The 114,359-nt window shown below is 64.4% G+C and carries 107 protein-coding genes, 2 tRNA genes and 1 pseudogene (2 of these 110 running past the window's edge); 67 read left to right on the forward strand and 43 right to left on the reverse strand.

Going from position 1 to position 114,359, the window contains the following annotated elements; genetic code table 11:
- Positions 1-967, reverse strand: the 5' portion of a protein-coding gene (locus tag IVB19_RS36245; RefSeq protein ID WP_018455817.1) for an adenosine kinase. It extends 35 nt beyond the left edge of the window; 967 of the gene's 1,002 nt are visible here — the first part of the coding sequence; the start codon lies at positions 965-967; its stop codon lies off the left edge, out of view.
- Positions 968-1,092: 125 nt separating this feature from the next.
- On the opposite strand from IVB19_RS36245, the gene murJ reads away from it, so the two are divergent.
- The 16 genes from murJ (at position 1,093) to trmB (ending at position 16,073) form a co-directional block, all read left to right on the forward strand.
- Positions 1,093-2,643, forward strand: coding sequence for a murein biosynthesis integral membrane protein MurJ (gene murJ / locus IVB19_RS36250; protein ID WP_247820836.1), 1,551 nt, complete (start codon positions 1,093-1,095; stop codon positions 2,641-2,643).
- Positions 2,644-2,716: 73 nt separating this feature from the next.
- Positions 2,717-3,769 (forward strand): tryptophan--tRNA ligase, encoded by a 1,053-nt coding sequence (trpS, locus tag IVB19_RS36255; protein WP_018455815.1) that lies wholly within the window; start codon positions 2,717-2,719, stop codon positions 3,767-3,769.
- 108 nt (positions 3,770-3,877) lie between these two features.
- Positions 3,878-4,372, forward strand: a complete 495-nt coding sequence (locus IVB19_RS36260; protein ID WP_018455814.1) for a universal stress protein — start codon at positions 3,878-3,880, stop codon at positions 4,370-4,372.
- Between the two features lie 174 nt (positions 4,373-4,546).
- The gene (locus IVB19_RS36265; RefSeq protein ID WP_026233032.1) at positions 4,547-5,116 is read left to right on the forward strand and encodes a NifU family protein; all 570 of its coding nucleotides are present in this window, start codon (positions 4,547-4,549) and stop codon (positions 5,114-5,116) included.
- Between the two features lie 85 nt (positions 5,117-5,201).
- Entirely contained in the window at positions 5,202-5,900 is a 699-nt protein-coding gene (gene tsaB / locus IVB19_RS36270) for a tRNA (adenosine(37)-N6)-threonylcarbamoyltransferase complex dimerization subunit type 1 TsaB (RefSeq protein WP_018455812.1), read from the forward strand.
- Positions 5,897-6,379: a ribosomal protein S18-alanine N-acetyltransferase gene (gene rimI, locus IVB19_RS36275; protein ID WP_018455811.1), complete on the forward strand. Its 483-nt coding sequence runs from the start codon at positions 5,897-5,899 to the stop codon at positions 6,377-6,379. Before tsaB ends, rimI begins: the two co-directional genes overlap by 4 nt.
- A gap of 38 nt (positions 6,380-6,417) precedes the next feature.
- Entirely contained in the window at positions 6,418-6,873 is a 456-nt protein-coding gene (locus tag IVB19_RS36280) for a Fur family transcriptional regulator (protein WP_007598312.1), read from the forward strand.
- Positions 6,874-7,554, forward strand: coding sequence for an HAD family hydrolase (locus tag IVB19_RS36285; protein ID WP_018455809.1), 681 nt, complete (start codon positions 6,874-6,876; stop codon positions 7,552-7,554).
- 192 nt (positions 7,555-7,746) lie between these two features.
- Complete coding sequence (gene miaB / locus IVB19_RS36290) at positions 7,747-9,135, forward strand: tRNA (N6-isopentenyl adenosine(37)-C2)-methylthiotransferase MiaB (protein WP_247820839.1); 1,389 nt, start codon at positions 7,747-7,749, stop codon at positions 9,133-9,135.
- 4 nt (positions 9,136-9,139) lie between these two features.
- A complete protein-coding gene (locus IVB19_RS36295) occupies positions 9,140-10,198 on the forward strand; it encodes a PhoH family protein (protein ID WP_081747794.1) in 1,059 nt (352 codons plus the stop codon).
- 61 nt (positions 10,199-10,259) lie between these two features.
- On the forward strand, positions 10,260-10,769 hold the full coding sequence (gene ybeY / locus IVB19_RS36300; RefSeq protein WP_018455806.1) for an rRNA maturation RNase YbeY: 510 nt from the start codon (positions 10,260-10,262) through the stop codon (positions 10,767-10,769).
- A 1-nt stretch (position 10,770) separates the two neighbouring features.
- The gene (locus tag IVB19_RS36305; protein WP_026233030.1) at positions 10,771-11,889 is read left to right on the forward strand and encodes a hemolysin family protein; all 1,119 of its coding nucleotides are present in this window, start codon (positions 10,771-10,773) and stop codon (positions 11,887-11,889) included.
- Positions 11,886-13,499, forward strand: coding sequence for an apolipoprotein N-acyltransferase (lnt, locus tag IVB19_RS36310; RefSeq protein WP_247820843.1), 1,614 nt, complete (start codon positions 11,886-11,888; stop codon positions 13,497-13,499). Before IVB19_RS36305 ends, lnt begins: the two co-directional genes overlap by 4 nt.
- Positions 13,500-13,709: 210 nt before the next feature.
- Positions 13,710-14,123: a helix-turn-helix domain-containing protein gene (locus IVB19_RS36315; protein ID WP_007598327.1), complete on the forward strand. Its 414-nt coding sequence runs from the start codon at positions 13,710-13,712 to the stop codon at positions 14,121-14,123.
- An 85-nt stretch (positions 14,124-14,208) separates the two neighbouring features.
- Positions 14,209-15,366, forward strand: coding sequence for a M20 family metallopeptidase (locus IVB19_RS36320; protein ID WP_026233029.1), 1,158 nt, complete (start codon positions 14,209-14,211; stop codon positions 15,364-15,366).
- Positions 15,363-16,073 (forward strand): tRNA (guanine(46)-N(7))-methyltransferase TrmB, encoded by a 711-nt coding sequence (gene trmB / locus IVB19_RS36325; protein ID WP_018455802.1) that lies wholly within the window; start codon positions 15,363-15,365, stop codon positions 16,071-16,073. Before IVB19_RS36320 ends, trmB begins: the two co-directional genes overlap by 4 nt.
- Here trmB and IVB19_RS36330 read toward each other — a convergent pair.
- The gene (locus IVB19_RS36330) at positions 16,070-17,152 is read right to left on the reverse strand and encodes a DUF2336 domain-containing protein (protein WP_018455801.1); all 1,083 of its coding nucleotides are present in this window, start codon (positions 17,150-17,152) and stop codon (positions 16,070-16,072) included. The two genes, trmB and IVB19_RS36330, sit on opposite strands and share 4 nt — an antisense overlap.
- A 364-nt stretch (positions 17,153-17,516) precedes the next feature.
- Between IVB19_RS36330 and rimP the strand changes: the two genes are divergently transcribed.
- The 8 genes from rimP (at position 17,517) to pnp (ending at position 27,892) form a co-directional block, all read left to right on the forward strand.
- On the forward strand, positions 17,517-18,296 hold the full coding sequence (rimP, locus tag IVB19_RS36335) for a ribosome maturation factor RimP (protein WP_018455800.1): 780 nt from the start codon (positions 17,517-17,519) through the stop codon (positions 18,294-18,296).
- Positions 18,297-18,298: 2 nt separating this feature from the next.
- Positions 18,299-19,909, forward strand: a complete 1,611-nt coding sequence (gene nusA / locus IVB19_RS36340; protein WP_007603900.1) for a transcription termination factor NusA — start codon at positions 18,299-18,301, stop codon at positions 19,907-19,909.
- A 22-nt stretch (positions 19,910-19,931) separates the two neighbouring features.
- Complete coding sequence (locus tag IVB19_RS36345) at positions 19,932-20,675, forward strand: RNA-binding protein (RefSeq protein ID WP_247820845.1); 744 nt, start codon at positions 19,932-19,934, stop codon at positions 20,673-20,675.
- 9 nt (positions 20,676-20,684) lie between these two features.
- A complete protein-coding gene (infB, locus tag IVB19_RS36350) occupies positions 20,685-23,387 on the forward strand; it encodes a translation initiation factor IF-2 (protein ID WP_247820846.1) in 2,703 nt (900 codons plus the stop codon).
- Positions 23,388-23,543: 156 nt separating this feature from the next.
- Positions 23,544-23,975, forward strand: a complete 432-nt coding sequence (gene rbfA / locus IVB19_RS36355) for a 30S ribosome-binding factor RbfA (protein ID WP_026233028.1) — start codon at positions 23,544-23,546, stop codon at positions 23,973-23,975.
- Complete coding sequence (gene truB, locus IVB19_RS36360; protein WP_018455796.1) at positions 23,972-25,090, forward strand: tRNA pseudouridine(55) synthase TruB; 1,119 nt, start codon at positions 23,972-23,974, stop codon at positions 25,088-25,090. The genes rbfA and truB overlap by 4 nt, the downstream gene beginning before the upstream one ends.
- A gap of 2 nt (positions 25,091-25,092) precedes the next feature.
- Positions 25,093-25,362: a 30S ribosomal protein S15 gene (gene rpsO / locus IVB19_RS36365; protein WP_007598346.1), complete on the forward strand. Its 270-nt coding sequence runs from the start codon at positions 25,093-25,095 to the stop codon at positions 25,360-25,362.
- Positions 25,363-25,738: 376 nt separating this feature from the next.
- Positions 25,739-27,892: a polyribonucleotide nucleotidyltransferase gene (pnp, locus tag IVB19_RS36370; protein ID WP_018455795.1), complete on the forward strand. Its 2,154-nt coding sequence runs from the start codon at positions 25,739-25,741 to the stop codon at positions 27,890-27,892.
- A gap of 76 nt (positions 27,893-27,968) precedes the next feature.
- On the opposite strand, the gene katG is transcribed toward pnp, so the two are convergent.
- Positions 27,969-30,134, reverse strand: a complete 2,166-nt coding sequence (gene katG, locus IVB19_RS36375; protein ID WP_247820848.1) for a catalase/peroxidase HPI — start codon at positions 30,132-30,134, stop codon at positions 27,969-27,971.
- A gap of 114 nt (positions 30,135-30,248) precedes the next feature.
- Between katG and IVB19_RS36380 the strand changes: the two genes are divergently transcribed.
- From IVB19_RS36380 to IVB19_RS36395, 4 genes are all read left to right on the forward strand, one after another.
- Positions 30,249-31,175, forward strand: a complete 927-nt coding sequence (locus IVB19_RS36380) for a hydrogen peroxide-inducible genes activator (RefSeq protein WP_018455793.1) — start codon at positions 30,249-30,251, stop codon at positions 31,173-31,175.
- A gap of 7 nt (positions 31,176-31,182) precedes the next feature.
- Positions 31,183-31,647 carry a GNAT family N-acetyltransferase gene (locus IVB19_RS36385; protein WP_018455792.1) on the forward strand — a complete coding sequence of 155 codons (465 nt, stop codon included), beginning with the start codon at positions 31,183-31,185 and terminating at the stop codon, positions 31,645-31,647.
- Complete coding sequence (locus tag IVB19_RS36390) at positions 31,620-32,576, forward strand: hypothetical protein (protein WP_231189580.1); 957 nt, start codon at positions 31,620-31,622, stop codon at positions 32,574-32,576. Before IVB19_RS36385 ends, IVB19_RS36390 begins: the two co-directional genes overlap by 28 nt.
- A 72-nt stretch (positions 32,577-32,648) precedes the next feature.
- Positions 32,649-33,536, forward strand: a complete 888-nt coding sequence (locus tag IVB19_RS36395) for a hypothetical protein (RefSeq protein ID WP_240550533.1) — start codon at positions 32,649-32,651, stop codon at positions 33,534-33,536.
- A gap of 88 nt (positions 33,537-33,624) precedes the next feature.
- On the opposite strand, the gene fabI is transcribed toward IVB19_RS36395, so the two are convergent.
- From fabI to fabA, 3 genes are all read right to left on the reverse strand, one after another.
- Positions 33,625-34,425 carry an enoyl-ACP reductase FabI gene (gene fabI, locus IVB19_RS36400; RefSeq protein ID WP_026233026.1) on the reverse strand — a complete coding sequence of 267 codons (801 nt, stop codon included), beginning with the start codon at positions 34,423-34,425 and terminating at the stop codon, positions 33,625-33,627.
- Between the two features lie 155 nt (positions 34,426-34,580).
- Complete coding sequence (gene fabB, locus IVB19_RS36405) at positions 34,581-35,804, reverse strand: beta-ketoacyl-ACP synthase I (protein ID WP_026233025.1); 1,224 nt, start codon at positions 35,802-35,804, stop codon at positions 34,581-34,583.
- Positions 35,805-35,843: 39 nt separating this feature from the next.
- On the reverse strand, positions 35,844-36,365 hold the full coding sequence (fabA, locus tag IVB19_RS36410) for a bifunctional 3-hydroxydecanoyl-ACP dehydratase/trans-2-decenoyl-ACP isomerase (RefSeq protein ID WP_007603915.1): 522 nt from the start codon (positions 36,363-36,365) through the stop codon (positions 35,844-35,846).
- Positions 36,366-36,720: 355 nt separating this feature from the next.
- Here fabA and irrA point away from each other — a divergent pair, with 355 nt between their 5' ends.
- Complete coding sequence (gene irrA, locus IVB19_RS36415; protein ID WP_018455787.1) at positions 36,721-37,212, forward strand: iron response transcriptional regulator IrrA; 492 nt, start codon at positions 36,721-36,723, stop codon at positions 37,210-37,212.
- A 133-nt stretch (positions 37,213-37,345) separates the two neighbouring features.
- Here the strand turns inward: irrA and IVB19_RS36420 are convergent, their stop codons facing one another.
- Positions 37,346-37,876, reverse strand: coding sequence for an SH3 domain-containing protein (locus IVB19_RS36420; RefSeq protein WP_026233024.1), 531 nt, complete (start codon positions 37,874-37,876; stop codon positions 37,346-37,348).
- A gap of 326 nt (positions 37,877-38,202) precedes the next feature.
- Between IVB19_RS36420 and IVB19_RS36425 the strand changes: the two genes are divergently transcribed.
- The gene (locus IVB19_RS36425; RefSeq protein ID WP_018455785.1) at positions 38,203-39,204 is read left to right on the forward strand and encodes a 2-hydroxyacid dehydrogenase; all 1,002 of its coding nucleotides are present in this window, start codon (positions 38,203-38,205) and stop codon (positions 39,202-39,204) included.
- Between the two features lie 3 nt (positions 39,205-39,207).
- Here the strand turns inward: IVB19_RS36425 and IVB19_RS36430 are convergent, their stop codons facing one another.
- Complete coding sequence (locus IVB19_RS36430) at positions 39,208-40,119, reverse strand: LysR family transcriptional regulator (protein WP_247295885.1); 912 nt, start codon at positions 40,117-40,119, stop codon at positions 39,208-39,210.
- Positions 40,120-40,234: 115 nt separating this feature from the next.
- Between IVB19_RS36430 and IVB19_RS36435 the strand changes: the two genes are divergently transcribed.
- Entirely contained in the window at positions 40,235-41,242 is a 1,008-nt protein-coding gene (locus IVB19_RS36435) for an aldo/keto reductase (protein WP_018455783.1), read from the forward strand.
- A gap of 9 nt (positions 41,243-41,251) precedes the next feature.
- On the opposite strand, the gene IVB19_RS36440 is transcribed toward IVB19_RS36435, so the two are convergent.
- Positions 41,252-42,055: a HesA/MoeB/ThiF family protein gene (locus IVB19_RS36440; protein ID WP_018455782.1), complete on the reverse strand. Its 804-nt coding sequence runs from the start codon at positions 42,053-42,055 to the stop codon at positions 41,252-41,254.
- A 229-nt stretch (positions 42,056-42,284) separates the two neighbouring features.
- On the opposite strand from IVB19_RS36440, the gene IVB19_RS36445 reads away from it, so the two are divergent.
- Positions 42,285-43,643, forward strand: coding sequence for a serine protease (locus IVB19_RS36445; protein WP_026233023.1), 1,359 nt, complete (start codon positions 42,285-42,287; stop codon positions 43,641-43,643).
- Positions 43,644-43,720: 77 nt separating this feature from the next.
- Here the strand turns inward: IVB19_RS36445 and ggt are convergent, their stop codons facing one another.
- Positions 43,721-45,400: a gamma-glutamyltransferase gene (gene ggt, locus IVB19_RS36450; RefSeq protein WP_247370542.1), complete on the reverse strand. Its 1,680-nt coding sequence runs from the start codon at positions 45,398-45,400 to the stop codon at positions 43,721-43,723.
- 239 nt (positions 45,401-45,639) lie between these two features.
- Here ggt and IVB19_RS36455 point away from each other — a divergent pair, with 239 nt between their 5' ends.
- Positions 45,640-46,383 carry a nucleotide-binding protein gene (locus tag IVB19_RS36455; protein WP_085362015.1) on the forward strand — a complete coding sequence of 248 codons (744 nt, stop codon included), beginning with the start codon at positions 45,640-45,642 and terminating at the stop codon, positions 46,381-46,383.
- Between the two features lie 270 nt (positions 46,384-46,653).
- Here IVB19_RS36455 and mutM read toward each other — a convergent pair whose 3' ends face one another.
- Positions 46,654-47,559: a bifunctional DNA-formamidopyrimidine glycosylase/DNA-(apurinic or apyrimidinic site) lyase gene (gene mutM / locus IVB19_RS36460; protein WP_018455778.1), complete on the reverse strand. Its 906-nt coding sequence runs from the start codon at positions 47,557-47,559 to the stop codon at positions 46,654-46,656.
- Positions 47,560-47,640: 81 nt separating this feature from the next.
- Here mutM and ubiE point away from each other — a divergent pair, with 81 nt between their 5' ends.
- From ubiE to IVB19_RS36520, 12 genes are all read left to right on the forward strand, one after another.
- Entirely contained in the window at positions 47,641-48,402 is a 762-nt protein-coding gene (ubiE, locus tag IVB19_RS36465) for a bifunctional demethylmenaquinone methyltransferase/2-methoxy-6-polyprenyl-1,4-benzoquinol methylase UbiE (RefSeq protein ID WP_247295877.1), read from the forward strand.
- Positions 48,399-49,973: a 2-polyprenylphenol 6-hydroxylase gene (gene ubiB / locus IVB19_RS36470; protein ID WP_026233022.1), complete on the forward strand. Its 1,575-nt coding sequence runs from the start codon at positions 48,399-48,401 to the stop codon at positions 49,971-49,973. The genes ubiE and ubiB overlap by 4 nt, the downstream gene beginning before the upstream one ends.
- A 56-nt stretch (positions 49,974-50,029) precedes the next feature.
- Positions 50,030-51,490, forward strand: a complete 1,461-nt coding sequence (gene coaBC, locus IVB19_RS36475) for a bifunctional phosphopantothenoylcysteine decarboxylase/phosphopantothenate--cysteine ligase CoaBC (RefSeq protein WP_018455775.1) — start codon at positions 50,030-50,032, stop codon at positions 51,488-51,490.
- On the forward strand, positions 51,487-51,945 hold the full coding sequence (dut, locus tag IVB19_RS36480; RefSeq protein WP_018455774.1) for a dUTP diphosphatase: 459 nt from the start codon (positions 51,487-51,489) through the stop codon (positions 51,943-51,945). The genes coaBC and dut overlap by 4 nt, the downstream gene beginning before the upstream one ends.
- A gap of 178 nt (positions 51,946-52,123) precedes the next feature.
- Complete coding sequence (locus tag IVB19_RS36485; RefSeq protein WP_018455773.1) at positions 52,124-54,628, forward strand: sensor histidine kinase; 2,505 nt, start codon at positions 52,124-52,126, stop codon at positions 54,626-54,628.
- Positions 54,625-56,169, forward strand: coding sequence for a bifunctional tRNA (adenosine(37)-N6)-threonylcarbamoyltransferase complex ATPase subunit type 1 TsaE/phosphotransferase (locus IVB19_RS36490; RefSeq protein ID WP_018455772.1), 1,545 nt, complete (start codon positions 54,625-54,627; stop codon positions 56,167-56,169). Before IVB19_RS36485 ends, IVB19_RS36490 begins: the two co-directional genes overlap by 4 nt.
- Before the next feature lie 129 nt (positions 56,170-56,298).
- Positions 56,299-56,616, forward strand: a complete 318-nt coding sequence (locus IVB19_RS36495) for a PilZ domain-containing protein (protein ID WP_018455771.1) — start codon at positions 56,299-56,301, stop codon at positions 56,614-56,616.
- A gap of 124 nt (positions 56,617-56,740) precedes the next feature.
- Positions 56,741-57,463 carry a nucleotidyltransferase family protein gene (locus IVB19_RS36500; protein WP_018455770.1) on the forward strand — a complete coding sequence of 241 codons (723 nt, stop codon included), beginning with the start codon at positions 56,741-56,743 and terminating at the stop codon, positions 57,461-57,463.
- A 127-nt stretch (positions 57,464-57,590) separates the two neighbouring features.
- On the forward strand, positions 57,591-60,737 hold the full coding sequence (addB, locus tag IVB19_RS36505) for a double-strand break repair protein AddB (RefSeq protein ID WP_247295872.1): 3,147 nt from the start codon (positions 57,591-57,593) through the stop codon (positions 60,735-60,737).
- On the forward strand, positions 60,731-64,240 hold the full coding sequence (gene addA / locus IVB19_RS36510) for a double-strand break repair helicase AddA (protein WP_018455768.1): 3,510 nt from the start codon (positions 60,731-60,733) through the stop codon (positions 64,238-64,240). Before addB ends, addA begins: the two co-directional genes overlap by 7 nt.
- A gap of 62 nt (positions 64,241-64,302) precedes the next feature.
- Positions 64,303-64,623: a thioredoxin gene (trxA, locus tag IVB19_RS36515; protein WP_007598398.1), complete on the forward strand. Its 321-nt coding sequence runs from the start codon at positions 64,303-64,305 to the stop codon at positions 64,621-64,623.
- 145 nt (positions 64,624-64,768) lie between these two features.
- On the forward strand, positions 64,769-65,782 hold the full coding sequence (locus IVB19_RS36520) for an ATP-dependent DNA ligase (RefSeq protein WP_247821741.1): 1,014 nt from the start codon (positions 64,769-64,771) through the stop codon (positions 65,780-65,782).
- A 9-nt stretch (positions 65,783-65,791) separates the two neighbouring features.
- Here the strand turns inward: IVB19_RS36520 and IVB19_RS36525 are convergent, their stop codons facing one another.
- The 12 genes from IVB19_RS36525 to aroA form a co-directional block, all read right to left on the reverse strand.
- Entirely contained in the window at positions 65,792-66,532 is a 741-nt protein-coding gene (locus tag IVB19_RS36525; RefSeq protein ID WP_083926409.1) for a metallophosphoesterase family protein, read from the reverse strand.
- A 31-nt stretch (positions 66,533-66,563) separates the two neighbouring features.
- The gene (locus IVB19_RS36530; protein WP_204513029.1) at positions 66,564-67,907 is read right to left on the reverse strand and encodes a bifunctional folylpolyglutamate synthase/dihydrofolate synthase; all 1,344 of its coding nucleotides are present in this window, start codon (positions 67,905-67,907) and stop codon (positions 66,564-66,566) included.
- Entirely contained in the window at positions 67,904-68,845 is a 942-nt protein-coding gene (gene accD, locus IVB19_RS36535) for an acetyl-CoA carboxylase, carboxyltransferase subunit beta (RefSeq protein ID WP_018455765.1), read from the reverse strand. The genes IVB19_RS36530 and accD overlap by 4 nt, the downstream gene beginning before the upstream one ends.
- 124 nt (positions 68,846-68,969) lie before the next feature.
- The gene (gene trpA / locus IVB19_RS36540; protein WP_018455764.1) at positions 68,970-69,806 is read right to left on the reverse strand and encodes a tryptophan synthase subunit alpha; all 837 of its coding nucleotides are present in this window, start codon (positions 69,804-69,806) and stop codon (positions 68,970-68,972) included.
- Positions 69,803-71,020 (reverse strand): tryptophan synthase subunit beta, encoded by a 1,218-nt coding sequence (gene trpB, locus IVB19_RS36545; RefSeq protein WP_018455763.1) that lies wholly within the window; start codon positions 71,018-71,020, stop codon positions 69,803-69,805. Before trpB ends, trpA begins: the two co-directional genes overlap by 4 nt.
- Positions 71,017-71,688, reverse strand: a complete 672-nt coding sequence (locus IVB19_RS36550; RefSeq protein WP_018455762.1) for a phosphoribosylanthranilate isomerase — start codon at positions 71,686-71,688, stop codon at positions 71,017-71,019. Before IVB19_RS36550 ends, trpB begins: the two co-directional genes overlap by 4 nt.
- A gap of 82 nt (positions 71,689-71,770) precedes the next feature.
- Positions 71,771-72,163, reverse strand: a complete 393-nt coding sequence (locus tag IVB19_RS36555) for a lipopolysaccharide assembly protein LapA domain-containing protein (RefSeq protein WP_204513028.1) — start codon at positions 72,161-72,163, stop codon at positions 71,771-71,773.
- A 71-nt stretch (positions 72,164-72,234) separates the two neighbouring features.
- A complete protein-coding gene (locus IVB19_RS36560) occupies positions 72,235-72,540 on the reverse strand; it encodes an integration host factor subunit beta (protein WP_007598410.1) in 306 nt (101 codons plus the stop codon).
- 172 nt (positions 72,541-72,712) lie between these two features.
- Entirely contained in the window at positions 72,713-73,693 is a 981-nt protein-coding gene (gene sppA, locus IVB19_RS36565; RefSeq protein WP_018455760.1) for a signal peptide peptidase SppA, read from the reverse strand.
- Between the two features lie 264 nt (positions 73,694-73,957).
- Entirely contained in the window at positions 73,958-75,664 is a 1,707-nt protein-coding gene (gene rpsA, locus IVB19_RS36570) for a 30S ribosomal protein S1 (protein WP_027566167.1), read from the reverse strand.
- A 267-nt stretch (positions 75,665-75,931) separates the two neighbouring features.
- Positions 75,932-76,570: a (d)CMP kinase gene (gene cmk, locus IVB19_RS36575; protein ID WP_018455758.1), complete on the reverse strand. Its 639-nt coding sequence runs from the start codon at positions 76,568-76,570 to the stop codon at positions 75,932-75,934.
- Complete coding sequence (gene aroA, locus IVB19_RS36580; RefSeq protein ID WP_143273208.1) at positions 76,567-77,964, reverse strand: 3-phosphoshikimate 1-carboxyvinyltransferase; 1,398 nt, start codon at positions 77,962-77,964, stop codon at positions 76,567-76,569. Before aroA ends, cmk begins: the two co-directional genes overlap by 4 nt.
- A 112-nt stretch (positions 77,965-78,076) precedes the next feature.
- On the opposite strand from aroA, the gene IVB19_RS36585 reads away from it, so the two are divergent.
- From IVB19_RS36585 to IVB19_RS36595, 3 genes are all read left to right on the forward strand, one after another.
- Positions 78,077-78,487 carry a TIGR02300 family protein gene (locus tag IVB19_RS36585; protein ID WP_007598417.1) on the forward strand — a complete coding sequence of 137 codons (411 nt, stop codon included), beginning with the start codon at positions 78,077-78,079 and terminating at the stop codon, positions 78,485-78,487.
- Positions 78,488-78,553: 66 nt separating this feature from the next.
- Positions 78,554-78,629 (forward strand) — tRNA-Ala (locus IVB19_RS36590).
- 135 nt (positions 78,630-78,764) lie between these two features.
- A complete protein-coding gene (locus IVB19_RS36595; RefSeq protein ID WP_018455755.1) occupies positions 78,765-79,007 on the forward strand; it encodes a GIY-YIG nuclease family protein in 243 nt (80 codons plus the stop codon).
- Between the two features lie 16 nt (positions 79,008-79,023).
- On the opposite strand, the gene IVB19_RS36600 is transcribed toward IVB19_RS36595, so the two are convergent.
- Positions 79,024-79,485 carry a MarR family winged helix-turn-helix transcriptional regulator gene (locus IVB19_RS36600; RefSeq protein ID WP_018455754.1) on the reverse strand — a complete coding sequence of 154 codons (462 nt, stop codon included), beginning with the start codon at positions 79,483-79,485 and terminating at the stop codon, positions 79,024-79,026.
- Positions 79,486-79,640: 155 nt separating this feature from the next.
- On the opposite strand from IVB19_RS36600, the gene IVB19_RS36605 reads away from it, so the two are divergent.
- The 8 genes from IVB19_RS36605 to IVB19_RS36640 all read left to right on the forward strand — a co-directional run bounded on the left by IVB19_RS36605 (position 79,641) and on the right by IVB19_RS36640 (position 86,891).
- Positions 79,641-80,066 carry an organic hydroperoxide resistance protein gene (locus IVB19_RS36605; protein ID WP_007598424.1) on the forward strand — a complete coding sequence of 142 codons (426 nt, stop codon included), beginning with the start codon at positions 79,641-79,643 and terminating at the stop codon, positions 80,064-80,066.
- Between the two features lie 176 nt (positions 80,067-80,242).
- Positions 80,243-81,460 (forward strand): CaiB/BaiF CoA transferase family protein, encoded by a 1,218-nt coding sequence (locus IVB19_RS36610; protein ID WP_026233020.1) that lies wholly within the window; start codon positions 80,243-80,245, stop codon positions 81,458-81,460.
- Between the two features lie 220 nt (positions 81,461-81,680).
- Complete coding sequence (ugpB, locus tag IVB19_RS36615) at positions 81,681-82,997, forward strand: sn-glycerol-3-phosphate ABC transporter substrate-binding protein UgpB (RefSeq protein WP_247338287.1); 1,317 nt, start codon at positions 81,681-81,683, stop codon at positions 82,995-82,997.
- Positions 82,998-83,044: 47 nt separating this feature from the next.
- Positions 83,045-83,926: a sn-glycerol-3-phosphate ABC transporter permease UgpA gene (gene ugpA, locus IVB19_RS36620; RefSeq protein WP_018455751.1), complete on the forward strand. Its 882-nt coding sequence runs from the start codon at positions 83,045-83,047 to the stop codon at positions 83,924-83,926.
- Positions 83,926-84,774: a sn-glycerol-3-phosphate ABC transporter permease UgpE gene (gene ugpE / locus IVB19_RS36625; RefSeq protein WP_018455750.1), complete on the forward strand. Its 849-nt coding sequence runs from the start codon at positions 83,926-83,928 to the stop codon at positions 84,772-84,774. Before ugpA ends, ugpE begins: the two co-directional genes overlap by 1 nt.
- 5 nt (positions 84,775-84,779) lie before the next feature.
- On the forward strand, positions 84,780-85,859 hold the full coding sequence (locus IVB19_RS36630) for a sn-glycerol-3-phosphate import ATP-binding protein UgpC (protein ID WP_018455749.1): 1,080 nt from the start codon (positions 84,780-84,782) through the stop codon (positions 85,857-85,859).
- A gap of 282 nt (positions 85,860-86,141) precedes the next feature.
- Positions 86,142-86,567, forward strand: a complete 426-nt coding sequence (locus IVB19_RS36635; protein ID WP_026233018.1) for an Hsp20 family protein — start codon at positions 86,142-86,144, stop codon at positions 86,565-86,567.
- A gap of 51 nt (positions 86,568-86,618) precedes the next feature.
- Positions 86,619-86,891 (forward strand): BQ00720 family protein, encoded by a 273-nt coding sequence (locus IVB19_RS36640; protein ID WP_007598581.1) that lies wholly within the window; start codon positions 86,619-86,621, stop codon positions 86,889-86,891.
- A 165-nt stretch (positions 86,892-87,056) separates the two neighbouring features.
- Here IVB19_RS36640 and IVB19_RS36645 read toward each other — a convergent pair whose 3' ends face one another.
- From IVB19_RS36645 to IVB19_RS36690, 10 genes are all read right to left on the reverse strand, one after another.
- Positions 87,057-88,079: a glycoside hydrolase family 5 protein gene (locus tag IVB19_RS36645; RefSeq protein ID WP_247295991.1), complete on the reverse strand. Its 1,023-nt coding sequence runs from the start codon at positions 88,077-88,079 to the stop codon at positions 87,057-87,059.
- Positions 88,076-89,209, reverse strand: a complete 1,134-nt coding sequence (locus IVB19_RS36650; RefSeq protein WP_018455746.1) for an O-antigen ligase family protein — start codon at positions 89,207-89,209, stop codon at positions 88,076-88,078. The genes IVB19_RS36645 and IVB19_RS36650 overlap by 4 nt, the downstream gene beginning before the upstream one ends.
- A 449-nt stretch (positions 89,210-89,658) precedes the next feature.
- Complete coding sequence (gene ptsN / locus IVB19_RS36655) at positions 89,659-90,120, reverse strand: PTS IIA-like nitrogen regulatory protein PtsN (RefSeq protein ID WP_018455745.1); 462 nt, start codon at positions 90,118-90,120, stop codon at positions 89,659-89,661.
- A gap of 238 nt (positions 90,121-90,358) precedes the next feature.
- Positions 90,359-90,976, reverse strand: a complete 618-nt coding sequence (hpf, locus tag IVB19_RS36660; RefSeq protein WP_026233016.1) for a ribosome hibernation-promoting factor, HPF/YfiA family — start codon at positions 90,974-90,976, stop codon at positions 90,359-90,361.
- Between the two features lie 81 nt (positions 90,977-91,057).
- The gene (gene rpoN, locus IVB19_RS36665) at positions 91,058-92,671 is read right to left on the reverse strand and encodes an RNA polymerase factor sigma-54 (protein ID WP_247295847.1); all 1,614 of its coding nucleotides are present in this window, start codon (positions 92,669-92,671) and stop codon (positions 91,058-91,060) included.
- Positions 92,672-92,761: 90 nt separating this feature from the next.
- Positions 92,762-93,760 carry an LPS export ABC transporter ATP-binding protein gene (lptB, locus tag IVB19_RS36670; protein WP_018455742.1) on the reverse strand — a complete coding sequence of 333 codons (999 nt, stop codon included), beginning with the start codon at positions 93,758-93,760 and terminating at the stop codon, positions 92,762-92,764.
- Positions 93,761-94,026: 266 nt separating this feature from the next.
- Complete coding sequence (locus tag IVB19_RS36675; RefSeq protein ID WP_026233014.1) at positions 94,027-94,737, reverse strand: LptA/OstA family protein; 711 nt, start codon at positions 94,735-94,737, stop codon at positions 94,027-94,029.
- Positions 94,738-94,742: 5 nt separating this feature from the next.
- On the reverse strand, positions 94,743-95,471 hold the full coding sequence (gene lptC, locus IVB19_RS36680; RefSeq protein WP_018455740.1) for an LPS export ABC transporter periplasmic protein LptC: 729 nt from the start codon (positions 95,469-95,471) through the stop codon (positions 94,743-94,745).
- Positions 95,472-95,615: 144 nt separating this feature from the next.
- The gene (locus IVB19_RS36685; protein ID WP_007598566.1) at positions 95,616-96,230 is read right to left on the reverse strand and encodes a ribonuclease D; all 615 of its coding nucleotides are present in this window, start codon (positions 96,228-96,230) and stop codon (positions 95,616-95,618) included.
- Between the two features lie 147 nt (positions 96,231-96,377).
- The gene (locus IVB19_RS36690) at positions 96,378-97,901 is read right to left on the reverse strand and encodes a hypothetical protein (protein WP_018455739.1); all 1,524 of its coding nucleotides are present in this window, start codon (positions 97,899-97,901) and stop codon (positions 96,378-96,380) included.
- An 868-nt stretch (positions 97,902-98,769) separates the two neighbouring features.
- On the opposite strand from IVB19_RS36690, the gene IVB19_RS36695 reads away from it, so the two are divergent.
- On the forward strand, positions 98,770-99,162 hold the full coding sequence (locus tag IVB19_RS36695) for a lysozyme inhibitor LprI family protein (protein ID WP_247413098.1): 393 nt from the start codon (positions 98,770-98,772) through the stop codon (positions 99,160-99,162).
- On the opposite strand, the gene IVB19_RS36700 is transcribed toward IVB19_RS36695, so the two are convergent.
- Both IVB19_RS36700 and IVB19_RS36705 read right to left on the reverse strand, forming a co-directional pair.
- Positions 99,149-99,334 (reverse strand): hypothetical protein, encoded by a 186-nt coding sequence (locus IVB19_RS36700; protein ID WP_157642950.1) that lies wholly within the window; start codon positions 99,332-99,334, stop codon positions 99,149-99,151. The two genes, IVB19_RS36695 and IVB19_RS36700, sit on opposite strands and share 14 nt — an antisense overlap.
- Before the next feature lie 44 nt (positions 99,335-99,378).
- Positions 99,379-99,465: transfer RNA gene (locus IVB19_RS36705), tRNA-Leu, on the reverse strand.
- Between the two features lie 163 nt (positions 99,466-99,628).
- Here IVB19_RS36705 and IVB19_RS36710 point away from each other — a divergent pair.
- Positions 99,629-100,594, forward strand: a complete 966-nt coding sequence (locus tag IVB19_RS36710; RefSeq protein WP_018455737.1) for a complex I NDUFA9 subunit family protein — start codon at positions 99,629-99,631, stop codon at positions 100,592-100,594.
- 33 nt (positions 100,595-100,627) lie between these two features.
- Here IVB19_RS36710 and IVB19_RS36715 read toward each other — a convergent pair whose 3' ends face one another.
- Positions 100,628-101,434: an undecaprenyl-diphosphate phosphatase gene (locus IVB19_RS36715; RefSeq protein ID WP_026233013.1), complete on the reverse strand. Its 807-nt coding sequence runs from the start codon at positions 101,432-101,434 to the stop codon at positions 100,628-100,630.
- A gap of 170 nt (positions 101,435-101,604) precedes the next feature.
- On the opposite strand from IVB19_RS36715, the gene IVB19_RS36720 reads away from it, so the two are divergent.
- The 3 genes from IVB19_RS36720 (at position 101,605) to IVB19_RS36730 (ending at position 104,434) form a co-directional block, all read left to right on the forward strand.
- Positions 101,605-102,297 carry a glutathione S-transferase family protein gene (locus IVB19_RS36720; protein ID WP_018455735.1) on the forward strand — a complete coding sequence of 231 codons (693 nt, stop codon included), beginning with the start codon at positions 101,605-101,607 and terminating at the stop codon, positions 102,295-102,297.
- Positions 102,246-103,436 (forward strand): tRNA epoxyqueuosine(34) reductase QueG, encoded by a 1,191-nt coding sequence (gene queG, locus IVB19_RS36725; protein ID WP_018455734.1) that lies wholly within the window; start codon positions 102,246-102,248, stop codon positions 103,434-103,436. The genes IVB19_RS36720 and queG overlap by 52 nt, the downstream gene beginning before the upstream one ends.
- A gap of 200 nt (positions 103,437-103,636) precedes the next feature.
- Positions 103,637-104,434: an acyl-CoA thioesterase domain-containing protein gene (locus IVB19_RS36730; RefSeq protein WP_018455733.1), complete on the forward strand. Its 798-nt coding sequence runs from the start codon at positions 103,637-103,639 to the stop codon at positions 104,432-104,434.
- Between the two features lie 17 nt (positions 104,435-104,451).
- Here IVB19_RS36730 and IVB19_RS36735 read toward each other — a convergent pair whose 3' ends face one another.
- Both IVB19_RS36735 and IVB19_RS36740 read right to left on the reverse strand, forming a co-directional pair.
- Positions 104,452-104,919 (reverse strand): nuclear transport factor 2 family protein, encoded by a 468-nt coding sequence (locus IVB19_RS36735; protein ID WP_018455732.1) that lies wholly within the window; start codon positions 104,917-104,919, stop codon positions 104,452-104,454.
- A gap of 144 nt (positions 104,920-105,063) precedes the next feature.
- A complete protein-coding gene (locus IVB19_RS36740; RefSeq protein WP_018455731.1) occupies positions 105,064-105,876 on the reverse strand; it encodes an alpha/beta hydrolase in 813 nt (270 codons plus the stop codon).
- Between the two features lie 249 nt (positions 105,877-106,125).
- On the opposite strand from IVB19_RS36740, the gene infC reads away from it, so the two are divergent.
- On the forward strand, positions 106,126-106,665 hold the full coding sequence (gene infC, locus IVB19_RS36745) for a translation initiation factor IF-3 (protein WP_085349942.1): 540 nt from the start codon (positions 106,126-106,128) through the stop codon (positions 106,663-106,665).
- Positions 106,666-106,782: 117 nt separating this feature from the next.
- Here infC and IVB19_RS36750 read toward each other — a convergent pair whose 3' ends face one another.
- Complete coding sequence (locus IVB19_RS36750; RefSeq protein ID WP_026233012.1) at positions 106,783-107,187, reverse strand: hypothetical protein; 405 nt, start codon at positions 107,185-107,187, stop codon at positions 106,783-106,785.
- 270 nt (positions 107,188-107,457) lie between these two features.
- Between IVB19_RS36750 and rpmI the strand changes: the two genes are divergently transcribed.
- Together rpmI and rplT are read left to right on the forward strand one after the other, a co-directional pair.
- Positions 107,458-107,658 carry a 50S ribosomal protein L35 gene (gene rpmI, locus IVB19_RS36755; RefSeq protein WP_007598540.1) on the forward strand — a complete coding sequence of 67 codons (201 nt, stop codon included), beginning with the start codon at positions 107,458-107,460 and terminating at the stop codon, positions 107,656-107,658.
- 81 nt (positions 107,659-107,739) lie between these two features.
- A complete protein-coding gene (gene rplT, locus IVB19_RS36760) occupies positions 107,740-108,099 on the forward strand; it encodes a 50S ribosomal protein L20 (RefSeq protein WP_007598538.1) in 360 nt (119 codons plus the stop codon).
- Between the two features lies 1 nt (position 108,100).
- Here the strand turns inward: rplT and IVB19_RS36765 are convergent, their stop codons facing one another.
- Entirely contained in the window at positions 108,101-108,511 is a 411-nt protein-coding gene (locus tag IVB19_RS36765) for a hypothetical protein (RefSeq protein ID WP_026233011.1), read from the reverse strand.
- Between the two features lie 151 nt (positions 108,512-108,662).
- On the opposite strand from IVB19_RS36765, the gene pheS reads away from it, so the two are divergent.
- Genes pheS through IVB19_RS36780 form a run of 3 tightly spaced genes read left to right on the forward strand, consistent with a single transcriptional unit; the run spans position 108,663 to position 112,943 of the window.
- Entirely contained in the window at positions 108,663-109,745 is a 1,083-nt protein-coding gene (pheS, locus tag IVB19_RS36770; RefSeq protein WP_026233010.1) for a phenylalanine--tRNA ligase subunit alpha, read from the forward strand.
- Complete coding sequence (gene pheT, locus IVB19_RS36775; RefSeq protein ID WP_018455727.1) at positions 109,742-112,150, forward strand: phenylalanine--tRNA ligase subunit beta; 2,409 nt, start codon at positions 109,742-109,744, stop codon at positions 112,148-112,150. Before pheS ends, pheT begins: the two co-directional genes overlap by 4 nt.
- A gap of 22 nt (positions 112,151-112,172) precedes the next feature.
- Positions 112,173-112,943, forward strand: a complete 771-nt coding sequence (locus IVB19_RS36780) for a sulfite exporter TauE/SafE family protein (RefSeq protein ID WP_018455726.1) — start codon at positions 112,173-112,175, stop codon at positions 112,941-112,943.
- Positions 112,944-112,977: 34 nt separating this feature from the next.
- Here IVB19_RS36780 and IVB19_RS36785 read toward each other — a convergent pair.
- Together IVB19_RS36785 and IVB19_RS36790 are read right to left on the reverse strand one after the other, a co-directional pair.
- Positions 112,978-113,967, reverse strand: a pseudogene (locus IVB19_RS36785) (IS30 family transposase); the annotation flags it as partial.
- Positions 113,968-114,125: 158 nt separating this feature from the next.
- Positions 114,126-114,359 carry the final stretch of a flavin monoamine oxidase family protein gene (locus IVB19_RS36790; protein WP_247295839.1) on the reverse strand. Its footprint extends 1,155 nt past the window's final position, so the window shows 234 of its 1,389 coding nt (coding positions 1,156-1,389); its start codon lies off the right edge, out of view; it ends in the stop codon at positions 114,126-114,128.

Below are 114,359 nucleotides of genomic sequence, written 5' to 3' on the forward strand. Positions count from 1 at the left end.
TCAGCGACACCTGTGGACGCGCGCCGATGTGCTGGATCACTTCGGCGGCCGCGAGCGCGCCGAGTTCGCCGCACTGCTTGTGGGGCAGGTTGCGCGCCAGACCGAACAGGAAGCCGGCGGCGAAGAGATCGCCGGCCCCGGTGGTGTCCACGAGTTTCGCGATCGGAGACGCCGGGGCTGCGACTGCGTCAGTTGGCGTCACCACCACGCAGCCTTTCTCGCTGCGGGTGACCACGCCGAGATTGACGTCGTTGCGCAGCTGCTTGAGCGCGGTGTCGAAGTCCGAGGTCTGGTAGAGCGAATGCAGCTCGGACTCGTTCGCGAACACGATATCGACGGTGCCGTTGCGCATCAGCCCCAGGAACTCGTCGCGATAACGATCGACGCAGAAGGAATCCGACAACGTCAGCGCCACCTTGCGCTTGGCATCATGAGCGATCTTGGCCGCCTTGACGAAGGCGTCCTTGGCGTTCTTGGGGTCCCAGAGATAGCCCTCGAGGTAGACGATGCCGGCCGCGGCGATCTCGGCCGGGTCGATGTCGGCGGGCGACAGGTCCTGCGCGGCGCCGAGATAGGTGTTCATGGTGCGCTCGCCGTCGTCAGTCACCAGGATGTAGGAGCAGCCGGTCGCAGGACCGTCCTTCGCCGCGGGCGTGTTGAAGGCGACGCCGGCCGCGCGGATGTCGTGGACGTAGAGCTTCCCGATCTGGTCGTCCTTGACCTTGCCGACATAGGCGGCGCGCGCCCCGAGGCTGCCGATGCCGACGATGGTGTTGGCGGCCGAACCGCCGGAAACTTCCGTCGCCGGGCCCATGTCCTTGTAGATGGCGGCGGCCCGCGCCTCGTCGATCAGGGACATGCTGCCCTTGGTCATGCCGTGCTTGCCCAGAAAGGCTTCGTCGGTCTTGACCAGCACGTCGAACAGCGCGTTGCCGATGCCGAGAACGTCATATTTCACGTCAGCCATTCACCTTGATCCTGTTTGGCGGATTGCGATACCCGCGGAAATCCGCTTCCTGTCGGTCTGAAATCTGGCTCGCGGCCTATCACGGCCGGCCCTTCGCGGGCAAGCAACGGTATTATGCAGTTCCGATGATCCGCTCCTTCCTGACCGTCTCGACGGGGACACTGGCTTCACGGCTGCTGGGCTTTGCACGCGATTCCCTGATCGCGGCGCTGCTCGGCACCGGCGCCGTGGCGGACGCGTTTCTGGCGGCATTTCAGCTCGTCAATGTGGTGCGGCGCCTGCTCAGCGAGGGGGCCCTGAATGCGGCGCTGATCCCGGCCTGGCTGCGCGTTCGTGACCGCGACGGCGAGGCGGCTGCCGCGGCGTTCGCGGGACGCGTGCTCAGCTCCGTGAGCGCGGGCCTGATCGCAATCTCAATCGTGATTGCAGTGCTGATGCGGCTGATCATCATGATCATCGCGCCGGGCTTCGTCGGCAGCGCATCGCTCGATCTCGCCGTCCAGAATGCGCGGCTGATGCTGCCTTATCTTGCCTTCGCGGGACCCGTCACGGTGCTGATGGGCCTGCTCAACGCGCAGGGTCGCTTTGCACTCACCGCGTTCTCGCCGCTGCTGTTCAACATCGCCCTGATCGCTGCGAGCACAACACTCCTGCTGTGGCACGTCGACGCGACCGTCGCCGCGTGGATATTGGCGGCCTCCGTCGGCATCGCCGGCCTGTTGCAGCTCCTGATGCTGCTGTCGCAGCGAAGTGCGCGTCTGGCGACACCGTTGCGCGTGAGCTTCGACAAGGACATGCGCGGCTTCTTCGCCAAGGCGATCCCGGGCATGATCGCGAGCTCCGGCCCGCAATGGCTGATGGTTGCCGGCGCGATCATCGCCTCCGCCACGCCGGCCGCGGTCTCCTGGCTCTATTTCGCCAACCGCTTGATCGAGCTGCCGCTTGGCATTGTCGGCGTCGCCATGGGTACGGTGCTGGTGCCGGAGCTGACGCGCGCGGTGAGGAGCGGTCACCGTGACGCGGTTGCGTATGCGGAATCGCGTGCGCTGGAACTCGCGACCGGGCTGGCATTGCCGGCGACGCTCGGCCTGATCGTGCTGGCCGAGCCGATCGTGCGGCTGCTGTTTGAACACGGCGCCTTTGGCGCGGAGGACAGCGCGACCACGGCGCGCGCCCTGATGTGGCTGGCGCTGGGACTGCCGGCGCACGTGCTGATCAAGGCGCTGTCCCCGACCTATTTTGCCCGCAGCGACACGATGACGCCGCTGCTTGCGACCGCGAAAGGGTTCGTGGTCGCGGTCGCGCTCGCGATCCTGCTCGGTCACTTCTTCGGCGCGAGCGGGATCGCCGCCAGCATTGCCGCCGGCGCCTGGAGCAGTGCGATCTCGCTGCTCCGGAAAGGCACGCGTGAATTCGGCTTCTCGGTCGACGCCGCCGCCCGCAAGCGGCTGCCGCGAATCGTGCTCGCCGCGCTCGCCATGGGCGGCCTGCTGTGGCTGACCGCGGGCCTCTTGCCTTCACAGGCCCATGGGCTCATCCGCTTCATTGCGCTGGGATCACAGATCGCCGCCGGAATCGTCGTCTATGGCTTGCTCCTGCAAATCCTCCGCGTCGCGTCCTGGCGCGAGGCGGCCGGTGCCTTGAAGCGCCCCGCCCAGCCCGATCCCGGCGCCTGAAGTCAGCGAAATTCCCTTGACGGGGCAGCGCCGCTGTTGGAAACGACGCCCCGTATCTTGCAGGGAAGCTGCCATGCCATTCGTTGAACGGGTTTTTTCGGGCGTCCAGCCGACGGGCAATCTGCACCTCGGCAATTATCTCGGCGCAATCGTCAACTTCGTGAAGATGCAGGAAACCCACAACTGCATCTATTGCGTCGTCGACATGCACGCGATCACGCAGGGCGTGGACGTCTGGGGCGGACCAGTCGAGCTCGCGCGCAACACCCGCGAGGTGACCGCGGCGTTCATCGCCAGCGGCATCGATCCGAGCAAGCACATCGTGTTCAACCAGAGCCAGGTCTCGGGCCACGCCGAGCTCGCCTGGATCTTCAACTGCGTCGCGCGCATGGGCTGGCTCGGCCGTATGACCCAGTTCAAGGAGAAGGCCGGCAAGGACCGCGAGAACGCCTCCGTCGGTCTGTTCGACTATCCCGTGCTGATGGCGGCTGACATTCTGCTCTACCGCGCCACCCACGTGCCGGTCGGCGAGGACCAGAAGCAGCATCTCGAGCTGTCGCGCGACATCGCGCAGAAGTTCAACAACGACTTCGCTGAGTCGATCCGCAACCTCGGCGCCAATGACGGCCTGTTCTTCCCGCTGCCGGAACCCTTGATCACGGGCCCGGCGACGCGCGTGATGAGCTTGCGCGACGGCACCAAGAAGATGTCGAAGTCGGATGCGTCGGATAATTCGCGCATCAATCTGACCGACGACGCCGACACCATCGCGCAGAAGGTCCGCAAGGCCAAGACCGACCCGGAGCCGCTGCCGACCGAGGAGAAGGGTCTGGAAGCGCGTCCCGAGGCCGACAATCTCGTCGGTATCTTCGCCGCGCTCTCCGGCCGCTCCAAGGCCGACGTGCTCAGGGATTTCGGCGGCGGCCAGTTCTCCAGCTTCAAGAACGCGCTGGTGGATTTGTGCGTCACGAAGCTCGCGCCGATTGCCGGCGAGATGAAGCGCCTCGTCGCCGACCCCGGCCATATCGACGCGATCCTGAACGATGGCGCCGACCGCGCGCGCGCGATTGCCGACGAGACCATGACGCTCTCGAAGGACATCGTGGGCTTCATCCGTCGGCGCTGATAATAAGTTCGCGAAAACGCGGCCGACGCCACGGCGCCGGCTCGCTTCTGCTCTCCCCAAGTACGACGGAGTGTGGCAGCATGTCAGCGTGGACATTCCGGGACATGCATGACCAGCAAGCGACTTTGCTTCGAGCCGGGTCACAAGCCCAAATGCCTCGTCATCGTCGACGACACCGCCGAATGGGATCGCGCGGTCTATTACGCCAGCCGCTGGGCGATTCGGGCCGGTGGCGGCGTGGTGATGCTCCGCATCATCGAGCCCGAACAGCAGAGCCAGGAATGGCTGGGGGTCGCCGACATCATGCGCGCCGAAGCGCATGAGGCGGCCGAAGCCGCGCTCGACCGTGCCGCCGGCCGCGCCAACGGCATCGCCGCGATCACGCCGGAACGGGTGATCCGCGAAGGCGCTGCGATGGAACAGCTGCTGGCGGTGATCGACGAGGACCCCGACATCGCCATGCTGGTGCTCGCCGCGAACCCGGGCGCGGAAGGCCCGGGGCCATTGGTCGCGCTGCTCGCGCACGCGCTGGGCACGTTCCCGGTGCCGGTGACGGTCATTTCCGGCGCGCTCAGCGACCAGAGCGTGGATTCGCTGTCCTAGACTGCTGCTCGTTCGCCTCGCCCCGTTAGCCGGCAGAGGGAAGAAGCGGGTACCCTAACCCGCTGATATAACAGGTGAACGGCCAGCTTACCCCTTGACCGTGCGTTCGCCGTCGCCATCTGCTAGTGGATAGAGCACGCGCCGGCCTTGAACCGGCGACGTCTGGAGAAAACCATGTTCATTCAAACCGAAGCCACCCCCAATCCCGCCACGCTGAAGTTCATTCCCGGCCGCGTCGTGGTCGACGGCGGACCGATGGAATTTGCCAACCGCGAATCGGCCGCACGCTCGCCGCTCGCCGAAAAGCTGTTCGAAGTCCCCGGCGTCACCGGCGTGTTCTACGGCTCGGACTTCATCACCGTGACCAAGGCGAACGGTGAATGGCAACAGCTCAAGCCCGCGATCCTCGGCGCCATCATGGAGCACTACATGTCCGGCGCGCCGCTGCTCGCCGACGGTGCGGCCGCGAGCGATGTCGATCTCGACGAAGAGGACGAGTTCTTTGACGAAGCCGATGCCGAGACGGTCGACATGATCAAGGATCTGATCGAGACCCGCGTGCGGCCAGCGGTCGCCAATGACGGCGGCGACATCACTTTCCGCGGCTTCAAGGATGGTATCGTCTATCTCAACATGAAGGGCTCCTGCGCCGGCTGCCCGTCATCGACCGCGACGCTCCAGCACGGCATCCAGAACCTGCTCAAGCACTTCGTCCCCGACGTGGTCGAAGTCCGGCCGATGTAGGCTGGGGCCGCAAAGGCGTGGACGGCCGGGACAAGCCCGGCCATGATGACGAGCATTCCATGACGGATGGTGCTACCATCGTTCCATGCTGATCCTTGCCATCGATACCGCGCTGGAAGCGTGCGCGGTTGCCGTTCTCGACACCGATGCCGGCCAGCTCCTCGCGCAGGAGCAGCTTCTGATGAAGCGCGGCCACGCCGAAGCGCTGATGCCGATGATCGCGCGCGTGATGCAGTCAGCCAACCTCGCCTTCACAGCGCTCGAGCGCATCGCGGTCACCATGGGCCCCGGAAGTTTCACCGGCCTGCGCGTCGGCATTTCGGCCGCCCGCGGCCTTGCGCTTGCTGCGAAGCGGCCCGCCGTCGGCCTGACCACCTTGTCGGCCTATGCCGCCGCCGTCGTCGGCCAGAGCGGAGCGGCGCCGGTGATCTCGGCGATCGACGCGCGGCACGACCACGTCTATTTCCAGATCGTGGCCGGTGACGGCAGTCAGCTGGTGCGGCCGGGCGTCGCTCCCATCGACGAGGCGATCGCGGCGTCGCAATTCGGCGCGCCGCATCTGGTCGGCAATGCCGCGAAGATCCTCGCCGAGCGCTGGCCGAAAGATATGCCGCAGCCGGTCGCGGTCGACGCGCAGCCCGCGCCCGACATCGGCTGGGTCGCATGGCTTGGCGCCGCCGCCGATCCCGCGACAAATCCGGCGCGGCCGTTCTATCTGCGGGCGCCCGACGCAAAGCCGCCCGCACAACTGCCGCTTGCAGCACAAGCCGCAAGCTCACGATGAAATGGTTGTCGGAATGGTGGCGCGGCGGTACGGCCGTCGTCGAGCCGGCTGTCGCGCGCGACGTCGCACGGCTTGCGCAACTCCACGGCGCCTCCTTCGCGCGCGGTTGGGGCGAAGGCGAGTTCGAGAGCATGCTCAGCGAGCGCAACACGCTGGTGCACCGGTTGCGGCTCGGCCGCAAGACCGTGGGCTTCGCGGTGTCGCGGATCGGCGCAGACGAAGCAGAGATTCTCTCGATCGCGGTCGATCAGGCCCATCGCGGCCGCGGCCTCTCTCGCACGCTGCTGATGACCCATCTCGGCCACCTGGCAGGACGCGGCGTGCGCACAATATTTCTTGAGGTCGAGGAAAATAACCAGCCGGCGCGGCGGCTCTACGACCGAGCCGGATTCATGGTGGTCGGACGCCGCGAACGCTACTATAAGCAGCCGAACGGGGAACAATTGAACGCACTTCTGATGCGACGTGACTTGTCGTAACATTGATGGCAGAAAGCGCCCCGTCAGGCGGACATCACATGACTGGTCTTAAACCTTCCCCCGCTTCCAAGGCGTCCGGCATCGAGGCGCGCTGTGCCGCCACAGGCATGCGCATGACCGAGCAGCGTCGTGTCATCGCCCGCGTGCTCGCGGAGGCGGTCGATCATCCCGATGTGGAGGAACTATATCGCCGCTGTGTCGCGGTCGACGACAAGATCTCGATCTCGACCGTGTATCGGACCGTCAAGCTGTTCGAAGATGCGGGCATCATCGAGCGCCATGATTTCCGCGAAGGCCGCGCGCGCTACGAGCAGATGCGCGACAGCCATCACGACCACCTCATCAACCTGCGCGACGGCAAGGTGATCGAGTTCACCTCCGAGGAGATCGAGAAGCTCCAGGCGGAGATCGCCCGCAAGCTCGGCTACAAGCTGGTCGATCATCGGCTCGAACTCTATTGCGTCCCGCTCGACGACGACAAACCCACAAGTTAAGTGGCGATCGATCTCGTCATCTTCGATTGCGACGGCGTGCTCGTGGACAGCGAGGTGATCTCCTGTCGCGCGCATGCAGATGTGCTGTCGAGGCACGGCTATCCGATCACATCGGAGCAGGTGCTGGTCCGCTTCCTCGGCGTATCCGAGAAAGATGCACGGCGAATGGTCGAACAGGAGATCGGCCGCAATCTTCCCGATGATCTCGAAAGCCAAGTGAATGCTGCGACGCTGCAATTTTATGCCAGCGATTTGCAGCCGATCACCCATGTGGCCGCAGCGATTGGCGCAATCGATTTGCCCAAATGCGTTGCGTCGAGCGGCACGCCGGAGAAGATCCATCATGGCCTGACCTGCGCCGGTCTCTACGATCTGCTTGCGCCGAACATCTTTTCCGCGAGCCAGGTCGCGCGCGGCAAGCCCGCGCCCGATCTTTTTCTGTTCGCCGCCGCGCAGATGAAAGTCGCGCCGGAGCGGTGCCTCGTGATCGAGGACAGCGTCCCCGGGGTGACCGGCGCGCATGCCGCCGGGATGACCGTGCTGGGCTTTCACGGTGGCAGCCATTGCCCGCCGGGCCACGCTGAAAGGCTCCGGGCCGCCGGGGCCGGATTGACGTTCGACGATATGCGGCAATTGCCGGAGCTGGTCCGGCGGGTCGCGGCGGACACCCTGGCGGGCTGATTCAGGGTATTTTCTGAGTGCAGCTGGCGGCTGCCGGGACACGCACACGCCCGGAATCCCGAGGTTTTGGCGGGATTCCGCACTTCCCGCCAGCGCTCGCCCCGGAATGACAGCCCAAAGGGCGCCAATCGCTGGATTTTCGCCTCCCCAGCCTATATCTGAGGGCGGTCCTCCACCTCAATTCCGGATTCCATGACGCCGCCGCGCAAGCTGCACATCAAATCATATGGCTGCCAGATGAACGTCTACGATGCCCAGCGCATGGTGGACACGCTGGCCCCGGAAGGATTCGTGGAGACGGCCAGCGCTGATGACGCCGACCTCGTCATCCTCAACACCTGCCATATCCGCGAGAAGGCCTCGGAAAAGGTCTATTCGGAGCTCGGCCGCCTGCGCGTCGCCAAGGACGCCGCCGCGCGCGACGGGCGTACCATGCAGATCGCGGTCGCAGGCTGCGTGGCACAGGCCGAGGGCGAGGAGATCGTGCGCCGTGCACCCGCGGTCGACGTCGTGGTGGGACCGCAGAGCTATCATCATTTGCCGCAGCTGTTGAAGCGCGCCGGCAATGAAGGCCGCGCCATCGAGACCGAATTCCCGGCTCAGACCAAGTTCGGCTTCCTGGCCCAGCCCAAGCCCGGCGCGATCCGCGCCCGCGGCATTTCCGCTTTCGTCACGGTGCAGGAAGGCTGCGACAAGTTCTGCACCTTCTGCGTCGTGCCTTACACGCGTGGCTCGGAAGTCTCGCGGCCGGTGACAAAGATCGTCGACGACGTGAAGCGGCTCACCGAGAACGGCGTGCGCGAGCTCACGCTGATCGGACAGAACGTCAACGCCTATCACGGCGAGGGACCGGACGGAAAAAGCTGGCCGCTCGGCAGGCTGCTGGAGCACCTCGCGGCGCTCCCGGGCGTCGCGCGGCTGCGTTATTCGACCAGCCATCCGCGCGATGTCGATGACAGTCTGATTGCAGCCCATCGCGATCTCCATGCCTTGATGCCGTTCGTGCACCTGCCGGTGCAGTCGGGCTCGGACCGGATTCTGGCTGCCATGAACCGGAAACATACCGCCGATGATTATCGGCGTGTCGTCGACCGTTTCCGGTCCGCACGCCAAGACATTGCTTTCTCATCAGATTTTATCGTCGGCTTCCCCGGCGAGAGCGAGCAAGATTTTCTCGCGACCCTCGCGCTTGTCACGCAAATCGGCTACGCTGCGGCATATTCGTTCAAATACTCCGCCCGGCCGGGAACGCCGGCCGCGGACATGCAGGAGACGGTGTCCCCCTCCGAGATGGACCAGCGATTGGAGCGGCTCCAGGAACTGATCGACAGCCAGCAATCGGCCTTCAACAAGGCTGCGATTGGCTCAACGGTCGATGTGCTGTTCGAGCGCCCGGCCCGCAAGGACGGCCAGATCGTCGGCCGCACCGCCTTCCTCCAGCCCGCGCATGTGATGGCCTCCCCGGACATCATCGGAAAGATCCTGCCGGTCCGGATCGACAGTCTCGAACGCTACAGCTTCCTCGGTGAGCTCGCCATGGCGCACGAGCCCGCTTTATCGCCCATCGCCACTGGAGCCTGAACCCTTGCCCAAAAGCGCATCGGATTCGTCTTCTTCCATCGCTCCCAGCCGCAAATTTGACCGCGACATGCAGGTTCCGCCCGAGACCCAGGTCGTCATCGATTTCGACGACAACCGCGCCGCGTCCGCGCTAGTTGGCCCTTATGGCCAGCATCTGGCACAGATCGAACGGCGGCTTGGCGTCGTCGTCGATTCCAAGGGCAACCACATCACGATTGGCGGCTCGCGCGACGGCTGCGATGCCGCGCGCCGGGTGCTGGAGACGCTCTACGCCCAGGCCGTGAAGGGACAGGATCTCGACCAGGGCGAGGTCGAGGGCGCGATCCGTGCCGTGATCGCGCAGGGCTCGCTGTTCGAGTTCGATGCCAAGTCGGCCAAATCCACCTTCGACAGCATCAATCTGCGCAAGCGCCCGGTGCGTGCGCGCACGGCGGCGCAGGATTCCTATATCCGCGCGCTGAAGCGCCACGAGCTGGTGTTCGGCATCGGCCCCGCCGGCACCGGCAAGACCTGGCTCGCGGTCGCGCATGCCGCGCAGCTATTCGAGCGCAAGGAAGTCGACAAGATCATCCTGTCGCGCCCGGCGGTGGAAGCCGGCGAGCGGCTCGGCTTTTTGCCCGGCGATCTCCGCGAGAAGGTCGATCCTTATCTCCGCCCGATCTACGACGCGCTCTATGACCTGATGGACGCGCGCATTGTCGAGCGCGCGCTGCAGACCGGCGAGATCGAGATCGCGCCACTCGCCTTCATGCGCGGTCGCACGCTGACCAACGCGGCCATCATCCTGGACGAGGCGCAAAACACCACGTCCATGCAGATGAAGATGTTCTTGACCCGCCTTGGCGAGAACAGCCGCATGATCGTCACCGGCGATCCCTCGCAGATCGACTTGCCGAACGGCCAGACCTCGGGCCTCGCCGAGGCGACGCGCCTGCTGAGCGGCGTCGAAGGCATTGCGCAAGTTCATTTCAAGGCCGAAGACGTGATCCGCCACGAGCTCGTGGCGCGGATCGTCTCCGCCTACGAAGGGTCGCCGCAGCGGCCGGCCGCCGGTAAATCCTGACGAGACAGCAACCGGACCATATGGGCGCGGACACGGCGCCCCTTCGTTCGGAACAAGGACAATGTCACACCCCAACCTTCCCATCACCGAGGTCCTCGTCGTCGCCGATTGCTGGCAGCGGGAGCCCGAATCCGAAGCCGTGATCCAGCGCGCCGTGGCGGCCGCCGCCGAGAATGTCGACGAAGACGTTGCGGAGGCGGAAGTGGCGGTGATGCTGACCGATGATGCCGGCATCCGCACCCTGAACAGCAACTGGCGCGGCATCGACAAGCCGACCAACGTGCTGTCGTTTCCCGCGCTGCAGCCGGAAGGCGACTGGAAGCCTGGCGATGCGCCGCGCATGCTGGGCGACATCGCGATCGCCTACGAGACCATGCGGCGTGAGGCGGACGAGGAACAAAAGCCGTTCGATCATCATTTGAGCCATCTCGCCGTGCACGGTTTCCTGCATCTGGTCGGCTACGACCACGAAAACGAAGACGACGCCGAGGAAATGGAAGCGCTCGAACGAGAGATCCTGGCTCATCTCGGCATTCCCGACCCCTATGCCGACCGCCCAGGGACGCATTGAGATGCCGGATTCGGACCCGACTCACGACAATCCGCGCAACACGGCCAATTTACCGGTCGTGGTGACCTCAGGCGAGGTGATGCGCCCGACCGCGGAGGGCTGGCTGCTGCGTGCCATTCGCAGCCTGTTCGGCTGGAAGGCAGGTTCGGTGCGCGACGACCTCCAGGTCGTGCTCGACGCCACGACGCCCGACGACACCGGCTTCTCGACGGTCGAGCGCACCATGCTGCGCAACATCCTCGGCCTGCACGAGCGTCGCATCGCCGACGTCATGGTGCATCGCGCCGACATCGTCGCGGTCAAGCGCGACATCCCGCTCGGCGAGTTGATGGACCGTTTCGAGAGCGCCGGCCATTCGCGCCTCGTGGTCTACAACGAGACGCTCGACGATCCCGTCGGCATCGTCCATATCCGCGATCTGCTCGCCTTCATGACCGCGCGTGCGCGCGTGTCGGGGGTCACGAAAACCAAGCGCAAGAAACCGCTGCCGGCCGGGCTCGATCTGCGTACGGTCGATCTCGCGCTGCCGCTCGAGGAAGCGCGCATCATCCGCAAGCTGCTCTACGTGCCGCCGTCGATGCGGGCGATCGACCTGCTTGCGCAGATGCAGGCCACCCGCATCCATCTGGCGCTGGTGGTCGACGAATATGGCGGCAGCGACGGCCTGGTCTCGCTCGAGGACATCGTCGAGCAGATCGTCGGCGAGATCGACGACGAGCATGACAGCGACGAGCCGCCCTCGATCGTGCGGTTGCCCGACAACGCCTTCATCGCCGACGCCCGCGCCAGCCTCGACGACGTCCGCACCGTGATCGGCGAGGACTTCGTCACCGGCGAGGCCGGCGAGGAAGTGGAGACGCTGGGCGGCTATCTCGTCAGCTTCGTCGGGCGCCTGCCGGTGCGCGGCGAGGTGATCTCGGGCCCCGGCCATTACGAGATCGAGGTGCTCGATGCCGATCCGCGCCGGGTCAAGCGACTGCGGATCTCGACGCGAAAGGAGCGTCCCGCGCCGCGCACCCAGCGCGAGAGCCGGCGCCGCGAGGCTGCGCCGGATGGCAGCCAGCCGACGGCCAGCGACACGCCCACCCCGCCGCCAAGCGACGGGACCGGTCCGCAGTGAGCCCTTTCCAGCGATTTCGCCAGATCGCGCTTGCCATCATCCTGACCTGGGGATGGAAGCGCGCGCTCGTCGCGATGGCTGCCGGCGCGCTCTCGGTGCTGGCGCTGGCGCCGTTCAACGCCTTCCCGGTACTGTTCATCACCTTCCCGGTGTTGGCCTGGCTGATCGACGGCGCCGGCGCCGGACGATATCGCGGCGTCCCCGCCGCGGCGCTTACCGGCTACTGGTTCGGCCTCGGCTATTTCGTGCCCGGCCTCTACTGGATCGGCTACGCCTTCTTCGTCGACGCCGATGTATTCGCCTGGCTGACGCCGTTCGCCGTGCTGGGCCTGCCGGCCTATCTGTCGATCTTCACGGCAATGGGCTTTGCGCTCGCCCGCCTGCTCTGGACCAAGAACGCGACGCGCGTGCTTGCGCTCGCGGCAAGCCTCACCATCACGGAATGGCTGCGGGGTCATGCGCTGACCGGCTTTCCCTGGAACGCGTTCGGCTATGCGCTGTCCGAGCCGCTGCCGCTGGCACAAACGGCGTCGCTGATCGGCCTGTGGGGCATGACGTTCCTGACGGTTGCGATCTTCGCAAGCCCCGCGGCGCTGATCGACCGCACGCCCGATCGCCGCCTGGCGTGGCGCGCACCGGCCGCGGCCCTGGCGCTCCTGCTGGTCATGAGTATCTTCGGCGCGATCCGCCTGTCGCTGCATCCGACCACGATGGTCGCGGGCCCCAAATTGCGCCTGATGCAGCCGGATCTCCAGCAGGACGCGAAATTCAACTACGCCGCCAAGGCGGAGGTGATGAAGAAATATCTGGCCTTGTCGGACCGCGCCTCCGGACCGCAATCGACCGGCGTGCGCGATGCCACCATCCTGATCTGGCCGGAATCCGCCTTTCCGTTCTTCCTGACTCGCGAAGCCGATGCGATGGCGCAAATCGCGGAGCTTCTGCCCAAGGGCACGGTGCTGATCACGGGCTCTGTCCGCGCGCCCGACCTGCCGCGGGGCACGCCGATCACACGCGCCTATAATTCGATCTACGTGATCGACCACGACGGCAGCGTGCTCTCTATGTACGACAAGCTGCATTTGGTGCCGTTCGGCGAGTTTCTTCCCTACCAGGGCCTGATGGAGAAGCTCGGTTTCGAGCAACTCACGCGTGTGCGCGGCGGCTTCATTGCCGGCACCGTGCGCCATGCGCTGCCGGTCCCCGGCGCGCCGTCCGCGCTGCCGCTGATCTGCTACGAAGCAATCTTTCCCGGCGAGGTGGCCGGACGCAATGAACGTCCGGGCTGGATCGTGAATCTCACCAATGACGGTTGGTTCGGAATTTCGACCGGTCCCTACCAACACCTCGAACAGGCGCGGATGCGCGCGATCGAGCTCGGATTGCCGCTAGTTCGCTCCGCCAATACCGGCGTTTCCGCAGTGATCGATCCGGTGGGACGCATCGTCGCCAGCCTCGGTCTCGGGATCGAAGGCATTTTGGATGCAAATCTGCCCGCCGCGATCCCGCCGACTATCTATGCGCGCGTGGGCGATGTCCCCGCGGCCATGTTTGTCGCGCTCGCCGTGTTTCTGGCGGTCCGCCGACGTGTTGCCAAACGGCGTCCCTGATCACGCAGCCGCGGCCGATAGCTTTTGACAACCGTAGTCCCACGGTTGACAGACTGCACGCGGCCTCCTCATTCTGCACCGGCTGCAAAAGACAGTGGGTATTGCTAAATTTCTCCGCAATGTTTCCCAATAACAGGGTCTGATTTTGACGTTGCTTACACCTCAGGCATTCCTGATTGCGCCGAAGGTGATGTTTGGAGGGCTGAGGAAATGTCGAAAGCGCCCAACCCTGTTGACAAATATGTCGGCAGTCGCGTGCGGATGCGCCGCATCATGTTGGGCATGAGCCAGGAAAAGCTCGGTGAAGCTTTGGGCCTGACTTTCCAACAAGTTCAGAAATACGAGAAGGGCACAAACCGGGTCGGCGCGAGCCGCATCCAGCAAATTGCCGAAATTCTCCAGGTGCCGGTGTCCTTCCTGTTCGAGGGCGGTCCGAGCGGCGTGGCGGGGCCGGACGGCTTCGCAGAAGGCGCATCGCCGTCTTACGTCTCGGATTTCCTCGCGACTTCCGAAGGACTCGCTTTGACCAAGGCGTTCACCCGAATCACCGATTCGAAGATGCGCCGCTCGATCGTCGATCTCGTCGAGCAGATTGCGGCCCGCGAAGGCCCCGACAAGCGCTGACGCGCCATCTCAATCCGATTTGAGACTGCGTCAAATCTGGCCTATGTCGTCATTTGTGGCCGCGCTTTGATGCGCGTCCTCCTTGATGATGCGATTCAAAGGCACAGATGCGCCCATGGCCAGCTCCAATTGGTTCGATTCTCAAACTATTCTCGATGGCATCCGCCGCTGGGTGGAGGTCGAGACGCCAACGGACACGCCTGAACAGGTCAACAAGCTCGTCTCGATGGTCGCGGAGCAATACCGCGATCTCCCTGTTACGCTCGAGCGCATCGCCGGTGTCGATGGTTGCGGCGATCATCTCGTGGCGCGCTCGACCTGGGGCCAGGACCGGCCGGGCATCCTGGTGCTGAGCCACCTCGATACCGTTCACCCCATGGGATTCATCGAGCGCCTGCCGTTCAAGGTCGAAGGCGACAGCGCGTTCGGTCCCGGCATCTACGACATGAAGGGCGGCGCCTACATCGCCCACCACGCCTTTCGCGCGCTTTGCGCCACGGCCGATCGCCGGCCGCTCGGCATCACCCATCTGTTCACTTCGGACGAGGAGATCGGCAGCCCCACCTCTCGCGCACTCATCGAGACCGAAGGGCGCAAGGCGAAGTACGTGCTGGTGACGGAGCCGGCGCGCGAGGGCGGCAAGATCGTCACCGGTCGCAAGGGCGTCGGGCGATTCGAAGTGTTCATCAAGGGCGTGCCCGCGCATGCCGGCACGCGGCCCCAGGATGGCCGCAGCGCGATCCGCGAGCTTGCCAACGTCATCCTGGCGCTGGAGGCGATGAACGATCTGGCGCGCGGCGTCACCGTCAATGTCGGCGTGGTGCGCGGCGGCACGCGGCCCAACGTGACGCCGGAAGAAGCCTATGCTGAAATCGATCTGCGCGTGCCGAGCTTCAAGGACGCGGATGAATTCGTCGGCAAGATCCTCGCTTTGACATCGAAGACAGATGGCGTCACCGTCAAGGTCACGGGCGGGCTCAATCGTCCGCCTTACGAGAAGAGCAATGCAGGCGCTTCGCTGTACGAACATGCAAAGACGGTTGCCACGGAGATCGGCTTCGATCTGGTGGACGTTCACACCGGCGGCGGCTCGGACGGCAATTTCACCGCCGCCCACACCGCGACGCTCGACGGGCTCGGCGTCGACGGCAAGGGCGCGCACACCCATTATGAGCAGCTCTATGTCTCGTCGCTCGCACCGCGCGCGCGGCTGCTCCACCGCCTCTACCAGACGCTACGATGAGTGAGCGCAAATCAGATCCGGATCGCGAGGACAGCGAGCGCGCCTTCTTCGGACGCCGCAAGGGCCACAAGCTCAGGCAGCACCAGGCCGAGCTGATCGATCATCTGCTGCCGCGTCTTGCGCTCGCCATCGACCGCGCAGCACCGGCGGATGCCCGCGAGATCTTCGCCCCCGCAGCCGACGATTTGCGGCTCGAGATCGGCTTCGGCGGCGGCGAGCATCTTGCGGCGGAAGCGCAGACCTTCGCCACAACCGGCTTCATTGGCTGCGAGCCTTACGTCAACGGCATGGCGAAGATCCTCGCGCAGATCGAGGCCGCCGAGATCGGCAACATCCGCCTGTTCGCAGGCGATGCCGCCGAGCTCCTGGCCTGGCTGCCGGAAGCTTCGCTGTCGCGGATTGACCTGATCCATCCCGATCCCTGGCCGAAACGGCGGCACTGGAAGCGGCGCTTCGTCCAGGACCGGACCATCGCCGCGATGGCGCGCGTGCTGAAAGCCGGCGCCGAATTTCGTTTCGTCTGCGACATCGACGATTACTGCGCCTGGACGCTGTCGCATCTGTCGCGCTCGCAGGACTTTGTCTGGCTCGCGGAGCGCGCCGATGATTTTCGCCTGCCGTGGGCCGGATACACGATGACGCGCTACGGCCGAAAGGCCACGCGCGAGGGGCGCAAGGCGGCGTATCTGCGGTTCAGGCGGGTCTAGATCGTCTGCCGGTTGCGCCAGAAATTCACGACGCGCTCGGCGGTCGTCGGCATCAAGCGCGTGAAATTCGCGCGCGCCTGCTCAAGATCGGCATCGGCTGGCGTGCGATTCGGGCCGTGCCACATCAGGATCAGCGCCCGCACCGTCGGCCAGCTGACATTCAGCACACGCCCCAGAACCAGGATTGGATCGTAGCGGTCGCCCGTGATCAGGCGGTCGAGGACCGAGAGGCGGACTCCGGACATCGCCGAGAGCGAAGCGATCGCCTCCTCGTATTTGTAGGCCTTCGCGAAGCCAAACAGCGCGCTCTCGCCAAGATGGCCCCCGCGATGCAAGGCCAGCACCGTACGTTGCGCTCCCGAGAAATCGCGACGCGGGCCCGGCGGCAGCGTGGCTTCCTCGATGGCCGCCATGGCGCGCGTGATCTCGACCTGGCGCACGGGATTGACCACGCTCGAGAGGCGACGGCGGATGACGTCGAGCGTACCGTCGAGAAGCTGTTTCAGGTTCTCACCCGAAAGATCGCTGCGCTGGCCGATCCTGAGCGTCAGCACGCCATCCTGCGCGGCACGCTTGATCAGCTCCGAATAGCTGCCAAGCGAGAACACCGCGCCGGCATTGCCCGCGGCGCGGCGCACCACGTCGCGATCGCCGCGCTCGACCAGCACGTCGGTGATGACAGCCGACAGCGTGGGGCGTTCGCTCATCGCCAGCAGATGTCCCTGGCCCTTCAGTCGCGCGATTTCGACGAGAGCGGCGTCGTCGAGCACGGGCGAATGGCGCAGCACGGGGCCCGCCACCGCGATTTCGTTTTCGCGCGCGAGCTCGCTCACGAGACGCCGCGGCGCGTTGTTCAGGCGCGAGAAGCGTTCGGCGAGATCGACGCGCGAGGCGAGCTCGGCATGCGGGACGAGATCGATCAGCAGATTGTCGAAGAGATCGATGACATCGGGACGGAGGTTCTCGGCGTCCTGAAAGAACAGTTGGGAAATGGCATGCGCGATCTCGCCGCGACGCCGCGGGTCGCCGCGTTTGACGATATCGTCCAGTCCGGGAATGAGCGACGTGGCAACGGTCATGAAAACGCAAACTCGTAGGGGGCACGCCGCGGGTACGCCCTGGTCCAAGCCGCCCCACAATCAGGGAATCTAGGCCTTGGAGGTGAAGGAAGCGTTGCGCCAGCGGGCCGCACAGCGGGCGCAAAAAGCCTCGCGCGCCGTGCAATGGGCCTTGTCCGAGAGGGCGGAAAGGGCTATATCACCGGCAATTCATCTTCTCATACGATCCGCGTAGTGAGAGTGGGCCCGAAAGGACCCGCTCTTTTTTATTACCTGAACGCGGCCTGGTGGAAGATGTGCGGCCCGCCGATCTGTCGGGAGAGTTCCGAAGCGGGCTTGAAAGCTTAACCAAGCCTTAACCATACCGAGCGCCTTGACCTCTGACATGACCGAACCGAACCCTGGTTCCACGGATGCCGAATTGCTGGCCGAGCCGAGGCTCGTGGTCGAGCCGGGCGTCGCGGCGCGGGTGTCCGCGGTCGCGGGGCCGGTGCTCGAAGGCATGGGCTACCGCCTGGTGCGGATCCGCATTTCCGGGGAATCCGGCTGCACCGTGCAGGTTATGGCAGAGCGGCCGGACGGCTCGATGCAGATCGAGGATTGCGAGGCGATCTCGCGGGCACTGTCGCCCGTGCTCGACGTCGCCGATCCCGTCGATCGCGCCTATCGGCTGGAAATCTCCTCACCGGGGATCGACCGCCCGCTGGTGCGCCGCTCCGATTTCGAGCGTTATGCCGGCCATCTGGTGAAGGTCGAAATGGCTGTCGCCCATGAGGGGCGGAAGCGGTTCCGCGGCACGATCGGCCCCGTCGAAGGCGACCGCGTGCATCTGCATCGCGACGACATCAAGGCGGGCGAGGCTGCCGACGTTCTCCTGACGATGGAAGACATCGCCGAGGCACGGCTGGTGCTGACGGACGAGCTGATCGCGGAATCCATGCGCCGCGGCAAGGCCCAGGCCCGCGAAATGCGCCGCAATCTCGGCCTCGAGCCGCCGGCGGCGCCGCACGCCAGCATCAGCGAAAAAACGACCAAGAACACCAAGCCGACTAAGAAACCGACGCCGGCCGCGACGAAGAAGCCGGCTCCGACCAATACCAAGAAACATCGCCTGGCCGCCGAACGCGCGCGACGGGGCGAAATCGATCCTGACGAAGGAGACTAGCCATGGCAGTCAGCGCCAATCGACTTGAATTGCTTCAGATCGCCGACGCCGTTGCGCGCGAGAAATCGATCGACCGCGGCATCGTCATCGCGGCGATGGAGGATGCCATCGCCAAGGCGGCGCGGGCCCGCTACGGCAGCGAGACCGACGTTCACGCCGAGATCGACCCGAAGAAGGGCGAGCTGCGGCTGTCGCGCCACATGCTGGTGGTCGAGACGGTCGAAAACCATTCCAACCAGATTTCGCTGGTGGATGCGCAGCGCGCCAATCCCGGTGCCCAGGTCGGCGACACCATCGCCGACACCCTGCCGCCGCTGGAATATGGCCGCATCGCCGCGCAATCCGCCAAGCAGGTGATCGTGCAAAAGGTGCGCGAAGCCGAGCGCGACCGGCAATATATGGAATTCAAGGACCGCATCGGCGACATCGTCAACGGCGTCGTCAAGCGCGTCGAATATGGCAGTGTGATCGTCGATCTCGGCCGCGGCGAGGCCATCATCCGCCGCGACGAGATGCTGCCGCGCGAAGTGTTCCGCAACGGCGACCGCGTCCGCGCCTACATCTTCGATGTCCGCCGCGAGACCCGCGGGCCGCAGATCTTCCTCTCCCGCACCCATCCGCAGTTCATGGCAAAGCTGTTCGCGCAGGAAGTGCCCGAGATCTATGACGGCATCGTCGAGATCAAGGCGGTCGCCCGCGATCCCGGCTCGCGCGCAAAAATCGGCGTGATTTCTCGTGATTCCTCGGTCGATCCGGTCGGCGCCTGCGTCGGTATGCGCGGTTCGCGCGTGCAGGCGGTGGTGAACGAATTGCAGGGCGAGAAGATCGACATCATCCCCTGGTCGCCCGACATCGCGACCTTCGTGGTCAACGCGCTGGCGCCGGCCGAAGTCTCCAAGGTCGTCATCGACGAAGACCGCGAGCGCATCGAGGTCGTCGTGCCCGACACCAACAACCAGCTCTCGCTGGCGATCGGCCGCCGCGGCCAGAATGTGCGTCTGGCCTCGCAGCTCACCGGCTGGGACATCGACATCCTGACCGAGCAGGAGGAATCGGAGCGCCGCCAGGCCGACTTCGAGAACTCCACCCGCGTCTTCATGGAATCGCTCAATGTCGACGAAGTGGTCGGCCAGTTGCTGGCGTCCGAAGGCTTCACGTCGGTCGAGGAACTCGCGATGGTGGACGTCAAGGAACTCGCCGGCATCGAAGGTTTCGACGAGGAGACCGCGCAGGAACTCCAGAACCGCGCCCGGGAATATCTCGAACAGCTGGAAGCCGAGCTCGAGGCCAGGCGCAAGGAACTCGGCGTCGAGGACGCCGTGAAGGACGTGCCCGGCGTCACCTCGAAGATGCTGGTGAAGTTCGGCGAGAACGACATCAAGACGGTCGACGACCTCGCCGGTTGCGCCACGGACGATCTGGTCGGCTGGACCGAGCGCAAGGAAGGCGGCGAGCAGACCAAATATCCGGGCGCGCTCGATGGCCTGGAGATCTCCCGTGACGATGCTGAAGCGATGATCATGCAGGCCCGCGTCAAGGCCGGATGGATCACCGAGGCCGATCTCGCCAAGCCTGCTGAAGAGGCCGAGGCGACCGAAGATCAGCCGGCTTAGGGCGAAGGAGGATGTCACCCGGATGCTCGCCGATACTGACCCCGAACTCGACCATGGACCGCGGACCGAAAGGTCCGCGACCGTGCGGATGTGTGCGGTCAGCCGCGAGGTCCGGCCGATCGACGAGCTGATCCGCTTCGTCGTCTCGCCGCAAGGGCACATAGTTCCCGATCTCAAGCGCAAGCTGCCCGGACGCGGCATGTGGGTCACCGCCTCGCGCGAGGTGGTTGCGGAAGCCGTTCGGCGTCACCATTTTACGAAAGCCTTCAAGCGCGAGCTGCGCATCCCTCAGACGTTTCCCGCCGACCTCGAGGCGCTCCTGGTCCGGAGCGTGGTCGAAGCCCTTGGGATTGCGGCCAAGGCGCGCCAGATCGTCGCCGGTTTCGGCAAGGTCGAAAGCGCGCTTCGGGAGGGTACGGTCGAGGTCCTGATCCATGCCAGCGACGGGGCCGCGGACGGAATCCGCAAATTGGACATGCTGGCGCGTCAAAATGAGGGAAATCGCGGCGCCAAGCCGGAGATTCCCGTCGTCACTGCACTAAAATCGACAGAATTGGATTTGGCACTTACCCGGTCAAATGTGATACATGCTGCCCTGCTCGCGGGCCCGGCGAGCAAGTCATTCCTGTCACGTAGCCAGATGCTGGTCCGATACCGGATGGCGGACGCTGACAGGACTGCCGAAAAGCCCGGCCAGGATTCTGAGAGACAACGACCACCCGATAGCACGGTGCGGCAACGCACAAGACAACAAGATCAGGATTAGGACTGCTTAATGGTTGATACCAAGACCCCTGGCGACAAGAAGCTGAGCGTTCCGAGCAAGACGCTATCGCTCAAGCCGCGCGTCGAAACGGGCACCGTGCGCCAGAGCTTCAGTCATGGCCGTAGCAAGCAGGTCGTGGTCGAGAAGCGTGGCAAGCGCCGTGTCGACGGCAGCCCTGAACCGCAGGTGGCCGAAGTGGCGAAGCCCGCGCCGGCCGCCGCGCCCAAGCCTGCCCCGGCACGCCCCGCGCCGCCGCGCAACGCCGGCTCCGGCGTGGTGCTGCGCACGCTGACCGAGGACGAACGTTCCGCCCGCGCCAGCGCGCTGGCCGATGCCAAGGTGCGCGAAGTCGAAGAGCGCCGCCATGCCGAGGAAGAGGCCCAGCGCCGCGCGGTCCGCGAAAGCGCCGAGCGTGCTGATCGTGAGGCCGCCGAAGCCCGCCGCAAGGCCGAGGAGGAGCGTCACCGTCACGAGGAGGAAGCCAAGCGGAAGGCCGAAACCGAGGCCAAGAAGCGTTTTGGCGAAGGCGAGCAGCCGCAATCTGTGGCGCGCCCTGCAACGGGGACCTCGGCCGCTCCTGCAGCGCGGCCCGGAGCGCCGATGGCGCGACCCGGCACAACCACCACGGCACGCCCGGGAACAACGACCGCGCGACCCGGAACGACCACGCAGCGGCCGGGAGGCCCGGTGGGCCGCGCCCCCGCCGTCGCAGCCGGACCGGACGAGGACGACGGTCCGCGCCAGATCCGTCGCGGCCCCGGCGGCACTGCGCGGCCTGTGGTCGCTCCCAAGCCCACCCACAAGCCCGGCCCGCAGAAGGAGCGCGGCCGCCTGACGGTCGTCACCGCCTTCAATGCCGACGACGTCCGCGAGCGCTCGATCGCCTCGTTCCGCCGCCGCACCCAGCGCCTGAAGGGCCATGCCGCGAACGAGCCGAAGGAAAAGCTCATCCGCGAGGTGGTCATTCCGGAAGCGATCACCATCCAGGAGCTCGCCAACCGCATGTCGGAGCGCGCGGTGGAAATCATCCGCATGCTGATGAAGCAGGGCGCGATCCACAAGATCACCGACGTGATCGATGCCGACACTGCGCAGCTGATCGCCGAGGAGCTTGGTCACACCGTCAAGCGCGTTGCCGCGTCCGACGTTGAAGAAGGCCTGTTCGACGCCATCGAGGATTCGACCGACACCGAGCCGCGCTCGCCGGTGGTGACGGTGATGGGTCACGTCGACCACGGCAAGACCTCGCTGCTCGATGCGCTTCGTCATGCCAACGTGGTCTCCGGCGAAGCCGGCGGCATCACCCAGCATATCGGCGCCTATCAGGTGCTGTCGCCCGAAAGCGGCAAGAAGATCACCTTCATCGACACGCCCGGCCACGCCGCGTTCACCGCGATGCGCGCGCGCGGCGCCAAGGTGACCGACATCGTCGTGCTGGTGGTTGCGGCCGACGACGGCGTGATGCCGCAGACGATCGAAGCCATCAACCACGCCAAGGCGGCGCGGGTGCCGATCATTGTTGCCATCAACAAGATCGACAAGCCCGACGCCAAGCCCGAGCGCGTGCGCACCGAGCTGCTCCAGCACGAGGTGCAGGTCGAATCCTTCGGCGGCGAAGTCGTCGATGTCGAAGTGTCGGCGAAGAACAAGACGAATCTCGACAAGCTGCTCGAGATGATCGCGCTCCAGGCCGACATCCTCGACCTCAAGACCAATTCGGATCGTCCGGCCGAAGGCACCGTGATCGAAGCCAAGCTCGATCGTGGCCGCGGTCCGGTCGCGACCGTTCTGGTCCAGCGCGGCACGCTCCGTGTCGGTGACATCATCGTCGCCGGCGCCGAAATGGGCCGCGTCCGCGCGCTGATCTCGGATCAGGGCGAGACGGTGCAGGAGGCAGGTCCATCCGTGCCGGTCGAGGTGCTCGGCTTCAACGGTCCGCCGGAAGCCGGCGATCGTCTCGCCGTGGTCGAGAACGAAGCCCGCGCCCGCCAGGTCACCAGCTACCGCGCGCACCAGAAGCGCGAGAACGCGGCTGCCTCGATCTCCGGCATGCGCGGCTCGCTCGAGCAGATGATGTCGCAGTTGAAGACGGCGGGCCGCAAGGAATTCCCGCTGATCATCAAGGCCGACGTGCAGGGCTCGCTGGAAGCGATCCTCGGCTCGCTGGAGAAGCTCGGCACCGACGAAGTCGCCGCGCGCATCCTGCATGCGGGTGTCGGCGGCATCTCGGAATCGGACGTGACGCTCGCGGAGGGCTTCAACGCCGCGATCATCGGCTTCTCGGTTCGTGCGAACAAGGAGGCCGCTGCGGCCGCCAAGCGCAACGGCATCGAGATCCGCTACTACAACATCATCTACGACCTCGTGGACGACGTGAAGAAGGCCATGAGCGGCCTGCTCGCGCCGACCCTGCGGGAAACCATGCTCGGCAATGCCGCGATCCTGGAGATCTTCAACATCTCCAAGGTCGGCAAGGTCGCCGGCTGCCGCGTCACCGACGGCACCGTGGAACGCGGCGCCAACGTGCGCCTGATCCGCGACAACGTCGTCGTGCACGAAGGCAAGCTGTCGACGCTGAAGCGCTTCAAGGACGAAGTGAAGGAAGTCCAGTCCGGTCAGGAATGCGGCATGGCCTTCGAGAACTATCACGACATGCGCGCCGGTGACGTCATCGAGTGTTACCGCGTGGAGACGATCCAGCGCTCCCTGTAAGTCCAAATCTTACCGAAGCGCCTGGATCTTTTTTGAACTGAATTGCGGGAGTACGATGGCCGGATTTTTTCCGGCCATCCACCCCTCTTCGTTTCAGCAAGACAAATGACAATGCCCGTGTCCCAAAAGCGGGCATGACGAGGTGATTTTCAGACCATGCCCCGCCATCATCAAAAAAAGAGTTCCGCGTCTGGCGGCTCGCAACGTCAGTTGCGGGTCGGCGAGCAGGTTCGCCATGCGATAGCCGAGATTCTGGCGCAAGGCAGCGTGCATGATGCTGACCTCGAAGGTCACATCATCACCGTGCCGGAGGTGCGGATGTCGCCCGACCTGAAGCTCGCAACAGTCTACGTGATGCCGCTCGGTGGCCGCGACACCGAGATCGTCCTCGCTGCGCTCGAGCGCAACAAGAAATTCCTGCGCGGCGAGGTCGCGCGGCGCGTTAACTTGAAATTTGCACCTGACCTTCGCTTCCGCGTCGACGAACGATTCGACGAAGCGGAACGGATCGAGAAGCTTTTGCGAACACCCGCGGTGCAGAAGGACCTGGAACAGGATCCGGATACGGATCGGGAAGAAGAACGATGACGATGGACCCGGCTCACGGCACGATCGGCGGCGAAGAGGCCGATCAGCTCGACGTGCAGAAGAATAATTTTGCGGACATGAGCGGCAATTCTCAGCCCGCTCAAGAGCCGCGCCGCGTCAACAACGATCCGCGCGCCAACAAGCAGAAGGGCAACCAGCCGCGCCGCGACCGTCGCGACGTCCACGGCTGGGTCGTGCTCGACAAGCCGATCGGCATGACCTCGACGCAGGCCGTTGCCGTGCTCAAGCGCCTGTTCAACGCCAAACGCGCCGGCCATGCCGGCACGCTAGATCCGCTGGCCTCCGGCGGCCTGCCGATCGCGCTCGGCGAGGCCACCAAGACCGTCCCCTTCGTCATGGACGGCCGCAAGCGCTACCGGTTCACGGTGTGCTGGGGCGAGGAGCGCGACACCGACGACATCGAGGGCCGGGCGACCGCAACCTCGGACCAGCGCCCGACTCGGGAGGCCATCGAGGCCCTGCTGCCCCGTTTCACCGGGGTGATCCAGCAGATCCCGCCGCGCTATTCCGCGATCAAGGTCCAGGGCGAGCGCGCCTACGACCTCGCCCGCGACGGCGAGATCGTGGAACTGGCCTCGCGCCCGGTCGAGATTCACCGATTAAGCCTTGTAGATCAACCGGATAGCGACCGGGCCGTGTTCGAGGCCGAGTGCGGCAAGGGCACCTATGTCCGCGCGCTGGCCCGCGATATGGGCCGGATTCTCGGCACTTACGGCCATATCTGCGCACTGCGGCGGACCCTGGTCGGCCCATTTGGCGAGAACGACATGATTCCGCTGGATCAGCTGGAGGCTTTGTGCGATAGAGCCGCGTCCGGCGAGGGTAGCCTCGCCGACGCGCTTATGCCCGTTGAGACCGCGCTGGACGACATCCCGGCACTGGCCGTCACTCGGGCTGATGCGGCAAGGCTCCATCGGGGCCAGGCCGTTTTGTTGCGCGGACGGGATGCGCCCACTTGTAGCGGCACAGTCTATGTCACGGTGGCAGGCCGGCTTCTCGCGCTTGCCGAAGTCGGCAATGGCGAAATCATCCCCAAGCGTGTGTTCAACCTGACCGGCCTGACTGCCAGCGCCGATCGCAACGAGAGAAATTGACGATGTCGATTGCCGCAGAACGCAAAGCGGAAGTCATCAAGACGAATGCCAACAAGGCCGGCGATACCGGCTCGCCAGAGGTTCAGGTCGCGATCCTGTCGGAACGCATCGCCAACCTCACCAACCATTTCAAGACCCACGTGAAGGACAATCATTCGCGTCGCGGTCTCTTGAAGCTGGTCTCGACCCGCCGCTCGCTCCTCGACTATGTGAAGAAGAAGGACGAGGCGCGCTACAAGGCGCTGCTCGAGAAGCACAACATTCGTCGTTAAGAGTTCTTGCGCGCGCCAACCGGCGCGCGTTTTCGCGCGTGATTTCGAACGAAAGCGTTTGTTTAAAGGTTTTTCGTCGAGGCTGCGTGCGCGTCGGATGCGAGCCGTTGACGGCGAGCATCCGGGCATGATGGGCGAACACCGCGCTTCGGTGTTCGCGTTCGTGCCGACTGACAGTCCAGCAGCAATCCGGCGGCTGGGCACAACGGGCAAGGCGCCCGTATGACCCGAAGGGATGGACGCCATCCGAAATCCAAAAACCATGGCAGGATCGCAGGACGCTGATCGCCCGCTTCGATCAACGTCCCGCAATCTTGCGCATGGTTTTTGTTTTTCGACCCGTCCTTCTTTCGAGAACCCATGAAAGAAGACCTCTATGTTCAATAAGCATTCAGTCGAGATCGACTGGGGTGGACGCCCTCTCAAGCTTGAAACCGGCAAGATCGCCCGCCAGGCCGACGGCGCCGTCGTCGCGACCTACGGCGAGACCGTGGTGCTCGCCACCGTCGTTGCCGCGAAGTCACCGCGTGAAGGCGTCGACTTCCTGCCACTGACCGTCGACTACCAGGAGAAGACCTACGCAGCCGGCCGCATTCCCGGTGGCTATTTCAAGCGCGAGGGTCGTCCGACCGAGAAGGAAACGCTGGTCTCCCGCCTGATCGACCGTCCGATCCGTCCGCTGTTCGTCGACGGCTGGCGCAACGAGACCCAGGTGATCGTGACCGTGCTCTCGCACGATATGGAGAACGATCCCGATATCGTCGCGCTGGTGGCCTCATCGGCTGCGCTGACCCTGTCGGGCGCTCCCTTCAAGGGCCCGATCGGCGCCGCGCGCGTCGGCTTCGCCAATGACGAGTTCATCCTCAACCCGACGCTCGACGAGATGGTCGACACTCAGCTCGACCTCGTCGTCGCCGGCACTGCGGACGCCGTGCTGATGGTGGAATCGGAAGCCAAGGAGCTGAACGAAGAGATCATGCTCGGCGCCGTGATGTTCGGTCACCGCCACTTCCAGCCGGTGATCAACGCGATCATCGAGCTCGCCGAAAAGGCCGCGAAGGAGCCGCGCGAGGTCACCGCGATCGACAATTCGGCGCTCGAAAAGGAAATGCTCGGCATGGTCGAGCAGGAACTGCGCGCCGCCTACGCCATTCCGGTCAAGCAGGATCGCTACGCCGCGGTCGGCAAGGTCAAGGAAAAGGTGATCGCGCACTACTTCCCGGAAGGCCAAGAGCCGAAATACGACAAGCTGCGCATCGGCGGCGTGTTCAAGGAGCTCGAAGCCAAGATCGTTCGCTGGAACATTCTCGACACCGGCAAGCGCATCGACGGCCGCGATTCCAAGACCGTGCGCAACATCGTCGCCGAAGTCGGCGTGCTGCCCCGCGCCCACGGTTCGGCGCTGTTCACCCGCGGCGAGACCCAGGCGCTGGTCGTGACCACGCTCGGCACCGGCGAGGACGAGCAGTACATCGACGCGCTGTCGGGAACGTACAAAGAGACGTTCCTGCTGCACTACAATTTCCCTCCCTACTCGGTCGGTGAGACCGGCCGCCTCGGCGGTACCAAGCGCCGCGAGATCGGCCACGGCAAGCTCGCCTGGCGTGCGATCCACCCGGTGCTGCCGCCGCACCACGAATTCCCCTACACCACGCGCGTGGTGTCGGAGATCACCGAATCCAACGGCTCCTCGTCGATGGCATCGGTCTGCGGCGCCTCGCTCGCGCTGATGGACGCCGGCGTGCCGTTGAAGCGGCCGACCGCGGGCATCGCAATGGGCCTGATCCTCGAAGACAAGCGCTTCGCGGTTCTCTCGGACATCCTCGGTGACGAGGACCATCTCGGCGACATGGACTTCAAGGTCGCCGGTACCGAGCAGGGCATCACCTCGCTCCAGATGGACATCAAGATCGAGGGCATCACCGAGGAGATCATGAAGGTCGCGCTCGGTCAGGCTAAGGATGGGCGTATCTACATCCTCGGCGAGATGTCGAAGGCGCTCACCAACGCCCGCGCCGAGCTCGGCGAATACGCGCCGCGCATCGAGACCTTCAAGATCGCCACCGACAAGATCCGCGAAGTGATCGGCACCGGCGGCAAGGTGATCCGCGAGATCGTCGAGAAGACCGGCGCCAAGGTCAACATCGAGGACGACGGCACCGTGAAGGTCGCCTCCAGCGACGGCGAGGCGATGAAGGCCGCGATCAAGTGGATCAAGTCGATCGCCTCCGATCCGGAAGTCGGCCAGATCTATGACGGCACCGTCGTCAAGGTGATGGAGTTCGGCGCTTTCGTGAACTTCTTCGGCTCCAAGGACGGCCTTGTCCACATCAGCCAGCTCGCCTCGGCGCGAGTGCAGAAGACCTCCGACGTCGTCAAGGAAGGCGACAAGGTCAAGGTCAAGCTGCTCGGCTTCGACGACCGCGGCAAGACCCGCCTGTCGATGAAGGTGGTCGACCAGGAGACCGGCGAAGACCTCGAGGGCAAGGGCGAGAGCCAGCAGCCCGCGCGCGAAGCGGCCGGCGAGTAAATCTCGCTACCTGCCAGAAACACGAAGGGCGGCCTCGCGGCCGCCCTTTTTGTTTGTCGCTTGCCGAACTTTGGAATCAGGCCGCGATGTCGTAGCGATCGAGGTTCATCACCTTGGTCCAGGCCTTGGCGAAGTCCTTGACGAACTGCTCTTTGGAATCCGACGTGGCATAGACCTCTGCGTAGGCGCGAAGCTGCGAGTGTGCGCCGAAGATCAGGTCGACGCGCGTGCCGGTCCACTTGACCGCGTTGGTCTTGCGGTCGCGGGCCTCATAGGTGCCGTCGGTGCCGGCCGGCGTCCACTGCGTGCTCATGTCGAGCAGGTTGACGAAGAAGTCGTTGCTCAGCGTTCCCACCTTCGAGGTGAGGACGCCGTTCTTCGAACCGTTCGCATTGGCACCGAGCACGCGCAGACCGCCGACGAGCACCGTCATCTCCGGGCCGGTAAGCCGGAGCAGCTGCGCACGATCGACCAGAGCCTCCTCGGGCATCATGAACTGCTGCCGCTTGCCGATGAAGTTGCGGAAGCCATCGGCCCGCGGCTCCAGCGGAGCAAACGAAGCGGCGTCGGTCTGCTCCTGCGAGGCATCCATGCGGCCCGGCGTGAAGCCGACCTTGACGTCGACGCCGGCATCCTTGGCGGCCTTCTCGACCGCGGCGGTGCCGCCGAGCACGATGAGGTCCGCCAGCGAGACCTTCTTCGCACCGGATGACGCGTTGAAGTCCTTCTGGATCGCTTCGAGCTTGCCCAGGACCTTCGAGAGCTGAGCCGGCTCGTTCACTTCCCAATCCTTCTGCGGGGCGAGGCGGATACGCGCGCCGTTGGCGCCGCCGCGCTTGTCCGAGCCGCGGAACGTCGAGGCCGACGCCCAGGCGGTCGAGACCAGCTCCGAGACCGACAGACCGGCCAGGATCTTGGTCTTCAGCGAGGCGATATCCTGCTCGCTGGCCAGCTCGTGATTCACAGCAGGGATCGGATCCTGCCAGATCAGGGTTTCCTTCGGCACCAGCGGACCGAGATAGCGCACCACCGGACCCATGTCGCGATGGGTGAGCTTGAACCAGGCACGGGCGAAGGCGTCCGCGAACTGATCGGGATTCTCGAGGAAGCGGCGCGAGATCTTCTCATAGGCCGGATCCATACGCAGCGAGAGGTCGGTCGTCAGCATCGTCGGCCGATGCTTCTTGGACTTGTCGAAGGCATCGGGAATGATCGCCTCGGCGCCCTTGGCCGTCCACTGCTGCGCACCGCCCGGGCTCTTAGTCAGCTCCCATTCGTACTTGAACAGGTTCTCGAAGAAGTTGTTGCTCCACTTCGTCGGCGTCGTGGTCCAGGTCACCTCGAGACCGCTGGTGATGGAATCGCCGCCAATGCCCGACGCGTGCTTGCTCTTCCAGCCGAGGCCCTGATCTTCGAGCGCGCCCGCTTCCGGCTCCGGTCCGACCAGCGACGGATCGCCGGCGCCGTGGGTCTTGCCGAAGGTGTGGCCGCCGGCGATCAGTGCGACGGTTTCCTCGTCGTTCATCGCCATGCGGAAAAAGGTCTCGCGAATGTCCTTGGCCGCGGCGATCGGATCCGGCTTGCCGTTCGGGCCTTCCGGATTGACGTAGATGAGGCCCATCTGCACCGCGCCGAGCGGCTCGGCGAGCTGGCGTTCGCCGCTGTAGCGCTCATCGCCCAGCCAGGTGCCTTCCGGACCCCAATAGAGCTCTTCCGGCTCCCAGACGTCGACGCGGCCGCCGGCAAAGCCAAAGGTCTTGAAGCCCATCGACTCCAGCGCGACGTTGCCCGCCAGCACCATCAGATCGGCCCAGGAAATCTTGCGGCCGTATTTCTGCTTGATCGGCCAGAGCAGACGGCGTGCCTTGTCGAGATTTGCGTTATCGGGCCAGCTGTTGAGCGGCGCGAAACGCTGCTGTCCGGCGCCGGCGCCACCGCGACCGTCGGTGGTGCGGTAGGTGCCCGCGCTGTGCCAGGCCATGCGGATCATGAGGCCGCCGTAGTGACCGAAGTCGGCGGGCCACCATTCCTGCGATTCCGTCATCAGAGCGGTCAGGTCCTTGATGACCGCGTTCAGGTCGAGCGACTTGAATTCCTTGGCGTAGTCGAAGTCCTTGTCCATCGGGTCGGACTTGGCGGAATTCTTGTGCAGCATCTCGATGCTGAGCTGGGTCGGCCACCAATCGCGGTTCGCCGGCACACGTTTTCCACCCGAAAACGGGCACTTTGAAGTGTCGTCCATGAATACCTCCTCTGGTGGCGTCGAACTCGCGCCTTTGACCAGGTAGAAACACTCTAAGCTTCACGTTCGATCAGGGGAAGTTGACTTTAATGATCGCAGCGATAAGATTTTCTGATGCTAAACCTCACGCTGCGCCAGCTCCGGTATTTCGACGCCCTGGCCCGTCACAGTCATTTCGGCCGCGCGGCTGAGTCCTGCTCGATCTCGCAGCCTGCCCTGTCGATGCAGATCAAGGAGCTGGAGGAGGCGCTCGGCGGTCTGCTGCTGGAGCGCAGCGCCCGGCAGGTGGCGCTGACCCGATTTGGCGAGGAGCTCGCGCAGCGCGTCCGCGACATCTTGCGCTCGGTCGACGAGCTCGGCGATTTCGCCCGCGCCTCGCAGGACCGGTTCTCCGGACGGCTGCGCATCGGCATGATTCCGACGATCGCGCCCTATCTGCTGCCGACGATCACCAAGAATCTGACGCGCATGCATCCGGAGCTCGACATCCGCGTGCGCGAGACGATGACGCCGCGGCTGATTCAGGAACTGGTGGAGGGTCGGCTCGATACCGCCATCGTGGCGCTGCCGGTGTCCGAGCCCTCGCTCACCGAGGTCGCCCTGTTCGAGGAAAAATTCCTGCTGGTGCGGCCGAGTGCGGATGAGGGAACGCCGGCACCGTCGCGGGAGATGATGCGCGAGATGCGGCTGCTGTTGCTCGAAGAGGGGCACTGCTTCCGCGATCAGGCGCTGTCATTCTGCAACATGCAATCGGCGCCGCCACGCGAGATGCTGGATGCCAATTCGCTGTCGACGCTGGTCCAGATGGTCAGCGCCGGCATCGGCGTCACGTTGATCCCCGAGATGGCGGTGTCAGTTGAGACGCGATCGGCCTCGGTCTCGCTCGCGCGCTTCCGCGACCCGCAGCCGTCGCGCACCATCGGCATGGTCTGGCGCAAGACCAGCCCGCTGGCGCGGCAACTCCTGCAAATCTCCGAGGTGGTGTGCCTGTCGGCGGGCAAGGTGCGCGCACGTCCATCCGTGCGCAGCAAGCCAACCTGAGGCCTCGATGTCGCATCCCATCATTCGCCCAGCCCGCGCGGACGAATACGACGAGATCGGCCGTATCTGGATGGAGAGCTGGGTCTCGACCGGCCTCGGCGAGACGAGCGACTTCCTGCTGGCAAACCTGCGTGCACGGATCCGGCGCGAGACCGAGGACGGCTGGAGCCTGTTCGTCGCCGACGACGACGGCACGATCGCCGCGATGCTGGCGCTGCATTTGCCAAAACTCTATCTCGACATGCTGTTCGTCGCGCCCGCCTATCAGGGCCAATCGCTCGGCCGCCAATTGCTTGGCTTCACGCGCACACAAATGCCCGACGAGATGTCTCTGCGCTGCATCCGCGAGAACGAAAAAGCCTGGCGCTGGTACGAGCGCGAGGGCTTTGTGTTCGAGAAAGAAGAGGTCGAGCCGTCGAACGGATTCATGATGAAGTATTATCGGTGGCGGCGGCAGCGACCCGCCGGATAGGCAGTGGTCGCCTGGTGCAGCTTGCGGTTGTCACGGTTCCAATTTACTGTGGCGTATCCGCCGTCCTCCTGCCCCCTGATCTCCCGGAATCGATGCTTCGAATTGCTGTCTCGCTGATCGCGTTGCTGTCCCTGCTCACCACGGCAGCCGCGCAAACCCCTCCCGCAACCACCGCGCCTCCCGCTCAGACGGCGGCGCCAGCCAAGAAGGCAGTCAAGAAGGCGGCGCCGAAGGCCAAACCGGCTGCACAACAGCCAGTTGCGGCGGAGAGCGGCCCCTGTCAGATCGGCGTCATTTCCGCGATCGGAGACCAGTTCTCGGTGCAACATGTCGGCCTCACGATGTTCGGCAACGAGTATATGGAGGCGCCGATCGAGACGTGGGGTATCGATGATCTGTTCGTCGCGAGGGTTCGCGCCACGGCTCCCGGCACGGCTGTCCGAAAGGTCGCTTACGCAAGCGGAGCCTTCAGGCCGTACTATCATCCGGAAGCGAAACTGTTCCGCAATGACCGCGACGACCTGACGGCGCTGGTGCGGCAGATCGCCGGAGCTGCAAATTGCGAACGCTACGTCGTAGCCACGAAAGCCCGCGTTTCGGTGGATGGCACCAATCAATCAATCGAGGGCCTCGGGGTCTACAAGAATTGGGCGAGCCCTTCCGGGCGCGGCGTCGTGGTTTCCTATTTCCGCATAAACGTTTTTGACGGACGGACTTTCGACATCCATCGGGCGCCTACCCGCAGCTTCGGCGATGTGATTGCTTCGAGTTTCTCCAACAAGAACGACAATATGCAAATCCTCAACAATCTCGAATTTCCCAAGACCCCTGAACAGGTGACCAGCAGTGCATTGCTGCGTGACAGCACACGCAGCCTGCTCACGGCCCAGCTGGACAGGTATCTACCCGCGTATATCAAGGGCGAGTAAGCGCCTTTGCCGAGGGGACGCGACAAAGACTATCGCTCGTCCGCTTCCTGCGGCTGGGCTGCATTTGACGTTTTGGCCCGGCTCGTCGTCCTTGCGGCCGTCGCGTGGTGCTTTTCGACATCTGCTTGGGCGCAGACCAAATTGGTACCACCAGGGGCGGAAACGGCAGGATCAGCCGTCAAGCAAAGCAACAACAAGACGACCACGCGGCGTGAAGCGACGGGCAAACCCGCTCCCGTGGTCGGCGGCCCGTGCGACTTCGGTGTCGTCGTCACCACCGGCGATGAGTTCACCGTGCTGACGACCGGCCTGACCGTATTTCAGCACAAGAAGACGGTCGTCCCGATCCCGGGCTGGGGACTCAATGATCTGATCTTCGCGCGGATTCGCGCCACGATCCCTGCCGGCGTGTCCGTTCTGAGAATCCCCTACAACCCGGCGAAATTTCCTCCCCGCGATGAGTCCAAGGACACATTGAAGGACAGGTTGTTCCGCGATCTCAATGCGGAGCTGGCCCAATACATGCGCGACGTCGTGAAAGGAACGAATTGCCGGCACTACATCCAGATCCTCAATTCAATCAGCCCTTTCGGGTCATCCAACTATACGGTCCGCGGCTTCGGCATCCTCAACCATGATGTGGTGCTCGGGCGTCGCATCTATCTCTACGCCCTGGCGTTTGTCCGCATCTTCGATGGGCGCGACTTCTCCGTTGTCAGACAGAGTTCTGCGCTGATCAACACGCATCATTCCCTTATGGTGCAGAGGCTCCTGGGCGTGCAAATCGGCGGCCCCTATCGCGAACTACCCGCAGAATCGTTTCCAACCCGCCCTGAAGATGCCGCCGACAATCCCGCACTGCGCGACGACGTGCGTGCCATGCTGACGGAAAGCCTCGACAAGACGCTGCCGCTGCTGATCGGGGTTCAACGAGCGGCGCGCAACAGCGACGCGCGCTGATCGACACGTCCTTCGCAGCAGGAACTGGTCTCGATTATTGAGAAATCGTGGGCACGTCGCTTGCGCGCCTTTGCCCACTCTACGAGAGCTAATCCTGCGCCTTCAAATCGTCCGGCCGCGGCATCAGGACGGTGTTGTAGCCGGAATCGACATAGTGGATCTCGCCGGTCACGCCGCCGGAGAGATCCGACAACAGATACAGCGCCGAGCCGCCGAGCTCGTCGAGCGTCACGCCCCGGCGGAGCGGCGAATGTTTTTGCATGAAGGCGAACATCGCGCGCGCCTCGCCGATGCCGGAGCCGGCGAGCGTGCGGATCGGGCCGGCGGAGATCGCGTTGACGCGGATGCCGCGCGGTCCGAAATCCGAGGCGAGATAGCGCACCGAGGCTTCCAGCGCCGCCTTGGCCACGCCCATCACGTTGTAGTTCGGCATCGCGCGTTCCGAGGCGCCGAAGGTCAGCGTGATCATGCTGCCGCCCTCCGTCATCAGCTCGGCGGCGCGTTTTGCCACTTCCGTGAAGGAGAAGCAGGAGATCACCATGGTGCGCGAAAAATTCTCGCGGCTGGTGTCGGCGTAGCGACCCTTGAGCTCGTTCTTGTCGGCGAAGCCGATCGCGTGGATCACGAAATCCAGCCGGCCCCACTTTTCGCGCAAGGCCGTGAATGTGGCGTCGACGCTGGCGATGTCCTCGACGTCGCAGGGCAGCACCATGTCGACGCCAAGCTGCTCCGCCAGCGGCTTAACACGCTTGCCCAGCGCCTCGCCCTGGAAGGTGAAGGCAAGCTCGGCGCCGTGGGCATGCAGCGTCTTCGCCATGCCCCAGGCGATCGAATGATCATTGGCGATGCCCATGATCAGACCGCGCTTGCCTTTCATTAAACCTTCCATTGCCTGATAGCTCCCATTATTCCGGCGTCATCGCCCGCCTTGCGCGCACTTGCGCACTGGGGCAGGCGATCCAGTATTTCGAGGCGATTACTGCAAATCGAGAAGTTGCGGCGTGCTGGATGCCCGCCTTCGCGGGGCATGACAGCGTGCCAAAATTACGCATCCAGCCGGCTGAACACCAGCGTGGCGTTGGTGCCGCCGAAGCCGAAGGAGTTCGACAGCACGGTGCCGATTTTGACGTTGTCGATGCGCTTGCGCACGATCGGCATGTCGGCGAACACGGGGTCGAGCTCCTGGATGTGGGCGCTCTCGCAGATGAAACCATTGTTCATCATCAGCAGCGAATAGATCGCTTCCTGCACGCCGGTTGCGCCCAGGGAGTGACCGGTCAGCGCCTTGGTCGCCGAGATCGGCGGGCACTTCTCGCCGCTTCCGAACACCCTGCGGAGTGCGTCGATCTCCGGCGGATCGCCGGCCGGGGTCGATGTCGCGTGCGGATTGATGTAGTCGACCTTGGTCTTCACGGTCGACATCGCCATGCGCATGCAGCGCTCGGCGCCCTCACCTGATGGTGCGACCATGTCGTAGCCGTCGGACGTCGCGCCATAGCCGACGATCTCGCCGTAAATGCGTGCGCCCCGCGCCTTGGCATGCTCGAGCTCTTCCAGCACCAGCACGCCGGCTCCGCCGGCAATCACGAAGCCGTCGCGGTTGACGTCGTAGGGACGGGAGGCCGTCGCAGGCGTGTCGTTGTACTTCGAGGACATCGCGCCCATGGCGTCGAACAGCACCGACAGCGACCAGTCCAGCTCCTCGCAGCCGCCGGCGAAGATGACGTCCTGCTTGCCGATCTGGATCGTTTCATAGGCATTGCCGACGCAATGGTTCGACGTCGCGCAGGCCGACGAGATAGAATAGTTCACGCCCTTGATCTTGAACCAGGTCGCAAGCGTTGCGGAGGCCGTGGAGGACATCGCCTTCGGCACTGCAAACGGCCCGACACGCTTCGGTCCCTTGGTGCGGGTGATGTCGGCGGCTTCGACGATGGTGCGCGCCGACGGACCGCCGGAGCCCATGATGATGCCGGTGCGAATATTGGAAATTTCGTCGGGCGAAAGACCGGAATCCTGGATCGCCTGTTCCATCGCGACGTGATTCCACGCCGCGCCCTGACCGAGGAAACGCATGGCGCGGCGGTCGACCACCGTCGAAGGATCGAGCGTCGGCGCACCCTGCACCTGGGAGCGGAAGCCGAGCTCGGCATATTTTTCAGCCCGCGAAATGCCCGACTTCGCCTCGTGAAGGCTCGCAAGCACCTCCTGGGTGTTGTTTCCGATGGAGGAGACAATGCCCATCCCGGTGACCACAACCCGCCTCATGACAGCCTCGCCTCAATCGTTGTCTTCGTGGTGATGCGCTCAGCCCAGGCTCGTGCCCTGCTTGAACAGGCCGACCTTCAAATCCTTTGCGCGATAGATAATCTGGTCATCCACCGAAAGCCATCCGTCGGCGATACCGAGCACCAGCTTTGAACGCATCACGCGCTTGATATCGATGTTGTACACAACCTTGCGGGCCTCCGGCAGCACCTGGCCGCTGAACTTCAGCTCGTTCAGGCCAAGCGCGCGACCGCGACCTTCACCGCCGCTCCAGCCCAGATAAAAGCCGACCATTTGCCACAGCGCATCGAGCCCGAGGCAGCCGGGCATCACCGGATCGTTCTTGAAGTGGCAGCCGAAGAACCAGAGGTCGGGCTTCACGTCGAGCTCGGCGCGCACCACCCCCTTGCCGAATTCGCCGCCGGTCTCGCTGATGTCCGTGATGCGGTCGAACATCAGCATCGGCGGCAGCGGCAATTGCGCATTGCCAGGGCCGAACATCTCGCCGCGGGCACATGCCAGCAGATCTTCATATTCGTAACCGTTGCGCCTGTTCAGCATGCGGAAGCCTTTGTGTTCAAACCCCGATTGAGCGGCGTTTCCGGCGAAAATGGGCCCCATCCTGTTCGAAAGGCGACATCTGTTGCCATTGTCAGACGAGAATACCGAAGGACCCTGGATGGATAGCGAGCGGCCCTCAATGCCGGGTCGCGCCAAAATGGGTTAAGCGGAACCGCGGGCTCTCTAACACAGGCCATTTCGGGTAGCAAAGCGCTCTCATGAAGGTAAAATGACGGGCCGCCACCCCGGTTCCCTGCCTGATTAGAACCGCTCTAGTTGCGAGAAACTTGCATCTGCATCTATCTCTCCATATATGTTGGGCAACGACAGTGTTCACGCGTGCCCGAAGCTGGAAATGAACGAAAATAACGCGCCCCATCGCGACGAAGAGGCCCATGCGGCGGCTCTTATGTCCGGCCGCCAGCCGGCGTTGACCGGCTGCCCGTGGCACGACGTCAACGAAATGCTCCAGTCCGCAGGGCTTCGCCCCACGCGCCAGCGCATGGCGCTCGGCTGGCTCCTGTTCGGCAAGGGTGCACGTCACCTCACGGCTGAAATGCTTTACGAGGAAGCGACGCTGGCCAAGGTGCCGGTCTCGCTGGCGACCGTCTACAACACGCTGAACCAGCTCACCGATGCCGGTCTGCTGCGTCAGGTCAGCGTCGACGGCACCAAGACCTATTTCGACACCAACGTCACGACCCACCATCACTACTACCTCGAGAACAGCCATGAGCTGGTCGACATCGAGGATCCGCATCTGGCGCTGTCCAAGATGCCTGAGGTGCCCGCGGGTTACGAGATCGCCCGCATCGACATGGTCGTACGGTTGCGCAAGAAGCGCTGAGATCTATCCTGAACTGCTGATTTGATCGTCATGGCCGGGCTTGTCCCGGCTATCCACGTTATTCGGTCAGGCGTCGAAAAATGCGTGGATGCCCGGGCATGACGGTGGAGCAACAGTTCCGCTCCCGCCCAGATCAATTCACCTGCTCGTCCGAGTAGACGCCCCAGAGGCGCTCCTGCTGGATCCAGCCGTCAAAGCCGTTACCGCTGACGCGGCACCAGTTTGCAGTGCACTTCTTCACCTGGGTGACGACACCGGCCTGGAGCCTGGCCGCAACCGCGCTCTCGGGATCGGCGCGGTCGTAGATCGGCGCGAGCTCGTCCTTGTGCTTCATGGTGACGACAGCAGTACGGCGGCCCGACAGCAGCGAGTGATAGACCCAACCCTCGGCGCCCTCGGAATCGCGGACCCGGCGCCAGTTCTCGAACTCGGCGGTGATTTCGACCGGCAGGCCGGAACGGGTGTAGACCCAGGCGACGTCGTTGTCCTTGGTCGGGCCGGCGCGGACGTTGACGTGATCCGATTTCAGGCTGACGTAGCGCGGCACCGGGAGGCCTGAGGCCGTCTGAGGGGTGTTGTCCTTTGCCGAATGCCCGGGACTGACCGAAGCGCTCAACCAGGTGCAAACGAGCGCCATCACCGAACAAAAACGCCCCAACGCCATCAACCCGTCTCCTGTCGAAGGTCCGGCCGAGCCGGTCCCTCGCCCTAAATTCCCAAACCAGGCCGCTGTCGCCCCTGACCCCGCCCCACGCGGGTGTTCCCGAGCCCTTTACCCGTGGTTCTTGTCTTGGCCCGGCCTTCTGCTAGAGAGGACGGACATCTGAACAACCGGTTTGTCCCGATTTTCCGGCCGGAAATGTCGGGAGAGCTTGAAGGAAACGCCGGGGACGACACGGCAAGCGCAGTGTCGAACAACCGGGTTAATGAGGCCTCAACGGCCGGCCTTTGGCGACAGAGGCGGCTCGCAACGCCTCATGAGGGCAGGACATGTCGGTGAAGAAAAAGCCCCTCGTCGTGGTGACGCGCAAGCTTCCGGATTCGATCGAGACCCGGATGCGCGAGCTGTTCGACGCGCGGATCAATCTCGACGACACGCCGATGTCGCCCGAGCAGATCGCGGAAGCCGCCCGTACCGCCGACGTGCTGGTCCCAACCGTGACCGACCACATCTCCGCCGACATCGTCAACCAGCCCGACTGCAGGTTGAAACTGATCGCGAATTTCGGCAACGGCGTCGACAACATCGATGTCGAGGCCGCGCATGCCCGCGGCATCACCGTCACCAACACGCCGAAAGTTCTGACCGAAGACACCGCCGACATGACCATGGCGCTGATCCTCGCCGTGCCCAGGCGGATGATCGAAGGCGCCTCGATCCTGACGGAAGGAAAACCCTGGCCGGGCTGGTCGCCGACCTGGATGCTCGGCCATCGCATCGGCGGAAAGCGCCTTGGCATCATCGGCATGGGCCGCATCGGCCAGGCGGTCGCACGCCGCGCCCGCGCCTTCGGCTTGCAGATCCACTACCACAATCGTCGGCCGGTGGCGCCGAAGATCGCCGAAGAGCTGGGCGCGACCTATTGGGAAAGCCTCGACCAGATGCTGGCACGGATGGACATCATCTCGGTGAACTGTCCGCACACGCCGGCGACCTACCATCTGCTGTCGGCGCGCCGGCTGAAGCTTATTCGCAAGGACGCCTACATCGTCAACACCGCGCGCGGCGGGGTCACCGACGAGGACACGCTGATCAAGCTGATCGAAGGCGGCGAGATCGGCGGCGCCGGCCTCGATGTCTATGAGCACGAGCCCGCGGTGAACCCGAAGCTGGTGCGGCTCGCCAAGGCCGGCAAGGTGACGTTGCTGCCGCATATGGGCTCGGCCACGATCGAGGGCCGCGTCGAGATGGGCGAGAAGGTGATCATCAACATCCGAACCTTCCTCGATGCGCACAAGCCGCCGGATCGCGTGCTGCCGAGCATGCTGTGAGGTCTATTTGCTGCGTGTTTCGCGCTTGCGCCAGTCGGCAACGAAATCGATAAAGGCCCGCAGCGCCGGCGGCGTTTGTCGCCGGCTTGGATAGTACAGGAACGGCCCGGGAAACGGCTCGCACCAATCCTGAATCAGACTGACGAGCGCGCCGGACTTCAGGGCTTCGCCGACATAACCATCAAGCGTCGCCCAGATGCCGGCGCCGTCGAGCGCGGCGCGCATGGAAAGGCCCATGTTGGTCGAGATCAGCTTTGCCGGCGGATCGACCTTCACCAGCTGGCCGGCCTTCTCGAACTCCCAATCGTGCATGACACCGCTGGAGTAGCGGGCGCGGATGCAATTATGGTCGAGCAGATCCTTCGGATGCTCCGGCTTGCCGCGGCGCGCGAGGTAATCGGGCGAAGCGACTACGACATAGCTCTGCGGGCCGCTGAGCGAGATCGCGACCATGTCCTGCGCGAGATGCTCGCCATAACGTACGCCGGCATCGAAGCCCGCGCTGACGATATCGACAAACCCGCTCTCGGAAACGATCTCGAGGTCGACCTGCGGATAGGCCTTAAGGAACGGCCCGATCATGGGGGCCAGCACGAGATCGACCGCGGGTGGCGGCGCGTTAATGCGCAGCCGGCCCGAGGCCATCTCGCGCAGGCCCCGGACCTGATCGAGGGCCTCGCCGACATCGCGCAGCGCCGGAGCCACGCGCGACAGCAGCAGCTCGCCCGCCTCGGTCAGGGCGACGCTGCGGGTGGTGCGGTTCATCAGGCGGACGCCGAGGCGCTCCTCCAGGTCCCGCAATCGCTGGCTAAGGCTCGACACCGACACGCGAATATCGATCGCCGCGCGCCGGAAATTGCGGGTGCGGGCGACCGCCATGAAGACGTCGAGATCACGCAGGTCGGGCTCAGCCATTGTTCGTTAATGTGAACAAGCCATTCTCGATTGTCCAGCTTATCGGCGCAATCGATCAAGCGCATATCAGGCCTCGTCACGCGGCGCAGTCAGCGCCTTTTCGAGGAGAGCCATCATGGAACAGCGCAAACTCGGTTCGACCGGTCCCACCGTCTCCGCTCTCGGTCTCGGGTGCATGGGCATGTCCGAGGTCTACGGCCCCGCCGATCGCGGCGAGAGCATCGCCACGATCCACGCCGCACTGGATGCCGGCATTACCCTGGTCGACACCGGCGATTTCTACGCCATGGGCCACAATGAAATGCTGGTGCGCGAAGCGCTCAAGGAGGTGCCGCGCGACAAGGTGCAGATCAGTGTCAAGTTCGGTGCGCTGCGCGGTCCTGCCGGCGAATTCACCGGCATGGACACGAGGCCGGCCGCAACGAGGAACTTCCTAGCCTATTCGCTGCAGCGGCTCGGCACCGACTACATCGACGTCTACCGTCCGGCGCGGCTCGATCCCAACATTCCGATCGAGGAGACCATCGGCGGCATCGCCGATCTCGTGAAGGCCGGCTACATCAAACATATCGGCCTGTCCGAGGTCGGCTCCGCCACCATCCGCCGCGCGCATGCCGTGCACCCGATCGCCGATCTCCAGATCGAATATTCGCTGATCGAGCGTGGCATCGAACGCGACATCCTGACGACCTGCCGCGAGCTCGGCATCGGCATCACGGCTTACGGCGTGTTGGCGCGCGGCCTCATCAGCGGCCATTGGTCGAAGGACTCCGGCAAGACAGGCAAGGACTACCGGCTGATGACGCCGCGCTTCCAGGGATCGAATCTCGATGCCAATCTCGCATTGGTGGAGCAGCTGCGCGCCATCTCCGCTGAGATTGGCGCGACGCCGGCACAGGTCGCGATCGCCTGGGTGGCGGCGCAAGGCAAGCAGATCGTGCCGCTGGTCGGCGCCCGCACCCGCAACCGCCTCACCGAAGCACTCGGCGCGGCCAAGGTCACGCTGACGCCGGCTCATCTCGCCGTGCTGGCAACGGCCTTCCCGCCCGATGTCGCTGCCGGCACGCGTTACGCCGCTGAGCAGATGGCGCATCTCGACAGCGAGAAGCCGGCCACAGCATAACGTCTGCAATCAAGTGCGATGGGCGCTGAGATCGGTGATCACAGGCCCATCGCCATTGAGCGGATTGGCGGGATCGCGCGCGTAACGCAGCGTCTCGAAGCGCATCGCGCGCGCATCGATCATCAGGAGGCGGCCGACGAGGCCGTCGCCAAAGCCGACGATCTCGCGGATCGCCTCCAGCGCCATCATCGAGCCCATCACGCCCGCGAGCGCGCCCATGACGCCGGCTTCCGCGCACGCCGGCACGGTCCCGGGCGGCGGCGCTTCCGGGAATAGGCAGCGATAGGTCGGATTGAATTCGCCCTGCTCGTTTGTCTCATGCGCGCGGATGGTGGTCAGCGAGCCATCGAAGGTGCCGAGCGCCGCCGTGATCAGCGGCCTCTTGGCGAAGAAGCAGGCGTCCGAGGCCAGATAGCGGGTCGAGAAATTGTCGGAGCCGTCGAGCACGAGGTCATAGTCCCCGATCAGCGACAGCGCATTGTCGGCATTGAGCCAGGTGGCGTGACCGACGAAGCGGACATGCGGGTTGAGCGCCGAGATCCGTTCGGCCGCGCTCTCGACCTTGTGCCGGCCGATATCGGGCGTGGTGTGAATGACCTGGCGCTGGAGGTTCGACAGCGACACCACGTCGTCATCGACCACGCCGAGCGTACCGATGCCGGCGGCCGCCAGATACATCAAAGCGGGCGCACCGAGCCCGCCGGCGCCGATCACCAGCACGGAGGCCCGCTTCAGCGCAGCCTGGCCGGGGCCACCGACATCGCGCAGCACGATATGGCGGGCATAACGTTCGAGTTCGTCCGGGCTCAGCATCGTTATCCTTCCAGATCCTCTCCTCATGGTGAGGAGGCGCGAAGCGCCGTCTCGAACCATGCAGGCCCCGCTGCGGCTGCACGGCCTTCATCCTTCGAGACGCCGCTTACGCGGCTCCTCAGGATGAGGAGCTAGACCTCTCCTGCCGGTCTGAACCACCGCAACATTGTTCGCGACCAACGAGATGTGCTTCAATGGCATTGCGTTCAATGGGCGGGCTGGATTTGTCATGAGATCGATGCTTGCGGCAACACTGATGTTTGCGGCTGCGACAGGCGCGAACGCCCAGATGACGACACCGCAGCTTCCCGGCACCAAGCCGAAGCCGGTCCAGACCGTTCCGATCCGGCCTCCTGCATTGCAGACGCCGGCTGCGACGGCCGATGCCATGGCGCAGGCGGAGCGGCTGTCGCTGCAGTCCGACCTCGCCTGGGTCGGCCAGTATAACGGCGCCATCACCGGCGACGTCAGCGCGCGCCTGGTCGAGGCCATCAAGGAGTATCAGAAGGCCAAGGGCGGCAAGGCGACCGGCGTGCTCAATCCGCAGGAACGCGCAGCGCTCGCCGAGACCGCGCGCCGCAAACAGGACAGCGTCGGCTGGAAGATCGTGACGGAAATGACCAGCGGCGCGCGGCTCGGCATTCCCTCAAAGCTGGTGCCGCAGCAGGCGACCGACGCCAACGGCTCGAAATGGACCTCGCCCACTGGCACGGTGCAGGTTCTGCTCAGCCGCCGCAAGGAGGCGAACCCGACCACAGCCAAGCTTGCCGAAGCGGAGAAGAAAGAGCCGGGTCGCAAGGTCGACTACACCGTGGTAAAGCCCGACTTCTTCGTGCTGTCGGGTCTGCAGGGCCTGAAGAAATTCTATTTGCGCGGCACCTCCAGGGGTGACGAGGTCCGCATCATGACGATCCTCTACGATCAGGCGACCGAGAACACGGTCGAGCCGGTCGTGATCGCGATGTCGAGCGCCTTCAACGCGTTTCCGTCGGGGCCACAGGCGGGGCCGCCGCCACGCAAGACCGTCGAATATGGCACCGGCATTGTCGTCAGCGACGATGGCGCGATCCTCACGGACCGCCTCGTCACTGATAGCTGCCTCGCGATCACGATCGCCGGCTATGGCAGCGCCGACCGTCTCGCCGAGGACCGGGAACACGACCTCGCGCTGCTGCATATTTACGGCGCCCGCGGCCTGGAGCCCCTCAACCTCGCGGCCGGCGCAGCGAAGACGAGTGTCGATGTCATCGGTATCGCGGATCCGCAGAGCCAGGGCGGAGCCGCGGGTGTGTCGAGCCTCAAGGCTACGCTGGCATCCGTCGGTGGTGGCGATTCCCCACTCTCACCGCCACCGTCTGTCGGCTTCTCCGGCAGCCCCGCCATCGACGGCGACGGCAAGTTCGCCGGCATCGCACTATTGAAGCCGGCGATGGTTGCGGGCCCCGCGACGTCGGTGCCGGCGTCGCAGGCGGTGATGGTCTCCGCGGAGACGGTGCGCGATTTCCTGAAGGCGAACGGTGTCGCGGCGAACGGAACGTCCACAGATGCGAAAGCCGCTGTCGTGCGCGTGATCTGCGTGCGCAAGTAGCTCTCGTGTCCCGGGCGCGGTGCGGCATGAAATGCGCGCCGCTGAAGAAGCGCTGCGCTGCGTCCGGGGCATGAGACCTAGCTCAGCCTGAACCTGATCCCGGCCTTCGCAAGACCACCCGAGATCCCGACCGGCGTGCCGTCCGCACGCCAGCAAGCGGCGCCACTCATGGTGCCGTCGTCGTGGAAGGCGATACCATTCATGCCGCCGGCGACTGCCGCGACAGGCTGCACCTTGTGGCCGAGCTCCGCGAGCTTCGCGCGCACGCTCTCCGGCACCCTCTGCTCGACCTCAAGCGCATTGCCTTCGGTCCAGACCCGCGGCGCCTCGACTGCTTCCTGCAAGCTCATACCGTGGTCGATCAGATTGAGCAGCGCCTGCATCGCGCTCGGGAAGATTCGTTTTCCGCCGGGCAAGCCGAGCGCATAGCGCAACTTTCCATCACGGAGTGCCATCATCGGCGACATCGAGGTCGTCACCCGCTTGCCCGGCGCCAGCGACAGGGCGTGGCCTGGACGCGGATCGAACAGGTTCATGTAGTTGTTGGCGATGGCGCCCAGGCCCGGGATCATGATCTTGGCGCCGAACAGATTGTTGATGGTCTGCGTGGTCGCAACCACGTTGCCGAACGCATCCGCCGCCGTCATGTGCGTGGTGTGAGCGCCTTCAAGCTGCGACACGCCGGCGCCCCAGCTCTGCGCCCGTGCCGGATCGATCGCAGCGCGGCGCTCCTCGGCGTAGGCCTTCGAGGTCAGCCGCTCCACGGGGACGCCGACATAATCAGGATCGCCGCTGGCCGCGGCGCGGTCGGCGAATGCGATCTTCAGGACCTCGGCAAGATAGTGGATGGTCTCGGGCGTACCGAAGCCGAGGCCTTGGATGTCGTAGCCTTCCAGGATGTTCAGCATCTGTGCGATATGCACGCCGGAAGCCGCGGGCGGCGGCGGGCCAAAGATAGTCCAGCCGCGGTAATCGGCGCGGATCGGCTGCCGTTCGACGGTCTTGTAGCTGGTGAGATCGTTGCGCCGGATGAAGCCGCCGGCCTTTTCCATATAGTCGACCAGGATATCGCCAAGCGGCCCCTCATAGAGCGCCTTTTCGCCGTGGTCGGCGATATGCCGCAACGTCTCGGCATACTCGGCCTGTACCACGCGCTCGCCGACCTTGAGCGGCTCGCCGTCTGGCAGATAGATCGCCGCGATCGGCTTGTCCTTGCGCATCTCGGCGGCGCTCTCGGTGATGCATTCGTGCAGATAGGGTGTCGTCGCATAGCCGCGCGCGGCGTGCTTGATCGCGGGCTGCATGACGTCGGCAAGGCTCATGGTGCCGAAGCAGCGCAGCGTCTCGCACCAGGCTTTCAGCGAGCCCGGCGTGGCGACCGCCTTTGGTCCGTTGAGATTTTCATTGCCGACGGTGTCGAACACATCATGCGCGGAACCCGGCGTGGGGGTGTAGCTGGTGTCAAGCACCGCCGCGGGCACGGTGCTCTGTCCGTCGATGAAACGGTGGCTGCCGTCGGCGAGCCGGATGTGCGCCATGCCACCGCCGATGATGCCCACCATCATCGGCTCGACCACGGTCAGCGTGAACAGGGTCGCTATCGCGGCGTCGATGGCGTTGCCGCCGGCGGCCAGCATCTCCGCGCCGGCGCTGGAGGCCAGTGGATGGTTGCTGACCACCATGCCGCGGCTCGATACCGCCGGCATCTTCTGGCATTCGAAATTCGTCGCCGTCCGGTCGCGCCAGTTTCCGCCCATGCCGCTTGTCCTTATTATTCACGGCTGCAAGCACAGCACACGGACGAGTACGGGTCCAGTAATGGTACGGATTCGTTGGCATTCCCGATTCCGCCATCATCGTGACTGCTGATTCGGACCTCCGCGATCCCCTTTGGATCGGGCCGGCACGTCCTGAGCGAGAAGAGCTCAGCATCGAGATCGATGCACGTTCGCGTGGCGTTTCCCGAGACCCAAGCACTCCAAAGGATTGATCTTCAATGCACACGATCGCACTGGCCACCCAAAAGGGTGGCAGCGGCAAGAGCACGCTCGCCATCGGCCTCGCGCTGGCAGCCAAGCAGGCCGGCTTCACCGTTCGCCTGATCGAAACCGACCCGCAGGGCACACTGTCGAACTGGCAGCGCCGCCGCACCACCGATGATCTCGTCGTCGAGCCGATCTATCACGCCGCCGATATCGAGCCGCGCCTGAAGATGCTCGCCGACGGCGGTCTCCAGATTGCGATCGTCGATACCGCCGCCGGCCTCAGCGCCGCGACCACCGCCGCGATCCGCCATTCCGACCTCTGCCTGATCCCGGCACGCCCGAGCGTCGCCGACATCGAAGCGACCGTTTCGACGCTGAGCGTCGCGCGCGCCTGGAAGCGGCCTTACAGCTTCGTGCTGAACCAAACCCCGATCCGCGGCCAGCGCATCGACAACGCCGCCAACACGCTCGCCGAGGAAGCAGCGCTTGATCTCGCCGAGGTGCTCGCGCGTCCCCTGATCGTGATGCGCAACGATCACCAGGACTCGCTCGCCAGCGGCCTTGCGGTGAGCGAATTCGCGCCGAACGGCAAGTCGACCGAGGAGATCCGCGGCCTCTGGCATTGGATTGAGACCCGGCTCGAGCTCGACGTCACGACCAATGTCTTGATCGACCAGGTCATCGCGGCCGCGGACGGAATGTTGCACGTCGCCGCCGAGCTGGCCGCCGATGAAACTACGATACTGGCGTCCTGAGCGGGGGTATCGCTCGGATGGCAGCCGGACCTTCACCATCCGGAAGGGCCTTAGCGACGAAGCAATCCGGCCACCAGCCCGGCCGGATTGCTTCGCTTCGCGTTTTTGGGAAACTCTATCTCCGCTGTCATTGCGAGGAGCTTTGCGACGAAGCAATCCAGACTGCTTCGTTGGAAAGCTTCTGGATTGCTTCGCTGCGCTCGCAATGACGGTCGTGGTGGGCTCGTCACCGCCGCTGAACTTACGACCTCTCGGATACGAGCCTGATTTTCACTTCTGACATTTCGGACACCAGAAGGTCGACCGGCCGTTCTGCGTAAAACGCTTGACGATGCCGCCACATCGCGGCGTGGTGCATTTCTCGCCCTCGCGATCGTAGACCTTGAACGAGTGCTGGAAATAGCCGAGCTCGCCCGAGGTCTGGCGATGATCGCGCAAGCTGGAGCCGCCGGCCTTGATGGCGTCGTTCAGCACGGTGTGGATCGCGCCGACCAATCGCTTTGCATGGTCGGTCGGCTCGCCCCCGGCAACGCCCTTGCGTTGTCCGGCCTTGGTCGACAACGTCGCGGCGATCCGGCGCGGCGACAGATGCGAACGATGCAGGGCTTCGCAGACATAGATATTGCCGAGCCCGGCGACCACGCGCTGATCGAGCAGCGCGGCTTTCAGGCTCGTGGTCTTGCCGGCGCAGGATCGCGCCAGCATCGCGGCGTCAAATTCGTTGCCAAGCGGCTCGGGCCCGAGCCCGCGCAGCAGCGGCTCCTCGTCGAGCGCGCTGCGCGCGATCACTTTCATGTAACCGAAGCGGCGCGGATCGTTGAAGATGATGTCGGCGCCGGAGGACATCCGAAACAGCACGTGATCGTGCGCGGAGTCCTTGGCTCGCGGATAGTGAAACTCGCCCGGCGCCGCCTCGTTGTCCGGCTTGATGACGCGAAACGAACCCGACATGCCCAGATGCATCAACAGCACGTCGCCGGAGGTGAGATCGGCCATGAGATATTTTGCACGGCGGCCGAGCCCCGTGACGACCTGCCCCTTCAGTCGGGCCACGAAGTCCGGCTGGAAAGGAAAGCGCAAATCAGGCCTGCGGGTCTCCGCGACCAGGATTTTCGCACCCTCCATGACAGGCTGAAGGCCGCGGCGGACGGTCTCGACTTCGGGCAATTCGGGCATGGTCAGGCATTCACCTTATGAGAGCGGTGTGATAGCGCCATTGCGGCGGGCGCGCTATGGTCCGCCTCGTGGAGTAGAGTAATGGATCGGCCGGGCGAAACCACGCATTTTGGCTTCAGGGACGTCCCCCTGGGCGACAAGCAGACGCTGGTGAACGATGTGTTTCACAGCGTGGCGTCGCGCTATGATTTGATGAACGATTTGATGTCCGGTGGCCTGCATCGGGTCTGGAAGGACATCATGATCACCGCGCTCGACCCGCCGCGAGGCGACCGGCGGTTCGCGCTGCTCGACGTTGCCGGCGGCACCGGCGACATCTCGTTCCGCGCCGCCAAGGCCGCAGGCCCCGGCTTCCATGCCACCGTCTGCGACATCAATTCCGGGATGCTGGAGGTAGGCCGCGAGCGCGCCGCAAAGCGGCATCTCAAGACCCAGGTCGATTTCGTCGAGGGCAATGCGGAAGCGCTCTCCTTCGCCGACCGCAGCTTCGACGCATATACGATCGCTTTCGGCATTCGCAACGTGCCTCGGATCGATCTCGCGCTGGCCGAGGCCTATCGCGTGCTCAAGCCAGGCAGCCGCTTCCTCTGTCTGGAATTCTCCACCGTCGAGATGCCCGGACTCGATCGTCTTTATGACCTGTTCTCGTTCAAGGTCATCCCGCCGCTCGGCCGCATGATCACGGGTGACGCCGAGTCCTACCAATATTTGGTCGAGTCGATCCGCAAGTTCCCAAGACCCAACGCCTTCGCCGATATGATCCGTAATGCCGGCTTCGCCCGCGTGAACTGGCAGATATTGTCCGGCGGCATCGTCGCACTGCATTCGGGCTGGCGTTTGTGATCTCTGCCATAACCCATAGTGCGCGCCTGATGCGCGCCGCGTTCGTATTCGCGCGCGAGGGCGTGTTCGGCGCCGTCGATCCCAGCCTGGTGCCGCCGCCCGGACAGCTCGCGCTGAAGCTTGCGCGCATCGTCGAACGGGGCGGCCCTAAGGACGGGCCTCGGCTGTCGCGCGCGCTGACCCGGATGGGCCCGGCCTATCTCAAGCTCGGGCAATTTCTGGCGACGCGCCCCGATGTGGTCGGCGTTGCCATGGCGCGCGATCTGGAAAGCCTGCAGGATCGCCTGCCGCCGTTTTCGCAAGTCGAAGCGGAAGCCGTGATCGCGACGTCGCTGGAGCGTCCGCTGACGGACGTATTCGCGAGCCTCAGTGCGCCGGTCGCAGCGGCCTCGATCGCACAGGTGCATCGCGGCGAAGTCTTGCGCGATGGCATCCGCAAGGCGGTCGCCGTGAAAGTGCTGCGCCCCAACGTGGCCGCACGCTTCCGCCGCGACCTCTCCGACTTCTTCTTCGTCGCATACAAGGCCGAGTCCTATTCGTCCGAGGCGCGGCGCCTGCGTCTCATCGAGGTCATCAACACCATGTCGCGCTCGGTCGCGATGGAGATGGACCTGCGCCTCGAGGCCGCGGCGCTGTCGGAGATGGCGGAGAACACGCGCGACGATCCTGATTTCCGCGTACCGACCGTGGACTGGGACCGCACCACGCACAACGTGCTGACGATGGAGTGGATCGACGGCATCGCGCTGAACGATCACAAGCGCCTGGCCGAGTCGCAGGTCGACCTGCCCGATCTCGGCCGCAAGGTGATTCAGAGTTTCCTGCGCCACGCGCTGCGCGACGGCTTCTTCCACGCCGACATGCATCCGGGCAATCTGTTCCTGGATGACGCCGGTCGCCTCGTCGCGGTTGATTTCGGCATCATGGGCCGGCTCGGCATGAAGGAGCGGCGCTTCCTTGCCGAAATCCTGCTCGGCTTCATCACCCGCGACTATCGTCGTGTCGCGGAAGTGCATTTCGAGGCAGGCTACGTCCCGGCGCATCACTCGGTCGAGAACTTCGCGCAAGCGATCCGCGCCATCGGCGAGCCCATTCATAACCGCACGGCGGAAGAGATCTCGATGGCGCGGCTGCTGACGCTGCTGCTCGAGGTCACCGGCCTGTTCGACATGACCACGCGGCCCGAGCTGATCCTGCTCCAGAAAACAATGGTGGTGGTCGAGGGCGTGGCACGCGGCTTCGATCCCAAGCTCGACATCTGGAAGGTCGCCGACCCCGTGGTGCGGGAATGGATCGAGCGCAATCTCGGTCCGATCGGCCGGGTCCAGGGCGCGATCTCCGGCACCGGCGATCTCGCGCGCATCCTGATGCGCCTGCCTGATATCGCCGCGCGCTCGGTTACGGTGCTCGAACAGCTGGAGACCATGACCCGGGAGGGCATCCGGCTGTCGCCGGAGAGCATCGCGGCGATGGGCCGCAGCGAAGGCCGCAAGAACCGTTGGCGCACCGTGGCGCTCTGGATCATCGCCGCGACCTTCATCGGCATCCTGATCGCCGTCCGGAATCTTTGATTGCAGTGCAATCATGCGAATGATAGCATCGCCATCATTTGTGCTGGAGGGGTGTCATGGCGAGCCTGACCATTCGCAAGCTCGATGAAGGCATCAAAACTTACCTTAGGCTGCGCTCGGCCAGGAACCGCAGGTCGGTCGAGGAAGAGGTCCGGGTCATCCTCGGCGAGCTGATCGAGGGCCGCGAGGAGCCCCTGACGCCGTTCACGGCGCCGCCCGCGGCTTCCGCCACCCCCACGCCCCAGCGCAGCGGCGCCCTCCCCGAGGCCAACGTCACCCTGATCATCGGCGGCGGGATCGCGGCCTACAAATCGCTCGACCTGATCCGCAGGCTCAAGGAGCGGCGGATCGAGGTCCGCTGCGTGCTGACCAAGGCGGCGCAACAATTCGTCACGGCATTGGCCGTGAGCGCGCTCTCGCATGAGCGCGTCCACACCGACCTGTTCGATCCCGAGAGCGAGTTCGACGCCGGTCATATCCGGCTGGCGCGCGAGTGCGACCTGATCGTGGTGGCGCCTGCGACCGCGGATTTGATGGCCAAGATGGCCAACGGCCATGCCGACGATCTCGCCAGCGCCATCCTGCTTGCGACCAACCGCAAGGTCCTGCTCGCGCCGGCGATGAACCCGCTGATGTGGAACAACGCGGCGACGCGGCGCAACGTCGCGCAACTTCAACGCGACGGCGTGATGCTGATCGGGCCGAATTCCGGCGAGATGGCGGAAGCCGGTGAAGCCGGCATCGGTCGCATGTCCGAGGCGATCGAAATTGCGGCTGCCACCGAGCGACTGCTGCGGCCGCCGTTGCCGCGCCCCCTCGCCGGCAAGCGCGTGCTGATCACGGCTGGTCCGACCCACGAGCCGATCGATCCGGTGCGCTACATCGCCAACCGATCCTCCGGTAAGCAGGGCTTTGCGATCGCCGCCGCGGCACAGGCCGCGGGCGCCGAGGTAATCCTGGTCAGCGGCCCGGTCGATCTCAGCGATCCCCAGGGCGTGACAGTCAAGCATGTGGAATCGGCACGGCAGATGCTGGAGCAGGTGCAGGCCGCGCTCCCCGCTGACATCGCGATCTTCGCCGCCGCCGTCGCCGACTGGCGGGTCGCCAATGAAGGCGAGCAGAAGCTGAAGAAGACTTCGGCCGGCATGCCGCCGCTCCAGCTGGTCGAAAACCCCGACATCCTCGCGACGATCTCCAAGCTGACCGACCAGCGGCCGCCACTGGTGATCGGCTTTGCCGCCGAGACCGAGCACCTCATCGACAACGCCAAGTCGAAGCTTGCCCGCAAGGGCTGCGACTGGATTGTCGCCAACGACGTCTCCCCCGCAACCGGGGTGATGGGCGGAGACCGCAACACCGTGCACCTCATCAGCAAGAGCGGTGAGAAGAACGATGAGAAGGATGGCGACATTGCAGTTGATTCCTGGCCGGCGATGACCAAGGAACAGGTCGCCATTCGATTGGTCGCGCATATCGCAAAGAGCGTGACCGGCAAATCCCGGGAGCCCGCATCTTGAGCACCAAAGTCACCGTCGAACTGCAACGCCTGCCCCATGCGGAGGGGCTGCCGCTGCCGGCCTATCAGACCAATGATGCCGCCGGTCTCGACCTGATGGCGGCGGTGCCCGAGAACGAGCCGCTGACGCTCGCGTCCGGCCAATACGCGCTGGTGCCGACGGGACTCGCGATCGCGTTGCCGCCCGGCTACGAGGCGCAGGTGCGGCCGCGCTCCGGGCTTGCGGCCAAGCACGGCGTCACCGTGCTGAACTCACCGGGCACGATCGACGCGGACTATCGCGGCGAGATCAAGGTGATCCTGATCAACCACGGCCAGACCGCCTTCGTGGTCAAGCGCGGCGAGCGCATCGCGCAGATGGTGATTGCGCCAATGGTGCAGGCCGCGCTGGTTCCCGTGTCGACATTGTCCGCGACCGATCGCGGGACCAGCGGATTCGGCTCGACCGGCCGCTAACACACCGAATCACCCGAGGAATTACGCGAATTGGAACACCGCCTTCGGCATTTTTTTGGGACCGCCGTTGCGTTCACGATCTGGACTCTTACCGGTGGAGTCACGGTGAGGGTATTGTCGTTTGATTCGCGCGCGACGGGGGTCGCCGCGCGCAAATTCGTGCGATCTTGGGGCAACTATGTCAGGCGTGATCGTGTCGATGCGTCGGACGCTGCTGTCGTGCACATCGCTGGTGCGCAACGGCTTGTTGGGAAGCGCTCTCGCGGCGCTGCTGCCGGCTGCGCCGGCTGAGGCCGCCGACCTCGTCGACACACTCTCAACGTTGCTGGATTTCAACCGGCAGGAGCTCGCGGTGCTGGCCACCGCGCTGGCCTTGCTCGGCTTCTCGGTGGTCGCCGCGATCCTCCTGATGCGCACGCGCGTGCGCACGGCGAAGAACGAGGCGCGGCTGCGCGCCCGGATCGGGGAACTCCAGCTCCAGGCCGACCGCTTCGGCGCATTGCTGTTCGCCGAGCCGCAGATCCTGATCTCTTGGCCGGCCGGCGACAATCGCGCGCAGATCTCCGGTGACATCTCCATGGTGCTGCCGCGCGACTCCTCTCCGCAGCGCGTGCTCGCGTTTGGAACCTGGTTGCCGCCGGAACCGGCGCTGCAGATGGATCACGCCGTCGATGCGCTGCGCGACCGCGGCGACGGGTTCCAGCTGACGCTCACCACCGCGCATGGCCACACGCTGGAGGCCATCGGCCGCGCCATCGGTGGCCAAGCCATCGTCAGGATTCGCGAACTCTCGGGGCTCCGCCGCGATCTGGCCGAGACCAATCTGCGTTACAAGGCACTTTCCGACGAGACGGAGATGTTGCGCGGCTTCGCGACCGCCGCCCCCTGGCCGATCTGGGCCAAGGGCGAGAACGGCGCGCTGGCTTATGCCAATCCCGCCTATGTCCGTGCGACCGAGGCGGCGAGCATCACCGACGCCCAGGAGCGCAAGCTCGAGCTGCTCGACAGCGCCGACCGCACCGCGATGGAGCGGGGACTGAAGGAAGCGGCCAATTTCACCTCGCGGCTGCCGATCGTGATCGGCGGCGAGCGGCGCATCTATGATGTGCGCGCCGTCAATGTCGGTGGCGGCAATGTCGGCGTTGCCATCGATGCCAGCGAGGCGGATGCCTTGAGCTCGGCGCTGGTGCGGATGGCGGAGGCGCATCGCCGTACGCTGGACCAGCTCTCCTCGGGCGTTGCCGTGTTCGATGGCCAGCGCCGGCTTGCCTTCTACAATGATTCCTACCGCCAGCTGTGGGACCTCGACCGCACCTTTCTCGACGCCAACCCCGATGATTCCAGCGTGCTCGACAAGCTTCGCGCCGCGCGCAAATTGCCGGAGCAGCCGGACTTCCGCGCCTGGAAGGCCAAGCTGCACGAGGCTTATCGGGCGGTCGAGGCCGCCAAGGACACCTGGTATCTGCCCGATGGGCGCGCGCTCTCCGTCGTCACCACGCCGAATCCCGAGGGCGGCGTCACCTATCTGTTCGACGACGTCACCGAGAGCCTGGAGCTCGCCCGCCGCTTCGACGGCATGATCCGGGTCCAGCGTGAGACGCTGGATAGCCTCGCCGAGGGCGTTGCGGTGTTCGGCAGCAATGGCAGGGCGCAGCTGTTCAACCCGGCGTTCGTCCGGATGTGGAAGCTGTCCGCTGACGCCATGCGCGACGAGCCGCACATCCAGACGGTCGAGGGCTGGTGCCATCAGCTGTTCGACGACGCGATCGTTTGGCGGCAGATCCGCGAGGCCGTCACCTCGATCGAGAGCCGCGCCGACATTCCGCTGAAGCTTGAGCGCAAGGACGGCAGCGTGCTCGACGGCATGATCCGGCCGCTGCACGACGGCGCCACGATGCTGACGTTCCAGGACATCACCGACACCGAGAACGTCGAGCGCGCTCTGCGCGAGCGCAACGAGGCGCTGGAGGCGGCCGACCAGATGAAGGTGGATTTCGTCCACCACGTCTCCTACGAGCTGCGCTCGCCGCTCACCACCATCATCGGCTTTGCGCATTTCCTCAGCGATCCCTCGACCGGGCCGCTGACCCCGAAACAGGCCGAATATCTCGACTACGTCACCAAATCGACCAATGCGCTGCTGGCGCTGACCAACAACATCCTGGATCTCGCCACCATCGACGCCGGTGCCATGAAGCTGGAACTCGGCCCGGTCGACGTCAGCAAGACCATCGAGCTCGCCGCCGAGGGTCTTCAGGACCGGCTCGCCACCGACCGCATCCGCCTCAAGGTCGAGATCGCGCCCGATGTCGGCAGCTTCACCGGCGACGAGAAGCGCGTGGTGCAGGTGCTCTATAATCTCCTCGCCAACGCCGTCGGGTTTTCTCCACCGGATTCCACCGTCGGCATCAGCGCCCGCCGCACCGAACGCAGTGTGGTCTTCACTGTGACAGATTCCGGGCCTGGAATACCTGCCGACATGAAGGACAAGGTGTTCAACTGGTTCGAGAGCCGCTCGCAAGGCTCGCGTCATCGCGGCGCCGGGCTCGGCCTGTCGCTGGTGCGCTCCTTCGTCGAGTTGCATGGCGGCAATATCCGGGTGGATTCGATCGTGGGCAGGGGCACGGTCGTGATCTGTGACTTCCCGACCGACCAGGCGGCGCATCGCGACGCCGCCGAATGACTGCGCCAACCACATTCGCCGTCGCGCTCCGCAACGAGACAGCCACTGCGCAACTAGTGGCCGACCTCGCGCTGCTGGTCGGCCCCGGCGATGTCATCACGCTCACCGGCGATCTCGGGGCCGGCAAGACCGCGGCGGCGCGGGCCATGATCCGCTACCTCGCCGGCGACGATGCACTGGAAGTGCCGAGCCCGACCTTCACGCTGGTGCAGGGCTACGAGCTGCCACCGTTCCCGGTGATGCATGCCGACCTCTACCGCGTCGAGGACGAGAGCGAGCTCGAAGAGATCGGGCTGTCGCCGCTGCCGGAAGCAACCCTCGTCCTGATCGAATGGCCGGAGCGCGCGCCGTCGGCGATGCCTCAAGACCGCATCGACATCGCGCTGACGCACCGGCCGGCGCTGGGCTCGAATGCACGCGCCGCCGACATCACCGGCCATGGCAAGGCTGCCGCCATCGTCGCGCGGCTGCAGGCGCTGCGCGAATTCCTCGATGCATCCGGCTACATGGAGGCAACGCGCAAACGCATGGCGGGCGACGCCTCGACGCGCTCCTATGCGCGGCTGCAGCGCGACGACGAGATCGTCATCCTCATGAATTCGCCGCAGCGCCCCGATGGTGCTGCGATGTACAACGGAAAATCCTACAGCGCCGCGGTGCATCTCGCCGAAAACATCAAACCCTTCGTCGCCATCGACGAGGGCCTGCGCGCGCAGGGAATCTCGGCGCCCGCGATCCATCATTCCGACCTCGACCACGGGTTCCTGATCAGCGAAGACTTCGGCACCGAAGGCGTGATCGAGGGCGATCCGCCGCGCCCGATCGCCGAACGCTACGAAGCCGCGGCCGATCTGCTGGCCGTGCTGCACGGCAAGACGCTGCCGCAAACGCTGCCGCTCGGGCGGCAGACCTACGCCATTCCCGTCTTCGATATCGAGGCGCTGCTGATCGAAATCGGCTTGATGCCGGAATGGTACCTGCCTGATCGCAACGCGCCGCTGGACGACGCGAAGCGCGCCGAATTTTTCGCCATGTGGCGCGAGTTGCTGCAGAAGGCGCAGGCCGCGCCGAAGACCTGGATCATCCGCGATTATCACTCGCCGAATCTGATCTGGCTCAGCAATCGCACCGGCATCGAACGCGTCGGCGTGATCGATTTCCAGGACACCGTGCTGGGGCCGCAATCCTACGACGTGGTGTCGCTGCTCCAGGACGCCCGCATCGACGTGCCCGAGGCGATCGAGCTGACGCTGCTGTCGCGCTACATCAAGGCGCGCCGCGCCAGCGAGGCGAGCTTCGATGCGGCCGGCTTCGCCGAGCTCTACGCCATCATGTCGGCGCAGCGGAACACGCGTCTGCTCGGCACCTTTGCCCGCCTCAACCGCCGCGACGGCAAGCCGCATTATCTGCGTCACCAGCCGCGGATCTGGACCTATCTCCAGCGCTCCCTGGCGCATCCCACGCTCGCCCATCTGCGCGACTGGTATCTCGCCAACGTCCCGCCGCCCCAAAGGCAGGCCCAAGGCCCGGCCCAAGGCTGAGGCCCAAGGCGGAAAAGGCTAGTAGGGGCTGAAAAGGCTGATTCAGGGCTCGATTTACCGGCTGTTAGCCAAGACGCCGGTAACCTGGCGGCGGAGCAGCCGGATGATTACGGGGCTGGAGCAGGGCAGATGGCGGTGAAGACGGACCAGCGCGGCAACAGCCGGGTTGTTTTCGAGCGCGGGATCGCGGCCCAGATGATGGGTATCGACGGCACCTGGCGGCGCGATTGCACCATGGAGGACGTCTCCGACAGCGGCGCCAAATTGACCATCGACGGCTCAGTCGAAGGCCTGCATCTGAAGGAGTTTTTTCTGCTGCTGTCGTCCACCGGACTTGCGTACCGACGCTGCGAGCTCGCCTGGGTGAATGGTGACCAGATCGGCGTCAACTTTCTCAAGCTCGGTGACAAGAAGAAAAAGGCGCGGTCAACGTCCATCGGGGCGTAACGGCAACACCTGTCGTACAAGCGTCACGGCAGGTGGTTAAGGCGGTTAAGACGCGGTGCGGTCGGTCGAACCTCATGTTAGGATTGCTGCGAACGCGAGATCAGTAGGTCTGAGAAAGCGAAGGATGCCCGTCAAACCGACCAAAGCCATGGTGCTCGCCGCAGGGTTCGGCCTGCGCATGCGTCCGTTGACGGACAAGATGCCGAAACCGATGGTTCCGGTGGCCGGCCAGCCGCTGCTCGACCATGTGCTCGACAAGCTCGGTCGGGCCGGCGTGAGCGAGGCGGTGGTCAACGTGCATTACCTGCCGGACCAGATCATCGATCACACCGCATCCCGCCAGCATCCGCGCGTGACCATCTCGGACGAGCGCGACCAGGTGCTCGGCACCGGCGGCGGCGTGGTCAAGGCACTGCCGCTGCTCGGGGACGCACCGTTCTTTCACGTCAATTCCGACACGCTGTGGATCGACGGCGTACGCTCCAACCTGACGCGGCTCGCCGAAAACTTTGATCCCGCGCGGATGGACATTTTGCTGCTGATGGCGCCGACGGCGACCAGCATCGGCTATAGCGGCCGCGGCGATTACGGCATGCTGGCCGACGGTGCCCTGCGCAAGCGCAAGGAAAAAGAGGTCGTTCCGTTCGTCTATGCCGGCGCTGCGATTTTGTCGCCGTCGATCTTCGCCGATGCCCCCGCGGGCGAGTTCTCGCTGACCAAGATGTTCGATCGTGCCAACGAGCAGGAGCGGCTGTTCGGCCTTCGCCTCGACGGCGTCTGGATGCATGTCGGCACGCCTGATGCCGTGCACGCGGCGGAAGAGGCGTTTCTGGAGAGCGTGGCGTAGGGCTGCGCCATTGTCCCCTACGGCACCTGTTCTGGTCCGGCAAACAGCGGGGACTATCCCACCTCCGCCCATGACCATTTGACTCCGCCTCCCTATATTGGCGCCTGATTCCCGAATCAGGCAGCTCATGCGCGTTTTCAGCGTTCCCATCTCAGTTCCGTTCCTGCGCACCGTCGTCTCAGGCTTGCTCGACGGCCGGCTGGTCGAGGGCTTTGAGGCACGCAAGGAGCCGGCACGGCTGGCGGATGCCACGCTGTACCTGCCGACACGGCGCGCCATGCGCGTCGTCCGCGAGATCTTCCTCGACGAGATGAAGGCGGAGGCTGTCGTGCTGCCGCGGATCGTCGCGCTCGGCGACATCGACGAGGATGAGCTCGCTTTCGCCGATGAGGGCGAACAGTTTTCCGGCGCAACGCCGCTCGACATTCCGCCGCGGCTCGGCGAGCTCGAACGGCGGCTGACACTGGCGCAACTCGTCGCGGCCTGGGCCAAGGGTCCGGTGCTGTCTCCGCTGGTCGTCGGCGGCCCCGCGTCGACGCTGGCACTGGCGTCCGATCTCGCGCGGCTGATCGACGACATGGTCACGCGCGGCGTCGACTGGAGCGCGCTCGATGGCCTCGTGCCCGATATGCTCGACCGCTACTGGCAGCATTCGCTCGAATTCCTGCGCATCGCGCGCATCGCCTGGCCCGGTCATCTCGCCGAAATCAAACGCATCGAACCCGCTGCCCGCCGCGACCTCCTGATCAATGCCGAAGCCAGGCGGCTGACCGTGCATCGCCATGGCCCCGTGATCGCGGCCGGTTCGACCGGCTCGATGCCGGCCACGGCAAGATTTCTCCACGCAGTCGCTTCGCTGCCGCATGGCGCCGTGGTGCTGCCCGGCCTCGACACTGATCTCGATGACGATGCCTGGCGCAGCATCGGCGGCGTCCGCGATGCGCTCGGCAAGTTCGCGGAGCATCCGGTCTCGAACCATCCGCAATATGCCATGCACGCGCTGCTGGATCGCTTTGGCATCAAGCGCAGCGACGTCGATATCCTCAAGCCTCCGGCGGAAGGCGGTCGCGATCTGCTCGCCTCCGAATCGATGCGGCCATCGGCCAAGACCGAGATCTGGCACGATCGGTTGAAGCAGCCGGATGTGGCCTTAAAGATCACCGGCGGTATGAAGAACCTCGCGGTTGTCGAAGCTCCCAACCCTGAAATGGAAGCGCTCGCCATCGCCATTGCGATGCGCGAGGCGCGGCACCTCGACAAATCCGCCGCACTTGTCACGCCCGATCGCGCCCTGGCGCGGCGGGTGATGGCCGCGCTGACCCGGTGGGATCTCGCATTCGACGATTCCGGCGGCGACGTCCTGATGGAAACCTCCGCCGGCGTCTTTGCCCGACTGACAGCTGAGGCTGCGACCAAGGGACTGGAGCCGCCGACGCTGCTCGCAATGTTGAAGCATCCGCTATGCCGGCTCGGCCGGGCCCCTGGCGCATGGAAGGCTGCGATCGAAGGCCTGGAGCTCGCCTTGTTGCGCGGCACGCGCCCGCCTGCAGGCACCGCCGGCCTCTTGCGCGAATTCAATCGCTTTCGCGAGGAGCTGGCCAAGCTGTGGCGCAGCGAAGTCTCCGCGCTGCATAAGGCCGAGCCGCGCGCACGTCTCAAGGCGGAAGACCTCGATCGCATCCAGGCGCTGATCGATGCCTTACGACAAGCCTTGGCGCCGATCGAGAGTCTTGCGTCATCAAAACCGTATGACTTCGCCGAACTCGCGCATCGGCATCGCGAGATCATGATCGAGCTGTCGCGCGACGAGCAGGGCATTTCCGTGGCCTTCGAGGACCGCGAGGGCCTCGCGCTCGCGAGCGCCTTCGACGATCTCCTGCGCGGCGGCACGACCAGCGGACTGATGGTCACGCTGCCCGACTACGCAGACGTGTTCCAGACCGCGTTCAGCGATCGCGCGGTGCGGCGGCGGGACAGGCCAGGCGCGCGGCTCCAGATCTACGGACCGCTGGAATCACGCCTGATGCAGGCCGACCGCATCATCGTCGGCGGGCTGATCGAGGGGGTCTGGCCACCGGCGCCGCGCATCGATCCGTGGCTGAGCCGGCCGATGCGGCACCAGCTGGGCCTCGATCTGCCGGAACGCCGTATCGGCCTCTCCGCGCATGATTTTGCGCAACTGCTGGGCGGCGACGAGGTCATCCTCACCCACTCCGCCAAGGCTGGCGGTGCCCCGGCGGTTGCCTCGCGCTTCCTGCACCGGTTGGAGGCGGTCGCGGGCGATGCGCACTGGAAGGCCGCGATTCGCGCGGGCGAGAAATACGTGCAGTTCGCAGCCGCGCTGGACCAGCCCGACGAGGTGAGGCCGATCAAGCAGCCCGAGCCGCGACCGCCACGCGCGACCCGGCCGCTCAGGATGTCTGTGACTGGGATCGAGGACTGGCTGCGCGATCCCTATACGATCTACGCAAAACACATTTTGCGGCTCGACGCGCTCGATCCCGTCGACATGCCGCTGTCGGCCGCCGACCGCGGCTCGGCGATCCACGATGCGCTCGGAGAGTTCACGGAACGCTACGCCACCGATCTGCCCGACGATCCGGCGCGCGTGCTGCGCGCGATCGGCGAAAAATACTTTGAGCCGCTGATGGAGCGACCCGAGGCGCGGGCGCTGTGGTGGCCGCGCTTCCAGCGCATCGCACGCTGGTTCGGCGAATGGGAGACGGCGCGGCGCGACGCGATCGAGGCGATCGCCGCGGAAACTCGCGGCGAGATCTCGATCCCGCTCGACCATGGGCGCAGCTTCCGTCTCTCCGCGCGCGCCGACCGCATCGAACGGCGCCGGGGCGGCGGCTACGCCATCCTCGACTACAAGACCGGCCAGCCACCGACCGGCAAGCAGGTCCGCATGGGCCTGTCGCCGCAGCTCACGCTGGAAGCCGCGATCCTGCGCGAGGGTGGTTTTCCCGACATCGATGCCGGCGCGTCCGTGAGCCAGCTCGTCTATGTTCGCCTGAGCGGCAACAATCCGCCGGGCGAAGAACGCATTCTCGAACTCAAGTTCAAGCAGGGCGACGAGCCGCAGCCGCCGGACACCGCGGCTGCCGAGGCCAGGGCCAAGCTCGAGGCGCTGATCCGCGCCTTCGAGGACGAGAACCAGCCCTATACCTCGTTGAACCTGCCGATGTGGACCAATCGCTACGGCGCCTATGACGATCTCGCCCGGATCAAGGAATGGTCCGCGGCCGGTGGATTGGGGATCGAGGAATGGTGAAGGCACCGCGCCCCATCCCGGATGAGGTGCGCGCCAGGCAAGCGCGCGCATCGGACCCGTCCGCGTCGGCCTTCGTGTCGGCCAATGCCGGCTCGGGCAAGACGCATGTGCTGGTGCAGCGCGTGATCCGCCTGCTGCTCGCGGGCGTGCCGCCGGAAAAGATCCTCTGCATTACCTTCACCAAGGCGGCTGCCGCCAACATGGCCGAGCGCGTGTTCACCACGCTCGGGCATTGGGTGACGCTCGACGACACGGCACTCGATGCGGCGATCCGCGCGGTCGGCATCCCGCATCCCACTGCAAAATTGCGGCGCGACGCACGAAAGCTGTTCGCCTGTGCGCTGGAGACGCCGGGCGGGCTCAAGGTGCAGACCATCCACGCGCTGTGCACGCGTTTGCTCCAGCAGTTTCCGTTCGAGGCCAATGTCCCCGCGCGCTTCGCCGTGATCGACGAGCGCGACCAGACCGACATGATGGAACGCGCCAATCTGAAGGTGCTGCTGGAGGCCGCGCGCGACCCAGACAGCGTGACCGGCCGCGCGCTGCTGACCGCGATGGCGAGCGCCGCCGATGTCACCTTCAAGGAGGTGGTGCGCGAGGCTTGCCTGAGCCGCGATCACTTCATGGCCTGGACCGATGAAGCCGGCAGCGCGGAGCTGGCTGCCGTGCAGATGGCAGCGGCGCTGGGGGTGGACGCGAACGATCGCATCGAGGACGTCGAGACGGAGATTGTCGACGGTCCGTTCCTGCCGCGATCGCGCTGGAACGAGATCGCCTTTGCGCTGGAGGACGGCAGCAAGTCCGACAACGACCAGGCCTGCCGGCTTCGCGAGGCAAAGGTCTTTTCCGGCGCCGCGCAGGTCGATGCCTATCTCAGCGTTTTCCTCACCGACGAAAAGCTGCCGCGCAAGGCGGTGCTGACCAAGAAGTTTTGCGATCACAACCCGTCCGTCGCCCGCCTGTTCGAGAACGAGGCGCAGCGCGTCGCCGGATTGGTCGAGACGCGCCGTGCGGTGACCATGCGCGACCGCACCGCGGCCCTGCTGCATATCGCGACCGCGGCTGCCGCAAACTACCGCCGCGAGAAGCAGGAGCGCGGGCTGCTTGACTATGACGACCTCATCGACAAGACGCTGGCGATGCTCGATCGCGTTTCCTCGGGCTGGGTGCATTACAAGCTCGACCGCGGCGTCGATCACGTGCTGATCGACGAAGCCCAGGACACAAGTCCGCGGCAGTGGGACATCGTCGCGCACATCATCTCGGAGTTCACCGCCGGCGAAGGTGCGCGCGAGGGCCTGAACCGCACCGTCTTCGCTGTCGGCGACGAGAAGCAGTCGATCTTCTCGTTCCAGGGCGCCCAGCCCCGGGAATTCGATGCACGCCGGCGCGAACTGCACCGCAAGTTCACGGCGGCCGGACTGAAATTCGATCCGGTCGCCTTCACCTATTCGTTCCGCTCCGGCGCCGCGATCCTGCATTCGGTCGACCACGTCTTCCGCGAGCCCGCGATCTACAAGAGCATCCATTCGCTCGAGACCGGTCATCCCCTGCACAATGCACTCGGCGATGCCGGCCCCAGCGTGATCGAGCTGTGGGACCTTGCGGAAGCCGACGACAGGCAGGAAATCGAGGGCTGGCGCGCGCCGTTCGACGGCGTCGCCGCCACCAGCCCCGAGGTGAAGCTCGCGCGCCGGATCCAAACCGAGATCAAGCGGCTGGTCGAGAGCGGCACGCTGACCGGGCACGAAGGCGAGCGGCGTCCCTTGCGCTATGGCGACATGCTGATCCTGGTGCGCCGGCGCGGCAATGCGTTCGATGCCGTGATCCAGGCGCTGAAGCATGCCAACGTTCCGGTCGCGGGCGCCGATCGGCTCAAGCTCACCGAGCACATCGGAATCATCGACCTGATGAACCTTGCCGATGCGCTGCTGCTGCCGCAGGACGATCTCGCGCTCGCGGTCGCGCTGAAGAGCCCGCTGTTCGGGCTCGATGACGACGATCTGTTCCAGCTGGCCCATGACCGCAAGGGATCGCTGCGCCGCGCGCTTGGCGAGCATGCCACGACAAGCGAGACATTCGCTGCGGCGTTGCGAGGCCTCGAAGCCTGCGAAACGCGGGCGCGCGAGGAGACGCCGTTCGCCTTTTACGCCTGGTTGCTCGGGGGAGACGGCGGACGCGCGCGCATGCTGCGCCGGCTCGGTCATGAGGCCAATGACGCGCTCGATGAGTTCCTGGAGCTGGCGCTGAACTACGAGCGCAAGGCGCCCGCCTCGCTGCAGGGTTTCATGGCCTGGCTGCGCTCGGCCGATACCGAGGTGAAGCGCGACATGGAGATCTCCCGCGATGAGGTGCGGGTGATGACCGTGCACGGCGCCAAGGGCCTGGAGGCCTCGGTCGTGTTCATGGTCGACACTACATCGTCGCCAGCGGATTCGCAGCGGCTGCGGCTGATCCATGTCCCGCGCGGCAATGGCGGCGAGGTGGTGGTCTGGGCCGGACGCAAGGCGGATGATCCCAAACCCGTCGTCGAGGCGCGCAAGGCGATGCTCGAGGAGACCGAGGACGAATATCGCCGCCTGCTCTACGTCGCGATGACGCGCGCCGCCGACCGGCTCATCGTCGGCGGCTGCATGCCCGGCAACATGAAGACGGTTCGCAAGCTGAGCTGGTACGATCTGGTCGACACCGGGCTCGCCGGCTCGGGCCTGACGAAAGAGACGATCGAGACGCCGCTGGGAAAGGCGACGCGCTTCTCCCGACCGGAGGATGTCGTGGCGCTGGGCACGCCCGCGGCCTCGTTGGACCAGGCGACCGCGCTCCCGGACTGGCTGCGGACGCCGGCACCGCGCGACACCATCGACGACGATCCGGTGCGCCCCTCCGGCCAGCCGTCCGGGGACGGCCGCGCCGTGCAGTCGGGCGAATCAGTGCAGTCCCGCGCGCTCGCGCTGCAACGCGGCACGCTGGTGCACCGGCTATTGCAATCGCTCCCCGACATCGCCACTGAGCGCCGACGCGAGGCCGCGCTCGGCTTCATGGCGCGCAACGCGGCGGATTGGGCGGAGGCCGACCGGACCGCGCTGGCCGACAAGGTGCTCGGCTTGATCGCCGAGCCACGGTTTGCGCCCGTGTTTGCGGCCGGCAGCCGGGCGGAGGTCGCGATCGTCGGCCGGCTGGAACGGCCGGGCCACGCCCGGGCGCTGGTGTCGGGGCAGATCGACCGGTTGGTCGTTCGGCCGGATGAGGTCCTGATCGTCGATTTCAAGACCAATCAGGCGGCTCCCAGGAGCGCCGATGCGGCGCCCGCCGCCTATGTCCGGCAGCTTGCGCTCTATCGGGCGGTGCTATCGCGGCTTTATCCCCAAAAGCCTGTCCGCGCCGTCCTGCTTTGGACCGAGGCCCTTGAATATATGGAGATTTCGGCTCCCGCGCTGGACGCGGCGCTGGCATCTCTTCATCTCGGTGTGAGCGTCCTTGACCCGGCAAGGAGCCATTCATAGGTTGACGCCATGATCTTGGCGCGATTCCCGTCGCGCCGTTCTCTCAGGTACGAGGTACTCCCATGGCCGTTGGTAAGGTTTCTGACACCGATTTCGAAGCCGAAGTGCTCAAGGCAAACGGCCCCGTGGTCGTCGATTTCTGGGCCGAATGGTGCGGCCCCTGCCGCATGATCGCACCCGCGCTCGACGAGATCGCCGGCGCGATGGGCGACAAGGTCAAGATCGTGAAGCTCAACGTCGACGAGAGCCCGAAGACCGCGTCGAAATATGGCGTGATGTCGATCCCGACCCTGATGATCTTCAAGGGCGGCGAGATGGCCTCCCGCCAGGTCGGCGCGGCGCCGAAGGCGAAGCTGCAGCAGTGGATCACTTCCGCGGTCTGATCCGCCGCGCGCAAGATTATTTTTGGAAACGGCCGGCGAAAGTCGGCCGTTTCGCGTTGATGGGACATGTCCAGCGTATGATGAGTCCCGCCTGTTGCCTCCTCCTCCCGCAAAACGCGCGCGAAAGTCGGACCCCCTCGTGGCGATGGAGGCGCGCTCGGTCGACGCGATCCCGCGCGGCAAGGAGTGGCAATACGAGCCGAAATGGGATGGCTTTCGTTGCCTGCTCTCGCGCAACGGCGGCAGCATTGATCTGCGCTCGAAATCCGGTGAAGACCTTGCGCGTTATTTCCCCGAGATCGTCGCCGCGGCGCTGAAGCTGAAGGCGGATCGCTTCACCCTCGACGGCGAGATCGTCGTGCCGCACGGCAAGGGGTTTTCCTTCGACGCGCTGCTGCAACGCATTCACCCTGCGGCGAGCCGCGTGAAGAAACTCTCGGAGGAGACGCCGGCGCTCTATCTCGCCTTCGATCTGCTTGCGACGGCCAGGGAGAAGCAGCTTGCCGGGCAACCGCTGAGGGAGCGGCGACCGGCGCTGGAAGCGTTTGCCAAGGCGAATCTGAAAAGCAGCATCTTCCGCCTCTCACCGGCGACGACGAGCTACGCCCTTGCGAAAAAGTGGCTGGCGCAATCCGGCGGCGGCTCGGACGGCGTCATCGCCAAGCGCGTCGACCTGCCCTACCAGGCGGGAAATCGCGACGGCATGCAGAAGATCAAGAAATTCCGCAGCGCCGATTGCGTGGTCGGCGGTTTCCGCTATGCGACCAACAAGATCGCCGGCCGGAGCGTGGTCGGTTCGCTGCTGCTCGGGCTTTACGATGACGATGGTCTCCTGCACCATGTCGGCTTCACCTCGGCGATCAAAGCGGCGGAAAAGCCTGACCTGACCGATCGGCTTGAGGCATTGATCGGCGAGCCCGGCTTCACCGGCAACGCGCCGGGCGGCCCCAGCCGCTGGTCCACCGAGCGCGCGGCGAAGTGGTGTCCGCTCAAGCCGAAGCTGGTGATCGAGGTCTGCTATGACCATTTCAGCGGCGACCGCTTTCGCCACGGCACCTCGATCCTGCGCTGGCGCCTCGACAAGGCCCCGCGGCAATGCAGCTTCGAGCAGCTGAAGCAGAAGGCGGTGGATCCGATGAAGCTGCTAAAACAGCCGTAGCCGTAGCCGCTAGGCAAGCCATCCCGTCGCCAGCGCGTTCGCCAACTCCGGCTGGCCGTTGCGGCGAGCGAGCGTGGCCATCGCCTCGTGATCATAGACCACATGGCGGAACGTGACCTGCCAGGCACCATCGGTTAGCTCAAGGATCGCATAGCGCGCGTGCGGCGTGCCGGCCTCGACGACATGCGGGAACGGATGCTTGTCACGGAAGCCCGGGCCGCCCACGCTGCCGGGATTGACGATCAGCCTTCCGTCGCGAAGTCGCACGGCACGGGCGAGATGGGTGTGGGCGCACAGGATCAGCGATTGCGTGATGCCTTGCGCAAATTTCTCGATGCGATCGAGCGGCGACAGCGCCACCGCGCCGTCGGGATGCACGGTATCGAGCCAATAGACTTCGTCATTGTCGGGCGTCGCGTGGCAGAGGAACACCTGATCGCGAAAGACGCGCGTCATCGGCTGCGCGCGCAGCCAGTCGAGTTGCGCGGCATTGAGCGCGGCATGGGCCGGGCGATCCCACGAGCCCATCTTCTCGGGCGGACGGTCGAGCAGATAGCGGTCATGATTGCCGAGCACGTGCACGGCATCGAGCTGCATCAGGATTTCGATGGTCCGGCGCGCATCGAGCGGGCCGCTCAGCATGTCGCCGAGATTGACGATCTCGGAGACGCCTTGCGCGCGGATGTCGGCGAGCACAGCTTCCAGCGCCAGGTAATTTCCGTGGACGTCGGCAATCGCGGCAAAACGCATGGGTCTTCCCGTAGCTCGGATGGAGCGAAGACTATACAGGAGGCGTGCCGTTGATGGCGAGCACGTGGCCGGCGAGATAGAGCGAGCCGGTGATCAGAATGCGCGGCGGCACTTCGTAGGCGAGCTTCGCCAAGGCGCGCAGTGCGGCCTCCACGCCGGGCGCGGGCTCGACGCGCATGCCGAGGCTGCGGGCGGCATCCGTAAGGCGGTCGACCGGCATCGCGTTGTCGGTGTCGGGAATCGGCACTGCGATGATGTGACGGGTCAGACCGGCGAAATTGGCGAGAAAGCCTTTCGCGTCCTTGTTGGCCATCATGCCCACGATCACGACCAGCGGCCGCGACACCCGCTCTTCGAGATCGCCGAGCGCGGCCGCCGCGACGCGGCCGCCTTCCGCATTGTGGCCGCCGTCGAGCCAGATCTCCGAGCCCTGCGGGCCGAGAGCGAGCAGCTCGCCCGAAGCGATGCGCTGCATCCGCGCCGGCCATTCCGCACCGACGATCCCCGCCTCGAACGCCGCCTGGTTGATCTTGAAGGCGTTGGTGGCCCGCAACGTCGCGATGGCGAGACCGGCATTGTCGAACTGGTGCCGGCCGAACAGGCGCGGCGCTGTGAGATCCATCAAGCCGCGCTCATCGGAATAAACCAGCCGCCCGTTCTCGACATTGACATGCCAGCTCTCGCCCGCGGCAAACAACGGCGCGCGCATGCGCCTGGCCTGCGCCTCGATCACGGCCATCGCCTCAGCCGGCTGCTCGGCGCAAACCACGGGCACGCCACGCTTGATGATCCCAGCCTTTTCGCCCGCGATCGACGTCAAGGTGTCACCGAGGAAATCCATGTGGTCCATGCTGACAGGCGTGATCACGCAGGCCGCCGGCGCGTCAACCACATTGGTTGAATCAAGCCGACCGCCAAGGCCGACCTCCAGCAGAACCACATCGGCCGGGTTCCGCGCGAACAGATGAAATGCAGCCGCCGTCTTGAGCTCGAACACGGTGGCCGGCTCGCCGGCATTGACACGCTCGACCTCTTCCAGTGCCGCGCGCAACTCGTCGTCGCCGACCAGCACGCCGCCCCCGACGCGGCCGAGCCGGAAGCATTCGTTGATGCGAACGAGATAGGGTGAAGTGTAAGCGTGGACGCGCAGGTTAGCTGCCTCCAGCGTCGCGCGCAGATAAGCGAGCGTCGAGCCCTTGCCGTTGGTACCGGCGATGTGGATCACCGGCGGCAGCTTGCGCTCGGGATGACCGAGCCGCTCGAACAGGCGGTGCATCCGCTCCAGCCCGAGATCGATGCGTTTCTGGTGCAGGGCCGACAGCCGCCCGATCAATTCGTCGAGCGGCGGCTTTGCGCGGTCGGAGGAAGCGTTCACGCGTGCGGCGCGGCCGGCGCCGTTTCGGGAGCCGATACAATCTGCGCCGGACTGACGACCGGCTGCACCGGCTTTGACGCGGTCTCAAGCGCCGGCGCCCTGGTCAACAGTCGGCAGAGCCGCGCCAGGGTCGGGCGCAATTCGTGGCGATGCACGACCATGTCGATCATGCCGTGCTCCTTGAGGTATTCGGCGCGCTGAAACCCCTCGGGGAGTTTTTCGCGGATGGTCTGCTCGATCACGCGCGCGCCGGCAAAACCGATCAGCGCACCGGGCTCGGCAATCTGCACGTCGCCGAGCATCGCATAGGACGCAGTGACGCCGCCGGTGGTCGGGTTGGTCAGCACGACGATGTAGGGCTGTTTTGCTTCACGCAGCATCTGCACCGCGACCGTGGTGCGCGGCATCTGCATCAGCGACAAGATGCCTTCCTGCATGCGCGCGCCACCACTGGCGGCGAACACGATGAAGGGTGACTTCTTCTCGACCGCGAGCTCGAGCCCGCGCACGATGGCTTCGCCCGCGGCCATGCCGAGCGAGCCGCCCATGAAGTCGAAATCCTGCACCGCGACGACGACGGCGGCACCTTCGAGCTTGCCGTAGCCGACCTTGATCGCGTCGTTCAGATTGGTCCGCGCGCGGGCATCCTTGATGCGATCGACGTACTTCTTCTCGTCACGGAACTTGAGCGGATCGGGCGTGACGTCAGGCAGCGCGACGTCGTACCAGGTCTCATTGTCGAAAATCGACTTCAGACGCGCCACCGCATTCATGCGCATATGATAGTTCGAGCCGGGGATGACGAACTGGTTGGCCTCGACGTCCTTGTAGAACACGAGCTGTCCGGAATCCGGGCACTTGATCCACAGATTCTCCGGCGTCTCCCGCCGCAGCATGTTGCGGATCTTCGGCCGGACCACATTGGTAAGCCAGTTCATGGTTTGCTCCGATGTGCGATCCCGCCTGGGGACCACCTGAAGGGATATATGGCGGCCGGGACCCGGCCCGGCAAGCCGCCGTATCGTCCGCCTTGCTCGTCGGACTTGGCAGCGGAATTAAGGCCTATTCCGCCGCCTGTTGCGCGCCCTTGACGCCCTGGGCCAGTGCCGCCGTCAGCTCGGCGACGGCGTTGACGGTTTTGGCCGTCGCGCGCCCTTCCGCATCGAGGCTGTTCTTGAGCGCATCGACCAGCGCGGTGCCGACTACCGAGCCATTGGCCTTTTCGGCAATGGCGCGCGCCGCCTCCGGCGTGCGGATGCCGAAACCGACGCATATCGGGAGCTTGGTATGCCGCTTGATGCGCGCGACCGCGTCGCCAACGGCATTGGCGTCCGCCGCCGCTGCGCCGGTGATGCCGGCGATAGAGACATAGTAGACAAAGCCTGACGTGTTCGCGAGCACCGCGGGCAGGCGCTTGTCGTCGGTGGTCGGGGTCGCCAGGCGAATGAAGTTCAGGCCCGCCTTCAGCGCGGGAATGCAGAGCTCCTCGTCTTCCTCGGGTGGCAGATCGACGATGATCAGGCCGTCGACCCCGGCCGTCTTGGCATCAACCAAAAACTTGTCGACGCCGTAGATGTAGATCGGATTGTAATAGCCCATCAGCACCAGCGGCGTGACGTTGTCGTCCTTGCGGAAATCACGCACCAGTTCCAGCGTCTTCTTCAACGTCATGCCGTTCTTGAGCGCGCGCAGACCGGCAGCCTGAATCGAGGGACCATCCGCCATCGGATCGGTGAAGGGAATACCGAGTTCGATCACGTCGGCGCCTGCCTTGGGCAACGCCTTGACGATATTGAGCGACGTCGTGAGATCGGGATCGCCGGCCATCACATAAGTCACGAAGGCCGAGCGGCCGGCTTTCTTCAGCTCGGCGAAACGGGTGTCGATACGCGTGGTCACTTGCTCTTGCCCCTCAGGATGTCGCCGACCTGCGGGACGTCCTTGTCGCCGCGGCCGGAGAGGTTGACGACCATCAGGTGATCTTTGGTCCGCTTCGGCGCGAGCTCCATCACTTTGGCGATGGCATGTGCCGGCTCGAGCGCGGGGATGATGCCTTCCAGCTTTGACAGCAACTGGAACGCTGCGAGGGCCTCGTCGTCGGTCGCGGAGAGATAGTTCACGCGGCCGATCTCGTGCAGCCAGGAGTGCTCGGGGCCGATGCCGGGATAGTCGAGCCCGGCGGAGATCGAATGCGCGTCCTGGATCTGGCCGTCGGCGTCCATCAGGAGATAGGTGCGGTTGCCGTGCAGCACGCCGGGACGACCGCCCGCGATCGACGCCGCATGCAGTTGCGTCAGCCCGTGGCCCGCAGCTTCGACGCCGAAGATCTCGACGGTGGAATCGTCGAGGAACGGATGAAACAGGCCCATCGCGTTGGAGCCGCCGCCGATACAGGCGACCAGCGAATCCGGCAGGCGGCCTTCGATCTCCTGCATCTGCACCTTGGTCTCGTTGCCGATGATCGACTGGAAGTCGCGGACCAGCGTCGGATAGGGATGCGGACCCGCGACCGTGCCGATGCAGTAGAAGGTGTTGTGCACGTTGGTGACCCAGTCGCGCAGCGCCTCGTTCATGGCATCCTTCAGCGTGCGCGTGCCCGACTGCACTGGAATGACCGTTGCGCCCAACATCTCCATGCGGATGACGTTGGGCTGCTGCCGCTCGACGTCGACGGCGCCCATATAGACGATGCATTCCAGGCCGAAGCGCGCACACAGCGTCGCGGTGGCGACACCGTGCTGGCCGGCGCCGGTCTCGGCGATGATGCGCTTCTTGCCCATGCGTCGCGCCAGCATGATCTGGCCGAGCACGTTGTTCACCTTGTGCGAGCCGGTGTGGTTGAGCTCTTCGCGCTTGAGGTAGATCTTGGCGCCGCCCAGATGCTCGGTCAGACGCTCGGCGAAATAGAGCGGCGAGGGCCGGCCGACATAATTCTTGAGATAGCCGTTCATCTCGATCTGGAAGGCCGGGTCGACCTTGGCCTCGGTGTAGGCTTTCTCCAGATCGAGGATCAGCGGCATCAGGGTTTCGGCAACGAAGCGTCCGCCGAAAATGCCGAAATGGCCGCGCTCGTCGGGGCCGCTGCGATAGGAATTGGGTTTTGCAACATTCATCGGACGCTCAACTCTTGACTTGCATCTTGGCTTGCGCGCGCGGCGCGAATGAAGGCCTTGATCATCTCGGGGTCCTTCACGCCCGGGGCGCTCTCGACACCGGAGGAGACGTCGACGCCACCGGCCCGGGTGACGCGAACGGCTTCGGCGACGTTGTCGGCGCTGAGGCCGCCCGAGACCATATACGGCAACGCGAGCTCCAGGTTTCCGAGCAGATGCCAATCGAATGGTGCGCCGAGGCCGCCTGGCCGCGTTGCGTCCTTCGGTGCGCGCGCATCGAACAGGATGCGTTCGGCTATCTCGGCGTAACCGGGCAGCACGGCGAGATCCGCTGACGTTGCGACCGGCACGACCTTCATCACCGGACGACCGACCCGTTGCCTGATGTCGCGCAGCCGGGCCACGCTCTCCGTGCCATGAAGCTGGAAAATGTCCGGCGACAGCGCGTCCATGATGTTGTCGAGCGTGGCATCGTCGGCATCGACGGTGAGCGCGACCTTGAGCGCGCGCCGCTTCACCTGCCGGCCGAGCTCCCGGCCGGCTTCCAGCGACAAATGCCGCGGCGACGGCGGGAAGAACACAAAGCCCACCATGTCGGCACCCGCCTCGAGCGCCGTTTCGAGCGTCTCGGGCGTGGACAGGCCGCAGATTTTGACGAGCAAGGACATGTTCTCGACGGATATGGGCTCAAAGCAAATGGAGGGCCGCGGGTCCGCGGCCGGAAAACGGGCTTTTCGGTTGCGGCCGCTTCTACAACGTCGCGCGCTGCTTGTCTCGCCCGACGGGCCCGTAAAGCCCCACACCGGAGGGAACGGGGAGGCGCTGGGACTCAGGCCTTGCTGCGGCAGACTGGGCCCGCAGATCAGCCAGCTCGCCTCGCGCGGCCCGGGCATCCGCGTCATGCCGGCGCGCCGCACGCCGCCAGTGCCGCTGGCCGAACCAGACGGCACACCCGCCCACGAGGACCCCGAGCGCAGCCACCACGATCAGGAGCAGGAACAGCGGCAGCGTTGCCGAGAATGACGGGTCGTTGGAAACGAAGGGATCGAACGAGACCGTGACGAAATGCCGGTTGGCGACGGCAAAGACCATCAGGACCAGGCCCAGCGGAATCACGACCAGCGCGCTCAGGAATTTTCGCATCTCGGCTCGCTCGCCTTGAATCAAGGTTGCGGCCGCATCACTGGCGACCGCGGGAAACCCTGAGGTGGACCTCAGTCTGGCGCGCCTGGATCCGGATGGTCGCGATTCAGCCGTTCGCGCATTTCCTTGCCGGTCTTGAAGAACGGAACGCTCTTCTGATCGACAGGCACATGGGCGCCGGTGCGCGGATTGCGCCCTGCGCGCGCAGGGCGATGCTTGACCGAGAAGGCACCGAAGCCGCGCAACTCGACGCGATCACCGCGCGCGAGAGCCGCTACGATCTCTTCGAGAATCGCATTCACAATGTTCTCGACATCCCGCTGGTACAGATGCGGGTTGTGCTCGGCGATACGCTGAACAAGTTCGGATTTGATCATCGAGAGATAGGACCCGGGAGCGTGCGGACGACCATTTCCGTGAAAATACCGTGATCTGTCAAGACGCTAAATGAGGGTTGAGCGTCGTGAAAACACGTGACAAATGCCGAAAAAGCGGGCTGGACCTACACGCGCCGAACGGGAAAAACCTCTGTGGCTCGCCCGGTTCCGGTCAGTTCGACGCCGCCGGCTGCCACAAGGCGAGCATTCCATCCATTCCGAGCCGATCGACCGCCTGTGCGACGCCGGTTTGTCCGATTTGATGCGCAATCGAGCCTAAACCCAGTGCTTCCAGCGTTACTGCGGCCGCCGTCTTGAGGAACGGCAGATCGCTGAAGCGCGGCTGCAGCTTGTAATCGCGCACGGAGAGCCCCTTCTTGACGCCCTTCTGCTCGACCAGCCAGGTCACGGCGGTCTTCTCGTCGCCGATCTGATCGATCAGCTTGAGATCGATGGCCTGGCGTCCGGTGAAGACACGGCCATCAACCACTTTCTCGAGCTGCGTGTCATCCATGCCACGCCGTTCCTTCACCAATCCCTTGAACCAGGCATAGGAATCCTTCACCAACGCATCGAGCGCCGCCCGTGCCTCAGGGCTGGTTGGCTCGAAACCGTTGGGCGCGGCCTTCAGCGGCGTGGACTTTACCTCCTCGACCTTGACGCCGACGGTCTTCAACAGCTCCGAGACGTTCGGAAACTGGAACAGCACGCCGATCGAGCCGACCAGCGAGCTCTGCTGGGCGATGATGTGATCGCTGGCGATCGCGGTGATGTAGCCGCCGGAGGCGGCGAGGCCTTCGACGACGACAACGAGCGGCTTCTTTGCCTTCAACCGTACAAGCGAATCATAGAGCTGCTCGGAGCCGGCGGTGGTGCCGCCCGGCGAATTGATGTGAACGATGACGGCGGCGGCCTGCGAATTCTCCAGCCGCTCGAGCGCCTGGGTGCGATCGGAATCGCTGCGGATCAGGCCCTCGATCTGGACCCGCGCGATCGAGCCGGCGGACGCGAACGTGCCGCGCGCACCAGGCGTCGCGACCAGCGCGAAGCCTGCGATCGCCGCGATCGCGATCAGCGCGGCCAATACGCGCCAGAACGTCAGCTTGCGGCGGATCCTGCGGCGATCGACGATGATGTCCGAATCGAGTGACATCTCAATATCTCCAAATGAAAGGCCAGGCGCGTTGTGCCGTCGCAGCGTCGCCATTGGCTTATCTGGATACATCAATTGCGGCGCAATTAGAAGAAAACAAGGCCGGCTGCCGCGTAGCCCGGATGGAGCGCAAGCGTAATCCGGGGTTCTCGCCTCACGGAGAGGCTTTCCCGGATTTCACTTCGCCCCATCCGGGCGACGACCTCACTACAAAAAAGCCCCGGCTCGCGCCGGGGCTTTGATGCAGTGAAACCTGCGTTTCGCTTACTTGGTGTCGCGGTTCTTGAGCGCGGTGCCGAGGATGTCGCCGAGCGTTGCTCCCGAATCGGAAGAGCCGTACTGCGCGATGGCTTCCTTCTCTTCGGCGACTTCGAGCGCCTTGATCGACACCTGGACCTTGCGGGCCTTCTTGTCGAACTGGATCACGCGGGCATCGACCTTCTCGCCGACGGCGAAGCGTTCGGCGCGCTGATCGTTGCGGTCACGAGCGAGCTCCGAGCGCTTCACGAACGTGGTGAAGTCGGTACCGGTGATCTTCACCTCGATGCCGCTCTCCTTCACTTCGATCACTTCGCAGGTCACGACCGCGCCCTTCTTGACATCGCCCGGCTCGGCGAAGGGGTCGCCTTCAAGCTGTTTGATTCCAAGAGAAATGCGCTCCTTCTCGACGTCCACATCGAGCACCACGGCCTTCACCATGTCGCCCTTCTTGTAGTTGTCGATCACCTGCTCGCCCGGCTGCTTCCAGTCGAGGTCGGAGAGATGGACCATGCCGTCGACGTCGCCCTCGAGGCCCAGGAACAAACCGAATTCGGTCTTGTTCTTGACCTCGCCCTCGACCGTCGAACCGGTCGGGTGACCTTCGACGAAGACCTCCCACGGGTTGCGCATGGTCTGCTTGAGGCCGAGCGAGATGCGGCGCTTGACGGAATCGACTTCCAGCACCTGCACTTCGACTTCCTGCGAGGTCGAAACGATCTTGCCGGGGTGCATGTTCTTCTTGGTCCACGACATCTCGGAGACGTGGATCAGGCCTTCGATGCCCGGCTCGAGCTCGACGAACGCGCCGTAGTCGGTGATGTTGGTGACGCGACCGGTGAAGCGGGCACCCAGCGGGTACTTGGCTTCGATGCCCTGCCACGGATCGTCCAACAGCTGCTTCATGCCCAGCGAGATGCGGTGCGTCTCGTGGTTGATCTTGATGATCTTGACCTTCACGGTCTGGCCGATCGAGAGCACCTCGGTCGGGTGGTTGACGCGGCGCCACGCGATGTCGGTGACGTGCAGCAGACCGTCGATGCCGCCGAGATCAACGAACGCACCGTAATCGGTGATGTTCTTGACCACGCCGTCGATGACCTGACCCTCTTCGAGGTTCTGCACCAGCTCCTGACGCTGCTCGGCGCGGGTCTCTTCGAGAACCGTGCGGCGGGACACGACGATGTTGCCGCGGCGGCGGTCCATCTTGAGGATCTGGAACGGCTGCGAGTTGTTCATCAGCGGCGCAACGTCGCGGATCGGACGGATGTCGACCTGCGAACGCGGCAGGAAGGCCACGGCACCGTCGAGGTCGACGGTGAAGCCGCCCTTGACCTGGTTGAAGATGACGCCGTTGACCTTCTCGTTGTTCTGGAAGGCCTTCTCGAGCTTGCCCCAGCTCTCTTCGCGGCGCGCCTTGTCACGCGACAGCACGGCTTCGCCGAGGGCGTTCTCGATCCGATCGAGGAACACTTCCACCTCGTCGCCGACCTTGAGCTCGCTGTCACGGCCGGGGCCGGAAAATTCGCGCAGGGCAACGCGGCCCTCCGTCTTCAGGCCGACGTCGATGACGGCCATGTCCTTTTCGATTGCAACAACCTTGCCCTTGATGACTGAGCTTTCCTGCAGGTTGCCGCCTGCGAAGGACTCGTCGAGCATCGCGGCGAAATCGTCGCGCGACGGGCTATAGGTATCAGCAGAAGTCGAAGCCATTTGTTCTCCAGTTGCGGATGTCATGCCGGCCGTTGGGTTCTTGGGCGCACCGTACGCGCAGTGTCGGAAGGTCCGCAGAACCTTCGAGCGACCGCTCGCTGCTCCGACCTGGAGGGCGGAACAGCGGAAGCGGGCCGGCTGAGGCCCGCGCGTTCGATACGTGGAAATCTTTTGTCCGGAACCTGGATCGCGTCGGCCCCGAGCAGGGACCGAGAGTATCGACCTCAAAGAGCGGGAGCGGGCGCTTCCTCCAATGACGGCAGCGGCTTAACCCCGCGACCGGCCCGCTCGGACGGCCTCGATAATGTCGATGGCGGCCCGGACGCCGCCTTCTATATCCAGTTGGGAGTTATCTAGCAAGTAAGCATCCGGAGCCGGCTTCAGGGGGGCGATCGCCCGGTTCTTGTCGCGCTCGTCGCGCTGGATGATATCGGCGAGCACGGCCGCCTCGTCCGCCTCCTCGCCCCGCGCCTTGGCCTCCATGGTCCGGCGGCGGGCACGGACCTTGGGGTCGGCGACGACGAAGATCTTCACGTCGGCATGGGGGCAGATCACGGTTCCAATATCGCGCCCATCGAGCACGGCGCCGGGCGGATCGGCGGCGAATTGCCGCTGAAAGTTGATGAGGGCCTCGCGCACCTTGGGGATCGCCGAGACGATCGAGGCGCCCTCGCCGGCCTTCTGGGTCTTCAGGGCGGGATTGCCGAACTTTTCGGGATCGAGTTCCAGCGCCGCAGCGACCGCCGCCGCCTCGTCCCGGAGATCATGACCGGACTGCATCAGGGAATAGGCCACCGCGCGATAGATTACGCCGGTATCAAGGTGACGGTAGCCGTAATGGTGGGCAAGGCGCTTGCCGAGGGTGCCCTTGCCCGACGCCGCGGGCCCGTCGATGGCAATGATCATGAAAAATCGGCCCCAAGCGAACGCATCATCGGGATGAAATCCGGAAAACTGGTGGCGATGAAGGCGGTGTCATCGACGGTTACCGGCTGATCGGAGGCGCAGCCCATCACCAGCGCGGACATCGCGATGCGATGATCCATGTGGGTGGCCACCACGCCGCCGCCGGGAACGTGGCCGCGGCCTTCGACGATCAAATCGTCGCCGCAGACCTCGACCTTGACACCGTTGACGCGGAGCATGGCGGCGGTGGCCTCCAAACGGTCGGATTCCTTCACGCGCAGCTCCTGGAGGCCGCGCATGATGGTCGTGCCCTCGGCAAAGGCGGCCGCCACCGCCAGCACCAGATATTCGTCGATCATCGACGGTGCACGCTCCGGCGGCACCTCGACACCGCGCAATTTCGAGGCGCGTACCCGCAGCTTTGCCATCGGCTCGCCAGCGTCGCCACGAACTTCGCTTTCCTCGATCGAGGCACCCATTTCGCGCAGCGTGGTGAAAAGACCGGTGCGCAGCGGATTGGTCATGACGTCGGACAGGACGATTTCGGAGCCTTCGACGATCAGCGCAGCAACGATAGGGAACGCCGCCGACGAGGGATCGGCGGGCACGACGACATTGGCGCCATGCAGCTCCGGCTGCCCCACGAGCGTGATACGGCGGCCGTGCTGACCTTCTTGCACTGAGGTGATCTCGGCGCCGAAATGCTTGAGCATCAGTTCGGTGTGGTCGCGACTGGCCTCGGTCTCGATGACGGTCGTGGCGCCCGGCGCGGCCAGGCCCGCGAGCAGCACGGCGGATTTGATCTGGGCCGAGGCCACAGGCGTCTTGTAGGTGATCGGCAGCGGATCGCGCGCACCCTGGACGGTCAGCGGCAGACGGCCGCCCGCGCCGCCGGAGACGACCTTCGCGCCCATCTTTTCCAGGGGATCCAGGATCCGGCGCATGGGCCGGCTGCGCAGTGAGGCATCGCCGTCGAAAACCGCGGAGATCGGACAGCCGGCGACGGCGCCCATGACGAGCCGGCAGCCGGTGCCGGAGTTGCCGAAATCCAGCGGCGCTTTGGGCTCCGCGAAGCCTGCGACACCCACGCCGTTCACCTTCCAGGCGAAATCTCCGGTACGCTCGACCCCGGCGCCGAGCGCCTGCATGGATTTGGCGGTGTTAAGGACGTCCTCGCCCTCCAGGAGGCCCGAAATCCGCGTCTCTCCGACCGCGAGCGCGCCGAGGATGAGGGCACGGTGGGAGATCGACTTGTCTCCGGGCACCCTTACTTTCCCGGTCAGGGGACCGCTGGCGCGCGACTGGAGCGGCGTCGGCTTGTCGGAATCGGTCAAGTTTGTGTCCTTGGGTAGGCCCGAAACGTCCCTGTGGGACTCGCGGGGCAGGTACCACATGGTCTCCCCGCCGTCACGGGCATGTCGTTCTCCCGCAATGCGCTATTGACAGCGGGCCGCCAACTAGCCAAGTGAAGCACCGCTTTTCAGACATTTCCAGGATTCCTCTGCCGTGGCCAAGTCCGAACTCGGAACTAAACGTATTTGCCCGACCACGGGCAAAAAGTTCTATGACCTCAACAAGAATCCGGTGATCTCGCCCTATACCGGTGAAGTCGTGCCGATCGCGCCCATCGCGCCGGCTCGCGCACCCCGCGGTGCCGAAGCCCGTCACGCAGCCGCTGCCGCCGACGCCACGCCAGAGCCGGCGGAGGTCGAGGAGGTCTCGCTCGAGGAGGCCGATGCCGAGGAGAACACCGGCAAGGTCAAGGCCGTCGTGCCCGAATCCGAGGACGACATCGAAGTCGATGAAACTATCGAGGACGATGACGACGATGATTCGACCTTTATCGCCGACGACGAAGAAGGCGATGAGGACGTCACCGACATCATTGGTGATGTCGGCGGTGACGAAGAGACTTGAGATAATTCCAGAACTGTGGTTCTGGGTCTTTCCCGACGCGTCGCCCAAGGCGCGTCGGACGGTTAAGGGGCCATAGCTCAGCTGGGAGAGCGCTTGCATGGCATGCAAGAGGTCGGCGGTTCGATCCCGCCTGGCTCCACCACGCTTCGCCCTTCGGGCTACGCGTGGCGCAGCCGCGCGGAGCTCGAAGGGCGAAGCGTGGTGTCCGGCGAAGCCCGAAGGGCGAAGACGGACTGGTGAGACTCCCACGCAGCGGCTGCCCGGGCGATAATCGTCAATGTGGTACGTCTACATCCTCCGCAGCATCGAATTTCCCGAGCAGGAATACGTTGGGGCTACGGAAGATCTGAAGCGCCGGTTTCCAGAGCACAATGCTGGCAAATCCACCCACACTGCCAAGTTCAAGCCTTGGAAGCTGATCTGGTACTGCGCCTTCCCTGACAAGCACAAAGCGCTCGCTTTTGAAGCCTACCTGAAGTCTCACTCCGGCCGAGCCTTCACAAAGAAGCGGCTGTCCTAAGAGCGCACCTCTAACCCTACTCCCCGATCACCGCATTCAACCGATCGCGCAACGCCACAATCTCGTCCTTCATCGCGACAAGCTCCGAGACCGAGCAGTCCGATGCCGCCAGAATCGATTGCGGCACGGCCCGCGCCTTGTCCTTCAAGGCCTGGCCCTGCGGCGTCAACGCGATCAGCACCTGACGCTCGTCCTCGCTCGAGCGCGTGCGCTTGACGAGGTGGGCCGCCTCGAGCCGCTTGAGCAGCGGTGTCAGCGTGCCCGAATCCAGGTGCAGCTTTTCGCCGATGCTCTTGACCGGCACGTCGTCGCGCTCCCACAGCACCAGCATCACCAGATATTGCGGATAGGTCAGGCCGAGCCGGTCCAGCAGCGGCTTGTAGACGCGGTTGAACGCATGCGCGGCGGAATAGACCGCGAAGCAGATCTGGTTGTCGAGGCGCAGCGGCGCGTCCGCTGCCGAATGTTTCCGGGGCATCGAGAATCTCACAGGACTTGCTCCATTCTGGGGCCGGCCGTCGCTACATTCAATTGCGAACAATTAAATGTGAGACGCTATAATTTCAATTGCGCGCAATCTAATTGCCTGCGATAAAGATGGCGCCCCCACCCCGAAAACACAGGGAGACAAAAATGTCAGTGAACGTCCTCTACAAGACCAGCGCAAAGGCCACCGGCGGCCGCGACGGCCATGCCGCGACCCTCGACGGCGCGCTCGACGTCAAGCTCACCACGCCGAAGGAGCTCGGCGGCGGAGGCGGCGCCGGCAACAATCCCGAGCAGCTGTTTGCTGCGGGCTATGCCGCCTGCTTCATCGGCGCGATGAAGTTCGTGTCCTCGCAGGGCGGCCCCAAGGTTCCGGCCGACGCCTCCGTGACCTCGACCGTCGGCATCGGCCCGCGCGCGGCCGGCGGCTTCGGTCTCGACATCGACCTTGCCGTCTCGCTGCCGGGCCTCGCCCGCGCGGAAGCCGAGGCGCTGGTCGAGAAGGCGCACCAGGTGTGCCCGTATTCCAACGCGACGCGCGGCAATGTCGACGTCCGTCTGACGGTCGTCTGATCGGTTAGCTGAAGCGGCTGGCCCGAGATACCCCTCGGGCCGGCCGCCTCCCTTGATTTGCCATCCCGCGGGATTGCGGCGAGCGGCCTGCATGACGCCCTACGCGCGAAGCCATTGCCGGCTCGGACGAACCTCGTTAGGCCTGTGATCAATACCGACACAGGGGACGCGAAGGCATGACTGAAGCCGCCAGTTCTGGAGCTGCCATGGGTGCAATGAGCGGCCTGCGCGTCATCGATCTGACGCGCGTGCTCGGCGGCCCCTATTGCACCCAGATCCTCGCCGACCATGGCGCCGACGTGATCAAGGTCGAGCCGCCCGCAGGCGACGAGGTACGCGACTGGGGCCCTCCCTTCCACGAGGAAGACGCGGCCTATTTCATCGGCATCAACCGCAACAAGCGCTCGATCGGCCTCGACCTCGCCTCCGAGGGCGGCCGGACCGTGCTGCTCAAGATGCTGGAGAGCGCCGACGTCCTGATCGAGAACTTCAAGCCGGGCACGCTGGAGAAATGGGGCATCGGCAACGAGGTGTTACGCGAGAAATTTCCGCGCCTCGTGCATTGCCGGATCTGCGGCTTCGGCGCCGACGGCCCGCGCGGCGGCAATCCCGGCTATGACGCCATCATCCAGGCCATGACCGGCATGATCGCGGCGACCGGCTCGCCCGAGAGCGGACCGATGCGGATCGGCGTGCCGCTGGTCGACATCGGCACCGGCCTCTATGCGGCGATCGGCATCTTGATGGCGCTGTCGGAGCGGCAGCGCTCGGGCCAGGGCCAGTTCCTGGAGACCACGCTGTACGAGACCGGTCTCGCCATCATGCATCCGCACACCGCGAATTATTTCATGCATGGCAAGCCGCCGTCGCTCACCGGCAACGAGCATCCCAACCTCGTGCCCTATGCGATCTTCCCGACCAAGACCGACGACATCTTCATCGGCGTCGGCAATGACGGCACCTTCCGCAAGCTCGCCAAGGAGATCGGCAAGCCCGAGCTCGGCACCGATCCGCGCTTTGCGCGCAACAAGGATCGCATCGGCAATCGCGAGGCGCTGCGGGCCGAGCTTGCCGCCGTGTTCAGCCAGCACGAGGCCGAGCCGCTGTGCAATCGCCTGCTCGCCGCGGGCCTGCCCGCCGGCCCCGTGCAGAAGATCGACCAGGCATTGACCAACCCGCACACGATCGCGCGCGGCGATATTATCGAGAAGGATTGGTACAAGGGCGTGGCGTCGCCGATCCGGCTCGACCGCAGCAAGCCGAGCCTGCGGCGCCTGCCGCCGAAATTCAGCGAGCACGCCGCCGAGGTCCTGGGCGAATTCGGCTACTCCAGGTCCGAGATCGACGCGATGGTCGAGCAGGGCACTGTCTGCGGCCCCGAGCGCAAGCGCTAGCGCCCTCGCCTTCCACATCCCACGGCAATGCCGCAGTGCGGTGCGGGCGCTCTGTGCACCGCGAACGGAGGACGCTGCGCGCGCGGCATTCGCCTATTTGACGGCTTCCCTTTTCCAGCGCTTGCCGCTTTCGTTTCGGCCGCTTACACAGTCATGTGAACGTCATATGGCGCTGCTAGCGCAAGCGATCATTTTTGACGGCCCAAGGGAGGTTTACTTGATGGCTCTTCGACATTTTGGAGCGGCTGCCGCTATTGCACTCACGGTTGGACTATCGGCCTCGCCGGCCTTGGCCGTGACCGAAATCCAGTGGTGGCACGCGATGACCGGCGCCAACAACGACGTCATCGTCAAGCTCGCCACCGACTTCAACGCGTCGCAGAGCGACTACAAGGTGATCCCGACCTACAAGGGCAACTATCCCGATACGATGAACGCCGGCATCGCGGCGTTCCGCGCCGGCAACGCCCCGCACATCATGCAGGTGTTCGAAGTCGGCACCGCGACCATGATGGCCGCGACCGGCGCCGTGAAGCCCGTCTACAAGCTGATGGCCGACGCCGGCGAGAAGTTCGACCCCAAGATCTACCTGCCCGCCATCACCGGTTATTATTCGACGTCGAAGGGCGAGATGCTGTCCTTCCCTTTCAACTCGTCCTCGACCGTGATGTGGGTGAACCTCGACGAGCTGAAGAAGGCGAACGTAGAGATCCCGAAGACCTGGCCCGAAACGTTCGAGGCCGCCAAGAAGCTGAAGGCTGCCGGTCATGACACCTGCGGCTTCTCGGGCTCCTGGATCACGTGGGTCAATCTCGAGCAGCTCTCGGCGTGGCACAACGTGCCGCTCGCCAGCAAGGCCAACGGCCTCGACGGCTTCGACACCGTGCTCGAGTTCAACGGACCGCTTCAGGTCAAGCATCTCGAAACCCTGGTCGAGCTGCAGAAGACCAAGACCTATGACTACGCCGGCCGCACCAACACCGGCGAAGGCCGCTTCACTTCGGGCGAGTGCCCGATCTACCTGACCTCGTCGGCCTTCTTCGGCAACGTCAAGGCGCAGGCCAAGTTCAACTTCACCGCCGTGCCGATGCCGTATTATCCCGACGTCAAGGGCGCACCGCAGAACTCGATCATCGGCGGCGCTTCGCTGTGGGTGATGGGCGGCAAGTCGGCCGAGGAATACAAGGGCGTCGCGAAATTCCTGACCTTCCTCTCCGACACCGATCGCCAGGTCTACATCCACAAGGCCTCCGGCTACCTGCCGATCACCAAGGCGGCCTACGCCAAGGCGAAGGAAGAAGGCTTCTACAAGGATCAGCCCTATCTCGAGACCCCGCTGCTCGAGCTGACCAACAAGGAGCCGACCGAGAATTCGCGCGGTCTGCGCCTCGGCAACATGGTGCAGCTGCGTGACGTCTGGTCGGAAGAGATTGAGCAAGCGCTGGCCGGCAAGAAGAGCGCCAAGCAGGCGCTCGATGCCGCCGTCGAGCGCGGCAACACGATGCTGCGGCAGTTCGAAAAGACCGCCGTCAAGTGAGGCAATGAGCGGCAGGCCGCGACCCGGCCTGCCGCTCTGCTGGCATCATGCAAAAGCAAGCCATCTTCCAGTCAAGACTGTTACCGTACGCGCTGGTTGCGCCGCAGCTCGCGATCGTCCTGATTTTCTTCTATTGGCCGGCCCTGCAGGCGGTGATCCAGTCCTTCCTGCTCCAGGATGCGTTCGGTCTGTCGACCACCTTTGTCTGGTTCGAGAATTACGTCGAGCTGTTCAAGGACGCAGCCTATTTCGAGGCGATCGTCCGGACCTTCTTGTTCTCGTTCGCCATCGCCGTCTCGTCGCTGTCCTTTGCGCTGCTGCTCGCCGTGATGGCGGACAAGCCGCTGCGTGGCTCGATGCTCTACCGCACGCTCCTGATCTGGCCCTATGCGGTGGCACCGCCCGTGGTCGGCGTGCTCTGGATCTTCATGCTGCATCCCTCGCTCGGCGTGCTCTCGCGCTATCTGCGCAATATGGGCGTCGACTGGAATCCGCTGCTCGACGGCGACCAGGCCGCGGCGCTGATCATCCTCGCCGCCGCGTGGAAGCAGATCTCCTATAATTTCCTGTTCTTCCTCGCCGGCCTGCAAGCGATCCCAAAGAGCGTGTTCGAGGCCGCCGCGATCGACGGCGCCCGTCCGATGCGGCGGTTCTGGACCGTGACCTTCCCGTTGCTGTCGCCGACCATCTTCTTCCTGCTGGTGGTCAACATCGTCTACGCCTTCTTCGACACGTTCGGCATCATCGACACGATGACCCGCGGCGGCCCCGGAACGTCGACGGTCACGCTGGTCTACAAGGTCTATTCCGACGGCCTGCTCGGCGGCAATCTCGGCAGCTCGGCGGCGCAGTCGGTGATCCTGATGGTCATGGTCATCGTGCTCACCGGAATCCAGTTCCGGTTCGTCGAACGCAAGGTGACCTACTGATGGTCGAGGAAGAGGGCTTCCGGCGCAACATCGCCCACATCATCCTCTGGATCGGGATCGCGGTCGTCGCCTTCCCCGTCTACATCGCGTTCGTCGCCTCGACCCAGGACAACGCGCTGATCGCCAACGGGCAAATGTCGCTGCTGCCGGGCGGCCATTTCTTCGAGGTCTACTACCAGACCATTTTCGTCGGCACGAGCGGATCGACCCGCGAGCCCGTCGGCAACATGATGCTGAACTCGCTGGTGATGGCGCTGCTGATCGCGGTCGGCAAGATCGCGATCTCGATCATCTCGGCCTACGCGATCGTCTATTTCCGCTTTCCCTTCCGGATGCCGATCTTCTGGATCATCTTCATCACGCTGATGCTGCCGGTCGAGGTGCGCATCTATCCGACCTACAAGATCGTCGCCGATCTGCACATGCTCGACAGCTATGCGGGCCTGTCACTGCCGCTGATCGCCTCCGCCACCGCGACGCTGCTGTTTCGCCAGTTCTTCATGACGGTGCCGGACGAGCTGCTGGAGGCCTCGCGCATCGACGGCGCCGGTCCCCTGCGCTTCTTCTGGGATACGCTGCTGCCGCTGTCGCGCACCAACATGGCGGCGCTGTTCGTGATCCTCTTCATCCTCGGCTGGAATCAATATCTCTGGCCGCTGCTGATCACCACCCGCGACGACATGCAGACCATCCAGGTCGGCATCCGCAAGATGATCACCACCACCGACGCGCTGACCGAATGGCCGATCGTGATGGCGACGGCCGTGCTCGCGATGCTGCCGCCGGTGTTCGTCGTCGTCGTGATGCAGAAACTGTTCGTGCGCGGACTCGTGGAGACGGAAAAGTAAATCCCATGGCTAACGTCACCCTGCGCAACGTCCGCAAAACCTATCCCGGCGGCTTCGAGGCCATCAAGGGCGTCAACGTCGATGTCGGCGACGGCCAGTTCTGCGTGCTGGTCGGGCCCTCCGGCTGCGGCAAGTCGACATTGCTGCGCATGGTCGCAGGCCTCGAAACCGTCACCGGCGGCGAGATCGACATCGGCGGCCGCATCGTCAACCAGATCGAGCCCGCCGACCGCGACATCGCGATGGTGTTCCAGAACTACGCGCTCTATCCGCATATGAGCGTCTTCAACAACATGGCTTACGGCCTGCGCAACCGCGGCATGAAGGAGGCCGAGGTCAAGACCCGCGTCGACGAAGCCGCCCGCGTGCTCGAGCTCACCTCGATGCTGGAGCGCAAGCCGCGCCAGCTCTCCGGCGGCCAGCGCCAGCGCGTCGCCATGGGCCGCGCCATCGTGCGCCAGCCGAAGGTGTTTCTGTTCGACGAGCCGCTCTCCAATCTTGACGCCAAACTCCGCATCGCGATGCGGGTCGAGATCCGCAAATTGCAGCGCCGGCTCAACACCACGTCGATCTACGTCACCCACGACCAGCTCGAGGCGATGACGCTCGCCGACATTCTCGTGGTGATGAATGGCGGCCAGGTCGAGCAGGTCGGCAATCCCTTGGCGATCTACGAGAAGCCGGCGACGACTTTCGTCGCCTCCTTCATCGGCGCGCCACCGATGAATCTGATGTCGATTCGCGCCGACGAGATCAAGTCGCAGCTCGGCAGCACCGACGCCGGCATCCTCGGCATTCGCCCGGAGGATTTCGTCATCACCGACCAGAGCCCGGCCGGCGGCGTCGCCCTTCCGCTCACCGTGGAAGCGATCGAGCGCGTCGGCGCTGAAACCTTCGTTTACGGCACGCGGGCTCAGGACGAGCAGCGCATCGCCGCCAACCCCGGCGAACTGCCGCCCGGCGAGGTCATCGTCCGCATTCCCGGCTCAGAGGCGCCTCCGATCGGCGAGAAGATCCGCGTCGCAGCAATGCGCCAAAAGCTGCATCTGTTCAGCGGCGATGGGCGGACGCGGATCGAGGCCTGATCGGGTTCCGCTGGGCCGTCGATTAAAAAACGCGAAAACAACCCCATGCACAGTAGAAGGGGGTTTGTTTTTGTTGAGAAAAATCACACCGCAATTTCGTCGGGCCGGCTTGTGGCAGGCGTTTCGCGCCATGGCGACAAGTCAGCTTTTGCGGGTGAGCTGCCAGTCCACAGCCCCGGCTACGTCCTTGAACCCACACGCGGATATGCCCATATTGCTGATCAAGGGGTGCCTGTACGGGCCCTGATGCACCAAAGTCGCTTCGAGAGGACTTTGTAAACTATGTCTCGTGTTCCCATGCTTTCCAGTCCCTTCCTTCTGGGCTTCGACGAGATCGAGCGCGTGCTCGATCGGGTTGTCAAAGGCGCCGACGGTTACCCTCCCTACAATATCGAGAGGTGCGACCGGTCGGAGGGCCAGCCCGAGCGTCTGCGGATCACGCTGGCGGTCGCCGGATTCACCCGCGACCAACTCGATGTAACCATTGAGGAAAACCAGCTCGTCATTCGCGGGCGGCAGCAGGACGACAAGACCCGGCAATACATCCATCGCGGCATCGCCGCGCGCCACTTCCAGCGCACTTTCGTGCTGGCGGAGGGGATGCTGGTGCTGGGTGCGGATCTGAAGAACGGATTGCTGGCGATCGATCTTGCCCGGCCGGAACCGGAGAGGATCGTTAAGACAATCGCTATCAATGAGCACGAATAATGGAACGAGTAGCGGACTCGACCGCTTAGTTTCGAGAGAGGAGTCGAGACCATGAGTGAAGGTCACGTTGCGTTCGAATACGAAGCCAAGAACGTCTCGCCGGAAACGCTGGCAACCCTCGGCGAAGGCCATATCGCCTATGTGAAGCAGATCCGCTCTGAGGATGTGCCGGGCCTGTTTCCCGAAGCGCCGAAGATCGCGCCGGGCCTCAAGCTCTTCGCGCTCCACGCCGCCGACGGCACGCCGATCATGCTGACCGACAGCCGCGAAGCCGCAATCGCCAACGCCTGGAGCAACGAGCTGCAAGCGGTGAGCGTGCACTGAGCACGCGCGCGTCGCACGAATAGGGTTTCAAGCGGGCATGCCTTCGCAGGAAGGCGTGCCCGTTTGCTTTGGGGGATCCAGAATCTTTCCGTGGCAAGATTTTGGATTGCTTCGCTCGCTCGCAATGAGGCAGTGTGCGGCGATGGCTCGCGTCCCGGATGCACCTCAACGCCCGGCCGGAAGCAGTGCCCGCAGGATGTCCGGCTTCCAGGCTTGACGCGCGCTGTCGAAGGCCGCGAAATCATGATCGAACTGCCAATAGGCCCAAGCCCAGCCAAGCCGCTCTGCGCTCCGCGCCACGAATGACAGATATCTGGTCCGTGCTTCGGCTGGAGCGGCCTCGTACACGCCGAACTCGCCGAGATAGATCGGGCGCTTTTCTCTTTGGGACCAGGACCGAATCTTCTCGAAATCGGCGCGGGCCTTCTGTTTATCCTCCGGGGTACCCCAGTCGAGCGGGCCGATTCGCGAGAATGTGGGCGACCACGGTGCGCCCTGATGGGTGAAACGGATCGGCGCGTAATAGTGAAACGTGACGATCAGATTCCGGTCATCCGACGGCAGGACCAGGTCCTCGACCGGCATCTCGTCGACGTTGAGAACCGAAGCGATGACCGTCCGCCGGGGATTGGTGGCGCGGATGATGCTGAGGCACTCGTTCAGAAGGCCGTTCCAGCCGGTGGACGACATCTGCCCGCCCGGCTCGTTGAGGACCTCGAAGACAAGTGCTGGATATTTCCCGGCGTAGCGCGCGGCGATTTGGGTCCAGAACGATTTCAGCTTGTCTGTGCACTCGGAGATGTCGCGCTGACAAACATGGGTATCGTGCTCGTCCAGGATGGGGATGAGATTTCGGGCGAGCACTTCCTCGATGACGCCATCGAGCCGCCTCAAGACGACTTCATCCATTACCTTCTCCGGATTCATGAATCTAAAGCCGAAGAAATTTATCCGAACGTGCGAGAACCCGGCGCGTCTGATCGCAGTGAGGTTGTCCAGACGAAATGGCGCGTTTCGGCCTCCCTCCCAGACGCCGTCGTAGCCGAGGATGTTGATGCCGCGCCCCAATTTTGGAGCAGGGGGCGTGTTGGCCTGTCCGGCTGCCTCGGTCCGGAAGCAGATCGGAAGCACGGATAGTGCCAAGACAAGACGAAAGGCTATCGTCCAGCGGACGCGGATGGCATTCATCCTGTTTGCCCCGTCATTGCTGCAGGCCCCTGCTGGGGCACCGGCCTGCACACTGCGAAGAAGAATGCGACGAGCAGCACCGACGTGAACATTGTCGAGCGAAGAAACATCGTCTCCGTGAAGTTCGATTGAAAGCTCAGGACGACGAAGCCGATGATCAGCGCGCAGTGATACCGATCGATCGACCGGGTGGCGATCAAATAGAGGACCTTTTCCGAGAACAGATAAACGCTCGTGACGAACAGCAAATATCCCAGAAATCCAGTTTCAATCGCGACCGCGATGTAACCGCTATGATAATTGTCGAGCACCCAGCCATGATTCTGGTTGAAATAGTCGTAGATCGCGGGGCGCGTCCAGAATCCGTTGATGCCGAAGCCCAGCAGCGGCGCATCGTTGAAATGGCCGATGGCGTACTGCCAAATGAAGGTCCGCTCGGTCAAATCGACGGTCGCCTCGCCGAGATGGATGGAATCGTACCCCGTCACGTAAAAATACAGCATCAGCAGAGCGGCCAGGATGCACATGATGAATGGCAACACCGCATAGATTTTCATGCAGCGGATCGACCACATGGAAGTCACGAGCAGCCCGCCCGCCGCGAATGCGACAGCGCCGGCACCACGCGACTCCGAGGCGATGACGCAGGTCGATGCCAGAACAAGCGACACGAGGAATGCAATCCATCCCTGCCCCGTGATCTTCTGATAACAGGCAAAGAACATCAGATATGCGCTGATAAAGCCGAGCGTCTGCTTCGATTCGTAGATTCCTTGCCACTGGCCGTTGTGCATCCAGCTCTGGTCGACGCCGATCTCGGGCACGAAGACGGCGCACAACGCCGAGGCGGCGACCAGAACGAACAGCCCAAGCGCCGTGGATCCGACGATCTCGTCGATGTCGATACGCGTGATGAGGCAATACGCACCGAAAGTCGTCACCACAAGTGCAACGCTCTTCATGATCGCTGCGATGGAAAGCGTGGTCCAGAGAACGGAAACGGCCGCGAGGGCATAAAATGTGACCAACGCGATGAGATCTGGATTGGGCTGGATCCGGACCCGCGGCCGTACGAAGACACTGGCATAGATCGAGACGATCCACATCAGCAGCGCGACCGCCTGCTGCACATAGCTCCACTCTGAAGGTAGTAATGCGGGGTGAAGAACACCCATTGATGCGACCACGTTGAGGGTGATCGAGCTGCGGATCACGTTTCTGGCCAGCCGTTCCACGCCGGCGCTTGGCGCTTTCCAGATCGCGCTTTCATATGCATCGGAGTCCGCTGCGGTATGCAGTCCGGCGCCAAGCTGACCACCCTGAAGCACGGCCGCGGGCCGCTCTTCCGCCCCGGCACCGATGTGCAGCGGCGCCCTTCCATTCCCAGTCACGTGCACTCAGTCCATAACGGCGAACGGCCCTTAACGATGTGAGGGCCGCCCCTATGCCCTACGTCTCAAACGGGAAGATATTCGCGTCTTCTACCTTCGAGATCAAGATGAGCATGACGAGATTGCTGCGCGCCGCGCAATCCAGGTGCCAGAATCGATCGGGCCTTATCCTGCAAGAAGGAGGGGAGTTACGCCGCGGTCGCCGGCGGCAGCGCGAGCACCGAATAGATCGCCTGGGCATCGCGCGAGGCGCGGAGCTTCTTGGCGATGTCCTGGTCGCGGAGCAGGCGGGCGATGCGGGCCAGCGCCTTGAGGTGATCGGCACCGGCGCCTTCGGGGGCGAGCAGCAGGAAGACGAGATCGACCGGCTGGCCGTCCATCGATTCGAAATCGATCGGGCGATCGAGGCGGGCGAACATGCCGAAGATCTTTTCCAGCTTGGGCAGCTTGCCGTGGGGAATGGCGACGCCGTAGCCGACCGCGGTGGTGCCGAGCTTCTCGCGTTGCAGGAGTACCTCGAACACGGAACGCTCGTTCTGCCCGGTCAACTCGGCGGCCTTGGCCGCGAGTTCCTGAAGCGCCTGCTTCTTGCTGTTGACCTTCAATGCCGGGAGAATCGCCTCGGGCGCGACCAGATCGGTAATCGGCATGGAAGTTTTCCGAGGTGAATGAAAACGTCAGGTTCCGAATTGGCCAGCCTGGACAAAGAACCTGGGCGGGCCGACGTCAAGAAGATGAAGCAGGAGGCGGACTTAGCTCGCCCCTGATGTGGGGGGCTTCTACTCCAACGCAATCCCGGTGCCAACTCCCGCGTGCAGCTTTGCCCCGGTCATTGTTAAGGCGGAAAGGGGCCCCGGCGCGGGGCCCCCAGAGCGTCGCCCGACGGCCTCACGCCTTGCCACCCACCTTGCCGTCCGTCTTGACCCCCGGGGGGTCTATCCAGCCGACATTGCCGTCGGCCCGGCGGTAAATGATGTTCACCCGGCCGGAGGAGCCGTGCTGAAACACCAGGCAGGGCGCCCCGCTGAGGTCGAGTTCCATGACCGCTTCGCTCACGGACAGCGGCTTCAGCGAGGTGGTGGCCTCGGCGATGATGACGGGGCTGTAGCCGGTGATCTCGTCCTCATCCTCACCCTCGCCCGGTGCCTCCAGCACGTAGCTGGTGGCATCCATCGCGGCCAGCGCCGCGGAGGCGACATGGGCCTTGCGGGCGGAGCGATCCTTGAGCCGGCTCTTGTAGCGCTTGAGCCGCTTCTCGATCATCACCAGCGCCTGGTCGGCACTGGCATAGGCGTCCGGTGCGTTGGAATCGGCCTCGAGCGTGATTCCCGAATCAAGATGCAGCGCACAGTCGGTGCGGAAGCCGAAGCCGTCCTTGCTCAGCGTGATGTGACCAGAGTAATTGCCGTCGAAATATTTGCGCAGGACCTCTTCAGTCCGGTCGTTGACGCGGCCGCGCAGGGCCTCGCCGACGTTGACGCTCTTTCCCGAGATGCGGAGAGTCATGTGAACCTCACTTGGTTCGTGCCTGGCCTGGATTTGGGCCCGATAGCAGATCGAGAGTAGCGCGATTTCGCGCCGGCGCAATCAGGCCGGTTCGGGATTGCGGGAGCGATCGGCCATGGCGGTGGAGACGACGTTACCAAGAGCGCTCTGCTTGTCGCGACGGCGTTGCACCGAGGAAGGAATGCGCATGGCTTCGCGGTACTTCGCGACCGTGCGGCGGGCGATATCAATGCCCGAGCCGCGCAAGCGTTCCACGATGGTGTCGTCGGACAGGATCGAGGAGGGCGCCTCCGCATCGATCAGCTGCTTGATGTGGTGGCGCACGGCTTCGGCCGAATGAGCCTCGCCGCCATCGGCCGATGCAATCGAGGCCGTGAAGAAATATTTCAGCTCAAACGTGCCGCGATTGGTCGCCATGTATTTGTTGGCGGTGACGCGCGACACCGTGGATTCATGCATCTGAATGGCGTCGGCGACGGCCTTCAGATTCAGCGGTCGCAGATGCGCCACACCATGGATGAAGAAGCCGTCCTGCTGGCGCACGATTTCGGTTGCGACTTTCAGGATGGTGCGGGCGCGCTGGTCGAGCGCACGCACCAGCCAGGTCGCGTTCTGAAGCGCATCGGTGAAATACGATTTGTCGCCGTCCTTGCCGATCTTCTTCGAGAGCTGCGAATAGTAGGTCTGGTTGACCAGCACGCGCGGCAAGGTGTCGCTGTTGAGCTCGACATGCCAGCCGCCATCGGGTCCCGGGCGGACATAGACATCGGGCACCATGGTCTGGAGCCGGGCCGTGCCGAACTTCATGCCGGGCTTGGGATTGAGCCGGCGGATCTCGCCGATCATGTCGGCGATGTCCTCATCGTCGACGCCGCAAACCTTGCGCAAGGCTCCGATGTCGCGCTTGGCGAGGAGGTCGAGATGCTCGACCAGGGCCTGCATCGCGGGATCGTAACGGTCGAGCTCGCGGAGCTGGATCGCCAGGCATTCGCTCAAATTGCGCGCGCAGACGCCGGGCGGATCGAATTTCTGCAGTACGGCAAGAACGTTCTCGACGTCCTGTTGCGATGCGCCCAGCCGTTCGGCGGCCTGCCCGAGATCCGGCGGCAGGTAGCCGGCTTCGTCGACGAGGTCGATCAGATACTGGCCGATCATGCGCTGCGCGGCCCCGGTGAAGGCAACCGAGAGCTGCTCGGCGAGATGGTCGCCGAGCGTGGTCTCCGCGGCGACAAAGGCTTCGAGATTGTAGTCCTCGTCACCGGAGGCGCCGCCGCCCCATTCGGTGTAGGTGGTCGGCGCCGCATCCTGGGCGTTGCGCGCGGCCGCCTCGGCCGGTTCCTCGGAGAAGACGTTGTCCAGCCCGGTGTCCATGGTCTGCTCGATCTCGGCGCGGGTGCCGAGATCCTTGCTCATCCACTCTTCCTGGCCGGGCTCGAAGGCTTCGCCCGGGCCGCCGCCCGGCTCGTCGTTGTGGCCGCCGTCGCTGTCATTGAACTGGCCGGTCTCGGCCGGGCCCTCGCCCGCGGGCGGCTCGTCATTGGCCCGTTCCAGCAGGGGATTACGCTCGAGTTCCTCTTCGACGAACGTCGTGAGATCGAGATTGGACAATTGCAGCAGCTTGATCGCCTGCATCAACTGCGGCGTCATGACCAGCGACTGCGATTGCCGGAACTCTAATCTCTGCGAAAGCGCCATGAAGCAAGAACCGATCCCAAAAGTTGGTCCGATTTTTGCTTATCCTAGTCCAAGCCCGATGTACACGTCTTGACGAATTGGAAAAACGGGCTAGAGGCGGAATTCCTCGCCAAGGTAAAGGCGGCGCACGTCCGGATCGGCGACGATCTCATCCGGGCTCCCCTCGGTCAGGATCTCACCGGCATAGACGATGTAGGCGCGATCGGTGAGGCCGAGCGTCTCGCGCACATTGTGGTCGGTGATCAGCACGCCGATGCCGCGGTTGGTGAGATGGCGGACGAGGTCCTGGATGTCGCCGACCGCGATCGGATCGATGCCGGCAAAGGGCTCGTCGAGCAGCATGTAGTTCGGACGCGTCGCCAGTGCGCGCGCGATCTCGACGCGGCGCCGCTCACCGCCGGACAACGCAATCGACGGCGATTTCCTTAGGCGCGTGATGTTGAATTCGTCGAGCAGCGAGTCGAGCTGCTGCTCGCGCTTCTTGCGCGACGGCTCGACCACTTCGAGCACGGCGCGGATGTTCTGCTCGACGGTGAGACCGCGGAAGATCGAGGCCTCCTGCGGCAGATAGCCGATCCCGAGCCGCGCGCGCTGATACATCGGCAGCTTGGTGACGTCGTGGCCGTCGAGCTCGATCGCGCCGCGATCGGCCTTGATCAGGCCGGTGATCATGTAGAACACGGTGGTCTTGCCGGCGCCGTTGGGGCCGAGCAGGCCGACCGCTTCGCCACGGCGCACATAGATGCTGACGCCGCGCACGACCTGGCGGCTGCCAAAACTCTTTTCCACGCTATGCACAGCCAGGAAGCCCGGCCGCTTCAAGAGCTGAGGCCCGCCGGAACCGTTGGGCCTGCCGGCAGCCCTCACGGGATGAACCGCCTGGGCCCGGGGCTGCTCGGCTTGATAGTCCCCTTGGAACTGATCGGGTGCGTGCATCGGCTGGTTACGGGCGATCGGCGGCGCGTCCCTGACAGGGCTGGCCACGAGGCCGCCGACGCTGTCAGCGAGCGCGGTGATGTCCTGGCGCGCAAATCCTGGCCGGCCGCGTTTGGCGGGGCGCCGACGGAACATGCTGAAGAGATCGACCATCCCCGCCTTCTAGCCTTTCGCGACGATCCTGCGCGGTCTTCGCGCGATCTGCCACGCCGGCTTCAGGATTCGCCGACGCAGCATGAATGAAGGGATGTCTCATGCCCAGTGAAACACGCCCGAAAAGCGGCGAACCCCGCTTCGAAAGCCCTTCGCGCTAGATACAGTCTCGGCGCGCAAGCTTCAACCTCGGATCGGCGATGATCGACCCAAGCGTCTGAAATCATTCTTCAAATTTACTTTGACGGGCTTGGGTCTACGCTGACTTATTTGGGTTTAGTTGCGCCAGGCAATTGCAGAGGTCCCGCGCCGGGCTTGCCCGCGCCTCCGGATCCGCAATCATTGCCGCCGCCCTGCGGCAGCAGCGCCTGCACCCGGCCGCTATCGGATTCCACACGCGACACGCCCGTGGTCATGTCGACCGCCAGCCGGTCGCCGCGCAGCACGTTCTTGCACTGCGTCAAGACGACGCCCCCGAGCATGGTGATGAGGTTGGTGCGGGTGTCGAACACGGCGGTCTCGCCCGTGACCACCTGGTCCTTCTGGGTGACGACGACATTGCCGCGCGCCTCCAGTCGCTTGATCGAGGAGTTGCCGCCCGGTCCCGGCGTCGCCGACTGCATCGGCGCCCCCTTGGTCGCCTTTGCCGCAGGCTGTGGCGCGGCCGGCTTGTCGCCGCCCGAATCGTAAAACACCACCAGCGTCTTCGAGGTCATGGTGGTGTCGCCCTGAATGACCTTCACATTGCCGGAAAACGTCGCTTCCTTCTTCTTGTCGCGCATCTCGAGCGAGGCGGCCTCGATCTGGATCGGCTGATCGCGGTTCTGCGAGAAGCCCTGCATCGCGTTGGGCACGCCTTGCATCGTGCTCTGCGCGATCGCCGCACCCGTTGCGACCAGTGCGATGCCGACGGCGAGCGCGGCCGCACCCGGGATGACGCGCCGCTTGCCGTCGTTGCGCGGAAAAAACCTGATCATGAAAATCACTTTGAATTGGCGGACTTGTTCTGGGGCGTACGTGTCTTCGCAGCCGGCGCGGGTTCAGTCGGCGCGGGCTGAGTGGCGGCAGGATCGTCCAGCTTGTCGAGGTGCATCACCACATTCCCTTCGAAGCGGATGACGTCGCCGCCTTCCGTGATCCGCAGCCGATCGGCCGTCAGCGTTCCGTTGGTCAGCTTGACGTCGACATGCTCGTCCGAGGAGACCGTGCCCTTGCCCATGTCGACGAAGGCCGAGTTCAGCCGCGCCTCGTAGCCGGTCGAGGTGCGCAGGAAGATGTCCTTGTGCAGGTCGAGCTGCTGCTGCTTGTTGTCGAACCGTCCAGTGCGGGCATCGAGGAACAGGGTCGATTGGTCTTCCATCAGCACCTTCGCGCGCAAATCATGGAGATCGACATGATCGGGATCGGTGATGTCCTGGGTCGCGGTCTTGGCCCAGAGCTCGTAGGGCCGCTGGTCCGGCGTGAAGCCGGACATGTGCGGCGATTCCATCGTGATCTTCGTGCCAGTGACCACGAGATTTCCGGAGTCGAGCTTCACGGGGATCTGGAACGGGTTGAAAATGGTCGAGATGAGGACGAGCAGACCCATGGCCGCGGCCACTGTCGTCGGCACCGCGATGCGCAGAATCCGCACCAGGCGGCTGTGGCGCGCCGCGCTGGCGAACTTCGCCGCGAGCGCGGCGTCGTAGGTGACATTGTGGGCCGAATTCACCTGGGCTCCTGAGGTGTCGCTCGCCTTGTCCGGCTGGCGGGCGCCCCATTGTAGCCGGCAACGCCAAAATATGCAGCCCGCGACAGGCCGTTACGAAAGTGTCTGAAACGGGGCGACCGCCCAGCTTGGCCGCCGCGCTAAACTCTAGGAATGCGCGAAAATGTCCTCTTCGGCCCAGCCCTGGAGATCGAGCAAAGCGCGGGTCGGCAGGAAGTCGAAACAGGCTTTGGCCAGCGCCGTGCGGCCTTCCCGCGCCAGCATGGCATCGAGCCGCTCGCGCAAGCCGTGCAGATGCAGCACGTCGGAGGCGGCGTAGGCGAGCTGCGGCTCGGTCAGGCTGTCGGAACCCCAATCGCTCGATTGCTGCTGCTTGGAGAGGTCGACATTGAGCACCTCGCGCACGAGGTCCTTGAGGCCATGGCGGTCGGTATAGGTGCGGATCAGGCGGGAGGCGATCTTGGTGCAGTAGATCGGCCCGGTCATGACACCAAACGTCTGGTACAGCACCGCGACGTCGAACCGCGCAAAGTGGAAGATTTTCGTGTTCGCGGGATTGGCCAAAAGCGCCTTCAAGTTCGGCGCGTCGGTATGACCTTTGGGGATCTGCACCACGTCCGCGCTGCCGTCGCCGGGTGAGAGCTGCACCACGCAGAGCCGGTCGCGATGCGGGTTCAGGCCCATGGTCTCGGTGTCGATCGCCACCGCTCCGGTATAGCGGGACAGATCGGGCAGGTCGCCGCGGTGCAGGCGTACGGTCATGGCGTTTCAAACCTCAATCGAATCGGTGCGCTTTGCAGGCTAATCCCCGGCACAGACGCTGGCGAGGGCCGGCCGCGATGTATCCGCTGGCAGCCGCCGGCGCAAGCATCAGGCGCGGCTGGTCATACAGAGCCGCGGCGCTGGTCGTCATTGTCTTTTGGCTTCGCCGGCGAAACCGGATTGCGGCCTGACGTAAACGGTCTCGTAAGCGCCGGTGTATTGCTCGCGCCAGCCTCGCCGCTCCACCAGAAATCGCCGCAGCTGTTCGTGCGCCTTGACCCACAGCACGGCGTCGATCCGGTATTTGTCGAGCACCATGTCCCACGCGGCTTCGTCGATCTCCCAGCTCACCAGCTTGAAATAGTCGCGCAGCAAATCGTCCGGATAGGCGGTCGCGGCGCGACCGTCGACGAATGGGGGGACGGTGCCGTGCGTCGCGAAGATCAGGTAGCCGCCGACGTTCCAATTGTTCAGGACCCGCCGACCTGCGAGATGCTTTCGCAGATAGCCGGCATCTTCACTCGACAGCATCGGCGGAAGTGCGAGCGCCGGTGCAACGTTCAAATAGGCCATCGGCAGGGTGCCGAGACCGACGATGCCGGCGGCCAGCAACGCTCCCCTCACGTCCCGACCGGTGAGACGCTCAGGCAGCAAGCGGCTGAGGTGAAGCGCCATCGGCGCGGTCGAGAAAATGAAGAAGAAAGCGATGTACCTGAACTGATACAGTCCCAGAATCAGAAACAGCCAGGACATCAATCTCGGCTCGAGCGGGATCGGTCTGGAGTTTCTGTAGCGAAGCTCGAGCGCGACGAAGGCCAGCATGTACAGGATGCCGGGAATGCTGCCCGGCATTTCCATGTTGTGATAGTAGGACAGCCATTCGCCGATATTGCCCTGGACGAAGTGCCCCATCGTCGCGGCGGCACCGGCATAGATATTCCAGCCGAGCGGATTGATGGAGGTCGCGGCAAGGCACCCGATCCCCGCGAGAGCAAGGATCCGGAGCTCGGCCCAGGCCCCTCTGAGCACGGCGCCGCCGCAGAAGACGCCGATCACGAAAAAGCCGAGCAGAAAACCGCCATGCAGATTGGCCCAGAGCACCATCAACACGGGAAGCACGAACCATCGCGTTCGTCGCAGGCATTCGCGATAGAAGACGACGCAGAACAACATCGTGCATGTATTCGGCGAGACCGCGAGATACATGTTCGGCGAAGCTTCGTAAGCGGGATAGAGCAGGCAGGCCAAGAAGACCGAGACGCAGACCGCGATCGCCGACGCGCCGTAGCCGAGAGAGATCGCGGTCAGGATGCCGACGATCGCTGCGCCGCAGGCCACCGTCAGCAGGACGAGGCTGCCAAAGCCTGCGTATTGAAACGTCGCACTGGCAAGCGCGTCCCAGAGCCAGGACAGATTGAGCCATGGCTTGTCGCCGTGGGTGAACGACCAGGGGTCGTGGAGCGGGATGGCGTTGCGCTCCCGGATGATATCTCCGGCCGCCAGATGCCAGCCCAGATCGTAATGGCCGAGCAGAAGCGGCGCGTTCAAGACGTAGAACAGGCAGATGAACGAGATCAGGAACAGATAAATTCCCGATCTCAGGAGAAACGGGCTGATCGCGTTCGCAGCCTTGTCGAATGCCGGCTCGTGCCAGACCTGATGCTGATCCACCGCTTCCCCCACGATAAAGCGAGCCCGATGGCTCCGCGCTCGCCGACGGCCGGATGCGAGCCTGCCCGCTGACTAAGAGCTAGTTTGTCTAAAGCGGGGTAAATTCGGACGATGCAACCGAGGGGGGATTGGCGGAATGAAATTCCGCTCAACGGCGGGCTTCCGAGGTCTCCCAAGCAGCTGTTTACACTTGGAAATCTTCGAAGCGGACCTGCATCGTCTCATCCCCGAGCTGTTATTAATGGCATTGCTGGAAAATGCCCGAAATCGCTTCAGCTACCGGTTTCGGCAGCGGCGGCGGCGCAGTCACCGGCTTCGGGGGCGGAGGTGGTCTCACCGGCGGGAGCGATTCAACGACCTGGGTTGGGTGTGGTGCCCAGGAAAAGACTCGATCGTCACCTTCAGTTGTCCAAATGGAGGCCCGCGAGACCGCGACCGCGCAGCGTGGAGATCGCCAGTGCGTGCCTTAAGCGGTCCCGCCGTCATTATTCGTCAGCGTAGCTCCTGTTCCACATTCAGGTGAACCAACGCTGGGCCTTCGATGACCAAAGTTGCATGTATCACCTATTGGTCGAAAATCCCGTAAGTCAGGTCAAGGCACATCAAAGGCATTGATTGGAGAGGGCGTAGCCGAAGCCGCATACCCCCTCGTTTTCCCTTCGCACTCGCCGTCCGGCCCTTCCGCCACATCCGCCGGTCTACCGTCTCGCTGAGCTTCATGCGCTCGCAGTGGTGTTCTGTTCCATATTTTCGATGCGTCGAACGGAGATCTCCAATGAAGCTCAAACTTGCCGTCGCGATGCTCGCCGCAAGCCTCCCGATCGCATCGATGGCTTTCGCCCAAGGCATCGCGCCAGCCGAACTTGCGGTGATCGATGGCTGCCTGAAGACCGCGGAGAAAACCGGCGGTTTCGGCGGCGCGTGCGTTGGGCTCGTCGCCGACCCCTGCATCAAAGCGGCAGAGGGCGCGAATGACGATGTCGCCAAATGGAAAGCCTGCGCGGCGCGCGAACTCGCCATTTGGACGCAGAAAACCAATGAGGCGCTAAAGAAGGTTCAGGCCGGCGGGTTCGCCGACGCGATCAAGGCGGTCAATGACTCGCAGAAAACTTTCGCCGCGTCGCGTGATGGCTTCTGCGCGGTCTTCGACAAGGTCGATCCCGGCATGTACCGGGGCAGCGCGAGCTACTGCCGCCTGCGCGAGACCGCGAACCGCTCGCTGAGCCTGATCAAGCTCGGCGCCGCGGTCAACGAGCATTGAGACCTCTTAGGCGCTTGGGGTCATCAGCTTTGCCGACCTTTTCCCACATAGCGATGACGGCTTCGGCCGCGAGCGCGGTGGACGTCGGCGCGTAGCGCTTGCCTGAACGACTGAAGCCAGCCTCCAGATCGCCTGCGATCGCCGTGCCTCGGTTTTGAGTACCGGTCAGCAACTCAAATTCCCTGCAAAAGCGATTTCAATCGCTTGAGTAGGAGATGGTGCCCAGGAAAGGACTCGAACCTTCACGGCCGTTAAGCCACTGGCACCTGAAGCCAGCGCGTCTACCAATTCCACCACCTGGGCATGCCGGTTAGGCACGGAGGCGGTTACTACGGTTCGGTGACGCGGTTGTCAATTCATGCTTGAACCCCGCTTCGGGATGCGGATTGCGCATCGCAAACCGGCCCGATACAAGCCTGACGAGACGCACTCTTCCCGCAGGATATGGACCCCAGGAATGGATCCCATGGCATCGAATCTGGACACGCTCGTCACGGTTTTCGGCGGATCGGGGTTTTTGGGCCGGAATGTCGTCCGCGCGCTGTGCCGGCGCGACTACCGGGTCCGGGTCGCGGTGCGGCGGCCGGAGCTGGCCGGGTACCTCCAGCCCTCCGGCAAGGTCGGGCAGGTCCACACCGTGCAGGCGAATGTCCGTTATCCGGCCTCGATTGAGGCGGCACTGCGTGATTCGCAGATCGTGATCAATCTGGTCGGCATCCTCGCCGAGGGTGGCGCGCAGAGTTTTGACGCCGTCCAGGCCAAGGGCGCCGAGACCATCGCCAAGGCGGCCGCGGCCGCGGGGGCACAGCTGATCCATGTCTCGGCGATCGGCGCCGACGCGGAATCGCCCTCGCGCTATGCCAGGGCCAAGGCGGCCGGAGAAGCCGCGGTCCTGGCCGCGGTGCCGTCGGCGACGATCTTCCGCCCCTCCGTGATGTTCGGCCCCGAGGACCAATTCACCAACCGCTTCGCGGCGCTGGCGCGGATGTCGCCGGTGCTGCCGCTGATCGGCGGCGACACGAAGATGCAGCCGGTCTATGTCGGCGACGTCGCCACCGCGGTCGCGGATGCCGTCGACGGCAAGGCCAAGGCGGGCGCGACCTACGAGCTCGGCGGCCCGGAAGTCCTGACCATGCGCGAGATCATCGAGGCCATTCTCGCGATTGCCGATCGCAAGCCGATGCTGATGCCGCTGCCGTTTGGCCTCGCCCGCTTCAAGGCCAACTTCCTGCAATTCGCGCCGGGCGCGCTGAAGCTGACGCCGGACCAGGTCACGCTGCTCGCGCGCGACAATGTCGTGTCGGACGCGGCGAAGGCCGCTGGGCTAACGCTGGAAGGCCTCGGCATCGCGCCCGACTCGCTTGAAGCGATCGCCCCGCAATATCTCTGGCGTTTCCGCGCCGCCGGGCAATTCCAGCGCAAGAGCGCGTAACCATCCCCGCAGTCAATTGTTTGAAGTTCGGGGTTACCGCCCCAGTGCCAGCGCGATCAGGCCGAGGGTGCCGACGATCACGCGCCACCAGGCGAACACCACGAAGCCGTGGCGGGTGACGTATTCCAGGAACGTCTTCACCACGATGATGGCGGTGACGAACGACACCACGAAGCCGATCGCGACGATGCCCATGTGGTCCATCGTCATCTCGGAGCGGTTCTTGTAGAAATCGTAGGCGAACGCGCCGATCATGGTGGGAATGGCGAGGAAGAACGAGAACTCCGCCGCCGCGCGCTTATCGGCCCCGAGCAGCATGGCGGAGACAATGGTTGCACCGGAGCGCGACACGCCCGGGATCATCGCCAGACACTGCGCGATACCGATGTAAAGATACATCAGCAGCGGAAACCGGGTGGCGTCATGCTCGCGCGCCTTGAGATCGAGCTTGTCGACCCAGAGCAGGATGGCGCCGCCGACGATCAGCGAGAAGCACACCACCCAGGGATTGAACAGCAGACTCTTGATGTATTTGCCGCCGACGAGACCGACGATGACGGCGGGAAGGAACGCCACCAGCACGCCGATCACGAAGCGGCGTGCATAGACGTCACCCGTGAACATCCCGATCGCGACGTCCCACAATTTCTTGAAGTACAACACGACGATCGCGAGGATCGCGCCGAGCTGGATCAGGACCGTAAACGAATCCCAGAACGCGCCTTCGCCGAGATGGAAAAAGCGCTCAGCAAGCAGCAAATGGCCGGTCGAGGACACGGGAAGGAACTCGGTCACACCCTCGATGATGCCGAGGATCACTGCCCGTATTGCATCTGACATATTTACGGTCCATTTCGGCTGGAAAAGCGGGGCTCTTCTCGCCCATCCGCTCCCTTGCTGCAATCGCAAAATGCGGCGTCGCGCCCTTGCTTCGCGGTTTTGAATGACTAGTGTGGCGCCGCACAAAACATTGATGGATTCTTAAGCACCATCACATAGTCAAAGGCTTCATGTTTACGCTGTTTCATCATCCGTTCTGTCCGCATTCGCGGTTCATCCGCCTGATCGCGGGAGAATACGGGCTTGAGCTGAAGCTGATCGAAGAGCGCAGCTGGGAGCGGCGCGAAGCATTTCTGCTGCTCAATGCGGCGGGCACGACGCCCGTCCTGGTGGACGACGAGCAGCCGCCGATCCCGGGCGCGGCGATCGTCGCCGAATATGTCGACGAGGCCTATGGCTCTGAGATGGGACTTAAGCGCCTGATGCCGGACACGATCGGCGAGCGCGTCGAGGTCCGCCGGCTGATGGCCTGGTTCAACGAAAAGTTTTTCGAGGAAGTCTCCCACCCGCTCGTCACCGAGCGCATCTACAAGCGCTTCATGAGCGAGGACAACGGCGGGGGCCCGCCCTCGGCCGACGTGATGCGCGCCGCCAAGGCAAACGTGCGCTATCATCTGGCCTATATCGGCTGGCTGGCGCAGACGCGTAATTTCCTCGCCGGCGACCGGCTCACCTACGCGGATCTCGCCGCCGCGGCGCACCTCTCGGCGATCGACTATCTGGGCGACGTGCCATGGAGCGAGGACGACGCGGCAAAGGCCTGGTACGCACGGGTGAAATCCCGCCCGTCGTTCCGTCCGCTGTTGAGCGAATGGCTGGCGGGCGTGCCGGCGTCGCGGACCTACGTGGACCTGGACTTCTGAACTCCGATCCGACCGAACTGAAGACGGCGCTGGCAAACGAAGCACGTGCGCTCGGCTTCGACTGCATCGGCATTACGGAGCCCGGCACGATCGAAAGCGCCGGAAAACACTTTCTCGAATTCATCGCATCCGGCGGCCATGGCGACATGGACTGGCTCGCCGCGCAGCCGGAGCGCCGGGTCGATCCCCGCGGGCTGTGGCAGGACGTGCGCAGCGTCATCATGCTCGGCGTCAATTACGGCCCCGACCAGGATCCGCTCGCGATCCTGCAACAGCGCACGCGCGCGGCGATCTCGGTCTATGCGCAGGGCGACGACTATCACGACCTCATCAAGAAGCGCCTGAAGGCACTGGCGCGATGGCTGGTCGCGACCGCAACTTGTGAGGTGAAGCCTTGTGAAGTGAAAGTATTCGTCGACACTGCGGCCGTGATGGAGAAACCGCTGGCGCAAGCCGCGCATCTGGGCTGGCAGGGCAAGCATACCAATCTGGTCTCGCGCGAATTCGGCTCATGGCTGTTTCTCGGCGCGATCTACACCACGCTGGAACTGCCGCGCGACGACGCCGAGATCGATCATTGCGGCTCGTGCCGGGCGTGCCTCGACATCTGCCCGACCGCGGCCTTTCCCGCGCCCTACAGGCTCGATGCGCGGCGCTGCATCTCGTATCTCACCATCGAGAACAAGGGCCCGATCCCGCGCGAATTTCGTAAAAGCATCGGCAACCGCATCTATGGTTGCGACGATTGCCTCGCCGCCTGTCCCTGGAACAAGTTCGCGCAGGAGGGCCGTGAGGCCAAGCTCGCCGCACGTGACGCTTTGCGCGCGCCAGGTCTTGCCGAGCTCGCACGGCTCGACGACGCTGCGTTTCGCGCGCTGTTCACCAAATCGCCGGTGAAACGCATCGGCCGCGACCGCTTTTTGCGCAACGTGCTGATCGCGATCGGCAACTCCGGTGATGCGGCACTGGCGGACGAGGCGCGGCGATTGCTGGAGGATGAGAGCGCGCTGGTACGCGGGGCTGCGGTATGGGCGCTGGGGCAGTTGGTGCCGCGGGATGAGTTCGAAACGATGAGAGCAACCGCCATAGCGCGCGAGCGTGATGACGGCGTGCGCGAGGAGTGGGAGCTCGCTTCCTAATCCTCGGTGTCATGCCCCGGCTTGACCGGGGCATCCAGTACGCCGCGGCCTATCGATTCAATCACGAGCGCCGCGGAGTACTGGATCGCCCGGTCAAGCCGGACGATGACACCGTTGTTGTGGTAAGAGCGCTTCGCGCCTCCTCACCACGAGGATTGAGCATCTTGATTTCCCCGCACGTTCCTCCAAGCTCGCGCGTCATGACAAACATGCCTTTCTTCACCCGCGACGGCGACACATTCCACCCGACGGAAGTCGCCAATGGGCCGTGGGATCCGACATCGCTGCACGGACGCGTCATCGTCGGCCTGCTCGGCTTCGCCATCGAGGAGCGCCATTCCGGTCCTGAATTCGTGCCGGCGCGGCTGACCGTCGATATGTTTCGGCTGCCCACCATCGACAAGCCGATCGAGGTGACGACACGGCTGGTGCGCGACGGGATGCGCATCCGCGTCGTGGAAGCAGAGTTCTTTTCCGGCGGCATCGGCATGGCGCGCGCCTCGTGCCAGCTGTTACGGCGAACGCAGAATCCCGACGGCAATGTCTGGTCGCCGCCGAACTGGGACGTGCCGAAGCCGGCCGACATTCCCAAGCCGACCGATCCCAGGCTCGGCATGAACGGCAAATGGACCACGCGACCGATCGTCGGTCACATGGGCTCGCTCGGGCCACGAAAGCTCTGGATGAGCGAGGTGCGCGAGCTGGTCGCGGGCGTGCCGATGACGCCGTTCGTCCATGTCGCCATCGGCGCGGACTTCGCCAGTCCGTTCGCGAACGCCGGCGACAAGGGGCTCGGCTACATCAACAGCGACGTCACGATCTATCTGCACCGCCTGCCGGTGACGAACTGGATCGGCTTCGAGGTGGTGAACCACCAGGCCACCGACGGTGTGGCGATCGGCGAATGCTGGCTCTATGACGAGCAGGGCCCGATCGGCACCGCCACTGTCGCGGCGCTGGCGCAGCGCAAGCCGATGGTAAATCCGTCGAAGCGGTAGGTGCGCAAGAACGACGGCTAACCCAAATGTCGCTTCATCTCCGGCCGCGCCTTGAGCTCCGCGCCCTGTCTGGCGACGATCTTCGCAATCCGTTCCGGCGCAAACTTCAAATCGACAAACGCCGGCGCGGTGTTGGCGACCTCGTGATAGCTGACGATCCTTCCGTCCCGGAGCGTCATGATCGCCACGCCCTCGAACATCGCCCGCGCGCCATCAGCCTCCGGCAAGATCGAGCGATAGCTGAACGTGTAGCGCGCATAGAGCGTGGTGCCGTTCGACACCGGGTCGTGCATGTCCCAGCGAAAGTCGGTCGCCGTGCGATAGAACCAGTCGTCGATCATCGCGGCGATCTTCTCGCGGCCGGCGAAGGCGCCATAGAACACGTCGTGATAGACGCCGTCCTCGGTGAAGAGATCCGCAAAGGCTTTTCCGTTGCGTTGTTCGACGGCGTCGCAGAAGGCGCGCAGCATGGCGGTGGTGGTCATCGGCGATTCTCCCCTCCCATTCTCAGTCATGCCCCGACCGGGGCATCCAGTACGCCGCGGCTTCTCGGCTTGAGCACGAGCGCCTCTGGAATACTGCATCGCCCGATCAAGTCGGGCGATGACACCGAGTGCTAGGTGACGATTTCACCCGATCTCGGCCACGGCGGCAAGAATGCGGGCGATGTCCTGCGGGCGCGAGAGGCGGTGATCGCCGTCCTGGATCATGGTCAGCACGACGTCGTCGGCCGGCAGGCGATGGGTCAGGGCGAACGCGTGCTGCCAGGGCACGTCAGGATCCTGCGCACCTTGCAGGATGCGGACGGGACAGCCGAGATCGATGGCGCTGCCGAGCAGGAGGTGGTTGCGTCCCTCCTCGATTAGATTCCGCGTGATCGGATAGGGCAAGCCGTCGCCATAGTTCGACGGTCTCAGCCAGACGCCTTTGGTCTCGATTTCTTTCTTCACCGCGGCCGGAAAATTCTTCCACATCAGCTCCTCGGTGAAATCGGGCGCCGGCGCGATCAGCACCAGGCCCGCCAGCGAGGCTTTGGCTTGCAGTTTCTTTTGCCGCTTTTTGATCTCGCGCGCGAGCAGCAGCGCCATCCAGCCGCCCATGGACGAGCCGATCAGGATTTGCGGGCCGTCGCAGAACCGCTCGAATACCGCGACGCTTTCCTCGAGCCAGCGCCCGATGGTTCCGTCGACGAAATCGCCACCGGATTCGCCGTGGCCGGAATAATCGAACCGGACCACGGCGCGGCCGTGATCCCGGGCCCATTCGTCCAGCGCCACGGCCTTGCTGCCCTGCATGTCCGACTTGAAACCGCCGAGCCAGACCAGCCCAGGTCCTTGACTTGATTCTTGGGCCGCGCGGCGGCGCACCGCGATCCGGCGTGTGGACGGGCCTTCGCCCACATCGATGAAGTCGAGCACGGCATCGGGAATTGGGTGATTCATGGAACGTTTACTCTGGCTGTGCGGTTTGAGCTGTCCGGACGTGCTCCGCAGCGCAGCCGGACGTCGGCATTGGCCCTTTGGGACGCTTGCGGAACAGAAGCAAGGTGTCTATGTCCCTCTGCGTGCCCCGCCGTGGCCAAAATGCCTCGCATTTGAGGCTTTTTCGACCGCCGCACGAGCGATTGCTTGCCGGCAACCGTATCTTCCTGCAAAATAGCCGCCTCTTTTCATAACTTTGGAGAACCACCCATTCGCCGTCCAAATAAAGCCCCGCCCACTGCCGCCAAAGACGGGCCGCGCATCAATGACGATATTCGCAATGCGCAGATCCAGCTGATCGATCAGACCGGTGACAACAAGGGCACCATCGAGACCGTCGCGGCTATCCGCTTGGCCCAGGAAGCCGGCATGGATTTGGTCGAGATCTCGCCGAACGTCAGCCCTCCCGTCTGCAAGATCATGGACTACGGGAAGTATAAGTATTCCGCGCAGAAAAAAGCCGCCGAAGCCCGCAAGCGGCAGAAGATCGTCGAGATCAAGGAGATCAAGCTCCGCCCGATGATCGACGACCACGATTACGAAGTGAAGATGCGCGCCATGCAGCGGTTCTTCGAAGAAGGCGACAAGGTCAAGATCACCCTGCGCTATCGTGGCCGCGAAATGGCGCACCAGGAGATCGGCACCAAGCTGCTCGACAAGATCAAGACCGACGTCGCCGAGCTCGCCAAGGTGGAGCAGGACGCGCGGTTCGAGGGCCGTCAGGTCGTCATGGTGCTGGCGCCGCGCTGACGCTGGTTCTTTAGGCTGAAGAATTCAACGGCCCGTCCGGATCTCCGGCGGGCCGTTTTGTTTTTTTGCCTCTCCCGCTTGCGCAAGAGAGAGCGCACCGTCCTCTGGAGGCGATAATTACGTCCTCGTCGCATGCCAGGTGCCGCTGCACTGATCGCCGGAGATGATACCCCTCCACGAACCGGCGCCGTTCACGCCAGCGAGGCGGCCGCCGCCGCTGGCATGGGAGGCCCCGACCGAGACCTGGACCGCGACGGTACCGCTGCGATTGACCCTGCCGGAGACCCGACCGCCGCCGGCGGACGACACTCGGCTGCCGGTGACGGTGAAGGGGACGCTGTAGCCCGAGCTGCAATTGCCGCGGGTGGTGGCGAAGGTGACGTTCCAGACGCCGTCATAGCCGCGGATGCGCGCATTGGCACTCGACGGAAACGCGGCCATGGCGAGCACGGCCAACAGCGCCAGGCAGCGCGGACGAGCGACATCAGTCAAGGACGACAGCGTTTGGGAAAAAGGGGGCATTCTGGTCCTGCTCCGGGTCACACGGCTCGGACATGAGGTTAGCAATTCCGGATAGTCGCCGGCTAGGTTCCACCGGTTCATCGTTGCCAATTCGCCCGTCCTCTGTCATAAGCCCAGCCTTCATTGCCCGGCTGATTAAGGGCTGCCGTGGCGGTGTCCGTGCGGGTTTCGCGCTTGTTCGTAAAACCTGAGCACAATCAACGCTCTAACGAGCATTTTGACGGCCAGCCGCCTTTGCGGGCGGATTTCTATGGCCATTAGGAGAGCCAAATGCCCAAGCTGAAGACCAAATCGGGCGCTAAAAAGCGCTTCAAGGTGACTGCCACCGGCAAAGTGATGTTCGCTCATCGCAGCAAGCGTCACGGCATGATCAAGCGGACGAAGAAGCAGATCCGGCAGCTGCGCGGCACCGCCGTGCTGTTCAAGACCGACGGCGACAACGTCAAGAAGTACTTCTTGCCGAACGCCTGATCGCGTCCACGATCATTGCCACCCGCGCCGCAGCTTTCGCGGCGATCCGAACATCAAGTCATCTTTCGAAGGATTTTTGTCATGGCTCGCGTCAAACGCGGTGTGACCGCCCACGCCAAGCACAAGAAAGTCTACAAGGCCGCCAAGGGTTTCCGCGGCCGCCGCAAGAACACGATCCGCACCGCCAAGCCGGCGGTCGAGAAGGCTCTCGTCTATGCCTTCCGTGATCGCAAGCGCAAGAAGCGGACGTTCCGCGCGCTCTGGATCCAGCGCATCAACGCCGCCGTGCGTCCGTTCGGCCTGACCTACAGCCGCTTTATCGATGGCATGGCCAAGTCCGGGATCACCGTGGACCGCAAGGTGCTGTCGGATCTCGCGATCAACGAGCCCGCGTCGTTCCAGGCGATCGCCGAGAAGGCCAAGGCCGCTCTGGCGGCCTGAGCTAGCGGCCGGCTCCGCCGGCCTTCAGCGCGCGTTGCGAGTAGCGCCGGGCGACCTCCGCCCGGCAGAATGCCGTGAACGACAGATACATGGTGCCGGATTTATTCCGGTACTTCCGGTCACACACGCGCATCTCGCGTTGGTAAGCCTGTTTCCGCGCCATGTTGAGGCCGGGCATGAAGTCCGCCTCGCATTTCTTCTCGACGGCGGCGCCGAGCTGGACATCGCCGCTCGCGGTCAATTGGCAATCCTGAAACACCTTGATCGCGCTTTCGCAGCCCTTCTGAGCAGCGATGGTGTCGACGACCTCGTCCAGCGTCATGGATTTCTCCATGCACACCATGGCGCGCGCCGGGTTGCCGGCGACCAAGAGAACGGCGGCGACAGCAGCCAGACCGGATCTTGAGAGCATCGCGAAAGCCTCCTCGGATCCCCCTTGGTGCCAGGCCCCCGCGCGAGGTTCAACCCAGCCGCTCGTCAGCCCGAAATGACCGGCTTTTCGCTTGACGTTACAGCCTTCGGGCGGCGACAACCCAGCCGAATTTGGCAGCAGGGATTTGACCGTGTCCGACCTCGCAATGCTCGAAACATCCATCCTCGACCACATCGCCGCAGCCGGCGATGAGGCCGCCCTCGAAGCGGTGCGCGTCGCAGCCCTCGGCAAGAAGGGTTCGATCTCGGCGCTTCTTGCCACGCTCGGAAAAATGTCCCCGGACGAGCGCAAGACGCAAGGCGCCGCGATCAACCAGGCCAAGGACAAGGTCACTGAGGCGCTCGCGGCGCGGCGCGACGTCTTGAAATCGGCGGCGCTCGACGCGCGGCTTGCGTCGGAAACCATCGACGTCACCCTGCCGCTGCGCGATGCGCCCGCCGAGGCCGGCCGCATCCATCCGCTGAGCCAGGTCTGGGACGAGCTGACCACGATCTTCGCCGACATGGGATTCTCGGTTGCCGAAGGCCCCGATATCGAAACCGACGACTACAACTTCACCAAGCTGAATTTTCCGGAAGGCCATCCCGCGCGCGAGATGCACGACACCTTCTTCTTCCACCCGAAGGAGGACGGCTCCCGCATGCTGTTGCGCACCCACACCTCGCCGGTGCAGGTGCGCACCATGCTGAGCCAGAAGCCGCCGATCCGCGTGATCTGCCCGGGCCGCACCTATCGCATCGATTCGGACGCGACCCACACGCCGCAATTCCACCAGGTCGAAGGCCTCGTCATCGACAAGCACTCCCATCTCGGCCATCTCAAATGGATCCTGCACGAGTTCTGCAAGGCGTTCTTCGAGGTGGACCACATCAACATGCGCTTTCGGCCCTCGTTCTTCCCGTTCACGGAGCCGTCGCTGGAAGTCGACATCCAGTGCCGCCGCGACAAGGGCGAGATCCGCTTCGGCGAGGGCGAGGACTGGCTCGAGATTCTCGGCTGCGGCATGGTGCATCCGAACGTGCTGCGCGCCTGCGGCATCGATCCCGACGAGTACCAGGGCTTTGCCTGGGGCATGGGCATCGACCGCATCGCCATGCTGAAATACGGCATCGCCGATTTGCGCCAGCTGTTCGACAGCGACGTCCGCTGGCTGTCCCATTACGGCTTCAAGCCGCTCGAAGTACCGACCCTCGCGGGAGGGCTGAGCTCGTGAAATTCACTCTCTCCTGGCTGAAGGAACATCTCGACACCGACGAGCCCTTGGACAAGCTCGCCGAGAAGCTCACCATGATCGGGCTCGAGGTCGAGAACATCGAGGACAAGGCGAAGGCGCTGAAGCCTTTCACCATCGCGAAGGTGATATCCGCCGAGCAGCATCCGAATGCGGATCGGCTGCGCGTCTGCATGGTCGACACCGGTGATGGCGGCGCACCCGTGCAGGTGGTGTGCGGCGCGCCGAATGCGCGTGCGGGTCTCGTCAGCGTGTTCTCCCCGCCCGGCACCTACATTCCCGGCAAGGACATCACGCTCGGTGTCGGCACCATCCGCGGCGTCGAGAGCCGCGGCATGCTGTGCTCGGCGGCTGAGTTGCAGATTTCCAACGACCATGACGGCATCATGGAATTGCCCGCGGATGCGCCGATCGGCGCTGCCTACGCCGCATGGGCCGGCCTCGGCGATCCCGTAGTCGAGATCAACCTGACGCCGAACCGGCAGGACTGCACCGGCGTGCACGGCATCGCGCGCGACCTTGCCGCCGCCGACATGGGCAAGTTCAAGGACCCCACAATCAAGCCGATCAAGGGCGAATTCCCCTGCCCGGTGAAGGTCACGGTCGAGGACGCGGCGCTGTGCCCAGGCTTCGCGCTGCGGCTCGTGCGTGGCGTGAAGAACGGGCCGTCGCCGGAATGGCTGCAGAAGCGACTGACCGCGATCGGGCTGCGCCCGATCAACGCGCTGGTCGACATCACCAACTTCATGACCTACGACCGCGCACGGCCATTGCACGTGTTCGACGCGAAGAAAGTGAAGGGCAATCTCGTGGTGCGCCGCGCCCGCGACGGCGAGACGCTGCTCGCGCTTGACGGCCGCAGCTACAATCTCGATCCCGCGATTTGCGTCATCGCGGACGAGCACGGCGTCGAATCGCTTGCCGGCATCATGGGCGGCGAGGCCTCGGGCTGCGACGAGACTACCACCGACGTGCTGATCGAATCGGCGCTGTGGAACGAGATCAACATCGCCCAGACCGGCCGCAAGCTCGGCATCAATTCGGACGCGCGCTACCGCTTCGAGCGCGGTGTCGATCCGGCTTTCATGGTGCCGGGGCTGGAGCTCGCGACAAAACTCGTGCTGGAGATGTGCGGCGGCACGCCGTCCGAGAACGTCGTGGTCGGCAAGAGCTTCGGCGACGACCGCGTGATCGATTTTCCGGTGACCGAGGTCAAGCGCCTCTCGGGCATCGAGGTGCCGATGCCGGAGATGAAGCGCATCCTGACTCATCTCGGCTTCATGATGGCGGGCCCGGGGCCCGTCGTGAAGGTCGCGGTGCCGTCATGGCGGACCGACGTGCACGGCAAGGCCGACATCGTCGAGGAAGTCGTCCGCATCTACGGCGTCGACAAGGTGCCGATGACGCCGTTCGAGCGCGGCGAGGACGCACGCAAATCCGTGCTGACCCCGCTCCAGCTCCGCACCCGCCGCGCCAGGCGCGCGCTGGCGAGCCGCGGCATCATCGAAGCGGTGACCTGGTCCTTCATCACCAAGTCAGCCGCAGAGCTGTTCGGCGGCGGCCAGCGCGAACTCGAGGTCGCCAACCCGATCGCGTCGGATTTGTCCGACATGCGCCCGACCCTGTTGGCCGGCCTGATCGCGGCGGCGCAGGCCAATGCCGATCGCGGCTTGAGCGATGTCGCGCTATTCGAGGTAGGGCAGGTGTTCAAGGGCGATCGCCCGCAGGATCAGTTCATGGCGGCAAGCGGCCTCCGCCGCGGCTTTGCGTCGTCGCAAGGTCTGGGACGACACTGGTCGGGTTCGGCGCAGGCTGACGTGTTCGATGCCAAGGCCGATGCGCTCGCGGTACTCGCCGCCGCCGGCGCACCAATGCAGGCCCTTCAGATCGTCGCGGGCGGCCCGTCCTGGCTGCATCCCGGGCGCTCCGGTACGATCCAGATCGGGCCGCAAAACGTGCTCGGCTATTTCGGCGAGATGAATCCGCGCGCGCTCGAGGCGCTCGGTGCCGGCGGCCCGCTGATGGTGTTCGAGGTGATCCTCGACCGCATCCCCGAGGCGAAGAAAAAGCCGACCCGTGCCAAGCCCGTGATCGAGCTGTCGGCATTCCAGCCTGTGTCGCGTGACTTCGCCTTTATCGTCGACCGCACCGTGAAGGGCGGCGACATCGTGCGCGCGGCTCAGAGCGTCGACAAGAAGCTGATCACCGCTGTGAACGTGTTCGACGTCTACGAAGGTAAGGGCATCGACGACGGCAAGAAGTCGATCGCGATCGCGGTGACGATTCAGCCGCGCGAAAAGACCCTGACCGACCAGGAGATCGAGGCCGTCGCCGCGAAAATCGTGGCGGAGGTGACGAAGAAGACCGGCGGCACTTTGAGAGCATGATCATGCTCGAGAATCATAGAGCATGAATCTCACTGACTTTCTTCCAAAGGACGTCAGCCTCACCATTGCGATGGCGCTCTGCGCCGTCGCTTTCGTTTCGGGCACCGCGCGCGGCTTCTCCGGCTTCGGCTCGGCGCTGATCTTCATGCCGTTGGCGAGCAGCATCGCGGCGCCGCGTCTGGTTGCCGCGCTGCTCCTCGTGATCGATTTCGTCGCGGCCGCGCCGCTGCTGCCTGACGCCTGGCGCAAGGCCGACCGCAAGGCCACCGCCGTGATCGTGCTGGGCGCGCTGGTCGGCGTGCCCGTCGGCACCTATTTCCTCAGCGTGCTCGAACCCGTTACGACGCGGTGGATCATCTCCTGCTTCGTCGCCGCGCTGTTGCTCTTGCTGCTGTCGGGCTGGCGCTATCGCGGCAAGGACCACGCGTGGCTCTCGGTCGGCATCGGCAGCCTCTCCGGCTTCTGTAGCGGCCTCGCCCAGACCGGCGGCCCGCCGATCGTCGGCTACTGGCTCGGCCGCCCGGTCGCATCGATCGTCGCGCGCGCCAACATCTTGCTGTTCTTCGGCGCGTCGGATTTCTTCTCGATGATCAGTTACGCGACCACAGGCCTGATCTCACGCGAATCGCTTGTGCTATCGCTCATCGTCGGGCCGGTCTATGCGATCGGCGTCGCCTTCGGTGCGTCGCTGTTCGGCCGTGCCAGCGAGAAAGTGTTTCGCGCCATCTGCTACGCGCTGATCGCGCTCGCGGTGATCGCGGGACTGCCGCTGCTGGACGGGGTGTTACGGTAAGTCTCTCCGCGAGTCGTCCTGGCGAAAGCCAGGAGGTGGATTCACACTCGAAGTGCAACAGTTGAGAGGAGAAGGCCTCTGCCGGGGTTCTGAAGTCAAGGCATTTGCGCGGGGTGTTGTTGTAGGCGGCAATGGACTGACGGAAGCGCCTGGTTGGGAGCTTTTCGAGGTCGGTCTTTCGGGGGATGAAGCGGCGCAAGCGGCCGATGGCGTTCTCGATGCCGCCCTTTTGCCACGGCGCGTGCGGGTCGCAGAAGAAGGTCTTCATCAAGAGGCGCTGCAAGGAAAGGTGGGCGGCGAACTCGGTGCCGTTGTCGAAGGTGACGGTACGGCGCAGTGCCTCCGGTACGGCTTTGAACAGGCGTACGAGATGGCTAGCGATACCGGCGGCGAACTTGCGTTCGATGGGAACGGCGAGCAGCAGGCGCGAGGTTCGCTCGTGGACGGCCAGGATGGCCTGCCGGTATTTGGAGAACATCATCAGATCGGCTTCCCAGTGGCCCGGGACTTTGCGATCGGCGACCTCGGCAGGCCGTTCTGCCAGCGAAACACGGCCTTCGATGAAGCTTGCGGGGCTCCCGCCTCGTTTGCCGCGGTGGCCTCGCTTGCTCTTGCCCCGAGGCAGATAGCGCCGCCAGGTGAAGTCCGTCGTGCGTGTGATCTGGGCGTAGATGAAGCGGTAGATGCTCTCGCAGGAGATCACCCTACGGCCACGTTCCCGGGCCAGCCTGCCTGCGACCTGTTCGGGTGACCAACCGCGGCTCAAGCCTGCCAAGACCTCGCGGCGCAAGCTGGCGTCCCGCTCGAGGCGAGAGCCCTTCCAGCGCCGCGCCCGGGTCTGCTGCTGAGCATAGCTTGGCTTGTAGCCGACTTGCCTGCCACGGTTCCGCCTCAGCTCCCGAGAGATCGTTGATGGCGGCCGATCCAAAGCTGCCGCGATTTGCCCGACCGAGCCGCCATTGGCCGAAAGGCGGGCAATCTCGCATCGATCGTCAAGGGAGAGCTGTTTGTAAGTCCGCCCCATGGCAACACCTCCAGATGGAAGTGTTGCACTTCGTTTGTGAACTCAGGGGACCCATTACCCCAGCGTTTGTAGCGCGAGCTGGCCACCACAAGTCTTCGCCAAACGACTTCTGGGGTCATGGGTCCTGGATCTGCGCTGCGCTTGTCCAGGTCAATTGCCTATTGCCGCGGCGCTCGCCGCTTCTTCGTGGACTGCGTCGGGACGTCGGCCGGCTCGTCCTTGAGCGCGCCGATCTTGCGCAAGGCCGCGTCCGCGGCGCGCTCGCCGCTTTCCCAGGCGCCGTCGACGGTGCCCCAGAGCGTCTCGTGCGTGGCTTCGCCGGCGAGGAACATGTTGCCGATCGGCTCGGCGAGGATTCTTCGCGAGAACTGACCGCCGGGCGAGGCCGCCGA

Origin of the sequence: Bradyrhizobium sp. 187 (assembly GCF_023101005.1) — a bacterium.
GTDB classification, from domain to species: domain Bacteria; phylum Pseudomonadota; class Alphaproteobacteria; order Rhizobiales; family Xanthobacteraceae; genus Bradyrhizobium; species Bradyrhizobium canariense_D.

Excerpts from the sequence above, each read along its gene's own strand:
- ybeY (WP_018455806.1), top strand. The coding sequence starts at position 10,260 with ATGTCACACCCCAACCTTCCCATCACCGAGGTCCTCGTCGTCGCCGAT.
- tsaB (WP_018455812.1), top strand. The coding sequence starts at position 5,202 with ATGCTGATCCTTGCCATCGATACCGCGCTGGAAGCGTGCGCGGTTGCC.
- IVB19_RS36765 (WP_026233011.1), bottom strand. The coding sequence starts at position 108,511 with ATGCTCTCAAGATCCGGTCTGGCTGCTGTCGCCGCCGTTCTCTTGGTC.
- ubiE (WP_247295877.1), top strand. The coding sequence starts at position 47,641 with ATGGATCGGCCGGGCGAAACCACGCATTTTGGCTTCAGGGACGTCCCC.
- IVB19_RS36780 (WP_018455726.1), top strand. The coding sequence starts at position 112,173 with ATGAATCTCACTGACTTTCTTCCAAAGGACGTCAGCCTCACCATTGCG.
- IVB19_RS36445 (WP_026233023.1), top strand. The coding sequence starts at position 42,285 with ATGAGATCGATGCTTGCGGCAACACTGATGTTTGCGGCTGCGACAGGC.
- IVB19_RS36525 (WP_083926409.1), bottom strand. The coding sequence starts at position 66,532 with ATGCGTTTTGCCGCGATTGCCGACGTCCACGGAAATTACCTGGCGCTG.
- IVB19_RS36600 (WP_018455754.1), bottom strand. The coding sequence starts at position 79,485 with ATGCCCCGGAAACATTCGGCAGCGGACGCGCCGCTGCGCCTCGACAAC.
- ugpA (WP_018455751.1), top strand. The coding sequence starts at position 83,045 with ATGCAAAAGCAAGCCATCTTCCAGTCAAGACTGTTACCGTACGCGCTG.
- rpsA (WP_027566167.1), bottom strand. The coding sequence starts at position 75,664 with ATGGCTTCGACTTCTGCTGATACCTATAGCCCGTCGCGCGACGATTTC.
- IVB19_RS36485 (WP_018455773.1), top strand. The coding sequence starts at position 52,124 with ATGTCAGGCGTGATCGTGTCGATGCGTCGGACGCTGCTGTCGTGCACA.
- IVB19_RS36595 (WP_018455755.1), top strand. The coding sequence starts at position 78,765 with ATGTGGTACGTCTACATCCTCCGCAGCATCGAATTTCCCGAGCAGGAA.
- IVB19_RS36265 (WP_026233032.1), top strand. The coding sequence starts at position 4,547 with ATGTTCATTCAAACCGAAGCCACCCCCAATCCCGCCACGCTGAAGTTC.
- coaBC (WP_018455775.1), top strand. The coding sequence starts at position 50,030 with ATGGCGAGCCTGACCATTCGCAAGCTCGATGAAGGCATCAAAACTTAC.
- fabI (WP_026233026.1), bottom strand. The coding sequence starts at position 34,425 with ATGGAAGGTTTAATGAAAGGCAAGCGCGGTCTGATCATGGGCATCGCC.
- IVB19_RS36490 (WP_018455772.1), top strand. The coding sequence starts at position 54,625 with ATGACTGCGCCAACCACATTCGCCGTCGCGCTCCGCAACGAGACAGCC.
- accD (WP_018455765.1), bottom strand. The coding sequence starts at position 68,845 with ATGAACTGGCTTACCAATGTGGTCCGGCCGAAGATCCGCAACATGCTG.
- IVB19_RS36495 (WP_018455771.1), top strand. The coding sequence starts at position 56,299 with ATGGCGGTGAAGACGGACCAGCGCGGCAACAGCCGGGTTGTTTTCGAG.
- miaB (WP_247820839.1), top strand. The coding sequence starts at position 7,747 with ATGACGCCGCCGCGCAAGCTGCACATCAAATCATATGGCTGCCAGATG.
- IVB19_RS36455 (WP_085362015.1), top strand. The coding sequence starts at position 45,640 with ATGCACACGATCGCACTGGCCACCCAAAAGGGTGGCAGCGGCAAGAGC.
- rbfA (WP_026233028.1), top strand. The coding sequence starts at position 23,544 with ATGCCCCGCCATCATCAAAAAAAGAGTTCCGCGTCTGGCGGCTCGCAA.
- IVB19_RS36735 (WP_018455732.1), bottom strand. The coding sequence starts at position 104,919 with ATGACCACCACCGCCATGCTGCGCGCCTTCTGCGACGCCGTCGAACAA.
- irrA (WP_018455787.1), top strand. The coding sequence starts at position 36,721 with ATGAACGAAAATAACGCGCCCCATCGCGACGAAGAGGCCCATGCGGCG.
- IVB19_RS36730 (WP_018455733.1), top strand. The coding sequence starts at position 103,637 with ATGACAAACATGCCTTTCTTCACCCGCGACGGCGACACATTCCACCCG.
- IVB19_RS36685 (WP_007598566.1), bottom strand. The coding sequence starts at position 96,230 with ATGACCGTACGCCTGCACCGCGGCGACCTGCCCGATCTGTCCCGCTAT.
- IVB19_RS36345 (WP_247820845.1), top strand. The coding sequence starts at position 19,932 with ATGCTCGCCGATACTGACCCCGAACTCGACCATGGACCGCGGACCGAA.
- IVB19_RS36630 (WP_018455749.1), top strand. The coding sequence starts at position 84,780 with ATGGCTAACGTCACCCTGCGCAACGTCCGCAAAACCTATCCCGGCGGC.
- cmk (WP_018455758.1), bottom strand. The coding sequence starts at position 76,570 with ATGATCATTGCCATCGACGGGCCCGCGGCGTCGGGCAAGGGCACCCTC.
- IVB19_RS36720 (WP_018455735.1), top strand. The coding sequence starts at position 101,605 with ATGTTTACGCTGTTTCATCATCCGTTCTGTCCGCATTCGCGGTTCATC.
- IVB19_RS36750 (WP_026233012.1), bottom strand. The coding sequence starts at position 107,187 with ATGCCCCCTTTTTCCCAAACGCTGTCGTCCTTGACTGATGTCGCTCGT.
- addA (WP_018455768.1), top strand. The coding sequence starts at position 60,731 with ATGGTGAAGGCACCGCGCCCCATCCCGGATGAGGTGCGCGCCAGGCAA.
- IVB19_RS36425 (WP_018455785.1), top strand. The coding sequence starts at position 38,203 with ATGTCGGTGAAGAAAAAGCCCCTCGTCGTGGTGACGCGCAAGCTTCCG.
- IVB19_RS36435 (WP_018455783.1), top strand. The coding sequence starts at position 40,235 with ATGGAACAGCGCAAACTCGGTTCGACCGGTCCCACCGTCTCCGCTCTC.
- addB (WP_247295872.1), top strand. The coding sequence starts at position 57,591 with ATGCGCGTTTTCAGCGTTCCCATCTCAGTTCCGTTCCTGCGCACCGTC.
- trxA (WP_007598398.1), top strand. The coding sequence starts at position 64,303 with ATGGCCGTTGGTAAGGTTTCTGACACCGATTTCGAAGCCGAAGTGCTC.
- IVB19_RS36645 (WP_247295991.1), bottom strand. The coding sequence starts at position 88,079 with ATGAATGCCATCCGCGTCCGCTGGACGATAGCCTTTCGTCTTGTCTTG.
- IVB19_RS36740 (WP_018455731.1), bottom strand. The coding sequence starts at position 105,876 with ATGAATCACCCAATTCCCGATGCCGTGCTCGACTTCATCGATGTGGGC.
- IVB19_RS36520 (WP_247821741.1), top strand. The coding sequence starts at position 64,769 with ATGGAGGCGCGCTCGGTCGACGCGATCCCGCGCGGCAAGGAGTGGCAA.
- fabB (WP_026233025.1), bottom strand. The coding sequence starts at position 35,804 with ATGAGGCGGGTTGTGGTCACCGGGATGGGCATTGTCTCCTCCATCGGA.
- IVB19_RS36605 (WP_007598424.1), top strand. The coding sequence starts at position 79,641 with ATGTCAGTGAACGTCCTCTACAAGACCAGCGCAAAGGCCACCGGCGGC.
- IVB19_RS36715 (WP_026233013.1), bottom strand. The coding sequence starts at position 101,434 with ATGTCAGATGCAATACGGGCAGTGATCCTCGGCATCATCGAGGGTGTG.
- IVB19_RS36500 (WP_018455770.1), top strand. The coding sequence starts at position 56,741 with ATGCCCGTCAAACCGACCAAAGCCATGGTGCTCGCCGCAGGGTTCGGC.
- murJ (WP_247820836.1), top strand. The coding sequence starts at position 1,093 with ATGATCCGCTCCTTCCTGACCGTCTCGACGGGGACACTGGCTTCACGG.
- ugpB (WP_247338287.1), top strand. The coding sequence starts at position 81,681 with ATGGCTCTTCGACATTTTGGAGCGGCTGCCGCTATTGCACTCACGGTT.
- aroA (WP_143273208.1), bottom strand. The coding sequence starts at position 77,964 with ATGTGGTACCTGCCCCGCGAGTCCCACAGGGACGTTTCGGGCCTACCC.
- trmB (WP_018455802.1), top strand. The coding sequence starts at position 15,363 with ATGAGTGAGCGCAAATCAGATCCGGATCGCGAGGACAGCGAGCGCGCC.
- lptB (WP_018455742.1), bottom strand. The coding sequence starts at position 93,760 with ATGGTCGATCTCTTCAGCATGTTCCGTCGGCGCCCCGCCAAACGCGGC.
- IVB19_RS36260 (WP_018455814.1), top strand. The coding sequence starts at position 3,878 with ATGACCAGCAAGCGACTTTGCTTCGAGCCGGGTCACAAGCCCAAATGC.
- rpoN (WP_247295847.1), bottom strand. The coding sequence starts at position 92,671 with ATGGCGCTTTCGCAGAGATTAGAGTTCCGGCAATCGCAGTCGCTGGTC.
- rplT (WP_007598538.1), top strand. The coding sequence starts at position 107,740 with ATGGCTCGCGTCAAACGCGGTGTGACCGCCCACGCCAAGCACAAGAAA.
- fabA (WP_007603915.1), bottom strand. The coding sequence starts at position 36,365 with ATGCTGAACAGGCGCAACGGTTACGAATATGAAGATCTGCTGGCATGT.
- IVB19_RS36550 (WP_018455762.1), bottom strand. The coding sequence starts at position 71,688 with ATGTCCTTGCTCGTCAAAATCTGCGGCCTGTCCACGCCCGAGACGCTC.
- ugpE (WP_018455750.1), top strand. The coding sequence starts at position 83,926 with ATGGTCGAGGAAGAGGGCTTCCGGCGCAACATCGCCCACATCATCCTC.
- rpsO (WP_007598346.1), top strand. The coding sequence starts at position 25,093 with ATGTCGATTGCCGCAGAACGCAAAGCGGAAGTCATCAAGACGAATGCC.
- queG (WP_018455734.1), top strand. The coding sequence starts at position 102,246 with ATGGCTGGCGGGCGTGCCGGCGTCGCGGACCTACGTGGACCTGGACTT.
- IVB19_RS36440 (WP_018455782.1), bottom strand. The coding sequence starts at position 42,055 with ATGCTGAGCCCGGACGAACTCGAACGTTATGCCCGCCATATCGTGCTG.
- truB (WP_018455796.1), top strand. The coding sequence starts at position 23,972 with ATGACGATGGACCCGGCTCACGGCACGATCGGCGGCGAAGAGGCCGAT.
- trpS (WP_018455815.1), top strand. The coding sequence starts at position 2,717 with ATGCCATTCGTTGAACGGGTTTTTTCGGGCGTCCAGCCGACGGGCAAT.
- IVB19_RS36380 (WP_018455793.1), top strand. The coding sequence starts at position 30,249 with ATGCTAAACCTCACGCTGCGCCAGCTCCGGTATTTCGACGCCCTGGCC.
- hpf (WP_026233016.1), bottom strand. The coding sequence starts at position 90,976 with ATGACTCTCCGCATCTCGGGAAAGAGCGTCAACGTCGGCGAGGCCCTG.
- trpB (WP_018455763.1), bottom strand. The coding sequence starts at position 71,020 with ATGAATGTTGCAAAACCCAATTCCTATCGCAGCGGCCCCGACGAGCGC.
- IVB19_RS36320 (WP_026233029.1), top strand. The coding sequence starts at position 14,209 with ATGATGCGATTCAAAGGCACAGATGCGCCCATGGCCAGCTCCAATTGG.
- rimI (WP_018455811.1), top strand. The coding sequence starts at position 5,897 with ATGAAATGGTTGTCGGAATGGTGGCGCGGCGGTACGGCCGTCGTCGAG.
- IVB19_RS36430 (WP_247295885.1), bottom strand. The coding sequence starts at position 40,119 with ATGGCTGAGCCCGACCTGCGTGATCTCGACGTCTTCATGGCGGTCGCC.
- rpmI (WP_007598540.1), top strand. The coding sequence starts at position 107,458 with ATGCCCAAGCTGAAGACCAAATCGGGCGCTAAAAAGCGCTTCAAGGTG.
- ggt (WP_247370542.1), bottom strand. The coding sequence starts at position 45,400 with ATGGGCGGAAACTGGCGCGACCGGACGGCGACGAATTTCGAATGCCAG.
- IVB19_RS36640 (WP_007598581.1), top strand. The coding sequence starts at position 86,619 with ATGAGTGAAGGTCACGTTGCGTTCGAATACGAAGCCAAGAACGTCTCG.
- IVB19_RS36420 (WP_026233024.1), bottom strand. The coding sequence starts at position 37,876 with ATGGCGTTGGGGCGTTTTTGTTCGGTGATGGCGCTCGTTTGCACCTGG.
- IVB19_RS36675 (WP_026233014.1), bottom strand. The coding sequence starts at position 94,737 with ATGATCAGGTTTTTTCCGCGCAACGACGGCAAGCGGCGCGTCATCCCG.
- IVB19_RS36305 (WP_026233030.1), top strand. The coding sequence starts at position 10,771 with ATGCCGGATTCGGACCCGACTCACGACAATCCGCGCAACACGGCCAAT.
- IVB19_RS36610 (WP_026233020.1), top strand. The coding sequence starts at position 80,243 with ATGACTGAAGCCGCCAGTTCTGGAGCTGCCATGGGTGCAATGAGCGGC.
- ptsN (WP_018455745.1), bottom strand. The coding sequence starts at position 90,120 with ATGCCGATTACCGATCTGGTCGCGCCCGAGGCGATTCTCCCGGCATTG.
- mutM (WP_018455778.1), bottom strand. The coding sequence starts at position 47,559 with ATGCCCGAATTGCCCGAAGTCGAGACCGTCCGCCGCGGCCTTCAGCCT.
- katG (WP_247820848.1), bottom strand. The coding sequence starts at position 30,134 with ATGGACGACACTTCAAAGTGCCCGTTTTCGGGTGGAAAACGTGTGCCG.
- nusA (WP_007603900.1), top strand. The coding sequence starts at position 18,299 with ATGGCAGTCAGCGCCAATCGACTTGAATTGCTTCAGATCGCCGACGCC.
- IVB19_RS36635 (WP_026233018.1), top strand. The coding sequence starts at position 86,142 with ATGTCTCGTGTTCCCATGCTTTCCAGTCCCTTCCTTCTGGGCTTCGAC.
- IVB19_RS36560 (WP_007598410.1), bottom strand. The coding sequence starts at position 72,540 with ATGATCAAATCCGAACTTGTTCAGCGTATCGCCGAGCACAACCCGCAT.
- IVB19_RS36315 (WP_007598327.1), top strand. The coding sequence starts at position 13,710 with ATGTCGAAAGCGCCCAACCCTGTTGACAAATATGTCGGCAGTCGCGTG.
- IVB19_RS36555 (WP_204513028.1), bottom strand. The coding sequence starts at position 72,163 with ATGCGAAAATTCCTGAGCGCGCTGGTCGTGATTCCGCTGGGCCTGGTC.
- IVB19_RS36280 (WP_007598312.1), top strand. The coding sequence starts at position 6,418 with ATGACTGGTCTTAAACCTTCCCCCGCTTCCAAGGCGTCCGGCATCGAG.
- sppA (WP_018455760.1), bottom strand. The coding sequence starts at position 73,693 with ATGTCACTCGATTCGGACATCATCGTCGATCGCCGCAGGATCCGCCGC.
- IVB19_RS36710 (WP_018455737.1), top strand. The coding sequence starts at position 99,629 with ATGGCATCGAATCTGGACACGCTCGTCACGGTTTTCGGCGGATCGGGG.
- infB (WP_247820846.1), top strand. The coding sequence starts at position 20,685 with ATGGTTGATACCAAGACCCCTGGCGACAAGAAGCTGAGCGTTCCGAGC.
- pnp (WP_018455795.1), top strand. The coding sequence starts at position 25,739 with ATGTTCAATAAGCATTCAGTCGAGATCGACTGGGGTGGACGCCCTCTC.
- IVB19_RS36330 (WP_018455801.1), bottom strand. The coding sequence starts at position 17,152 with ATGACCGTTGCCACGTCGCTCATTCCCGGACTGGACGATATCGTCAAA.
- rimP (WP_018455800.1), top strand. The coding sequence starts at position 17,517 with ATGACCGAACCGAACCCTGGTTCCACGGATGCCGAATTGCTGGCCGAG.
- IVB19_RS36385 (WP_018455792.1), top strand. The coding sequence starts at position 31,183 with ATGTCGCATCCCATCATTCGCCCAGCCCGCGCGGACGAATACGACGAG.